The 112,644-nt window shown below is 67.4% G+C and carries 106 protein-coding genes and 1 tRNA gene (2 of these 107 cut by a window edge); 69 read left to right on the top strand and 38 right to left on the bottom strand.

What is annotated here, in order from left to right; genetic code table 11:
* A protein-coding gene (locus tag ACX40Y_RS01620) for an acyl-CoA dehydrogenase family protein (RefSeq protein WP_459117781.1) crosses the window boundary here: on the bottom strand, positions 1-987 show its 5' portion. 159 nt of this gene lie to the left of the window's left edge; the window shows 987 of its 1,146 coding nt (coding positions 1-987); the start codon lies at positions 985-987; its stop codon lies beyond the left edge, outside the window.
* 121 nt (positions 988-1,108) lie between these two features.
* Here ACX40Y_RS01620 and ACX40Y_RS01615 point away from each other — a divergent pair, with 121 nt between their 5' ends.
* From ACX40Y_RS01615 to ACX40Y_RS01605, 3 genes are read left to right on the top strand one after another with little or no spacing between them, the layout of a single operon-like run.
* Positions 1,109-2,584 carry an MFS transporter gene (locus ACX40Y_RS01615; RefSeq protein WP_459117780.1) on the top strand — a complete coding sequence of 492 codons (1,476 nt, stop codon included), beginning with the start codon at positions 1,109-1,111 and terminating at the stop codon, positions 2,582-2,584.
* Positions 2,585-2,599: 15 nt separating this feature from the next.
* Entirely contained in the window at positions 2,600-2,827 is a 228-nt protein-coding gene (locus ACX40Y_RS01610) for an AbrB/MazE/SpoVT family DNA-binding domain-containing protein (RefSeq protein ID WP_459117779.1), read from the top strand.
* Positions 2,824-3,210, top strand: a complete 387-nt coding sequence (locus ACX40Y_RS01605; RefSeq protein ID WP_459117778.1) for a type II toxin-antitoxin system death-on-curing family toxin — start codon at positions 2,824-2,826, stop codon at positions 3,208-3,210. Before ACX40Y_RS01610 ends, ACX40Y_RS01605 begins: the two co-directional genes overlap by 4 nt.
* A 69-nt stretch (positions 3,211-3,279) precedes the next feature.
* Here the strand turns inward: ACX40Y_RS01605 and ACX40Y_RS01600 are convergent, their stop codons facing one another.
* Both ACX40Y_RS01600 and aceA read right to left on the bottom strand, forming a co-directional pair.
* A complete protein-coding gene (locus ACX40Y_RS01600; protein WP_459117777.1) occupies positions 3,280-3,435 on the bottom strand; it encodes a hypothetical protein in 156 nt (51 codons plus the stop codon).
* 14 nt (positions 3,436-3,449) lie between these two features.
* Positions 3,450-4,742, bottom strand: coding sequence for an isocitrate lyase (gene aceA / locus ACX40Y_RS01595; protein WP_459117776.1), 1,293 nt, complete (start codon positions 4,740-4,742; stop codon positions 3,450-3,452).
* A 250-nt stretch (positions 4,743-4,992) separates the two neighbouring features.
* Between aceA and ACX40Y_RS01590 the strand changes: the two genes are divergently transcribed.
* Together ACX40Y_RS01590 and ACX40Y_RS01585 are read left to right on the top strand one after the other, a co-directional pair.
* Complete coding sequence (locus ACX40Y_RS01590; RefSeq protein WP_459117775.1) at positions 4,993-6,372, top strand: helix-turn-helix domain-containing protein; 1,380 nt, start codon at positions 4,993-4,995, stop codon at positions 6,370-6,372.
* Between the two features lie 318 nt (positions 6,373-6,690).
* Complete coding sequence (locus ACX40Y_RS01585) at positions 6,691-11,493, top strand: autotransporter-associated beta strand repeat-containing protein (protein WP_459117774.1); 4,803 nt, start codon at positions 6,691-6,693, stop codon at positions 11,491-11,493.
* A gap of 63 nt (positions 11,494-11,556) precedes the next feature.
* Here ACX40Y_RS01585 and ACX40Y_RS01580 read toward each other — a convergent pair whose 3' ends face one another.
* From ACX40Y_RS01580 to ACX40Y_RS01570, 3 genes are read right to left on the bottom strand one after another with little or no spacing between them, the layout of a single operon-like run.
* A complete protein-coding gene (locus tag ACX40Y_RS01580; protein WP_459117773.1) occupies positions 11,557-11,787 on the bottom strand; it encodes a hypothetical protein in 231 nt (76 codons plus the stop codon).
* Positions 11,787-12,737, bottom strand: coding sequence for an aldo/keto reductase (locus tag ACX40Y_RS01575; protein ID WP_459117772.1), 951 nt, complete (start codon positions 12,735-12,737; stop codon positions 11,787-11,789). The genes ACX40Y_RS01580 and ACX40Y_RS01575 overlap by 1 nt, the downstream gene beginning before the upstream one ends.
* Positions 12,738-12,778: 41 nt before the next feature.
* Positions 12,779-13,018 carry a hypothetical protein gene (locus tag ACX40Y_RS01570; RefSeq protein ID WP_459117771.1) on the bottom strand — a complete coding sequence of 80 codons (240 nt, stop codon included), beginning with the start codon at positions 13,016-13,018 and terminating at the stop codon, positions 12,779-12,781.
* Positions 13,019-13,142: 124 nt separating this feature from the next.
* Between ACX40Y_RS01570 and ACX40Y_RS01565 the strand changes: the two genes are divergently transcribed.
* From ACX40Y_RS01565 to metH, 4 genes are all read left to right on the top strand, one after another.
* A complete protein-coding gene (locus ACX40Y_RS01565) occupies positions 13,143-14,090 on the top strand; it encodes an ArsR/SmtB family transcription factor (RefSeq protein WP_459117770.1) in 948 nt (315 codons plus the stop codon).
* A gap of 14 nt (positions 14,091-14,104) precedes the next feature.
* Positions 14,105-15,004 (top strand): methylenetetrahydrofolate reductase, encoded by a 900-nt coding sequence (gene metF, locus ACX40Y_RS01560; RefSeq protein WP_459118381.1) that lies wholly within the window; start codon positions 14,105-14,107, stop codon positions 15,002-15,004.
* 153 nt (positions 15,005-15,157) lie between these two features.
* Positions 15,158-16,204, top strand: coding sequence for a homocysteine S-methyltransferase family protein (locus ACX40Y_RS01555; protein WP_459118380.1), 1,047 nt, complete (start codon positions 15,158-15,160; stop codon positions 16,202-16,204).
* A 151-nt stretch (positions 16,205-16,355) separates the two neighbouring features.
* Positions 16,356-18,953 carry a methionine synthase gene (gene metH / locus ACX40Y_RS01550; protein ID WP_459117769.1) on the top strand — a complete coding sequence of 866 codons (2,598 nt, stop codon included), beginning with the start codon at positions 16,356-16,358 and terminating at the stop codon, positions 18,951-18,953.
* On the opposite strand, the gene ACX40Y_RS01545 is transcribed toward metH, so the two are convergent.
* The gene (locus tag ACX40Y_RS01545; protein ID WP_459117768.1) at positions 18,954-20,381 is read right to left on the bottom strand and encodes a M20/M25/M40 family metallo-hydrolase; all 1,428 of its coding nucleotides are present in this window, start codon (positions 20,379-20,381) and stop codon (positions 18,954-18,956) included.
* A 228-nt stretch (positions 20,382-20,609) separates the two neighbouring features.
* On the opposite strand from ACX40Y_RS01545, the gene ACX40Y_RS01540 reads away from it, so the two are divergent.
* The 10 genes from ACX40Y_RS01540 to ACX40Y_RS01495 all read left to right on the top strand — a co-directional run bounded on the left by ACX40Y_RS01540 (position 20,610) and on the right by ACX40Y_RS01495 (position 31,806).
* Positions 20,610-20,921, top strand: coding sequence for an STAS domain-containing protein (locus tag ACX40Y_RS01540; RefSeq protein ID WP_459117767.1), 312 nt, complete (start codon positions 20,610-20,612; stop codon positions 20,919-20,921).
* Positions 20,918-21,286, top strand: coding sequence for a response regulator (locus ACX40Y_RS01535; RefSeq protein ID WP_459117766.1), 369 nt, complete (start codon positions 20,918-20,920; stop codon positions 21,284-21,286). Before ACX40Y_RS01540 ends, ACX40Y_RS01535 begins: the two co-directional genes overlap by 4 nt.
* Positions 21,283-23,316, top strand: coding sequence for a chemotaxis protein CheA (locus ACX40Y_RS01530; protein WP_459117765.1), 2,034 nt, complete (start codon positions 21,283-21,285; stop codon positions 23,314-23,316). Before ACX40Y_RS01535 ends, ACX40Y_RS01530 begins: the two co-directional genes overlap by 4 nt.
* Before the next feature lie 4 nt (positions 23,317-23,320).
* Positions 23,321-23,845 carry a chemotaxis protein CheW gene (locus tag ACX40Y_RS01525; RefSeq protein WP_459117764.1) on the top strand — a complete coding sequence of 175 codons (525 nt, stop codon included), beginning with the start codon at positions 23,321-23,323 and terminating at the stop codon, positions 23,843-23,845.
* A 13-nt stretch (positions 23,846-23,858) separates the two neighbouring features.
* Positions 23,859-25,538 carry a methyl-accepting chemotaxis protein gene (locus ACX40Y_RS01520; protein WP_459117763.1) on the top strand — a complete coding sequence of 560 codons (1,680 nt, stop codon included), beginning with the start codon at positions 23,859-23,861 and terminating at the stop codon, positions 25,536-25,538.
* A gap of 63 nt (positions 25,539-25,601) precedes the next feature.
* On the top strand, positions 25,602-27,413 hold the full coding sequence (locus tag ACX40Y_RS01515) for a HAMP domain-containing methyl-accepting chemotaxis protein (protein WP_459117762.1): 1,812 nt from the start codon (positions 25,602-25,604) through the stop codon (positions 27,411-27,413).
* Entirely contained in the window at positions 27,410-27,895 is a 486-nt protein-coding gene (locus tag ACX40Y_RS01510; protein WP_459117761.1) for a chemotaxis protein CheW, read from the top strand. The genes ACX40Y_RS01515 and ACX40Y_RS01510 overlap by 4 nt, the downstream gene beginning before the upstream one ends.
* Positions 27,896-28,057: 162 nt before the next feature.
* Positions 28,058-28,885, top strand: coding sequence for a CheR family methyltransferase (locus tag ACX40Y_RS01505; protein WP_459118379.1), 828 nt, complete (start codon positions 28,058-28,060; stop codon positions 28,883-28,885).
* Positions 28,882-29,970, top strand: a complete 1,089-nt coding sequence (locus ACX40Y_RS01500; RefSeq protein ID WP_459117760.1) for a protein-glutamate methylesterase/protein-glutamine glutaminase — start codon at positions 28,882-28,884, stop codon at positions 29,968-29,970. The genes ACX40Y_RS01505 and ACX40Y_RS01500 overlap by 4 nt, the downstream gene beginning before the upstream one ends.
* A gap of 90 nt (positions 29,971-30,060) precedes the next feature.
* Positions 30,061-31,806: a hypothetical protein gene (locus ACX40Y_RS01495; RefSeq protein ID WP_459117759.1), complete on the top strand. Its 1,746-nt coding sequence runs from the start codon at positions 30,061-30,063 to the stop codon at positions 31,804-31,806.
* A gap of 69 nt (positions 31,807-31,875) precedes the next feature.
* On the opposite strand, the gene ACX40Y_RS01490 is transcribed toward ACX40Y_RS01495, so the two are convergent.
* Together ACX40Y_RS01490 and ACX40Y_RS01485 are read right to left on the bottom strand one after the other, a co-directional pair.
* Positions 31,876-32,862, bottom strand: coding sequence for a DUF6607 family protein (locus ACX40Y_RS01490; protein ID WP_459117758.1), 987 nt, complete (start codon positions 32,860-32,862; stop codon positions 31,876-31,878).
* A 17-nt stretch (positions 32,863-32,879) separates the two neighbouring features.
* Complete coding sequence (locus tag ACX40Y_RS01485) at positions 32,880-35,093, bottom strand: TonB-dependent hemoglobin/transferrin/lactoferrin family receptor (RefSeq protein WP_459117757.1); 2,214 nt, start codon at positions 35,091-35,093, stop codon at positions 32,880-32,882.
* A gap of 191 nt (positions 35,094-35,284) precedes the next feature.
* On the opposite strand from ACX40Y_RS01485, the gene ACX40Y_RS01480 reads away from it, so the two are divergent.
* From ACX40Y_RS01480 to ACX40Y_RS01470, 3 genes are read left to right on the top strand one after another with little or no spacing between them, the layout of a single operon-like run.
* Positions 35,285-35,563 (top strand): hypothetical protein, encoded by a 279-nt coding sequence (locus ACX40Y_RS01480; RefSeq protein ID WP_459117756.1) that lies wholly within the window; start codon positions 35,285-35,287, stop codon positions 35,561-35,563.
* 13 nt (positions 35,564-35,576) lie between these two features.
* A complete protein-coding gene (locus ACX40Y_RS01475) occupies positions 35,577-36,950 on the top strand; it encodes a mechanosensitive ion channel domain-containing protein (protein ID WP_459117755.1) in 1,374 nt (457 codons plus the stop codon).
* 38 nt (positions 36,951-36,988) lie between these two features.
* Complete coding sequence (locus tag ACX40Y_RS01470; RefSeq protein WP_459117754.1) at positions 36,989-38,548, top strand: phospholipase D-like domain-containing protein; 1,560 nt, start codon at positions 36,989-36,991, stop codon at positions 38,546-38,548.
* Between the two features lie 12 nt (positions 38,549-38,560).
* On the opposite strand, the gene ACX40Y_RS01465 is transcribed toward ACX40Y_RS01470, so the two are convergent.
* Positions 38,561-39,865: an O-acetylhomoserine aminocarboxypropyltransferase/cysteine synthase family protein gene (locus tag ACX40Y_RS01465; protein ID WP_459117753.1), complete on the bottom strand. Its 1,305-nt coding sequence runs from the start codon at positions 39,863-39,865 to the stop codon at positions 38,561-38,563.
* A gap of 236 nt (positions 39,866-40,101) precedes the next feature.
* On the opposite strand from ACX40Y_RS01465, the gene ACX40Y_RS01460 reads away from it, so the two are divergent.
* Positions 40,102-41,565 carry an esterase-like activity of phytase family protein gene (locus tag ACX40Y_RS01460; RefSeq protein ID WP_459117752.1) on the top strand — a complete coding sequence of 488 codons (1,464 nt, stop codon included), beginning with the start codon at positions 40,102-40,104 and terminating at the stop codon, positions 41,563-41,565.
* 51 nt (positions 41,566-41,616) lie between these two features.
* Here ACX40Y_RS01460 and ACX40Y_RS01455 read toward each other — a convergent pair whose 3' ends face one another.
* Positions 41,617-43,140 (bottom strand): fumarate hydratase, encoded by a 1,524-nt coding sequence (locus ACX40Y_RS01455; RefSeq protein WP_459117751.1) that lies wholly within the window; start codon positions 43,138-43,140, stop codon positions 41,617-41,619.
* A gap of 224 nt (positions 43,141-43,364) precedes the next feature.
* On the opposite strand from ACX40Y_RS01455, the gene ACX40Y_RS01450 reads away from it, so the two are divergent.
* Positions 43,365-44,936: an aldehyde dehydrogenase (NADP(+)) gene (locus ACX40Y_RS01450; RefSeq protein WP_459117750.1), complete on the top strand. Its 1,572-nt coding sequence runs from the start codon at positions 43,365-43,367 to the stop codon at positions 44,934-44,936.
* A gap of 55 nt (positions 44,937-44,991) precedes the next feature.
* Here ACX40Y_RS01450 and ACX40Y_RS01445 read toward each other — a convergent pair whose 3' ends face one another.
* Positions 44,992-45,477, bottom strand: coding sequence for a MarR family winged helix-turn-helix transcriptional regulator (locus ACX40Y_RS01445; protein WP_459117749.1), 486 nt, complete (start codon positions 45,475-45,477; stop codon positions 44,992-44,994).
* A 276-nt stretch (positions 45,478-45,753) separates the two neighbouring features.
* Here ACX40Y_RS01445 and ectA point away from each other — a divergent pair, with 276 nt between their 5' ends.
* The 7 genes from ectA to ACX40Y_RS01410 all read left to right on the top strand — a co-directional run bounded on the left by ectA (position 45,754) and on the right by ACX40Y_RS01410 (position 53,028).
* On the top strand, positions 45,754-46,233 hold the full coding sequence (gene ectA / locus ACX40Y_RS01440) for a diaminobutyrate acetyltransferase (RefSeq protein WP_459118378.1): 480 nt from the start codon (positions 45,754-45,756) through the stop codon (positions 46,231-46,233).
* Between the two features lie 19 nt (positions 46,234-46,252).
* On the top strand, positions 46,253-47,566 hold the full coding sequence (ectB, locus tag ACX40Y_RS01435; RefSeq protein WP_459117748.1) for a diaminobutyrate--2-oxoglutarate transaminase: 1,314 nt from the start codon (positions 46,253-46,255) through the stop codon (positions 47,564-47,566).
* A gap of 16 nt (positions 47,567-47,582) precedes the next feature.
* Positions 47,583-47,981: an ectoine synthase gene (locus tag ACX40Y_RS01430; protein ID WP_459117747.1), complete on the top strand. Its 399-nt coding sequence runs from the start codon at positions 47,583-47,585 to the stop codon at positions 47,979-47,981.
* A 27-nt stretch (positions 47,982-48,008) separates the two neighbouring features.
* Positions 48,009-48,923 (top strand): ectoine hydroxylase, encoded by a 915-nt coding sequence (gene thpD, locus ACX40Y_RS01425; RefSeq protein WP_459117746.1) that lies wholly within the window; start codon positions 48,009-48,011, stop codon positions 48,921-48,923.
* Complete coding sequence (locus ACX40Y_RS01420; RefSeq protein WP_459117745.1) at positions 48,920-50,356, top strand: aspartate kinase; 1,437 nt, start codon at positions 48,920-48,922, stop codon at positions 50,354-50,356. The genes thpD and ACX40Y_RS01420 overlap by 4 nt, the downstream gene beginning before the upstream one ends.
* Positions 50,357-50,383: 27 nt before the next feature.
* Positions 50,384-51,643, top strand: a complete 1,260-nt coding sequence (locus tag ACX40Y_RS01415) for an MFS transporter (RefSeq protein WP_459117744.1) — start codon at positions 50,384-50,386, stop codon at positions 51,641-51,643.
* A gap of 92 nt (positions 51,644-51,735) precedes the next feature.
* Positions 51,736-53,028: an MFS transporter gene (locus ACX40Y_RS01410; RefSeq protein WP_459118377.1), complete on the top strand. Its 1,293-nt coding sequence runs from the start codon at positions 51,736-51,738 to the stop codon at positions 53,026-53,028.
* On the opposite strand, the gene ACX40Y_RS01405 is transcribed toward ACX40Y_RS01410, so the two are convergent.
* A complete protein-coding gene (locus ACX40Y_RS01405) occupies positions 53,007-54,383 on the bottom strand; it encodes a glutamate--cysteine ligase (RefSeq protein ID WP_459117743.1) in 1,377 nt (458 codons plus the stop codon). The two genes, ACX40Y_RS01410 and ACX40Y_RS01405, sit on opposite strands and share 22 nt — an antisense overlap.
* A gap of 56 nt (positions 54,384-54,439) precedes the next feature.
* A complete protein-coding gene (locus ACX40Y_RS01400) occupies positions 54,440-55,180 on the bottom strand; it encodes a 16S rRNA (uracil(1498)-N(3))-methyltransferase (RefSeq protein ID WP_459117742.1) in 741 nt (246 codons plus the stop codon).
* Positions 55,181-55,314: 134 nt separating this feature from the next.
* Between ACX40Y_RS01400 and ACX40Y_RS01395 the strand changes: the two genes are divergently transcribed.
* Positions 55,315-55,881: a carboxymuconolactone decarboxylase family protein gene (locus ACX40Y_RS01395; RefSeq protein WP_459117741.1), complete on the top strand. Its 567-nt coding sequence runs from the start codon at positions 55,315-55,317 to the stop codon at positions 55,879-55,881.
* A 2-nt stretch (positions 55,882-55,883) separates the two neighbouring features.
* Here ACX40Y_RS01395 and ACX40Y_RS01390 read toward each other — a convergent pair whose 3' ends face one another.
* Positions 55,884-56,618, bottom strand: a complete 735-nt coding sequence (locus tag ACX40Y_RS01390; protein WP_459117740.1) for an EF-hand domain-containing protein — start codon at positions 56,616-56,618, stop codon at positions 55,884-55,886.
* A 112-nt stretch (positions 56,619-56,730) separates the two neighbouring features.
* On the opposite strand from ACX40Y_RS01390, the gene ubiA reads away from it, so the two are divergent.
* From ubiA to ACX40Y_RS01375, 3 genes are read left to right on the top strand one after another with little or no spacing between them, the layout of a single operon-like run.
* The gene (gene ubiA, locus ACX40Y_RS01385; RefSeq protein WP_459117739.1) at positions 56,731-57,663 is read left to right on the top strand and encodes a 4-hydroxybenzoate octaprenyltransferase; all 933 of its coding nucleotides are present in this window, start codon (positions 56,731-56,733) and stop codon (positions 57,661-57,663) included.
* Positions 57,664-57,694: 31 nt separating this feature from the next.
* Positions 57,695-59,041: a TldD/PmbA family protein gene (locus tag ACX40Y_RS01380; protein WP_459117738.1), complete on the top strand. Its 1,347-nt coding sequence runs from the start codon at positions 57,695-57,697 to the stop codon at positions 59,039-59,041.
* Entirely contained in the window at positions 59,034-59,807 is a 774-nt protein-coding gene (locus ACX40Y_RS01375; RefSeq protein WP_459117737.1) for a 3'(2'),5'-bisphosphate nucleotidase CysQ, read from the top strand. Before ACX40Y_RS01380 ends, ACX40Y_RS01375 begins: the two co-directional genes overlap by 8 nt.
* Positions 59,808-59,811: 4 nt before the next feature.
* On the opposite strand, the gene ACX40Y_RS01370 is transcribed toward ACX40Y_RS01375, so the two are convergent.
* From ACX40Y_RS01370 to ACX40Y_RS01355, 4 genes are read right to left on the bottom strand one after another with little or no spacing between them, the layout of a single operon-like run.
* A complete protein-coding gene (locus ACX40Y_RS01370) occupies positions 59,812-60,852 on the bottom strand; it encodes an aldose epimerase family protein (RefSeq protein WP_459117736.1) in 1,041 nt (346 codons plus the stop codon).
* On the bottom strand, positions 60,849-63,302 hold the full coding sequence (locus ACX40Y_RS01365; RefSeq protein WP_459117735.1) for a glycoside hydrolase family 3 protein: 2,454 nt from the start codon (positions 63,300-63,302) through the stop codon (positions 60,849-60,851). The genes ACX40Y_RS01370 and ACX40Y_RS01365 overlap by 4 nt, the downstream gene beginning before the upstream one ends.
* 43 nt (positions 63,303-63,345) lie before the next feature.
* Entirely contained in the window at positions 63,346-64,869 is a 1,524-nt protein-coding gene (locus ACX40Y_RS01360) for an ABC transporter permease/substrate-binding protein (RefSeq protein WP_459117734.1), read from the bottom strand.
* On the bottom strand, positions 64,866-65,633 hold the full coding sequence (locus ACX40Y_RS01355; RefSeq protein ID WP_459117733.1) for an ATP-binding cassette domain-containing protein: 768 nt from the start codon (positions 65,631-65,633) through the stop codon (positions 64,866-64,868). Before ACX40Y_RS01355 ends, ACX40Y_RS01360 begins: the two co-directional genes overlap by 4 nt.
* Positions 65,634-65,699: 66 nt before the next feature.
* On the opposite strand from ACX40Y_RS01355, the gene ACX40Y_RS01350 reads away from it, so the two are divergent.
* A complete protein-coding gene (locus ACX40Y_RS01350; protein WP_459117732.1) occupies positions 65,700-66,497 on the top strand; it encodes an SDR family oxidoreductase in 798 nt (265 codons plus the stop codon).
* Between the two features lie 31 nt (positions 66,498-66,528).
* A complete protein-coding gene (locus tag ACX40Y_RS01345) occupies positions 66,529-68,592 on the top strand; it encodes a S9 family peptidase (protein ID WP_459117731.1) in 2,064 nt (687 codons plus the stop codon).
* A 6-nt stretch (positions 68,593-68,598) separates the two neighbouring features.
* On the opposite strand, the gene ACX40Y_RS01340 is transcribed toward ACX40Y_RS01345, so the two are convergent.
* From ACX40Y_RS01340 to ACX40Y_RS01315, 6 genes are all read right to left on the bottom strand, one after another.
* Complete coding sequence (locus ACX40Y_RS01340) at positions 68,599-70,266, bottom strand: hypothetical protein (RefSeq protein ID WP_459117730.1); 1,668 nt, start codon at positions 70,264-70,266, stop codon at positions 68,599-68,601.
* A gap of 68 nt (positions 70,267-70,334) precedes the next feature.
* Positions 70,335-70,649, bottom strand: a complete 315-nt coding sequence (locus ACX40Y_RS01335; RefSeq protein ID WP_459117729.1) for a short-chain fatty acyl-CoA regulator family protein — start codon at positions 70,647-70,649, stop codon at positions 70,335-70,337.
* A 71-nt stretch (positions 70,650-70,720) separates the two neighbouring features.
* Positions 70,721-70,927, bottom strand: coding sequence for a hypothetical protein (locus ACX40Y_RS01330; protein ID WP_459117728.1), 207 nt, complete (start codon positions 70,925-70,927; stop codon positions 70,721-70,723).
* Between the two features lie 97 nt (positions 70,928-71,024).
* Complete coding sequence (locus ACX40Y_RS01325; RefSeq protein ID WP_459117727.1) at positions 71,025-71,456, bottom strand: globin domain-containing protein; 432 nt, start codon at positions 71,454-71,456, stop codon at positions 71,025-71,027.
* 270 nt (positions 71,457-71,726) lie between these two features.
* Positions 71,727-72,326, bottom strand: coding sequence for an opacity protein (locus ACX40Y_RS01320; RefSeq protein ID WP_459117726.1), 600 nt, complete (start codon positions 72,324-72,326; stop codon positions 71,727-71,729).
* Between the two features lie 177 nt (positions 72,327-72,503).
* On the bottom strand, positions 72,504-73,184 hold the full coding sequence (locus tag ACX40Y_RS01315) for a DUF4893 domain-containing protein (RefSeq protein WP_459117725.1): 681 nt from the start codon (positions 73,182-73,184) through the stop codon (positions 72,504-72,506).
* 280 nt (positions 73,185-73,464) lie between these two features.
* Here ACX40Y_RS01315 and ACX40Y_RS01310 point away from each other — a divergent pair, with 280 nt between their 5' ends.
* Entirely contained in the window at positions 73,465-74,001 is a 537-nt protein-coding gene (locus ACX40Y_RS01310) for a superoxide dismutase family protein (protein WP_459117724.1), read from the top strand.
* Between the two features lie 16 nt (positions 74,002-74,017).
* On the opposite strand, the gene ACX40Y_RS01305 is transcribed toward ACX40Y_RS01310, so the two are convergent.
* A complete protein-coding gene (locus ACX40Y_RS01305) occupies positions 74,018-75,589 on the bottom strand; it encodes a spinster family MFS transporter (RefSeq protein ID WP_459117723.1) in 1,572 nt (523 codons plus the stop codon).
* Between the two features lie 83 nt (positions 75,590-75,672).
* On the opposite strand from ACX40Y_RS01305, the gene ACX40Y_RS01300 reads away from it, so the two are divergent.
* The 3 genes from ACX40Y_RS01300 (at position 75,673) to ACX40Y_RS01290 (ending at position 78,951) form a co-directional block, all read left to right on the top strand.
* The gene (locus ACX40Y_RS01300) at positions 75,673-76,194 is read left to right on the top strand and encodes a low molecular weight protein-tyrosine-phosphatase (RefSeq protein WP_459117722.1); all 522 of its coding nucleotides are present in this window, start codon (positions 75,673-75,675) and stop codon (positions 76,192-76,194) included.
* 24 nt (positions 76,195-76,218) lie between these two features.
* Complete coding sequence (locus ACX40Y_RS01295) at positions 76,219-77,334, top strand: zinc-binding dehydrogenase (protein ID WP_459117721.1); 1,116 nt, start codon at positions 76,219-76,221, stop codon at positions 77,332-77,334.
* A 225-nt stretch (positions 77,335-77,559) separates the two neighbouring features.
* Positions 77,560-78,951, top strand: a complete 1,392-nt coding sequence (locus ACX40Y_RS01290; RefSeq protein ID WP_459117720.1) for a methyl-accepting chemotaxis protein — start codon at positions 77,560-77,562, stop codon at positions 78,949-78,951.
* On the opposite strand, the gene ACX40Y_RS01285 is transcribed toward ACX40Y_RS01290, so the two are convergent.
* Positions 78,943-79,425 (bottom strand): monooxygenase family protein, encoded by a 483-nt coding sequence (locus tag ACX40Y_RS01285; protein WP_459117719.1) that lies wholly within the window; start codon positions 79,423-79,425, stop codon positions 78,943-78,945. The two genes, ACX40Y_RS01290 and ACX40Y_RS01285, sit on opposite strands and share 9 nt — an antisense overlap.
* A 56-nt stretch (positions 79,426-79,481) precedes the next feature.
* Here ACX40Y_RS01285 and ACX40Y_RS01280 point away from each other — a divergent pair, with 56 nt between their 5' ends.
* On the top strand, positions 79,482-80,048 hold the full coding sequence (locus ACX40Y_RS01280) for a TetR/AcrR family transcriptional regulator (RefSeq protein ID WP_459117718.1): 567 nt from the start codon (positions 79,482-79,484) through the stop codon (positions 80,046-80,048).
* Here ACX40Y_RS01280 and thpR read toward each other — a convergent pair.
* Entirely contained in the window at positions 80,030-80,566 is a 537-nt protein-coding gene (thpR, locus tag ACX40Y_RS01275) for an RNA 2',3'-cyclic phosphodiesterase (protein ID WP_459117717.1), read from the bottom strand. The two genes, ACX40Y_RS01280 and thpR, sit on opposite strands and share 19 nt — an antisense overlap.
* Positions 80,567-80,721: 155 nt before the next feature.
* Between thpR and ACX40Y_RS01270 the strand changes: the two genes are divergently transcribed.
* The 10 genes from ACX40Y_RS01270 to ACX40Y_RS01225 all read left to right on the top strand — a co-directional run bounded on the left by ACX40Y_RS01270 (position 80,722) and on the right by ACX40Y_RS01225 (position 90,905).
* The gene (locus ACX40Y_RS01270; RefSeq protein WP_459117716.1) at positions 80,722-81,489 is read left to right on the top strand and encodes a Bax inhibitor-1/YccA family protein; all 768 of its coding nucleotides are present in this window, start codon (positions 80,722-80,724) and stop codon (positions 81,487-81,489) included.
* A 131-nt stretch (positions 81,490-81,620) separates the two neighbouring features.
* Positions 81,621-81,962: a hypothetical protein gene (locus ACX40Y_RS01265; RefSeq protein WP_459117715.1), complete on the top strand. Its 342-nt coding sequence runs from the start codon at positions 81,621-81,623 to the stop codon at positions 81,960-81,962.
* A 10-nt stretch (positions 81,963-81,972) separates the two neighbouring features.
* Positions 81,973-82,917 carry a cation diffusion facilitator family transporter gene (locus ACX40Y_RS01260; protein WP_459117714.1) on the top strand — a complete coding sequence of 315 codons (945 nt, stop codon included), beginning with the start codon at positions 81,973-81,975 and terminating at the stop codon, positions 82,915-82,917.
* A gap of 92 nt (positions 82,918-83,009) precedes the next feature.
* Positions 83,010-83,846: a phytanoyl-CoA dioxygenase family protein gene (locus ACX40Y_RS01255; RefSeq protein WP_459117713.1), complete on the top strand. Its 837-nt coding sequence runs from the start codon at positions 83,010-83,012 to the stop codon at positions 83,844-83,846.
* Between the two features lie 80 nt (positions 83,847-83,926).
* The gene (locus ACX40Y_RS01250) at positions 83,927-84,532 is read left to right on the top strand and encodes a CerR family C-terminal domain-containing protein (RefSeq protein WP_459117712.1); all 606 of its coding nucleotides are present in this window, start codon (positions 83,927-83,929) and stop codon (positions 84,530-84,532) included.
* A complete protein-coding gene (locus tag ACX40Y_RS01245) occupies positions 84,529-85,536 on the top strand; it encodes an HlyD family efflux transporter periplasmic adaptor subunit (protein ID WP_459117711.1) in 1,008 nt (335 codons plus the stop codon). Before ACX40Y_RS01250 ends, ACX40Y_RS01245 begins: the two co-directional genes overlap by 4 nt.
* 5 nt (positions 85,537-85,541) lie before the next feature.
* On the top strand, positions 85,542-87,266 hold the full coding sequence (locus ACX40Y_RS01240; RefSeq protein ID WP_459117710.1) for an ATP-binding cassette domain-containing protein: 1,725 nt from the start codon (positions 85,542-85,544) through the stop codon (positions 87,264-87,266).
* Entirely contained in the window at positions 87,263-88,396 is a 1,134-nt protein-coding gene (locus ACX40Y_RS01235) for an ABC transporter permease (protein WP_459117709.1), read from the top strand. The genes ACX40Y_RS01240 and ACX40Y_RS01235 overlap by 4 nt, the downstream gene beginning before the upstream one ends.
* Complete coding sequence (locus ACX40Y_RS01230; RefSeq protein WP_459117708.1) at positions 88,396-89,499, top strand: ABC transporter permease; 1,104 nt, start codon at positions 88,396-88,398, stop codon at positions 89,497-89,499. The genes ACX40Y_RS01235 and ACX40Y_RS01230 overlap by 1 nt, the downstream gene beginning before the upstream one ends.
* 2 nt (positions 89,500-89,501) lie before the next feature.
* Positions 89,502-90,905, top strand: a complete 1,404-nt coding sequence (locus ACX40Y_RS01225) for an efflux transporter outer membrane subunit (RefSeq protein WP_459117707.1) — start codon at positions 89,502-89,504, stop codon at positions 90,903-90,905.
* A gap of 13 nt (positions 90,906-90,918) precedes the next feature.
* On the opposite strand, the gene ACX40Y_RS01220 is transcribed toward ACX40Y_RS01225, so the two are convergent.
* Entirely contained in the window at positions 90,919-92,433 is a 1,515-nt protein-coding gene (locus ACX40Y_RS01220) for a PAS domain-containing sensor histidine kinase (protein WP_459117706.1), read from the bottom strand.
* A gap of 130 nt (positions 92,434-92,563) precedes the next feature.
* On the opposite strand from ACX40Y_RS01220, the gene ACX40Y_RS01215 reads away from it, so the two are divergent.
* The 8 genes from ACX40Y_RS01215 (at position 92,564) to hslU (ending at position 98,452) form a co-directional block, all read left to right on the top strand.
* Positions 92,564-92,710, top strand: coding sequence for a hypothetical protein (locus ACX40Y_RS01215; RefSeq protein ID WP_459117705.1), 147 nt, complete (start codon positions 92,564-92,566; stop codon positions 92,708-92,710).
* 42 nt (positions 92,711-92,752) lie between these two features.
* Entirely contained in the window at positions 92,753-93,643 is an 891-nt protein-coding gene (locus ACX40Y_RS01210; protein ID WP_459117704.1) for an ROK family protein, read from the top strand.
* Between the two features lie 68 nt (positions 93,644-93,711).
* Positions 93,712-93,788: transfer RNA gene (locus tag ACX40Y_RS01205), tRNA-Pro, on the top strand.
* A 478-nt stretch (positions 93,789-94,266) separates the two neighbouring features.
* Complete coding sequence (locus ACX40Y_RS01200; protein ID WP_459117703.1) at positions 94,267-94,968, top strand: hypothetical protein; 702 nt, start codon at positions 94,267-94,269, stop codon at positions 94,966-94,968.
* 24 nt (positions 94,969-94,992) lie between these two features.
* Entirely contained in the window at positions 94,993-95,796 is an 804-nt protein-coding gene (locus ACX40Y_RS01195) for a hypothetical protein (RefSeq protein WP_459117702.1), read from the top strand.
* Between the two features lie 17 nt (positions 95,797-95,813).
* The gene (locus ACX40Y_RS01190; protein ID WP_459117701.1) at positions 95,814-96,464 is read left to right on the top strand and encodes a cupredoxin domain-containing protein; all 651 of its coding nucleotides are present in this window, start codon (positions 95,814-95,816) and stop codon (positions 96,462-96,464) included.
* 84 nt (positions 96,465-96,548) lie between these two features.
* A complete protein-coding gene (hslV, locus tag ACX40Y_RS01185) occupies positions 96,549-97,103 on the top strand; it encodes an ATP-dependent protease subunit HslV (protein ID WP_459117700.1) in 555 nt (184 codons plus the stop codon).
* A 56-nt stretch (positions 97,104-97,159) separates the two neighbouring features.
* The gene (hslU, locus tag ACX40Y_RS01180; protein WP_459117699.1) at positions 97,160-98,452 is read left to right on the top strand and encodes an ATP-dependent protease ATPase subunit HslU; all 1,293 of its coding nucleotides are present in this window, start codon (positions 97,160-97,162) and stop codon (positions 98,450-98,452) included.
* A gap of 6 nt (positions 98,453-98,458) precedes the next feature.
* On the opposite strand, the gene ACX40Y_RS01175 is transcribed toward hslU, so the two are convergent.
* The 5 genes from ACX40Y_RS01175 to ACX40Y_RS01155 all read right to left on the bottom strand — a co-directional run bounded on the left by ACX40Y_RS01175 (position 98,459) and on the right by ACX40Y_RS01155 (position 101,684).
* Positions 98,459-98,863: a hypothetical protein gene (locus ACX40Y_RS01175; RefSeq protein WP_459117698.1), complete on the bottom strand. Its 405-nt coding sequence runs from the start codon at positions 98,861-98,863 to the stop codon at positions 98,459-98,461.
* A gap of 38 nt (positions 98,864-98,901) precedes the next feature.
* Positions 98,902-99,636 (bottom strand): hydroxyacylglutathione hydrolase, encoded by a 735-nt coding sequence (gene gloB / locus ACX40Y_RS01170; protein ID WP_459117697.1) that lies wholly within the window; start codon positions 99,634-99,636, stop codon positions 98,902-98,904.
* A 7-nt stretch (positions 99,637-99,643) separates the two neighbouring features.
* Complete coding sequence (locus ACX40Y_RS01165) at positions 99,644-100,078, bottom strand: VOC family protein (RefSeq protein WP_459117696.1); 435 nt, start codon at positions 100,076-100,078, stop codon at positions 99,644-99,646.
* Positions 100,079-100,146: 68 nt separating this feature from the next.
* Positions 100,147-100,974 carry a hypothetical protein gene (locus ACX40Y_RS01160; RefSeq protein WP_459117695.1) on the bottom strand — a complete coding sequence of 276 codons (828 nt, stop codon included), beginning with the start codon at positions 100,972-100,974 and terminating at the stop codon, positions 100,147-100,149.
* On the bottom strand, positions 100,950-101,684 hold the full coding sequence (locus tag ACX40Y_RS01155) for an alpha/beta hydrolase (RefSeq protein WP_459117694.1): 735 nt from the start codon (positions 101,682-101,684) through the stop codon (positions 100,950-100,952). Before ACX40Y_RS01155 ends, ACX40Y_RS01160 begins: the two co-directional genes overlap by 25 nt.
* Positions 101,685-101,804: 120 nt before the next feature.
* Between ACX40Y_RS01155 and ACX40Y_RS01150 the strand changes: the two genes are divergently transcribed.
* Positions 101,805-101,936, top strand: coding sequence for a hypothetical protein (locus ACX40Y_RS01150; protein WP_459117693.1), 132 nt, complete (start codon positions 101,805-101,807; stop codon positions 101,934-101,936).
* 5 nt (positions 101,937-101,941) lie between these two features.
* Here ACX40Y_RS01150 and ACX40Y_RS01145 read toward each other — a convergent pair whose 3' ends face one another.
* The 3 genes from ACX40Y_RS01145 to ypfJ all read right to left on the bottom strand — a co-directional run bounded on the left by ACX40Y_RS01145 (position 101,942) and on the right by ypfJ (position 105,022).
* Complete coding sequence (locus tag ACX40Y_RS01145; protein WP_459117692.1) at positions 101,942-102,991, bottom strand: M48 family metallopeptidase; 1,050 nt, start codon at positions 102,989-102,991, stop codon at positions 101,942-101,944.
* Positions 102,988-104,061, bottom strand: coding sequence for a YjgN family protein (locus tag ACX40Y_RS01140; protein WP_459117691.1), 1,074 nt, complete (start codon positions 104,059-104,061; stop codon positions 102,988-102,990). Before ACX40Y_RS01140 ends, ACX40Y_RS01145 begins: the two co-directional genes overlap by 4 nt.
* 64 nt (positions 104,062-104,125) lie before the next feature.
* Positions 104,126-105,022: a KPN_02809 family neutral zinc metallopeptidase gene (gene ypfJ / locus ACX40Y_RS01135; protein ID WP_459117690.1), complete on the bottom strand. Its 897-nt coding sequence runs from the start codon at positions 105,020-105,022 to the stop codon at positions 104,126-104,128.
* Positions 105,023-105,164: 142 nt separating this feature from the next.
* On the opposite strand from ypfJ, the gene ACX40Y_RS01130 reads away from it, so the two are divergent.
* The 8 genes from ACX40Y_RS01130 to ACX40Y_RS01095 all read left to right on the top strand — a co-directional run bounded on the left by ACX40Y_RS01130 (position 105,165) and on the right by ACX40Y_RS01095 (position 112,563).
* Positions 105,165-106,307, top strand: coding sequence for a patatin-like phospholipase family protein (locus ACX40Y_RS01130; protein WP_459118376.1), 1,143 nt, complete (start codon positions 105,165-105,167; stop codon positions 106,305-106,307).
* Positions 106,308-106,324: 17 nt separating this feature from the next.
* Positions 106,325-107,110, top strand: coding sequence for a 3-hydroxybutyrate dehydrogenase (locus ACX40Y_RS01125; RefSeq protein ID WP_459117689.1), 786 nt, complete (start codon positions 106,325-106,327; stop codon positions 107,108-107,110).
* Positions 107,107-107,754 carry a DUF4893 domain-containing protein gene (locus ACX40Y_RS01120; RefSeq protein WP_459117688.1) on the top strand — a complete coding sequence of 216 codons (648 nt, stop codon included), beginning with the start codon at positions 107,107-107,109 and terminating at the stop codon, positions 107,752-107,754. The genes ACX40Y_RS01125 and ACX40Y_RS01120 overlap by 4 nt, the downstream gene beginning before the upstream one ends.
* 51 nt (positions 107,755-107,805) lie before the next feature.
* A complete protein-coding gene (locus ACX40Y_RS01115) occupies positions 107,806-109,116 on the top strand; it encodes an amidohydrolase (RefSeq protein WP_459117687.1) in 1,311 nt (436 codons plus the stop codon).
* A 171-nt stretch (positions 109,117-109,287) separates the two neighbouring features.
* Positions 109,288-109,617: a preprotein translocase subunit YajC gene (yajC, locus tag ACX40Y_RS01110; RefSeq protein WP_459117686.1), complete on the top strand. Its 330-nt coding sequence runs from the start codon at positions 109,288-109,290 to the stop codon at positions 109,615-109,617.
* Positions 109,617-111,203: a protein translocase subunit SecD gene (secD, locus tag ACX40Y_RS01105; RefSeq protein ID WP_459117685.1), complete on the top strand. Its 1,587-nt coding sequence runs from the start codon at positions 109,617-109,619 to the stop codon at positions 111,201-111,203. The genes yajC and secD overlap by 1 nt, the downstream gene beginning before the upstream one ends.
* 15 nt (positions 111,204-111,218) lie before the next feature.
* Positions 111,219-112,190, top strand: a complete 972-nt coding sequence (gene secF, locus ACX40Y_RS01100) for a protein translocase subunit SecF (protein ID WP_459117684.1) — start codon at positions 111,219-111,221, stop codon at positions 112,188-112,190.
* A 1-nt stretch (position 112,191) separates the two neighbouring features.
* Positions 112,192-112,563, top strand: coding sequence for an Mth938-like domain-containing protein (locus ACX40Y_RS01095; RefSeq protein WP_459117683.1), 372 nt, complete (start codon positions 112,192-112,194; stop codon positions 112,561-112,563).
* On the opposite strand, the gene ACX40Y_RS01090 is transcribed toward ACX40Y_RS01095, so the two are convergent.
* Positions 112,548-112,644 carry the 3' end of a hypothetical protein gene (locus ACX40Y_RS01090; RefSeq protein WP_459117682.1) on the bottom strand. The gene runs 1,082 nt beyond the window's last position, so only the last 97 of its 1,179 coding nucleotides appear in the window; the start codon falls outside the window, past its right edge — the gene reads right to left on this strand; its stop codon occupies positions 112,548-112,550. The genes ACX40Y_RS01095 and ACX40Y_RS01090 overlap by 16 nt on opposite strands.

The following is a 112,644-nucleotide window of genomic DNA, read 5'->3' as shown; positions in this document are numbered from 1 at the left end:
CACGCGGCCGACCATCTCGCTGGCGAAATACTTGGCCGCCGCTGCCTCCATCGTCGTGTTGCCGCCGGCATCCTTGGCGGCGGCGGTTTCCAGCACCAGCGCGCGGGCGGCGAGCGCCTCGGTCTTCGAATCGGCGAGCATTGCCTGGATCAACTGATGCTCGGCAATCGGCTTGCCGAACTGGCGGCGTTCGCTGGCATAGGCGACGCAATCGCCGATCAGTCGCTCCGCCACCCCGACGCAGACCGCCGCGATGTGCAGCCGGCCGCGGTCGAGTACCTGCATGGCGATGCGGAAGCCTTCGCCTTCCTCGCCCAGCCGGTTGTCGACCGGCACTGCCACCTCGTCGAACCGGACATCGGCGACGCGGGCGCCCTTCTGCCCCATCTTCTTCTCGGGTTCGCCGACCGACAGGCCGGGCAGGTCGCGCGGCACGAGGAAGGTCGAGACGCCGCGGCCACCGGCCTCGTCGCCGGTCCGCGCCATCACCGTGAACAGATCCGCTTTGTCGGCATTGGTGATGTACCGCTTGGTGCCCGACAAGCGATAGACATCGCCGTCGCGCACCGCCCGCAGCTTCACCGAGCCGGAGTCCGATCCGACATCGGGCTCGGTGAGCGCGAAGCTGGTGATGACCGCGCCGCGGGCGATCCGCGGCAGCCAGTGCGCCTTTTGCTCGGCGGTGCCTGCAATCACCAGGCCCTGGCTGCCGATGCCGACATTGGTGCCGAAGGCGGAGCGGAAGGCCGGGGTGGTGCGGCCGAATTCGATCGCCACCCGGCATTCTTCCGACATGGTGAGGCCAAGGCCGCCATATTCCTCGGCGATCGACAGGCCGAACAGGCCGAGCGCCCGCATCTCGTCGATCAGATCGGCAGGCACGGCGTCCGCCGCCTCGACCTCCGCCTCGCGCGGCCGCAGCCGTTCGGCGACGAAGCGGCGGATCGTGTCGATCAGCGCATCGAACAGCTCGGGTTCGAGTGCCATGCATCCTCTCTGTTCTAATCGACCTATCTATAGCCTTTTCAAAAGGCGCCGCAAGCCATACCCGATCTTCCAAACGCCGCGGATTGCCGCAGCCATTGCGTCGCTGTATCGACCGGCTGCGATGAACAGAGCGACGAGCAGGCCGGCCGACGGCGCCATATCCGCACCCGTGCCGACGACGCGCCGGGTGGCGACGCCGACGATGCTGGCCTATGGCTTCGGCGCCGTCGCCTATGGCGTGAAGGACTTCGGCTTCGTCACCTTCCTGCTGCTGTTCTACAACCAGGTGATCGAGCTGCCGGCGGCGGAAGTCGGCTTTGTCATCATGTGTGCGTTGCTGCTCGATGCGTTCGTCGATCCGGCGATCGGTTTCCTGTCGGATCGGACCCGCGGCCGCTGGGGGCGGCGTCATCCCTGGATGTATGCCGCCGCGCTGCCGATCGCCGCAGGCTGGCTGCTCCTGTGGAATCCGCCGGCCTGGGGGCATGACGCGCTGCTCGGCTGGCTGTTCGTCACCGCCGTCCTGGTCCGCACCGCCGTATCGGCGTTCGAGGTGCCGTCGCAGGCGCTGAGCCCCGAACTTTCCGCCGATTATGAGGAGCGGACGCGGATCATGGCCTATCGCTTCCTGTTCGGCTGGGGCGGCGGCATGGCGATGCTGATCCTCTCCTATGGCTGGTTCCTGGCGGAAGGGCCGGGCCAGCCCGACGGGCAGTTCGACCGGGCCGGCTATCCGCTGTTCGCGCTGGCTGGGGCCGCGATGATGGCCGTCGCGATCCTCGGCTCGGCGCTGGGCACGCACCATGAGATCGGGAATCTGCCCAAGGTCGAGATCGAGCGGAAGCCGTTCGGCGAGAGCGTGGCCGAGTTGTTCCAGACGGTGCGCAACCGGGCATTCCTGGTGCTGATGGCGGCGGGCCTGTGCTACTACACGGCGCAGGGCATCAGCTTTTCGATGTCCAATTATCTCTATGCGCTTGTCTGGCGGTTCGATTCCACCGCCTATCAGCTGGTGGGCGGCACGCTGTTTCTGGGCGTGGTGCTGGCGTTCCTGATCGTCCAGCCGGTGGCGCGGCGACTGGGCAAGCCAGTGGCGGCGACATTGTTCATGGTCGCGGCGGCGCTGCTGCTCACCTCGCCCTATGCGCTGCGGCTGATCGGCCTGTTTCCGGTGCCGGGCAGCCCGATGCTGTTGCCGGTGCTGCTCGGCATCTTCACGGTGAACGCGACCTGCGGGGTCGCCTCGACGATGCTCGGCGCCTCGATGCTGGCCGATGTCGTCGAACAGTCCGAAGTCGAGACCGGGCGGCGTTCGGAGGGGCTGTTCTTCGCCGGATTTTTCTTCGTCCAGAAATGCTCGAGCGGCCTGGGCATTTTCGCGACCGGGCTGATCCTGTCGATCGCCGGCGTGCCCGACGGCGCGACACCGGGCACGCTGGGGGTGGCGGTGATCGACCGGTTCACGCTGTTGTTCTGCGGCGTCTACGTCGCGCTGGGGTTCGCTGCCGCGTTGCTCTATCGTCGCTTCCCGTTCGGCAAGGCCGAGCATGCCGCGCGGCTGGCGGGATTACGGGGCGTTGTTGAGCCATCGACTTGATGTTATAACGATCGTATGACCAAGCCGCTCAAGATCATCAAGATCGGCAACTCTGCCGGTGTCATCCTGCCCAAGGAGATTCTCGCGCGGTTGCGGGTCGAGCTGGGTGACGAGTTGTTCCCGACCGAGGGCCAGGGGACGGTTACGCTGCGCGCCCACAACCCCGAGTTCGAAGAGGCGATGCTGGCGGCCGAGGAAATCATGCGTGAGGATCGCGACATTCTCGCCGTCCTCGCGAAATGAACGGCCAGGCCTTTCGCTTCCTCTCCGTCGAAATCGCCCTTGCCGTCCATGAGCGGCAACTGGCCGAACATGGCGGGCTTTCGGGTGTGAAGGACATCGGGTTGCTCGAATCAGCAATGGCGCGTCCTCTCAACAAGCAGGCTTATGGTGAGGATGATCCCTTCGCGCTTGCTGCAGCCTATGGATTTGGCTTGGTCCGCAACCATCCGTTCGCGGACGGCAACAAGCGGACGGCCTGGGTGATGACCCGCCTGTTCCTGAAACTGAACGGCGTGGCGATTGCCTTCGACAAATCCGATGCGATCCAGACCATGCTGGCCCTTGCGGCCGGCGAACTGGAGGAAGCGGCCTTCGCCGACTGGCTGCGCGCACAAGCCGCCTGAACGCCGGAATGCCCGCCGGACCCTGGTCCGGCGGGCACCTTTCCTCCCCAGGAAAGGCGGGGGGCTACGTCAGGCGACGCGGCCGAGGCGGTGATAGAGGTTCGAGAACTTCACCGATTCGGGCTTGTCGCGCACCTGTTGCAGATGGCTGCCGACGGCTTCGCGGAGCAGGCGGAAATCCTCGGTGGAAAAGACGGCGCGGCTGCGCTGGGGTTCGTGCGACATGATCTGGTCTCCTTTCACGCGGCTTGCTTGGTCTTGAACTGGGCGGTTTCGGTGCTCTCGGCGAGCGCGGTGGTCGAGCTTTCGCCGCCGGCCACGGCCTGGGCGATCGCGTCGAAATAGCCGGTGCCGACTTCGCGCTGGTGGCGGGTGGCGGTGTAGCCGTTCGCCTCGGCGGCAAATTCGGCCTGTTGCAGCTCCGAATAGGCCGCCATGCCGCGGTCGCGGTAGCCGCGCGCCAGTTCGTACATGCCGTAATTCAGGCTGTGGAAGCCGGCGAGGGTGACGAACTGGAACTTGTACCCCATCGCGCCGATCTCGCGCTGGAAACGGGCGATGTCTTGCCTGTCCAGATTCTTCTCCCAGTTGAAGCTGGGCGAGCAGTTATAGGCCAGCATCTTGTTCGGATGCGCCTTCTTGATCGCCTCGGCGAAGCGGCGGGCGTCGTCGAGATTGGGCTTCGAGGTCTCCCACCACAGCAGGTCGGCATGCGGCGCGAACGCAAGGCCGCGCTCGATGCAGTGATCGACGCCGGTGCCCTCGCGAAGGCGGAAGAACCCTTCTGGCGTGCGTTCGCCGGTGAGGAATTCATGGTCGCGTTCGTCGACGTCCGAGGTGATCAGCCGCGCCGATTCGGCATCGGTCCTCGCGCAGATCACCGTCGGCACGCCGCACACATCCGCCGCCAGCCGCGCCGCATCCAAGTTGCGGATATGCGCCTGGGTGGGGATCAGCACCTTGCCGCCGAGATGGCCGCACTTCTTCTCGCTCGCCAGCTGATCCTCGTAATGCACGCCCGCCGCACCCGCGGCGATGTACGCCTTCATGATCTCGAAACAGTTGAGCGGGCCGCCGAAGCCGGCTTCCGCATCGGCGACGATCGGCGCGAACCAGTCGCGGGTCGCGCCGCCTTCCATATGCTCGATCTGGTCGGCGCGCTGGAGCGTGGCGTTGATCCGGCGGGCCAGTTCCGGCCCGGCATTGGCCGGGTAGAGCGACTGGTCGGGATACATCTGGCCAGCGGTGTTGGCATCCGCCGCGACCTGCCAGCCGGACAGGTAGATCGCCTTCAGCCCGGCGCGCACCATCTGCATCGCCTGATTGCCCGAGAGCGCGCCGAGCGCGTGGACATAGTCCTCGGTGCGCAGCAGCTCCCACAGCTTGAGCGCGCCGCGGCGGGCGAGCGTGTGCTCGACGGGAAGCGAGCCGCGCAGCCGCACGACATCGGCGGGCGTGTAAGGCCGGGCGATGCCGTCGAATCGACCGGCAGGGGCTGGGACCAGATCCTCGAAACGCGACGGCTGAGACATGTGAATTCCTTGACTGACCTTCGAATCCTTGTCTGTGTAAGTTTAGAAAGTTCACGCTCGTGGAGAATTGTGCTGGCGGCTCGCTCAGCGTATTGGGGTGTTGCGGGTTGCGGGGCCTCCTTGTTGTGATGTAAATAATTTACATTGACCTTGCCGGTTGCTTGAGTGGAACGTAGCAAGAACGGATAATGTAGGACAGGCCGCAATCCTCCCCGTGCCGGGGAGGATTGAGAAGGAGCAGGCACGACCGATGGCCGAACGCAAACTCTTTGCCGGGCATGCGATCCGGCGGCTGCGCTTCCAGATCGGCGTCACCCAGGCGGCGATGGCCGAGGCGCTGGGGATTTCGGCCAGCTATCTCAACCTGATCGAGCGCAACCAGCGGCCGGTGACCGCCGCGCTGATGCTGCGGCTGGCCGAGACCTATGACTTCGATCCGCGCCGGCTGGCGGCGAGCGAGCCGGGCGGCGGGGCGGATGCGCTGCGGCGGCGGCTGGCGGACCCGATGTTCGCCGATCTGGCGATCGATCGCCACCAAATGGAGGAATGGCTGGCCGGCGCGCCGGATGGTGCCGAGGCATTCGCGCGCGCCTATGACCGGATCGGCGCGGCGGGTGCGGGCGCCGGGGGCGATGCCGCCGATCCGGGCGCGCAGGTTCGCCGGGCGATCGAGCGCTGGCGCAACCATTTCGCCGACCTCGACGCCGCCGCCGAGGCGCTGGCCGACGAACTGCGCCGCGCCGGCGAGCCGCATAGCGCGATGGCCGAGCGGTTGCGCGTCAAGCATCAGCTGTCGGTGCGCATCCTGCCCGCCGAGGTGATGCCCGACCGGCTGAAGCGGCTGGACCTGCATGCGCGCCAGTTGCAGCTGTCCGAGGCGCTGGACCCCAGCGCGCGCAGCTTCGCGATCGCCGAGCAACTGGCAGTCGAGGCGCGCGACGAAATCGAGGCGCTGGTGCGCGGCGCCGCACTCGATCGTGCGGCCGAACGCATGTTCCGCCGCCACCTGACCGGCTATTTCGCGGCGGCGGTGACTATGCCCTATGCCCGGTTCCTGCGCGCGTGCGAGACGAGCGGCTATGACCTCGACCTGCTCGAACGCCGGTTCGGCGCGAGCCGATCGCAGGTGGCGCACCGGCTGACGACGTTGCAGCGCGTCGGCGCGCGCGGGCTGTCCTTCTTCCTGATGCGGTTCGATCGCGCGGGGCAGGTGTCCATGCGCTATGCCGGCGCGAGCGGATCGGCTCTGGTCGAGGCGGCGGTGCCGTGCCCGCTGTGGAACGCCTATGATGCGTTCGCGCGGACCGACGAGACGGTGGTGCAGCTCGTCGAGCTGGAGGATGGCGCACGCGCCTTCACGATCGCGCGTTGCGTGCATCCGCACGGCCCCGCCACCGGCGGGGTGCGGCCGCGCTTCGTGATTGCGATCGGGCTGGCGGCGAGCGAGGCGGGGACGCTGGCGGCGGCGCGCGGCGTCGATCTTGCCGGGCGGGCGGCGCCGATCGGGCTGGGCTGCCGCGCCTGCACCCGCCCCGATTGTGCGCAGCGATCGGCCGCGCCGGCCGGGCGCGGCGCGCCGGCCGACGAACGCGATCGGCGCGTGTCGCCATTCGGCTTTGTCGCCAACTGACTGTCGGCGCGCGGGCGGCGATCGCCGAAAGAAGGCGCGCCGCAGCGCGATGAAGATTTCGCGGCCGATACGATCGCTCGATTGCCGACGACATGCCACAGCCCTGCAGAAATATTTCGTAAAGCATTTGAATTTCTATTTTTCTGCGTAACCCGAATGGCTGCTCCCACCCCTCTATAAATGAAATTGCGTCGGGCCTCCGGCGCCTCCGGCAACACATGGTCCGGCCCTGCGAACGTCGATCGGCGCGCAGGCGCGACTCTGCTGGGGTGAAGTCCGGTGCGCGCCTGCATCGGCCGGTTTGGGAACAGGGAATTGATGAAGACGGGAAATGCGCTCACCACTGCCAGCAGCATCGGCCGGACCCGCGCCGCGCGCCACCGCCTGCGGCTGATCGCATCGACGATGCTGGCGGCGCGGCTGCCGATCGTCGGTGCCGCGATGGTGAGCGGGATGCTCGCCGCGCCGATGGTGGCGCAGGCGCAATCGGTGGTGCTGGACGGCGATTACATCAAGATCGGCGTCAACGGCACGACCGGCACGCTGGGCTTCGGCGGCAGCACCACGCCGGGCATCCTTTATGACGGCACCGGCACCGCCACGTTCAACCCGAGCTATGACTATCTGACCCCCGGATCGCCGTTCGAGGGCTTCGTCGTGAATGTCGGCGGCACCCTGTTGGCCAATAACAATGCCGGCACCCAGGCGACGACCACCGGCACGCTGACCAACTATAGCGGCATCGCCTATGCCGGCACCACGTTCGACAACCGCGCGGTGTGGGAAGGCAGCTATGGCAGCCTGTTCAGCATCACCAACGACTATTATTTCAACGACGCGAGCCAGCAGGTCAGCATCCGCACGACGATCACGGCGTTGAGCGACCTGACCGGTATCGCCTTCTCGCGCCAGCTCGATCCCGATGCCGTCGCGGCATCCGGCGACAGCAGCGTGACCAACAATATCCGCGGATCGGGCGACGTCGCGGCGACCGACCTGGTCTATGCCGAGGCGCTGGTCTCCAAATATGTGATCGGGCTCTACACGGGATCGAGCTACACGCATAATGCGGCGATCACGGGCTGGACCCGTGACACCGCTTCCTATCTGTCGGGTACCGATGTCGGTTATGGCGACAACACCATCGGCCTGGGCTTCAGCATCGGCGACCTGCTGACCGGCGAAAGCGCGGTGATCGACTATGCCTATATCTTCGGCACCGACATCAGCAAGGCGATCGCCGATGCGAGCGGGGGCCGGACCAACATTACCGGCACCAGCAGCGCCGCCGATGTCGCCGCCGGCAATTTCAATCCGGTGCTTTCGGGTGGCACGATCACCTTCGACAGTGATCTGGCCCTGTCGACCTCGCTGACCGTCGAGGGAACCGGCGGCACGATCGACACCGGCACCAGCAACGCCGCGTTGAGCGGCGCGATCACCGGCGTCGGCGGCCTGACCAAGACGGGCACCGGCACGCTGACGCTGACCGGCGCCAACAGCTACACCGGCGGTACCACCGTCGAGGAAGGCACGCTGGTGGGTGACACGACGTCGCTCCAGGGTGCGGTGGCGAACAGCGGGACGGTTGAGTTCGCGCAAGGCAGCGACGGCACCTATGCGGGCGCAATGTCGGGCACCGGCGCGCTGGTGAAGACGGGCGCGGGCACGCTGACGCTGACGGGTGCCAACAGCTACACTGGCGGTACGACCGTGGAGGCGGGCACGCTGGTGGGCGATACCACGTCGCTCCAGGGTGCGGTAACGAACAGCGGGACGGTTGAGTTCGCGCAAGGCAGCGACGGCACCTATGCGGGCGCAATGTCGGGCACCGGCGCGCTGGTGAAGACGGGCTCGGGCACGCTGACGCTGACGGGTGCCAACAGCTACACTGGCGGTACGACCGTGGAGGCGGGCACGCTGGTCGGTGATACGACATCGCTCAAGGGCGCGGTGGCGAACAGCGGGACGGTGGAGTTCGCGCAAGGCAGCGACGGCACCTATGCGGGCGCGATGTCGGGCACCGGCGCGCTGGTGAAGACGGGCTCGGGCACGCTGACGCTGACGGGTGCCAACAGCTACACTGGCGGTACGACCGTGGAGGCTGGCACGCTTGTCGGCGATACCAGCTCGCTCAAGGGCGCGGTGGCGAACAGCGGGACGGTCGAGTTCGCGCAAGGCACCGATGGTACCTATTCGGGTGCGATGTCGGGCAGCGGCGCGCTGGTGAAGACGGGCGCGGGCACGCTGACGCTGACGGGTGCCAACAGCTACACTGGCGGTACGACCGTGGAGGCGGGCACGCTGGTCGGTGATACGACATCGCTCAAGGGCGCGGTGGTGAACAGCGGTACGGTGGAGTTCGCGCAAGGCAGCGACGGCACCTATTCGGGTGCGATGTCGGGCACGGGCGCGCTGGTGAAGAGCGGCGCGGGCACGCTGACGCTGACGGGTGCCAACAGCTATACCGGTGGTACGACCGTGGAGGCTGGCACGCTTGTCGGCGATACCACGTCGCTCAAGGGTGCGGTGGCCAGCAGTGGGACGGTGGAGTTCGCGCAAGGCGCCGACGGCACCTATGCGGGTGCGATGTCGGGCAGCGGCGCGCTGGTGAAGACAGGCGCGGGCACGCTGACGCTGACGGGTGCCAACAGCTACACTGGCGGCACGACCGTGGAGGCTGGCACGCTTGTCGGCGATACCAGCTCGCTCAAGGGTGCGGTGGCGAACAGCGGGACGGTGGAGTTCGCGCAAGGCGCCGATGGCACCTATTCGGGTGCGATGTCGGGCAGCGGCGCGCTGGTGAAGACGGGCTCGGGCACGCTGACGCTGACGGGTGCCAACAGCTACACTGGCGGTACGACCGTGGAGGCGGGCACGCTTGTCGGCGATACCAGCTCGCTCCAGGGCGCGGTGGTGAACAACGGGACGGTGCAGTTCGCACAAGCCAGCGACGGCACCTATTCGGGTGCGATGTCGGGCACGGGTTCGCTGTTCAAGACCGGCGAAGGCACGCTGACGCTGACGGGTGCCAACAGCTATACCGGCGGCACCACGGTCGCGGCGGGCCGGCTGGTCGGCAACACCGACACGCTGACCGGCAACATCGTCAACGACGCGGTGCTCGAATTCGTGCAGGCCGTGGACGGCACGTTCACCGGCAATCTGAGCGGCACCGGCGTGCTGGCCAAATCGGGTGCGGGCACGCTGACGCTGTCGGGCACGGTCGAGGGCCTGTCGCTCGACATCTCGGCGGGCCGCGTGATCGCGACCGGGCAGAGCGCGATCGGCAGCGCCGGCGGCGCGCTGTTGCTGCGCAACACGACGGTGTTCGATGCCGGCGCCGATCTGGACATCACCCAGGCGGTGCTGTTCGGCACGGGCGGCGGCGCGATCGACACCGGCGCCAACACAGTCCGGCTGAGCGGTGGCAGCAGCGGCAACACCTGTCTGGTGAAGCGCGGCAGCGGCACGCTGATCCTCGATTCGGTCGCGTCGAACGACATCGGCGCCTGCGTCGAACAGGGCCAGATGAGCTTCGATTCGGTGTTCACCGGATCGGTGTTCGTCGATGCCGGGGGCACCGCCAAGGGCAATGGCCTGGTGCAGGGCGACGTGACGGTGGACGGCACGCTGGCGCCGGGCAACTCGCCGGGCCGGCTGGTGGTGGCGGGCAGCGTCAGCCAGGCGGCGGGCAGCACGCTGGCGATCGATATCGACGGCGCGACCGCCGGGATCGGCGCAGGACATTACGACACGCTGGTGCTGACCGGCGCGAGGAGCGTCTATACCGCCGGCGGCACGCTGGCGCCGAAGCTGCGCGGCATCACCGGCGATGCGACCAATGCGTTCACGCCGACGATCGGCCAGACGTTCGAGATCGTCACCGCCGAGGGCGGCGTCGAAGGCAGCTTTGACGGGCTGGCACAGCCGACCGACGGGCTGGCGGCGAACACGCGGCTCGACGTGATCTATGGCGCGAACAACATCGTGCTGGCGGTGACGCCGGATCGCTATGCCGCGTGGCTGGCGGGTGCCGGCGGCGGCAACGCCACCGAGGTGGCGGGCGCGATCGACGCGATCCGGCCGGCGGCGGGCGTCCGCACCACGGGCACGGCCGGCACGCTGTTCGGCAGCCTGGCGACGCTGACCGGCGGGCAGCTGGCGACGAGCTTCCAGCAGCTGGCGGGCGGCGTCCATGCCGATGCGGTGGAATCGCAGCTCCAGGCGAACCAGGCGGTGCGCGACACGATGGTGCAGCGCGTGCAGGCGCGCGGCGTCGCGACGGGCGCGGGCCAGCGCAGCAACAGCGTGTGGGGCGCGTTTACCGCCCAGCGCGTCGATGTCGATGGCGACTGGACCGGCAATGGCTATCGCGCCACCAGCTATGGCTACACGATCGGCGCCGATCGCCAGGCGACCGACCATGTCGTGATCGGTGTCGCCGCCAGCTACAAGGACGTCGACACGACGGTCTCGGCGCTCGGCACCGCCAAGGTGAAGAGCTATGGCGGCGCGCTCTATGCGGTTTGGAACCAGGGCGGCAGCTATCTGAGCGGCGTCGTCGATTTCAACGTCGACGATTACAAGGTGCGCCGCAGCGTCCAGCTCGGCGGGGGCGTCGAATCGCTGAAGGGCGATGTCGCCGGCTTCTCCTATGGCGCCGATGTCGAGGCGGGGCACCGCTTCGATCTGGGCGCGGTGGGCGTCACGCCGGTGGCGGGCATCGCCTATGACCGCGTCGAGCGCGATGCGTTCGCGGAGACCGGCGGCGCGAGCACGGCGCTGCGCTTCGACGGCGAGGGCCGCAATGCCTGGACCGCGCGCGCCGGCGTGCGGATCGACGGCATGGCCAAGGCGGGCGCCACCGCGATCCGCCCCTATGTCTCGGCGATGGCCGTCGAACAGCTGGGCGCGGCGCGGACGATGCTGCGCGCCAACCTGGCCGATGCGGGGTTCAACACGCGATCGGTGTCGCTGGGCCGCACGCAGCTGCGCGGCGAGGCGGGGCTGAGCGCGAGCCTGTCGCAGACGGTGTCGATCGACCTGCGCTATCGCTATACCGGGCTGGGCAATGCCGACGCCCATTCGGGCAATGCGGCGATCAGCCTGCGCTGGTAAACCGGCCGGCAATGCGAAGGGGGCGTCGGCGGCAGAGGCTGCCGGCGCCCCTTTTCGCAGGCGTCAGCCGGCGGTGACGATCGGGTGGCGGATGCGCAGCTCGTCGAGCAGCGCCTCGACCGCGGCGACCTCGCCCGCCGAGCCGCTGGGCGCGAGCGACCAGTTGCAATGCGGGTGCGTCGCCGGATCATAGAGCCGGACCTGCCCGAGCACCGCGCGCCAGCGCCGCCGGTTGCCGCCGCTGCGGCGGACGAGCTGGTTGGCGAGCAGATCGAGCAGGTCGCTGGCAGTCATCAGGCCCCGGCGGCGGTGAGGCGATCGAGCTGGTCGCGGCTGAGGTCGACGTCCCAGGCGCCGACCAGTTCGTCGAGCTGATCGATGCTCGTCGCGCTGGCGATCGGCGCGGTGACGCCGTCCTGCGCCGCCAGCCAGGCGAGCGCGATCTGGGCGAGGCTGGCGCCGGTCTCGACCGCGACCTCGTCCATCGCCGCCAGCACCGCGCCGCCCTTGCCGGCGAGCAGCTTGGCCATGCCGCCGCCGCGCACGCTCTTCGAGAGATCCGCTTCGCTCCGATATTTGCCGGTGAGGAAGCCCGAGGCGAGGCCGTAATAAGGCACGACGCCCAGGTTATGGGTGATGCACAGATCCTGGAGCTCGCCTTCGAACTTGTGGCGGCTGACCAGATTATATTCGGGCTGGAGCACGCGGAAATGCGGTAGCCCTTCGCGCGTGGCGAGATCGAGCGCCGATTTGAGCCGCATCGCGTGGAAATTCGACGCGCCTAGCGCGCGAACCTTGCCCGCATCGATCAGCTTGCCGAACGCGGCGAGATAATCGGCCTGTTCGACGCCCTCATCGTCCTGATGCGCGAAATACAGGTCGATCGCATCGATGCCGAGCCGCTGGAGCGAGGCATCGGCGGCGGCGGCGATGCGGGCGGGGGCGAGCTTCTCACCCCCTTCGCCCGGCAGCATCCCGACCTTGGTGGCGATCAGCACCTTGTCGCGCTTGCCCGAGCTGCGCAGCCATTCGCCGATCACGCTTTCCGATTCGCCGCCCGAATGGCCCGACACCCAAGCCGAATAGACATCGGCGGTGTCGATCATCACCCCGCCGCGCTCGACGAAGCGATCGAGGATGCGGAAGCTGGTCGCCTTGTCGGCGGTCCAGCCGAAGACATTGCCGCCGAGCACGAGCGGCGGGGTGGCAAGGCCGGAGGCGCCGAGGGCGCGATGATCGGTCATGTCGGGATTCCTGATCGATGGAGGGTTCGACCCGCCAACGCTCAGTCGACGATCTCGTTGCCCAGTTCGTTGCCGGTCGCGACATCGGCATAGGCGTTTTCGGCCGCGTCGAACGCCGCATTCTCGGCCGCGTTCACATCGGCGACGGCATCGCCCATCGTGTTGCTGTCACCCGCCATCGCCTCATTGGCCTCGGCGGCTTCGTTGTTCGCCTTGTTGCCGCAGGCCGAAAGCCCTGCCAGAGCGAGGGCGGCGACGGGGAGGATCAATGCCTTGCGCATGGTTGTTTCCTTGAAACTGGAGTGGCGGCTGTCGCCTCCGCGCTACCCAGCCCAGGCAATCGACGCAACCGGCATGGTTCGCGTTGACCCGATATAAAGATATCTTTATATCTATAAGCCAACCATGACAGAGCCCCTTGCCATCTTCCGCGCGCTTGCGGATTCGACGCGGCTGCGCATCGTTGCGCTGCTGCGCGCCATGGAACTGAGCGTCGGCGAGCTGGCGCAGGTGCTGGGCCAGAGCCAGCCGCGCGTCAGCCGCCACGTCAAGATCCTGTGCGACGCCGGGCTGGCCGATCGCCGCAAGGAGGGCAGCTGGGTGTTCGTCGCACTGGGCGCGCGGCCTGTGATCGATCCGGTGCTGGCGACGCTCGATGCCTGGGGCGCCGAGGATCATTGGCAGGTGGCCGATCAGGCGCGGCTCGCGGCGGTGCGCGCCGATCGCGCGGCGGCGGCCGAGGCGTGGTTCCAGACCAATGCCGGCCAGTGGGACGCGATCCGATCGCTCCATATCGCCGAGAGCGAAGTCGAGGCGGCGATGGCGGCGGCGCTGGGCGACGAGACGCTGGGCCGGCTGGTCGATATCGGCACCGGCACCGGGCGGATGATCGAACTGTTCGGCCCGCGTGCCGATCAGGCGATGGGGATCGATCGTTCGTCGGAAATGCTGCGGCTGGCGCGCGCCAAGCTGGCGGGGCTCGCCAATGCCGAGCTGCGCCAGGCCGATCTCTACGCGCTGCCGCTCGGCGCCGGCACTGCGGATACTGCTATATTGCATCATGTGCTCCATTTCGCGCAGCAGCCGGGGGCGGCGATCGCCGAGGCGGGGCGCGTGCTGGATGCCGGCGGGCGGCTGTTGATCGTCGATTTCGCGCCGCATGAGCGCGAGGAATTGCGCACCCGCGATGCGCATGCCCGACTGGGCTTTTCGGACGAGCAGATGCTCGACTGGTTCGGCCGCGCCGGGCTGGCGCCGGTGCAGGTGCAGACGCTGGAGGGCGGCGAACTGACGGTGAAATTATGGCTGGGTCGCAAGACCGGCGAGTTTGCAGAGAAGGTAAAGGCGGCATGAGTATCGTGGACCCGATGGCGCCCCCGCTGTTCGCCGATGTGGCGGGCGATGTGGCGGTGAGCTTTGAATTCTTCCCGCCCAAGACCGAAAAGATGGAAGAGACGCTGTGGGGCTCGATCGAGACGCTGGGGCCGCTCGGCCCGCGCTTCGTGAGCGTCACCTATGGTGCGGGCGGCACGACGCGCGAGCGCACCCATGCGACGGTGGCGCGGATCGCGCGCGAAACCGGCATCCCGGCGGCGGCGCACCTGACCTGCGTCGAGGCGACGCGCGCGGAGATCGACCAGATCGCCGAGGATTACTGGGCGGCGGGCGTGCGGCACATCGTCGCACTTCGCGGCGATCCGCCCCGCGCCGGCGAGAAATACCAGACGCATCCCGGCGGCTATGAGAATGCCGCCGATCTGGTGGCGGGGCTGCGCCGGCTGCACCCGTTCGAGATTTCGGTGAGCGCCTATCCCGAATGCCATCCGGATTCGCCGAGCCCCGAGGCCGATCTCGACAATCTGAAGCGCAAGATCGACGCGGGTGCCCACCGCGCGATCACCCAGTTCTTCTTCGAGGCCGAGACCTTCCTTCGCTTCCGCGACCGCGCGGCGGCGGCGGGCATCGATGCCGAGATCGTGCCGGGCATCATGCCGGTGATGAACTATGCCAGCGTGGTGAAGATGTCGGCGATGTGCGGCACCGACGTGCCGGCATGGCTGGGGCGGCTGTTCGACGGACTCGACGAGCGCCCGGCGGCGCGGCAGCTGGTGGCGGCGACGCTGGCGGCCGAACTGTGCCGCAAGCTTTATGCCGGCGGCGTGCGCCAGTTCCACTTCTACACGCTCAACCGGGCCGAGCTGAGCTATGCGATCTGCCATTTGCTTGGCGTGCGCCCCGTGGCGGGCGCGGTGGCGGCGGCGGCTTGAATCAATCCTCCCCGGAACGGGGAGGGGGACCATCCGAAGGATGGTGGAGGGGGCGTGCCACACGCGATCGATTCGCGGCGCTTCCCCTCCACCACGCCGCTTCGCGACGCGGTCCCCCTCCCCGTGCCGGGGAGGATCCAGAAGGACAAGATGATGACACCACGCGAGAAACTGCTGGCCGAAGCGCAGAAGCGCATCCTGATCACCGACGGCGCGTTCGGCACCGAGATCCAGAACTGGAAGCTCGACGAGGCGGCCTATGCGGGGACGCTGGGCCTGGCGCATGACCAGAAGGGCAATAACGACATCCTCGCGCTGACCAAGCCCGAGGTGCCGGCGAGCATCCACCGCGCCTATTTCGAGGCGGGGGCGGACATCGCCGAGACCAACACCTTTTCCGCCAACCGGATCAGCCAGGCCGATTACGGCGCCGAGCATCTGGTGCGCGAGATCAATATCGAGAGCGCGAAGCTCGCCCGCCGGATCGCCGACGAGTTCGAGGCGAAGGATGGCCGCCCGCGCTTCGTGGCGGGCGCGCTGGGGCCGACCAACAAGACGCTGTCGCTGAGCCCCGACGTCAACGATCCGGGCTATCGCGAGATCGACTTCGATTACCTGAAGGACGTGTATCGCGAGCAGATCGACGCGCTGGTCGAAGGCGGGGTGGACTTCATCCTGATCGAGACGGTGTTTGATACGCTCAATGCCAAGGCTGGGATCATGGCGGCGATCGAGGCGGGCGAGGCGCTGGGCCGCGACCTGCCGATCATGCTGTCGATGACGCTCACGGACCTCTCGGGCCGCAACCTCTCCGGCCACACGGTCGAGGCGTTCTGGCATGCGGTGCGGCACGCGAAGCCGGTGACGATCGGGCTCAACTGCTCGTTCGGGGCCGAGCAGCTGCGTCCGCATGTGAAGACGCTGTCGACGCTGTGCGACACGCTGATCATGGTCTATCCGAACGCGGGGCTGCCCAATGAGCTGGGCGCCTATGACGAGCTGCCCGAGACGACGGCGGGCCTCGTCAAGGAATGGGCCGATGCGGGACAGGTGAACGTGCTGGGCGGCTGTTGCGGATCGACGCCGGCGCATATCGGCGCGATCGCGAGGGCAGTGGAGGGGCTGCCGCCGCGCACCATCCCGACGCCCGAGGTGCGGACGCGGCTCGCCGGGCTGGAGCCGTTCACGATGGCGGCGTGATTCAAATCCTCCCCGGAACGGGGAGGGGGACCGCGCGGCGCAGCCGCGTGGTGGAGGGGGCTCTCCTCAATATGACATCGCTGGTGGAGAGCCCCCTCCACCGCTCCGCGGTCCCCCTCCCCGTTCCGGGGAGGATCAAAAAGAAGACTCCATGACCAACCTCTCCACCAACTTCGTCAATGTCGGCGAACGCACCAACGTCACCGGATCGGCGCGCTTCAAGAAGCTGATCATGAACGGCGACTATGCCGCCGCCGTCGAGGTGGCGCTGCAGCAGGTCGAGGCCGGCGCGCAGGTGCTCGACGTCAACATGGACGAGGGCCTGCTCGACGCGCATGAGGCGATGACGACATTCCTCAAGCTGATCCAGGCCGAGCCCGATATCGCGCGCATCCCGGTGATGGTGGATTCGTCCAAATGGGACGTGATCGAGGCGGGGCTGAAATGCGTCTCCGGCAAGCCGATCGTCAATTCGATCAGCATGAAGGAGGGCGTCGACCAGTTCCTGGCCCATGCCCGCAAGTGCATGGCCTATGGCGCCGCCGTGGTGGTGATGGCGTTCGACGAGGTGGGCCAGGCCGATACCAGGGACCGCAAGGTCGAGATCTGCGAGCGCGCGTACAAGCTGCTGATGGAAATCGGCTTTCCGCCCGAGGACATCATCTTCGATCCCAATGTGTTCGCGGTGGCGACGGGGATCGAGGAGCACAACAACTACGGCGTCGACTTCATCGAGGCATGCCGCGAGATCAAGGCGCGCTGCCCGCACGTCCATATCTCGGGCGGGCTTTCCAACCTGTCGTTCAGCTTCCGCGGCAACGAGCCGGTGCGCCGGGCGATGCACAGCGTGTTCCTCTATCACGCGATCCCCGCCGGCATGGACATGGCGATCGTCAATGCCGGCCAGCTCGACGTCTATGACCAGATCGAGCCCGAGCTACGCGCCGCGTGCGAGGACGTGATCCTCAACCGCGATCCGGAAGCGGGCGACCGGCTGGTTGCGCTGGCGGAGAAATATCGCGGCACCGACGCGGCGGCGGAGAAGCAGGCGGCCGAATGGCGCGGCTGGCCGGTGGAAAAGCGGCTCGAGCATGCGCTGGTCAAGGGCATCGACCAGTTCGTCGTCGAGGATACCGAGGAGTGCCGCCTGGCGTTCGACCGGCCGATCGAGGTGATCGAAGGCCCGCTGATGGACGGGATGAACGTCGTCGGCGACCTGTTCGGCAGCGGCAAGATGTTCCTGCCGCAGGTGGTGAAGTCCGCGCGTGTGATGAAGAAGGCGGTGGCGCATTTGCTGCCCTTCATTGAGGCCGCCAAGGAGCCCGGCGCCAAGGGCAAGGGCAAGATCATCATGGCGACCGTCAAGGGCGACGTCCACGATATCGGCAAGAACATCGTCGGCGTCGTGCTCCAGTGCAACGGCTTCGACGTGGTCGATCTGGGCGTGATGGTGCCGTGGTCGAAGATCATCGAGGCGGCGAACGAGAATGATGCCGACATGATCGGCCTGTCCGGGCTGATTACCCCGAGCCTCGACGAGATGGTGACGGTGGCCGAGGAGATGCAGCGCGCGAACATGACGATCCCGCTGCTGATCGGCGGCGCGACCACCAGCCGGGTGCATACCGCGCTGCGCATCGAGCCGGCGTACAAGGGGCCGGTGGTCCACGTGCTTGACGCATCGCGCGCGGTGGGCGTGGCGACCACGCTCGTCTCCGACACGATCCGCGACGATTATGTCGCCAAGATCGCCGCCGAATATGAGCATGTCCGCCAGGCGCGCGCGGGCAAGGGGCAGAGCGAGCTGCTGTCGCTGGAGGATGCCCGCGCCAATGCGTTCGAGGCGGACATGAGCCTGAAGCCGGGCAAGCCGCGCATGCCCGGCGTCCACAGCTTCAGCGACTGGGATCTGAAGGACCTGCGCAAATATATCGACTGGACGCCGTTCTTCCGCGCCTGGGAACTGGCGGGCAATTATCCCGCGATCCTCGAGGACGAGGTGGTCGGCGAGAGCGCGACGAGCCTGTTCGCCGACGCGCAGAAGATGCTCGACCGGATCATCGACGAGAAATGGCTGACCGCGCGCGGCGTCGCCGGGCTGTGGCCGTGCCGCCGCGAGGAGGACGACATCATCGTCCATGTCGAGGACGAGAACCATGTCCGCCTGCCGATGCTGCGCCAGCAGATCGCCAAGCGCGAGGGCCGCGCGAACATGTGCCTGGCCGACTTCATCGATCATGACGGCGACTGGATCGGCGGCTTTGCCGTCGGCATCCACGGCATCGAGCCGCATCTCGCCCGCTTCAAGGCGGCGATCGACGATTATTCGGACATTCTGCTCAAGGCGCTGGCCGACCGGCTGGCCGAGGCGTTCGCAGAACGGCTGCACCAGTTCGTCCGCACCTCGTTATGGGGCTATGCCGAGGGCGAGCAGCTCGACAATGACGCGCTGATCCGCGAGCAATATCGCGGCATCCGCCCGGCGCCGGGCTATCCGGCGTGCCCCGAGCACAGCCTGAAGCCGGTGCTGTTCAAGATGCTCGACGCGCATCATGCCACCGGCATCAGCCTGACCGAAAGCTTCGCGATGCTGCCGACGGCGGCGGTCTCGGGCTTTTATTTCGGCCATCCGCAGGCCGAATATTTCGGCGTGGCGCGGATCGGCCAGGACCAGGTGGCCGATTATGCCGAGCGGCGCGGAATCAGCCTGGAGCTCGCCAACCGCTATCTGCGGCCCAATCTCGACTGATCAGGCGACGGCGGTGGCGGGTGCTGCCGCCATCGTCGTTTCGCCCAGCGCGCAGAGGATGCGGATCCACGAGCGGATGCCCTTGTGGAAGCTCTTGAGCTCGTATTTCTCGTTGGGCGAGTGGATATTGTCGTCGGGCAGCGCAAAGCCGACCATCACCGTGTCCATGCCCAGGATCGAGCGGATCGAATTGACCACCGGGATCGATCCGCCGCAGCCGAGCAGCGCGGCGCGGCCCCATTCGGCCTCCAGCGCGCCGCGCGATGCGGCGAGCGGGCCGGTGTCGCTCGCCAGGCTGATCGCGTGGCTGCCCGGGCCGCGCGTCAGGAACGTGGCGGTGCAATCGGCGGGCAGGCGGCTGCGGACATGGTCCTCGAACGCGGCCCAGACGCGATCGGGGTCCTGATCGCCGACCAGGCGGAAGCTGACCTTGGCATGCGCCTCAGCCGGGATCACGGTCTTGAATCCCTCGCCGGTATAGCCGCCCCAGATGCCGTTGATCTCCGCCGTCGGGCGCGCCCAGCTCTGTTCGAGCACGTCATAGCCGCGCTCGCCCGCCGGGATGCTGAGGCCGACCTCGCCGAGGAACGACGCGCCGTCGAAGCCGAGCGCGTTCCAGTTGGCGCGCACCGCCGGATCGGTCTCCGCGACGCCGTCATAGAAGCCGGCGAGCGTGACGCGGCCATCGCCGTCCTTCATCTCGCCGAGGATCCCGCAGAGCAGCTGGATCGGATTGCGCGCCGGGCCGCCATAAAGGCCCGAATGCAGATCGCGCGAGGGGCCGCGCACCGTCACCTGCCCCGCCGCCATGCCGCGCAGGCCGATGGTGATGCCGGGGGTGTCGCGATCCCACATCAGCGTGTCGCAGATCAGCGCGAAATCGGCCTTGAGCTCTTCGGCATGGGCGTGGAGGAACGGCTCGAGGCTTTCGGAGCCCGATTCCTCCTCGCCCTCGAACAGGATCGTCACGCGGCAGGGCAGGCGGCCATGCGTCGCCTTCCACGCGCGGCACGCTTCGACAAAGGTGCGCAGCTGGCCCTTGTCGTCGGAGGCGCCGCGCCCGACCAGGATGCGCGAGCCGTCGTCGCGCGTCTCGATCGACGGATCGAACGGATCGCGCGTCCATAGTTCGAGCGGATCGACCGGCTGGACGTCGTAATGGCCATAGAACAGCACGTGCGGCCCATCGCCATCGTGATGCGCGACGACCATCGGGTGGCCGGGCGTATCGGCGACGCGCGCGGCGAAGCCGAGTTCGGCTAGCTCGTCGGCGAGCAGCGTCGCGGCGCGGCGGCAATCGCCGGCATAGGCGGGATCGGTCGAGATCGACGGCACGCGCATCAGCGCGAACAACCGGTCGATACTCGCATCGAGATCGCGATCGGCAAGGTCCAGGGCGGGGGCAAGCGCAACAGTCGAGTCGGTCATGGCGAGGGGCTACGCCCGCCCGACCCGGCCGACAACCCTGGACACCGATGTTCCGGATGCCGCGAGAATCGTGGCTCTGTCATGCGTAACCGGTTCCATCCGGCTCCCTTGGCTTCAAAAAATTGAGGCTGCGCGCCACGGGTAACACTGAATCATCCTAAAAAGAATGGAAACGACTGACAGGACATCGCCCAGTCATGGCGCGGTGGCTGCGAGCATGGGGCTTAAATGGCACACGTCATCGAAACATCGCCGTCAGTAACGGTGCGAACCGCGGCAGATTTCCGCCAGTCGTTGCTGGATGCGTTCGAGTCCGACGACCAGATCGAAATCGACATGGCCGAACTGGCCGAAGTCGATCTGAGCTTCATCCAGCTGCTGCACGCCGCGCGCGAACAGGCGCGACGGGCGGGCAAGACGCTGCAGTTGCGGCAGCCCGCCGGCGAGGCGCTGACCGCGCTGCTCGATCGCGCCGGTTTCCTGACCGAGCCCGATCAGACCACCCTCGATTTCTGGTTTCACGGAGAACGCCCCCAATGAGCGCTTCCATTCTCACCGTCGACGATTCGCCCAGCCTGCGGATGGCGATCCGCATCGCGCTGACGGGTGCCGGCTACACCGTCACCGAGGCCGGCGACGGCGTCGAGGGGCTGACCAAGGCCAAGGGCAGCCGGTTCGACATGATCATCACCGATCTGAACATGCCGAACATGGACGGGCTGACGATGATCCGCGAGCTTCGCAAGGATCCCGCCCAGTGCGGCACGCCGATCATCTTCCTCACCACCGAGAGCGATGATTCGATGAAGGCGCAGGCCAAGAGCGCGGGCGCCACCGGCTGGCTGGTCAAGCCGTTCGTCCCCGAACAGCTGATCAAGGTCGCCAAGAAGGTGCTGGGCCGGTGAACGGCGATCCGATCGCAGCGTTCCGGGTCGAAGCCGGCGACCTGCTCGACCAGATCGAGCAGGGCCTGCTCGATCTGAGCAACCAGCTGGACGACCAGGACCTGGTCAACGCCGTGTTCCGCGGGCTCCACACGCTGAAGGGCTCGGGCGCGATGTTCGGGTTCGACGCGCTGGCGAGCTTCACCCATCACTGCGAAAGCGCCTTCGATCGTGTCCGCAAGGGACAGGCGCCGGCCACGCAGGGGCTGGTTTCGGTGATCCTTTCCGCGAAGGACCATATGCGCGCGCTGGTCGATGGCGACGGCGCCGGGCTGGAAGCCGCCGGCGACGCGATCCTGGCCGAATTGCAGCGCGAGGTGGATGCCGCCTCCGGCGGGCCGGTCGCGGTTCCCACCGCAGCAGATGCCGCACCCGCGCCCGGCACCCCCGCGGCGCCAAGCGCGCGCGGTGGCTGGCGCCTGTCGTTCCGGCTGCCGCCCGAGGCGATGGCGAACGGCACCAACCCGCTGATGCTGCTCGACGAGCTGCGCGAATTGGGCGAGGCGCGCATCGTCGCGCGCACCGATGCGATCCCGCCGCTCGACGAGCTGGTGCCGATCGAATGCCATATCGGTTGGGACGTCGAGCTTTATGGCGACGTCTCGCGCGATGACATCGACGATGTGTTCATCTTCGTGATGGACGACATGGCGCTCGAAGTGGCGCCGCTGGGCGAGGCGGCCGAGGATGCGCCGCCAGCGGCCAGCGACGATGCCGCCCCGGCCGCGCCCGCCGCGCCGGTGGCAGTGGTGGCCGATGCCGCCGCACCGGCCGGCAATGCGCCCGCCGCCGCGACCAAGGCAGCCGCCAAGACCGGCGAGAGCGTTCGCGTCCCCGCCGAGCGGCTCGACGAGCTGATGGACCGGGTGGGAGAACTGGTGATCGTCCATAGCCGCTTGTCGCAGCTGGCCAATGCCAGCGTCGCCGATCTGACGCTGCGTTCGATCTCCGAGGAAATCGAGCGGCTGGTGAGCGAATTGCGCGACACGATGATGGTGCTGCGCATGGTGCCGGTGGCGAGCCTGTTCGGCCGCTTCCGCCGCCTCGTCCACGATCTTGCGCGCGAAACGGGCAAGACGATCGAGCTTTCGACCGAAGGCGAGACGACCGAGGTCGACAAGACCGTGATCGAGCGGCTGGCCGATCCGATGGTCCATCTGATCCGCAATGCGTGCGACCACGGGCTGGAAACGCCCGAAGAGCGCATCGCCGCGGGCAAGCCGGCGGCGGGCCGCGTGCGGCTTTCGGCACACCAGGCGGGCGGCGAGGTCCTGATCACGATCCGCGACGACGGCCGCGGCATCGACCGCGATCGCGTGCGCGCCAAGGCCGAGGCACAGGGACTGATCCAGCCGGGCCAGACGCTGAGCGATTCCGAGCTGCTCCAGATGATCTTCCACCCCGGCTTCTCGACGGCGGCGGCGGTGACCAACCTGTCCGGCCGCGGCGTCGGCATGGACGTGGTCAAGCGGACGATCGAGAGCCTGCGCGGCGCGATCGATATCAAGTCGGAGCCCGGCGAGGGATCGACGGTGGTGCTGCGCATCCCACTGACGCTGGCGATCATCGACGGGCTGCTCGTCCGTGTTGGCGACGGTCGCTATGTCATCCCGCTGGCGGCGGTCGAGGAATGCCTCGAGCTCAGCCTTGAGGAAGATCTGCGTTCGCGCGGGCGCAGCTTCATCACGCTGCGCGATCGGCTGGTGCCGTTCATCCGCCTGCGCGAGATGTTCGAGACGGGCACCCGCCCCGATCCGCACCAGAAGATCGTCGTCATCGCCACCGGCGCCGAGCGCGTCGGGCTGGTGGTCGATCAGATCATCGGCAGCCACCAGACCGTCATCAAGTCGATGTCGCCGCTCCACCGCGACGTGGCGACCTTTGCCGGCGCGACGATCCTCGGCGACGGCGGGGTCGCGCTGATCCTCGACGTCGTCCAGCTCGTCACCGCGGGCCAGCACCAGGAGGAGCGGCTCCGTGCCGTTGGATAAGCCCATGCAGGAAACAACCGCCATCACCCCGGCCGGCACCCAGTGGGACGCGCACGGCAATCTCGAAGTCCTGACCTTCGACCTGGGCGAGGAAACCTTCGCGCTCGAGGCGATGCTCGTCCGCGAGATCCTTGACCTGCTGCCCGAGACGAGCGTTCCGGGCGCGGCGCCGCTGGTGCGCAGCGTCGTCAATTTCCGCGGCAAGATCATCCCGATCGCCGATCTGCGCATGGCGTTCGCGATGCCGCAGACCGAGCCGACGGTCGACAGCCGCATCGTCGTGATCGAGATCGAACTGGGCGGCGAGCCGACCCAGATCGGCATCCATACCGACAAGGTCCATGAAGTCACCACGCTGAACCAGACCGCGAGCGAGGACCCGCCCGCGGTGGGGATGCGCTGGCGGCGCGAATTTGTGCGCGAACTGGTTCGCCGGCCGACGGGGATCGTCGTCCTGCCCGACCTCTTCGCGATCTTTGCGTGCCATTCGATGGCGGGCGCGGCCCCGTCTTCTTCAACCGTACATTGAACCGGGGGCAATCTTGCGAGCCACAATCAAACTGAAAATGGCGGCGGCCTTTGCTGCGCTGCTGCTGATCCTTGTCGCCGTCATCACGCTCGGCGTGATGCGTCTGGGGGAAATCAACACCAACTTCGCCACCGTTCTCGACGGTCCGGCAGCCCAGCTGGCCCGCGCCCGCGCCGCTGACGAAAGCATGTCGATGGTGATCCGAACCGAGAAGAATCTGGTGATGGCCGCCGAAGAAGGCCGCCGTCGCGACCTCAAGACCTCGCACCAGAAATGGAAGGCCAAGACGGACGAGATCGTCGAGGAAGCCAATAGCGCCGCCTCTGAAAAGGCGAAGCCATCCTGGCGCGCGCTGGCCGATCAATGGGCCGCCTATCGCCAGCTGTCGGACCGGGTGGTCGAACTCAGCAACGGCGATCGCAGTGCCGCAGAGCAGCTGACGATGGGCGAGGGCCGGGAAAAGGCGCTTGAGGTGTCGAACACCGTCGAGGGGCTGGTGAAGATCAACGAGGGTCTGCTCGCCGAGGCGCGCGCCGAAGCCGAGGCCGCATTCACCTCGTCTCGCAACACGATGTTCGTGCTGGGCGCAGTCGCAGTGGCGATGACGCTGGGCGCGGCGCTGTGGCTGTCGCTGACCATTTCGCGTGGCCTGGCGCGTGCCGGCGATGCGATGCGGATGGTGGCCGAGGGCGACCTGACGCGCACCGTCGACGTGAGCGGCCGTGACGAGATCGCCGACCTGCTGACCAACGTAAATTCGATGATCGAGCGGCTTCGCGGCGTGATCGGCGATGCGACGCTGGCATCGGCCAACGTGTCGTCGGGCAGCCAGCAGCTGTCGTCGAGCTCGGAACAGGTGTCGCAGGGCGCGACCGAACAGGCGGCGGCGGCCGAGGAAGCATCGGCATCGATGGAAGAGATGGCGGCGAACATCAAGCAGAACGCCGACAATGCCGCGCAGACCGAGAAGATCGCGCGCCAGTCGGCCAAGGACGCCGAATCGAGCGGGATCGCGGTGGACCGTGCGGTGGGCGCGATGCGGACGATCGCCGACAAGATCGGCATCGTCCAGGAAATCGCCCGCCAGACCGACCTGCTTGCCCTGAACGCTGCCGTCGAAGCGGCGCGGGCCGGCGAACATGGCCGCGGCTTTGCGGTGGTGGCATCGGAAGTGCGCAAGCTGGCCGAACGCAGCCAGGGTGCGGCCGCCGAGATCAGCTCGGTCTCGTCGGAGACGGTGAAGGCGGCGGCGGAGGCGGGCGACATGCTCGGCCGGCTGGTGCCCGACATCCGGCGGACGGCCGAGCTGGTGTCCGAAATCAGCGCGGCATGCCGCGAGCAGGACATCGGCGCCGCGCAGATCAATCAGGCGATCCAGCAGCTCGACCAGGTGACGCAGCAGAATGCCGGCGCGTCCGAGCAGATCAGTGCCACGTCCGAGGAACTGGCGGCACAGGCCGAGGAACTGCAGGCGAGCATCGCCTTCTTCCGGGTCGATGCGGCGGGTTCACGCGCCAAACCGGCGTCCCGCGCCACCGCAGCCCCGCGCCGCGCCAGCGTGGCCAAGCCGGTGGTCCGCGCCAAGCCGAATTCGGTCGCCGATCAGCAGGCGCGCGTCCACGGCTTCGCGCTCGACCTGACGAGCGGCGGCCCCGACGATGCCGATGCCGATTTCGGGGTGCGGGCGGCATGACCCCAACCCCCTTTCCCCTCAACCGACAGCTGATGCCGGGCCCACACGAAGAGGATCTTTGACGTGCGTGCTACCATAAAAGCCAAGCTGACCGGCGCGTTCGCGCTGTTGCTGCTGATTACCGCGGCCCTGGGGCTGGTGGGGATCAACAAGATGGCGTCGATCAACGACCAGTCGACCGAGATCACGGAGAACTGGCTGCCCAGCCTCGACGCGATCCATCGCATCAACACCGCGACGTCGGACCTGCGCGTCGCGCAATATTATCACGTCGCGTCGACCGACGAGGCGGCGATGCGCCGGGTGGAGAGCGAGATCGATCGCGTCCAGTCGAGCATCAAGGATATCCGCGCGCGCTATGAGAAGCTGATCTCGTCGGAGGACGAGCGCGCGATCTATAACCAGTTCGGCGAAAAGTTCGGCCGCTATCAGGAGGATGGCAACCGGATGCTGGCGCTGTCGCGTTCGAACCAGAATGTCGAGGCGGCACGCGCGATCGAGCAGAGCAAGCCGCTGTTCGACGATTTCTCGAACGATCTGAGCAAGCTCGTCAAGCTCAACGCCGATGGCGCGGCCGCCGCGAGCAAGCTGGGCGACGAGACCTATGCGGCGGCGCGCTCGCTGTTCATCACGATGGTGGTCGTGGCGCTGGTGATCGGTGCGATCGCGGCGCTGTGGATCGCGCGTACCGTGTCCAAGGGCCTGGCCAAGGTGAGCGCGGCGATCGATGCGGTCGCGATCGGCGACCTCGATCAGGACGTGGTCGTGACCAGCAACGACGAGATCAAGGATCTGGTCGATACCGTCAACCGCATGACCGGCAATCTGCGCGTGAGCGCCGGGCTGGCCGACAAGATCGCCGATGGCGACCTGACCGTCAGCCACCAGCCGCTGTCGGACAAGGACACGCTGGGCCTGGCGCTGGTGCGAATGGTCGATCGCCTGCGCGGCGTGGTGGGCGACGCCACCATCGCGGCGGAGAACGTGTCGTCGGGCAGCCAGCAGCTGTCTTCGAGCTCGGAACAGGTGTCACAGGGCGCGACCGAGCAGGCGGCGGCGGCCGAGGAAGCATCGGCATCGATGGAAGAGATGGCGGCGAACATCAAGCAGAACGCCGACAATGCCGCGCAGACCGAGAAGATCGCGCGCCAGTCGGCCAAGGACGCCGAATCGAGCGGGATCGCGGTGGACCGTGCGGTGGGCGCGATGCGGACGATCGCCGACAAGATCGGCATCGTCCAGGAGATCGCCCGCCAGACCGACCTGCTTGCCCTGAACGCTGCCGTCGAGGCGGCGCGGGCCGGCGAACATGGCCGCGGCTTCGCGGTGGTGGCATCGGAAGTGCGCAAGCTGGCCGAACGCAGCCAGGGTGCGGCCGCCGAGATCAGCTCGGTCTCGTCGGAGACGGTGAAGGCGGCGGCGGAGGCGGGCGACATGCTCGGCCGGCTGGTGCCCGACATCCGGCGGACGGCGGAGCTGGTGTCCGAAATCAGCGCGGCATGCCGCGAGCAGGACATCGGCGCCGCGCAGATCAATCAGGCGATCCAGCAGCTCGACCAGGTGACGCAGCAGAATGCCGGCGCGTCCGAGCAGATCAGTGCCACGTCCGAGGAGCTGGCGGCGCAGGCCGAGGAACTGCAGGCGAGCATCGCCTTCTTCCGGGTGGACAATGCGGGATCGCGCGCCAAGCCGGCGCCCCGTGCCGCCACGCGGACGGCGGCGCCCGCCAAGCCCAAGCCCGCCGCCAAGCCGAAGCCCGCCGCGAAGGCGAATTCGGTCGCCGACCAGCAGGCGCGCGCGCACGGCTTTGCACTCGACCTCACCAATGGCGGGCCGGACGACGCCGACGCCGATTTCGGAGCACGGGCGGCATGAGCAAGCCGAGCGAACTGCAGGTGGTGACCTTCGGCCTCGGGGCCGAAGTGTTCGCCGTCCCGGTGAGTCTGGTGCGCGAGATTCTCGATTATCGCGAGACGTTTCGCATCCCCAGCGGGCCAGCCTATCTGCTGGGCCTGACCGACATGCGCGGCAAGGGCGTGCCGACGATCGATTTCCGGATGCGGCTGGGCCTCGCGCCGTTCGAACCGACACCGAGCACCCGCATCCTGGTGGTCGACGTGCCGGTGGCGGGTCGGGTGCTGATGCTCGGGCTGGTGGTCGATCGCGTGCTCGAAGTCAGCACGTTCCGCACCGACGAGCTGGAAGGCGCGCCCGATATCGGCATCGCCTGGCCGTCCGAATATATCGGCGGCGTCATCAAGCGCGCGGACGGCTTCGTCGTGCTCGTCGAGATGGGCCGGATCTTTTCGGAGGAAGAGGCGATCGCGCTTCAGAAGCCCGTCGCCTCCGCCGCCTGATCCGCGGTCATGGCGGGACGGCTCGGTCCGTCCCGCCGATCGCCCGCCGGTTTCGCCGCCCCTTGCCCCGATGACCGCGCGCACCGCGCGGGGGGCCGCCCAGAAATGGAGCAATGTTTCTTGTCCGCAGCCGCACTCGACCTCGCGCCGTCATCCGCCGGGATGGACACGATCAGCGCACGCAATTTCGCGCGGCTCGCCGCCTATATCTACAGCTATTCGGGCATCAAGATGCCGGAGAGCAAGAAGACGATGGTCGAGGGGCGCCTGCGCCGCCGGCTGCGCGCCACGGGCACCGACACGCTGGACCAATATTGCGACTATCTGTTCGCCGACGAGAACCTTGCGCATGAAGGGCCGCACCTGATCAACGCGGTCACCACCAACAAGACCGACTTTTTCCGCGAGCCGGGGCATTTCGACTATATGGTCGATCACGCCCTGCCGGCGCTGACCGCCGCGGGCGTCCGCCAGATCCGCGCGTGGAGCGCCGCCTGCTCGACCGGGCCGGAGCCCTATACGCTGGCGATGGTGCTGGACGACTATGCCGCGCGCAGCCCCGGCTTCGGCTATGGCATCCTCGCCACCGACCTCGATACCGAAGTGCTCGCCACCGCGCGGGCCGGCATCTATCCGCTCGACCAGTTCGAGCCGGTGCCGGCGGCGCTGCGCCGCAAATATGTGATGACCGCCAACGACCCGCGCCGCGGCGTCGGCCGGGTCGCGCCGGCGCTACGCAGCGCGATCGGCTTCGCCCGGCTTAACCTGATGGACGATCATTATCCCGTCGGCGATCCGATGCACCTGATCTTCTGCCGCAACGTGCTGATCTATTTCGACAAGGCGACCCAGCGAAAGGTGGTGTCCAGGCTCGTCGACCTGCTCGCGCCCAACGGCTATCTGTTCCTCGGCCATTCGGAATCGGTGACCGGGCTCGATCTGCCGCTGAAGCAGGTCGCCAACACCGTGTTCCAGCGGAGCCGGCCATGAGCGGCCGTATCCGCGTGCTGATCGTCGACGACTCGGCGAGCGTCCGCCAGGCGCTGACCGCGATCCTGAGCGAGGATCCCGAGATCAACGTGATCGGTGCCGCGTCGGACCCGTTCGTCGCCGCCAAGCGCATCCAGGAGGAAGTGCCCGACGTCATCACGCTCGACGTCGAGATGCCGCGGATGGACGGCATCACCTTTCTGCGCAAGCTGATGGGCCAGTGCCCGGTGCCGGTGGTGATGTGTTCGTCGCTGACCGAACAGGGCTCCGAAACGCTGCTCCAGGCGATGGAGGCGGGCGCGGTCGACGTGATCCTGAAGCCGCGGATCGGCGTGGCCGATCACCTGATCGAGCACCATCTGCAGATCCGCGACGTGGTGAAGGCGGCGGCGCGCGCACGGGTGCGCGGGCGGCCGGCGCCGCGTAGCTTTGTCCAGGCGGCAACAGGACCGGCCAAGAAGCTGACCGCCGATGCGGTGCTGCCGCCGCCCACCGGGCGGGCGATGAGCCGCACGACCGAGATGGTGGTTTGCATCGGCGCGTCGACCGGCGGGACCGAGGCACTGCGCGAGGTGCTGGAGGCGTTGCCCGCCAATTCGCCGGGCATCGTCATCGTCCAGCACATGCCCGAACATTTCACGCGCGCCTTCGCCAAGCGGCTCGACGGGCTATGCGAAGTCGACATCAAGGAGGCGGCGGACGGCGATCCGGTGCTGCGCGGCCATGTGCTGATCGCGCCGGGCGGCAAGCACACGATGCTGGAGCGGCAGGGCGCGCGCTATCATGTCTCGGTGCGCGACGGGCCGCTGGTATCGCGCCATCGTCCCTCGGTCGACGTGCTGTTCCGATCGGCGGCGCGCAACGCAGGCGCGAACGCGGTGGGCATCATCATGACCGGCATGGGTGACGATGGCGCCCGCGGCCTGCTGGAGATGCAGCAGGCCGGTGCACGCACCTTCGCGCAGGACGAGGCAACCTCGGTCGTGTTCGGCATGCCGAAGGAAGCGATCGCGCGGGGCGCCGCCGACCGGGTGATCCCGCTGGGGCAGATCGCCCGCGAACTCCTGGCGGCGACGGCTCGATGACGCGGGCGGATCGGCCGTGGGTGGCGCGCGGCGGCACCCGAATGCGCATTTCGTCCTATAAGACTCTGTCCAGGCAGAACGGAGGTGGCGGTGTACGCTGCGGCAATTCCTGAACCGCGCCCCGATCAGGAGATCAGCCTCGCGGCGGTTGGCGCCAAGATCGACGAGGTGGCGAGCCAGCTTGACGCGCGTTTCGTCGATGCCGGCAACGCGCTGGCCGAGGCTTATGCGATCGTCGAGAAGCTGGTGGGCGCGCTCGACGCGGCGACGCAGGCAATGGGTCGCGAGGCCGCCGACGGTGCGGTCGAGAACATGCGCGCGACCGCCGATCGGCTGGAACGGCTGCCGGAAGTGCAGGCGACGCGGCAGGCGGCGCTGGCGCGCATCCAGCAGACCAGCAAGCCGCTGCGCGACAGCATCCACCAGATCAATCGCACGCTCGATTTCCTGCGGATCTGCGGGCTGAACATCAAGGTGGCGGCGGCGGGCGCGCATGGCTTTGCCGATTTTGCCGACACGATGTTCGCCCGGATCGACGATGGCGAACGCGAGATGTCCGAGATCGGCGCGGAGATCGCTCGACTGGTGGGCGGCATCGGCAGCGTCATCGATATCGACCGACAGCTTGCCGACGAATGCGTCAAGGTGATCCCCCAGGTGCCGCGCAAGCTGGCCGCCGATGCCGCCGCGCTGCAGGCACATCAGAACGAAGTCGCGCGTCGCGCCGAGCGCATCGCCGAAGTCGCGCGCGAGATCCGCGCCAAGGTGGCAACGGCGATCGGCGCGATGCAGATCGGCGACATCACCCGTCAGCGGCTCGAACATGTCGCCGACGGGCTACGCGCGCTGATCGCGTTTCGTGAGGGCGGCGAGGGCGAGGCACCGTCCCCCGAAACCGCCATCGCCGTGTCCGGCCACATGACCGCGCTGTTCGTCGCACAGGCGCGAGACACGATCGACGGGTTCCAGCAGGAAGTGGGCGTGCTCGCCGAAAGCCTGCGTGGCATCGTGCCGAGCGCCGAGGCGCTGGTCTCGCTCCAGGCCGAGGCGGGCAATGCCGGTGACGACGCCGAAAGCGGCAGTTTTCTGGCCGAGCTCGAACGCAGCGTCAGCGACGTCGCGGCGGTGACGGCGCGGCTGCGCGATGCCGATGGCCAGGCGCAGCGGCTGGGCGCTGCGACCTCGGCCACCGCCGAACGGCTCGCCGCGCGGCTGAAGGTGGTCCACCGCGTCACCCATGACGTTCACCAGATGGCGTGGAACACCGATCTGCGCTGCTCGCGGCTCGGCAATGAGGGGCGCGGGCTGGCGATGGTCGCCTCCGAAATCCGTGGTTTCGCCAACCGCCTTGCCGACATCTCGGCCGCGATCGAGGGGGCGTTCGAGGATCTCGTCGCATGCGCGGCGGCGGTGCGCGACCCGCAGGCCGACGAGGCCGATGCCGGTCAGGCGCTGACCGAATCGCTGGCGCTGATCCATGACGGCGCGCAGCGGATGCGCGACGGGCTCTCGGGGCTCGACGGCGACACCGCCGCCGTGACCCGCATCCTGAGCCGCGCGACCGAGAAGATCGATTGCGACGCCGAGGTGAGCGACGCGCTGCGCGACGCGGTGACGCGGATCGAGCCGCTTGCCGCACCCTGCGACGCGCCCGACGAGGCGATCGAGGCGCCGCTGCGCGCGCTGCTCGACCAGCTGGCGCGCAGCTACACGATGGCGCGCGAGCGCGAAGTCCATCGCGGCTTCGTGCCGGGCGGCGATGCGGCGGCCGAGGCAGAGGTCGCAGATTCAGCCGCCGCGGATGATGACGACGATTTCGACGACGGACTGTTCTGAAGCGTCCGCAGCGGGCCGGAGGGGGACGCGCGGGGCAGTGGCTTTCGAATTCCCGCCCCGCGCGCTGGATCAGGCGGCGTTCGTCGCCTGGTCCATGAGCTTTTTCGCGAGCGCGATCGCATCGGCCTCGCGTATCTTGCCGGCCTGGATATCGTCGGCGATTTCGAGCAGCCGGCTGGCGATCACCGTGCCGGCCTCGGCGGCTTCGGTGATGCGGATGCCATTCCTGGCCTCGGCGAGCCGATCCCATTCGGCGCGGATCGCCGCCCAATAGCGCTTGGTCGCCGCCCAATAGGCATCGGCCGCCTTGACGTCATAGCCGTCGAACCGGGTGTAAGTGTTGAGCACATATTCCTGGACGACCGGCTGGAGCTTGCCGTCGATCACGCCCATCTTGGTGTTGTCCTGCCAGTGGATCCAGCCGGTCGGCGTCGGCTGGTGGCGGTTGATGCCGAGATAGCGGTCATAGACCGGCCCGCGCACCGCATCGCGCCGGGCGAGCGGGCGCCACGTCCAGTTCGAGCGCCAGCGACGCACGCCACCCTCGGTCGTCCACTGGCCCCAGCCGCCATAGCGCGGGCTGTCGTCGACCTGGTACACCGTCTGCGACCAGCGGCCGCGCCGCATCGCTTCAGGCACCGCTTCCCATTTCCATTCGTTCGGCCCGGCATAGACGAGCACGCGCGCGGGCTCATATTCCCAGTCCTGGCGCCAATGCTTGATGACATGGCTCTTGCCGTCATGTTCGACGACCAGCAGGTGCTGGAGCACGATCTTGCGGCCGCTGTCCTCGATCACCTTGACGACTTCGTGCCCGCCCGAAACCTTGGGTTCGATCGGGGCATAGTCGGCGCGCCAGGGCGTCGATTCCTGCATGTCGAAGCGCACCTTATAGGCCCCCGCCATGCCGAGAATGTCGCGGCGATCGGCCTCGAACGATGCCTGCTCCTCCGCCGCGCTGCGCGGCTTGATCGGGCCATCGGCGGCCGCCTGCGATGCCGGCAGCATTGCCAGCAAGCCGAGCGCCAGTCCCAGTGCAAGACGTTGCGTTCGCATGATTTCCCCTCCGTTCTTCAAAAGCGGTAGCTGATCGAGACGCTGCCATTGCGTCCCGGCTGGGTGTAGGCATCGGTGATCGTCGAGCTGACGGCGAGCCCGCGCACGTCGTTCCACCAGGCATATTTGAGGTCGAACAGGTTGAACACGCCGGCGCGCAGCGTCAGCCCGTCGGTCACGCGGAAGAAGGCGGTCGCATCGACGATCGTGAAGGCAGGCGGGCGATAGCAGTCGGTCGTGCAGACGCCGGTGGTGCTGCTCGCCTTCTTCCTGACGCTATGGGTGACGATCAGCTGTCCGCCGAACCGTCCGTCCGGCGCGCGATAGCCGATGCCGCCGACCGTCTTTGTCGGGTCCACCGTCGACAGCGAACTCCGCACACCGTTGCGGATCACGTCCCCATCGGCATAGGCAAAGGCGAAATTCGCGGTGAAGCCATGGCCCAGCAATGCATCGATCTTGCCTTCGATGCCGTTCACCCGCGCCTCATCCAGATTGATGAACTGGTAGACGGCCGGATTGGAAGGCGTGAACGCCCCGCTGACGACTTCCTGCGAGATGAAATTGTCGTAGTCGGCATGGAAGCCGGTCAACTGGGCACGGATACCGCTTCCATCGAACCGCACGCCGCCTTCGACGCTGCGGCTGGTTTCGGGCTTCAGATTGGGATTTGGCTCCGAGCGGTAGCCGAAGGCGAGGTTCTGGAAGAACTGGTTGACCTGGCTCGGCTCGGGCGCCTTGAAGCCTTGGGCATAGTTGCCGTACAGGCTGAAGCCGCGCCCCAGCGCCAGCGTCGCGCCGAATTTGGGCGAGACGCGCGACCCGCTCTGCCGTGCGCCCTCGAAGGCGGGGAGCAGCGGATCGTCCTGCGGGTCGAGCGCATAATGATCGAAGCGCAGCGCCGGGAACAGCGTCACCGGCCCAATCGCGATTTCGTCCGAGACGAACATCCCGGCGAGCGTGAAATCGGTGCGGGGAAAGGCGCGGGTGGGATAGGTTTCGCCCGCCGGCGGCACCGTGCCGTCGCGAACCCCCTCCTGCCGCGTCTTGCTGGCATCGGCACCGACGATCAGGCGGTGGCGAAGCGCACCCGTCTGATATGCCAGCACGATTTCGCCCGAGGCGCCGAACACGCGATTGTCGAACGTGTTGAGGCGCGTGCGATCGGCCAGCACGGTCCGATCCTCGGCGGAGAACTGGCTGTCCTCGGACTTCTGCCAGTATAGGCTAAGCCGCGTGTGCTCGATCGCGCCCTGGCCCGCCCAGGTCCAGTCGAACGCCGCGCGGCGGCGCTTCGTCTTATCGTTGCCGGTGGTGCCGGCGACGCTGCTGGTCACGTTGGACAGCACGTCGGTGTCGAGATGGTTGTCGAGATATTCGCCGGTCAGCCGCAGCTTGTGGCCGTTGCCCGGCTGATAGACGATGCGGCCGAGCAGCGCGTTCGAATCGCCGTCCTGTGGATTGGGCTCGGTTCGGCTAGGCCCGGTGCCGCCGACAATGCCCTTGTTGTCGAGTTCCGAAAAATCGCGGCGCGTATAGGCGATCATCGCCGAAAAATCGCCGCTGCGCCCCGCCAGAATGGCCGTCTCGCTCCATTCCTGGTCGGAAGACTGGTAGCCTGCGCGCACCAGCCCGCCGATCGACTTGCCGCCTTCCAGGAAATCCGCCGGATCGGCGGTGATGAAGCTGATCGCGCCGGCCAGGCCGTCGCTGCCGTACAGCGCCGAGGCGGGGCCGCGCAGGATCTCGACCGATTTGACCAGGCCCAGATCGACATAATCGCCGCGCCCGACGCTTTGCGCGCCGAAGGTGAAGCCATCGGGCACGCGCACGCCGTCCACCTGGATCAGCACCCGGTTGCCGCCGATGCCGCGCACGATGAAGCCTTCGTTGCCGGCGCGCCCGGTGGTGTTCGATGCCGCGCCGAAGCGCGCGGGCTGGCGCGGCACGCTGATGCCCGGTTCGAACCGCACCAGATCCTTGATGTCGCCCGCCAGCTGGTCGGCCATCTTCTCGTCGGTGACGACGGTGACGGTGGCGGGCACCTTCTGCGTATCGGTGGCGAGGCGCGTTGCCGTGACGGTGATGGTCGACGGATCGCGCTCGGCATCGGCATCGGCGGCGTCATTGTCAGCAGCCTGAGGCGGTTTTGTCTGGGCAACCGCCGGTGCGGCAGCCAGGCAGGCCAATAGGCTCGCCGCCCCGGCAAGGCGGGCGATGAAGTCGGTCAAGAATGCTCCCCTTATGATATGCGAGTGATTCGCAATAGCTATAACTTCGAACCGGCGGCGTCAATTCCCTTGCGTAACGATCGCGCGCGCCGGCGGCGGGCCGATTTCCGCGCAAATGGGCGGGGGCGGAACGAATCGGGCGGCCGCTGCGCTTGGTTGTCGTCTTGGGCAACAACAGGGATCTTCCGATGATGAAAGCACTCGCCGTCGCCGCACTCTGTGCGCTTCCGCTCGCCGCCTGTAACCCCTCGCCGGCCGACAATCTGGCCGATCGCGTCGAAAATGCCGCCGATGCGCGCGCCGATGCGCTCGAAAACCGCGCGGACATGCTCAACCAGCGCGCCGAAGACGTCCGCGAGACGGGCGAGGAACGTGCCGATGCGATCGATGCGGCCGGTCGCAATGTCGCGACGATGAGCCAGGCCGAACGCGACGCGATCGTCGCCAATGACAGCGCGGCGGTGCGCTGATCGGGCGATGCCGATGCCGTCCATCGCGGTGCCGGCCGCCGTGTTTCGCACCCCGTGGCTGATCGCCGCGTCGTTCGTGCTGATCGGCACGGCGCCGGTGGCGGCTGCGCAGAACACGCAGACACCCGCCGCCGCGCCGATCGAGGCAAGGGTGGATGCCGGGGACGATGCCGGCATCGCGGCGCGCATCCGAAGCATTTTTCAGGAGATACCCGCGCTGCGCGGTGTCACGGTCCGCGCTTCGGCCGGCGTCGTCACGCTGCGCGGCCAGGTGCCGACGCCCGAGGATGTCGACCGGGCCGAGGCGATCGCATCGCGCGTCGCCGGGGTGGTGACGGTCCAGAACGATCTGGCGCGCGACCTGGCGGTCGACACCAACCTCGCGCCCGCGCTCGGCAGTTTCGGCAAGGACGTCCGCGATCTCGTGCGGGCGCTGCCGCTGGTCGGCGTTGCGCTGGTGCTGGCGGTGCTGATCGGCCTGTTCGGCTATCTGATCGCCGGGCGCGAACGGCTGTGGCGTGCGGTGACGCCCAATCCGTTCCTCGCCGAATTGCTGGCGACCTCGATCCGCTTCGCCTTCGTGCTGCTCGGCATCATCGCCGCGCTCGAGGTGCTGGGCGCGACGGCGCTGCTCGGCGCGGTGCTCGGCGGTGCGGGGGTGATCGGCATCGCGCTGGGCTTTGCGGTGCGCGACACGATCGACAATTACATCTCCAGCCTGATGCTCAGCCTGCGCCAGCCGTTCCGCGCCAACGATCATGTCGTCGTCGAGGGCAATGAGGGGCGCGTCGTCCGGCTCACCTCGCGCGCGACGATCCTGATGACGCTCGACGGCAATCACCTGCGCATCCCCAACTCGACCGTCTTTAAGGCGGTGATCCTGAATTACACGCGCAACCCCGAACGGCGCTTCGCATTCGATCTGGGGATCGATGCCGATGACGATCCGGTGCAGGGGATGGCGGTGGGGCTGAAGGCGGTGAACGCGCTGCCCTTCGTGCTCGATCGGCCGAGGGCGAATGCGATCATCCAGGACGTCGGCGATTCGAACATCGTGCTGCGCTTCTTCGGCTGGGTGGACCAGACGAACACCGATTTCCTGAAGGGCCGCAGCCTTGCCATTCAGGCGGCCAAGACCGCGCTGGAGGCTGCGGGCTTTGCGCTGCCCGAGCCGATCTATCGCCTGCGCTTCGACGAAGCGGCGCCGCTGCCGCTCGCGGGTATGCGGGCCACCGGCGACGCGCGGCCCGCGCCGCCTCGGCCGGCCGCCGCAGCGGTGCCCAGCCACGATACCGCGCCCGAAAGCCATGTCGAGCAGTTGGTGCGCGACGAGCGCGCCGAGCCGACGACGCCGGACCTGCTCGACGATCGCAGGCCGGTCGAATGAGGGAGCCCAAATGCACGATCATCGGGTGAGCAACTGACATGGCTCGTTCCACACCCCCGCTCGAACCGTCGCGCAACTGCTGGCGCATCGAGCGCGCCGAACGCGCGACGGTGATCGTCGATGCCGATGCCTATTTCCGCGTCGCGCGTCAGGCGATGCGGATCGCCAACCACCAGCTGATGCTCGTCGGCTGGGACTTTGACGGCCGCATCCTGCTCGTCCACGAGCAGGAGGACGAGGCGCCGGCGCGGATCGGCAAGCTGATTTCCTGGCTCGTCAAGCAGACGCGCACGCTGGATATCCATGTGCTGCGCTGGGATACCGGCGCGATCGTGTCGCTGTTTCGCGGCACGACCGCGATCACGCTGCTGCGCTGGTGGCGCCATCGCCGCATTCACCTGAAGCTCGACAGCCATCATCCGGTTGCGGCATCGCATCACCAGAAGATCGTCGTGGTCGACGATTGCCTCGCCTTTTGCGGCGGCATCGACATGACCGGCGGCCGGTGGGATACCAGGGCGCATCGCGACGACGATCGTGTGCGCGTGACGCCCGGCGGCATTCCCTATGACCCGTGGCACGATGCCACCACCGCGCTCAGCGGCCCGGTGGCCAAGGCGCTGGGCGAACTCAGCCGGCTGCGGTGGCGGCGCGCATCGGGCGAGGAACTGCCGGCGCCGCCCGAGCGCGACGCGTGCTGGCCGGACGATCTGGATGCGACGTTCGAGGACTGCGAGGTCGCGATCTCGCGGACGATCCCCGACATGCCCGGTGACCCGGGCGTTCGCGAGATCGAGCAGCTATATCTCGACCTGATCGCGCGCGCCGAGCGCTGGATCTATGCCGAAAGCCAGTATTTCGCCTCGCACCGCGTGGCCAAGGCGATCGCCCGGCGGCTCGACGAGGCGAACGGCCCGGAGATCGTGATCGTCAACCCGGTGAGCGCGGCCGGCTGGCTGGAGCCGCTGGCGATGGATACGGCCCGCGCGCGGCTGATGGAGGCGCTGCGCCGGCGGGACCGGCACGGGCGGCTGCGCATCTATCACCCGCTGACACGCGGCGGGCAGCCAATCTATGTCCACGCCAAGATCACGATCGTCGATGGCGAGATCCTGCGTGTCGGCTCGTCGAACTTCAACAACCGCTCGATGCGGCTCGATAGCGAGTGCGACGTTACGATCGATTCGACGCGGAGCGCAAACCGGCACACCCGAGACGGGATCGAGACGGTCGCCTTCGATCTGCTGGCCGAACATCTCGGCACCGATGTCGACACGGTTCGCGCGCGGCTGCGCGAAAGCGGATCGCTGATCGAGACGATCGAAGCGCTGCGGTCGGGCGAGGAACGGCGGCTGGTGCCATATGAGATCCCCGACCTGAACGCGGTGACCGCCTGGCTGGCCGATCACGAAGTGCTCGATCCGCCCGACGCGGACCACCAGTTCGAGGCGATCGGCAGCCGGTCGCTGCTCGCCGGCGTGGGCCATGCCCGCCGCAAGCCGATCGCCCCGGTGGCGATCGCGGCGGGGGCGACATTGGGCGTTGCAGCAGCGGCGCTGGCGTGGCGTGGGCGGGCCGGGCGGCGGCCGCGCCGCTGACCCGCCCGCCGCTTAGTTGCCGGCCGCTGCCCGATCGAGCGCCTGGCCGAGATCGGCGAGAATATCGTCTATATGTTCGAGCCCGATCGACAGGCGGACATAGCCCTCGGACACGCCGGTCGCCAATTGCTCGTCAGCGGAAAGCTGCGAATGCGTGGTCGAGGCCGGGTGGATCGCCAGGCTGCGCGCGTCGCCGATGTTCGCAACATGGTAGAACAGTTCGAGCGCGTTGATGAATGCGCGCCCCGCCGCGCTGCCGGCCGCGAGCTCGAAGCCGACCAGCCCGCCCTGGCCGCCGGTCAGCACGCGCGCGGCGCGCTCTGCCTGGACGCCGGTCTGGGCCGAGGGGTGGATCACCCGCGTTACCTCTGGCCGCGATTGCAGGAAGGCGACGACCTTCGCTGCATTGTCGCAGTGGCGCGGCATGCGCAGCGGCAGCGTCTCCAGCCCTTGCAGGATCTGGAATGCGTTCATCGGCGACAGCGCCGCGCCCAGATCGCGCAGCAGCACGGTGCGCGCGCGCAGGATATAGGCGATCGGCCCGAGCGGCTTGGCCGCCTGGCTCCACACCGCGCCGTGATAGCTGGCATCGGGGGTGTTGAGCATCGGCTGGCGATCGCCAGCCGCTTCCCAGTCGAAATTGCCGCCATCGACGATGATGCCGCCGATCGAGGTGCCGTGGCCGCCGATATATTTGGTGGTCGAATAGACCACGATCGCCGCGCCGTGATCGAGCGGCCGGGCGATCAGCGGGGCGGCGGTGTTGTCGACGATCAGCGGGATGTGGAGCGGGCGCCCGCGCGCGGCGATCTCGCCGATCGGGGCGACGATCAGCTTGGGATTGGGCAGCGTTTCCACATACCAGGCGCGGGTGCGGTCGTCGCTGGCGCGAACAAAGGCGTCGGGATCGGCAGGATCGACGAAGCGGACCTCGATGCCCATGTCCTTCAGCGTGTTGGCGAACAGGTTCCAGGTGCCGCCATACAGGTCCGTGCCGCTGACGATGTTGTCGCCGGCGCGGGCGAGGTTTTGCACCGCATAGGCAGAGGCGGCTTGGCCGGATGCGACCGCGAGCGCCGCCGCACCGCCCTCCAGCGCGGCGATGCGCTTTTCCAGCACGTCGGTCGTCGGGTTGCCGAGCCGGGTGTAGATGTTGCCGAGTTCGCGCAGCGCGAACAGGTTGGCGGCATGATCGGTGTCGCGGAACTTGTAGGACGTGGTCTGGTAGATCGGCGGCACCACCGCGCCGGTGGTCGGATCGGCGCGCCAGCCGGCGTGAAGCGCCAGGGTTTCGGGATGCAGCGTGCGATCGGCCATGCGTTCGGTTCCTCTATTGGGTCGGATTGATCCTGTTGCGTCGATGCTAGCGGCGGCGTCGCCCAAGTGGAGATAGATTTCCTTTGGACCGCTCCGGCGGTGCGATGCTGCGCAGCATTGCCTGTCACGAAAGCGTCATTCGCGATGCGCGAAACTGTCTTCCGCGAGTCCCGGATGAGTCCCGTGACATGGTTAATATCCGGTTTGCGTCATGGGGGCGCAGGGGGAACCATTTCATGCTTCGTACGCTCGCCATCGGGCTGGCGGTCGCATGCGCGACGACCGCGCCGGCCGATGCCCAGATTTTCCTGCTCGCACAGGGCACGATCACCGGCAGCAGCGCCGGCGAAGGCGCCGATCTTTCGGGCCTGAACTACACGCTGGAGAACGGGCTTCAGGCCAATCTGCTCGGCGGCATCGGCTCCGGGCTGACCTATGCCGGCGGCAACACCTTCCTCGCGGTGCCCGATCGCGGGCCGAACGCGACCGCGTATAATTCGGCGGTGGACGATACCGTGTCGTACATCAGCCGGTTCCACACGATCGAGATGACGCTGACCGCGAACAGCGGCGGCGGGCTGCCGTTCATCCTGACGCCGGTGCTCACCGACACGACCTTGCTCTCCAGCCCGATGCCGCTGGTCTATGGCACGGGCGCCGGGCTGGGCAACCGCGCCGACGGCACGCCACTCGGATCGGGCGCACCGATCGTCAACACCGCCGAGACCTATTATTTCTCGGGCCGATCGGACAATTTCGCGCCCGGCCTGTCGACCAATCCGGCGAACGCGCGCTTCGATCCCGAGGCGATCCGCGTTTCCAGCGACGGCACCAGCGTGTTCATCTCCGACGAATATGGCCCCTATGTCCGCCAGTTCGACCGCGCGACGGGCTCGCTGATCAAGACGTTCGAGCTGCCGGCGAACCTCGTCGCGACCAATTTGTCGCCGCAGGGCGGCGTCGAGATCAGCGGCAACACGATCGGCCGCGTCGCCAACAAGGGCATGGAAGGGCTGGCGATCACGCCGGACGGCAAGACGCTGGTCGGCATCATGCAGGCGCCGCTCGAACAGGATGCCGCCGATCCGGCGACGGCGAAGATGCTGCGGATCGTGACGATCGACATCGCCACCGGCGAGACGCACGAATATGGCTATCCGCTGACCACCGGTTCGGGCGTGAGCGAAATCGTGGCGATCAACGACCACCAGTTCCTGGTCGACGAACGCGACGGCAAGGGCCTGGGCGACGACAGCAAGGCCAAGGTCAAGCAGATGTTCGTGATCGACCTGGCCGGCGCCGTCGACATCACCGGCATGAACGGCGCCGAGGCCGCGGCGCACATCGTCGAGAAATCGTCGACGCCGTTCCTCGACCTGGTCGAGCAACTGACCGCCCTGGGCGTGAAGAAGGACCAGATCCCCGCGAAGATCGAGGGGCTGAGCTTCGGCCAGGATGTCGTCTATAACGGCGAGATCGTCCACACGCTGTATATCGCCAACGACAACGACTTCGTCCCCGGCACGGCGGGCGACAACCGCTTCTATGTGTTCGGCTTTACCGACAAGGACCTGCCGGGCTTTGTTGCGCAGCAATTCACCAGCGGCGTGCCCGAGCCGAAAAGCTGGGCGCTGATGATCGCCGGCGTCGCGCTGGCGGGCGGCATGCTTCGCCGCCGCAAGCCGCTCGCGCTCGCCTGATCGCCGGCCGCATGTCCGGGCGCCATTCGGTGCCCGGACATGCCGCGCGGATCATGCAGTCTGGAGCAGCTTTTCCTTGGCAATCTTTTCGCGCCACACCAGCGGGCCGGTGTGATGGACGCTCTCGCCGGTGGCATCCACCGCGACGGTGACCGGCATATCCTTCACGTCGAATTCGTAGATCGCCTCCATGCCGAGATCGGCGAAGCCGACGACACGCGCGCCCTTGATTGCGCGCGACACGAGATAGGCCGCACCGCCCACCGCCATCAGATAGGCGGCCTTGTGCTGGCGGATCGCCTCGATCGCCACCGGACCGCGCTCTGCCTTGCCGACCATCGCGATCAGGCCGGTCTCAGCCAGCATCATCTCGGTGAACTTGTCCATGCGGGTCGCGGTGGTGGGGCCGGCGGGGCCGACCACCTCGTCGCGCACCGGATCGACCGGGCCGACATAATAGATCACCCGGCCCCTGAAATCGACCGGCAGTTCCTCGCCGCGCGCCAGCATGTCCTGGATGCGCTTGTGCGCTGCGTCGCGGCCGGTGAGCATCTTGCCGTTGAGCAGCAGCCGGTCGCCCGGCTTCCAGCTCGCGACGACTTCCGGCGTCAGCGTGTCGAGATCGACGCGGATCGATTCCTTCGACGGCGCCCATTCCACCTTCGGCCATTCGTCGAGGCTCGGCGGATCGAGATAGACGGGGCCGCTGCCATCGAGGCTGAAATGCGCATGGCGGGTGGCGGCGCAGTTCGGGATCATCGCGATCGGCTTGGACGCGGCATGGGTCGGATAATCGAGGATCTTCACGTCGAGGATCGTCGCAAGGCCGCCCAGACCCTGCGCGCCGATGCCGAGCGCGTTGACCTTGTCGAAAATCTCGATGCGCAGCCGCTCGATGTCGTTCTGAGGCCCGCGCTGCTTGAGCTGCGCCATGTCGATATCGCCCATCAGCGACTTCTTGGCGAGCGTCACCGCCTTCTCGGCGGTGCCGCCAATGCCGATGCCGAGCATGCCCGGCGGGCACCAGCCGGCGCCCATTTTCGGGACCATCTCGAGCACCCAGTCGACGATCGAGTCGCTGGGGTTGAGCATGGCGAACTTGGACTTGTTCTCGGAGCCGCCGCCCTTGGCCGCCAACTCGACATGGACATGGTCGCCGGGGACCATCTCGACGTTGAGCACGCACGGCGTGTTGTCCTTGGTGTTGACGCGGCTGAAGGCCGGATCGCGCAGGATCGAGGCGCGCAGGCGGTTCTCCGGATGGAGATAGGCGCGGCGCACGCCTTCGTCGACGACCTCTTGCAGCGAGCGCTCGCTGTCGAGCACGCACTTCTGGCCCCACTGGATGAACACGGTGACGATGCCGGTATCCTGGCAGATCGGGCGATGGCCCTCGGCGCACATCCGGCTGTTGGTGAGGATCTGGGCGATGGCGTCCTTCGCGGCGGGGCCTTGCTCGGCCTCATAGGCGTCGCCCAGCGCACGGATATAATCCATCGGGTGGTAATAGGAGATATACTGGAGCGCGTCGGCGACGCTCTCGATCAGATCGGCTTCCTTGATGATGACGGTCATGAACCTGCCTGCGACAATGGGGCCCGGCGGACGCCGGCTGCACCCGTTTCCTATAGACGAAACGCGCGCCGGGGCCAGCATCCCGGCGCGCGCGGCAGAGATCGCGGCGCCGATGATGCGGCGCGATGCTGCTAGCGGTTGAACCCTTCGGCCGTGGCGCCTAAGTCAGCGGCGACTGTTACCGCTAACCTATCATTTTCATCGCATATCGGGAGAGAGCAGAGATGGCGTTGACCGGAGAATTGTTCATCGCGTCGAAGCGGGTGCGCCACGACGGCGCCGGGTTCCGCGCGGTCGCGGCCGCGACGGGCAGCGAAATCGAGCCGAGCTTCACGATCGCGACCGAGGCGGATGTCGACGCCGCCTGCGCCGCCGCCCACGAGGCCTTCCTCCCCTATTCGACGCTGCCGCGCGAGGACCGGGCCAAGTTCCTCGACGCCATCGCCGAGGAGATCGAGGCGCTTGGCGACGAGCTGATCGAGCGCGCGATGCAGGAAAGCGGCCTGCCGCAGGCCCGCCTCCAGGGCGAGCGCGGCCGCACCGCCGGCCAGCTGCGCCTGTTCGCCAAGGAACTGCGGCTGGGTGATTATCTGCGCGTCCGCATCGATCCGGCGATGCCCGATCGCACGCCGCTGCCGCGCCCCGACCTGCGCCTGCGCATGGTGCCGCTCGGCCCGGTGGCGGTGTTCGGCGCATCGAACTTCCCGCTCGCCTTCTCGACCGCGGGTGGCGATACCGCCGCCGCGCTTGCCGCCGGCTGCCCGGTGGTGGTGAAGGGCCATCCCGCGCACCCGGGCACGGCCGAACTGGTCGCCACGGCGATCCAGCGCGCGGTGGAAAAGACCGGCATGCCGGCCGGTGTCTTCTCGATGGTCAGCGGCACAAGCAACGAACTGGGCGCCGCGCTGGTCAACGATCCGCGCATCAAGGCGGTGGGCTTCACCGGCTCGCGCGGGGGCGGCCTGGCGCTGCTCAAGCTCGCCCAGGCGCGCCCGGTGCCGATCCCCGTCTATGCGGAGATGAGCAGCATCAACCCAGTGTTCCTGCTGCCGGCGGCGCTCGAGGCGCGCGGCGAGGCGCTGGGCAAGGCCTATGTCGCGTCGGTGACGATGGGCGCGGGCCAGTTCTGCACCAATCCGGGCCTGGTGCTCGGCGTGGAGGGCGAGGGGCTGGACCGTTTCGTCGCTGCCGCGACCGAGGCGATGACCGGCGCTCCAGCGCAGGTGATGCTCACGCCGGGCATCCACAAGGCCTATGAAAGCGGCGTCGCCAAGCTGGCTTCGGCCGGCAAGGTGCAGCGGATCGCGCAAGGTGCGGCGCCGCAAGGCCCGACCTGCGGCCAGGGCGCGTTGTTCACGATGAGCGGTGCCGACTTCCTGGCCGATCCCAGCCATGCCGAGGAAATCTTCGGCGCGACCTCGCTGCTGGTGCGCTGTGCGAATATAGACGAGATGATCGCCGTTACCCGGCATGTCGAAGGCCAGCTGACCGCGACGTTGCAGCTCGACGAGGGCGACATTCTCGTCGCGCAGAAGCTGCTGCCGACGCTCGAACAGTTGGTCGGCCGCATCCTCGCCAATGGCTGGCCGACCGGCGTCGAAGTCGCCGATGCGATGGTGCATGGCGGCCCGTTCCCGGCGACGTCGGACGGGCGCAGCACCTCGGTCGGCACGCTGGCGATCGAGCGCTTCCTGCGCCCGGTTTCGTATCAGGACATTCCCGAGGCGTTGCTGCCCGCCGACCTGCGCGACGGCGCGGGCGTTCCGGCGCGGGTGAACGGCAAGCCGACGGTGTGAGCCATGATGCCCCCTTGCCGGCGGCGGCCAGGGGGCATCGCCTTGTTCCAGCCGGTCAGACCGGCGGCGCGTCGATCGCGCCGGCATCGAGCAACGGCGCTGCGTCGATCGAACCGGCGCCGAGAATACCGCCCAGCCGCTCCAGCGCGGCCAATATCATCGCCTGTTCCCAGCCCGGCAACGCGCCGAACCGATCGCTGAAGCGCGTCTGGAGCAGGTCCGGCGCCTTGTCGCTCATCGCGCGGCCGGCATCGGTGACGTGCAGGATGATCTGCCGCTTGTCGCGCGCGCTGCGCTGGCGCGTCACCAGCCCTGTCGCCTCCAGCCGGTCGACGATCGTGGTGATCGTCGCCTGGCTGAACTGAAGCGCGCCGGCGACCACGCTCGCGGTGGTTTCGCCCCGCTGTTCGATTTCCTGAAGCACCAGCAACTGCGACGGCGTCAGACCCGTGGCCGCCGCGAGCTGGCGGCTGCCCAGATCGGAGGCGCGCAGGATGCGCCGGAGCGCCTTGAGCGTGGGCGCGGTCAACTCGGTATCCATGCCGTCTTGCTATGCCAATGCGGCGCTGATCGCCACCGGAAAACCGGGATGGGCGTCGCCGCAAAATGCTTCAACTAATGAAGTATATTTGGCGCGAAAGCCGAAAATTCGGGCGACCGCCCCTTGGCAATTGCGCGGATAATCACCAAATTACCGTCCCTGCCACGCAACGCTCGGAACGGGCGCTGTGTGAAATCGTTTGGAGTACGAAGCATCATTGAAGCGAAAGCAGAAGGATCGACATTGCCTGAACCCGCGGATTCCGCCGCAATCGAGTTGCGACAGCCGCGGGCCGAGGACGGCGCCCGCATTACGGCGCTGATCGCCGCCTCGCCGCCGCTCGATCGCAACTCTGCCTATTGCAACCTGCTGCAATGCACCGATTTCGCCGACACCTGCATCGTCGCCGAGCGCGACGGCCGGATCGTCGGCTGGATCTCCGGCTATCGCCCGCCTGCCGCCCCCGATCGCTTCTTCGTCTGGCAGGTGGCCGTCGATGCGGCGGCGCGCGGCGAAGGGCTCGCGCTGCGGATGCTGACGGCGCTGGTCGAGCGCCCGGCTGTGGCAGGCGCGACCAGCCTGGTGACGACGATCACCGAAGACAATGCCGCCTCCTGGGGCCTGTTCGAGGCCTTTGCCCGCAAATGCGGCGCCACGCTGACCCGTGCGCCGCGCTTCGATCGCGACGCGCATCTGGGCGGCGAACACGACACCGAATGGGAAGCGCGCATCGCGCCGCTCCCGACCACCGACTGAACGTACAGGGAGACCTTTGATGACCACCCATGCGGAACCCAGCGATATTGCGCCCGATACGGGCATCTATGATCGCCGCGAGTCGGTCGTGCGCAGCTATTCGCGCTCGATCCCGCGCCAGTTCAACCGCGCCGAGGGCGTGTGGATGCACGACGAGAATGGCGGCAAGTATCTCGACTTTCTCGCCGGTTGCTCGACGCTGAACTATGGGCACAACCACCCGGTGCTCAAGCAGGCGCTGCTCGATTACATCGCGAGCGACGGCATCGCCCACGGGCTCGACCTGCATACCGATGCCAAGGCCGAGTTCCTGTCCGCGCTGGAGGAGGTGATCCTGCGGCCGCGCGGGCTCGACTATCGGGCGATGTTCACCGGCCCCACCGGCACCAACGCCGTCGAGGCGGCGATCAAGCTCGCCCGCAAGGTGACGGGCCGCGAGATGATCGTCGCCTTTACCAACGGCTTTCACGGCATGACGCTCGGCGCGCTCGCCTGCACCGGCAATGCCGGCAAGCGCGGCGGAGCCGGCGTACCGCTCAGCCATGTCGCGCACGAGCCCTATGACGGCTATTTCGGCCCCGATGTCGATACCGCCGCGCTGCTCGAACAACGGCTCGACGACCCGTCGAGCGGGCTCGACGCGCCCGCCGCGATCCTGGTCGAGACGGTGCAGGGCGAGGGCGGCCTCAACGCCGCGTCGCCCGAATGGCTGGCGAAGATCGCCCGGATTGCCAAGGCGCACGGCGCGCTGCTGATCGTCGACGACATCCAGGCCGGATGCGGCCGCACCGGCAATTTCTTCAGCTTCGAAGGCATGGGCTTTACGCCGGACATCGTGACGATGGCCAAGTCGCTTTCGGGCATGGGCCTGCCGTTCGCGCTGACGCTGTTCCGCCCCGAACTCGATGTCTGGTCGCCGGGCGAGCACAACGGCACGTTCCGCGGCAACAACCATGCCTTTGTCACCGCCGCCGCCGCGCTGCGCCATTTCTGGACCGGCAAGGAATTTGCCGCCGACATCGCCCGGCGCGGTGCCATGCTCGAACAGCGGCTCGACCGGATGGCGGCCGAACATGGGCTCAGCACGCGCGGCCGGGGCATGATGCGCGGCCTGAACGTCGGCACCGGCGAGGCCGCCTCGGCGATCACGCGCGCCTGTTTCGACCAGGGCCTGATCATCGAGACCAGCGGCGCGCATGACGAAATCGTCAAGGTGCTGGCGCCGCTCGTCATCGACGACGCCGTGTTCGCCGCCGGGCTCGACATCCTAGAGCGCAGCGTTCGCGACGCGCTTTCCACCGAAGCGGCCGCCCCCCTGGGCGTCGCCGCCTGAAACAGGAGAAACCTTCATGATCATCCGCAACCTCAAGCAAGTCCGTGCCAGCGATCGCAACGTCCGCTCGGACGGCTGGGCGAGCGCCCGGCTGCTGCTGGCCGATGACAAGATGGGATTCTCGTTCCACCTGACAACGATGTTCGCGGGCAGCGAACTGAAGATGCATTACCAGAACCATCTCGAAGCGGTGCTGGTGCTGAAGGGCACGGGCACGATCGAGGATCTGGGTACCGGCGAGACGCACGAGCTGAAGCCGGGCATCATGTATGCGCTGAACGAGAATGACCGTCACATCGTGCGGCCCGAAACCGACATCCTGACGGCCTGCGTGTTCAACCCGCCGGTCACCGGCCGCGAAGTGCATGACGAAAACGGCGCCTATCCGGCCGCCGAACCCGCACTCGCAGACTGAGGAACACGAAAAAAGGGGAACCCACCCATGACCGAGATCTATCCGACCCGCTGCGCGGCGACGCCGGAGCGGCTGCCGCGCCGCGACCCCGTCGTCCATAGCGACTGGCATCCCGGCGCGCCGCTGACCCGCGAACGGGCCGAGCGGTTCGATCGGGAAGGCTATCTCGTGCTCGAAGGGCTGTTCAGCCCCGACGAGATCGCCGCGCTCCAGTCCGAAACCGGACGGCTGCTCGGCGATCCGTCGTCGCTGGACGCGGAGACGATCATCACCGAGCCGGGCGGCGACGAAATCCGATCGATCTTCGAGATCCATGCGCAGAGCGACATGATCGCGCGGCTGGCCGCCGACGAGCGGCTGGCCGGGGTCGCCCGGTTCCTGCTCGGCGACGATGTGTACCTCCATCAGTCGCGGCTGAACTACAAGCCTGGGTTCCAGGGCAAGGAATTCTACTGGCACTCCGACTTCGAGACGTGGCACGCCGAAGACGGGATGCCGCGGATGCGGGCGCTGTCGATGTCGGTGCTGCTGGCCGAGAACACGCCGAACAATGGGCCGCTGATGGTGATTCCGGGATCGCACCGTACCTTCGTCGCCTGTGTCGGCGAGACGCCCGAAGACCATTACAAGATGTCGCTCAAAAGGCAGGAATATGGCGTGCCCGACGAGGACAGCCTGGCCGAGCTGGCGCATGAACATGGCATCGTCGCCCCGGTTGGTAAGCCGGGCACGGTGATCCTGTTCGACTGCAATCTGATGCATGGATCGAACGGCAACATCACGCCGTTCCCGCGCGCCAATGCCTTCCTGGTCTACAACGCGGTGTCGAACCGGTTGCAGGCGCCCTATGCGGCTGCCACGCCGCGCCCCCGCTTCATCGCTGCGCGCGAGGTGGTACCGCTGGCGCCGGCTGCGGGCGAACTGACGGAGAAGGCGGCATGAGCGGACATAGCGTCGAAAAGATCGGCGGCACGTCGATGGCCGCCACCGCCACCTTGTTCGATAACGTCCTGATCGCGGGACGCAGCGGTGCGGACCTATACAACCGCATCTTCGTCGTCTCGGCCTATGCCGGGATGACCGACCTGTTGCTCGAACACAAGAAGACCGGCGAGCCCGGGGTCTATGCCTGTTTTGCGCGCAACGAGGGCGAGCGCTGCTGGCGCGACGCGCTGGAGCGCGTGCGCGTGGCGATGCTGGAGCGCAATGCGGCGATGTTCGCCCGCGAGGGCAGTCGCGCCGAATGCGACCGCTTCGTCGGGGCGCGGATCGAGGGGCTGGGCGAATGCCTCGCCGATCTCGATCGGCTGCGTTCGCATGGCCGGTTTTGCCTGAAGGAGCAGCTGGTCACGGTTCGCGAGATGCTGGCCGGGCTGGGCGAGGCGCACAGCGCCCACAGCACCGCGCAGCTGCTTCGCGATCGCGGCGTCAACGCGGTGTTCGTCGACCTGACGGTGTGGACGCAGGAGAATCTCGACCCGCTCGACACGCGCATCCGCGATGCGCTGGCACCGATCGACCTAGCCACGCAGATGCCGATCGTCACCGGCTATGCCGGCTGCGAGGGCGGCATGGTGCGGCGCTATGCGCGCGGCTATTCGGAAATGACCTTCTCGCGGATCGCGGTGCTGACGCAGGCGCGCGAGGCGATCATCCACAAGGAATTCCACCTTTCCAGCGCCGACCCGAAGCTGGTCGGCGAGGATCGCGCACGCAAGATCGGCCGTACTAATTACGATGTCGCCGATCAGCTCGCCAATCTGGGGATGGAGGCGATCCATCCGCGCGCCGGCCGCGGGCTGCGCCAGGCGAAGATCCCGCTCAGCGTGCGCAACACGTTCGACCGGCTCGATGCGGGCACGCTGATCAGCGGCGATTATGTGTCGGACAAGCCTCGCGTCGAAATCGTCACCGGGCTGCGCACCGTGCAGGCGCTCCAGTTCTTCGAGCAGGACATGGTGGGCGAGAAAGGCTTCGACGCCGCGATCCTCGACGCGCTGACCCGGCACGGCGCCTGGATCGTCAGCAAATCGTCCAACGCCAACACCATCACGCACTATCTGGCGACCGACGCCGCAGTGGTCGCGCGGGTGATCGCGGATCTGGAAAAAACCTATCCGGGGGCGGCGATCTCGTCGCGGCCGGTGGCGATGGTCTCGGTAATCGGCAGCGACATTTCGGAGCCGGGGCTGGTGCCGCGCGCGCTGCTCGCACTCGACGCCGCGGGCATCACGATGATCGCGATGCAGCACCAGATCCGCAACGTCGACGTGCAGTTCATCGTCGAATGCGATGCGTTCGAGGATGCGGTGCGCGCGCTGCACGAGGCGCTGGTCGACGGAGCCGATGCGGCCAGCGGACGCGCCGCCGCTTGAGGCCGGGGCGGTGGTGAAACGACCCTCATGCTGACCGCGATGCTCTCTGTCCGCAGCCTGTTGCTCGCCATCTTCATGCTGATGGCGGGCAGCGGCTTCCTTGCGACGCTGACCAGCGTGCGGCTGGAGCGGGCGGGGAGCAGCGCGTTGCATATCGGTGCCGTCGCCACCGCCTATTTCCTGGGGCTGGTGCTCGGTTCGCTGCGCGTCTCGCGGATCATTCGCCGCGTCGGCCATATCCGCGCATTCGCTGCGTTCGTCTCGCTGTTCTCCGCGAGCACGCTCACCTATGCGATCCATCAGGATGCGCTGCTCTGGGCCGCGCTGCGCTTCATCGACGGGCTGTGCGTCGCCGGCGTGTTCGTGTGCCTGGAAAGCTGGCTCAACGAGCGGGCCGAGGCGGAGACGCGCGGATCGGTGCTCGCGAGCTACATGATCGCGCTCTATGCCGGCCAGGCGATCGGCCAGTTCCTGCTCAACCTGAGCGAGGACAAGCCGTCGATGCCGTTCCTGGTGGCGTCGATCCTCGTCTCGCTTGCCGCGATTCCGGTGGTGCTGACGCGCATTTCGGCGCCGCCGCCACAGGATTCGGGCTCGCTTTCGGTGCGCGAACTCTATGCGATCTCGCCGCTCGGCATCGTCGGCGCGACGCTGACCGGGGTGATGCTCGGCGCTTTCTACGCGCTCGGCGCGGTCTATGTACGGCGGCTGGGCATGGATCTGTCCGCCACTGCCTGGTTCATGAGCATCGTGATCCTGGGCGGCGTGGCGCTGCAATGGCCGCTCGGGCGGCTTTCGGACCGGTTCGATCGGCGCCGCGTGATCGTCGGCGCGTTCGGCGGCGCGCTTGCCGCCGCACTGGCGATCGCGATGATCGACGGGGCCGGCCTGCCGCTCCTCGCCTTTGGTGCGCTGTTCGGTGGGCTGAGCTTCGCGCTCTATCCGCTGTGCGTCGCGCACACCAACGATCACCTCGCGCCCGAACAGCGCGTCGCGGCGAGCGGCGGGCTGGTGCTGCTCTATTCGGTCGGCGCGGCGGCGGGGCCGATCGCGGGCGCGACCGCGATGATGCTGGTCGGCCCCTCGGGCCTGTTCCTGTTCATCGCCGCCTGTGCGGGCGGCGCGCTCGGCTTTGGCGCGTGGCGCCAGCTGCGCACCCCGCCGGTGCCGGCCGAGCAACAGCAAAGCTATCAGGTGCTGCCGCGCACCACGCCGATGTCGGCGGCGCTCGATCCGCTTGCGGTGGACGAGCAGGAAAACGGGAGGACGACATGGCAATCGATCTGAAGCACGCCGCGAATGCCGGCGGCGAGGGTGCGCCCGGCCGGGCCGGCACGGTGCCGCCATCGGTGCTGCGCAAGGCCGTTGCCGCATCGGCGATGGGCAACGCCACCGAATGGTTCGACTATGGCATCTATGCCTATGGCGTCACCTATATCGCCGCGGCGCTGTTTCCCGGCGAGACCGAGCAGGCGACGCTGTTCGCGCTCGCGACCTTCGCGATCTCGTTCCTGGTCCGCCCGCTCGGCGGGTTGTTCTGGGGGCCGCTCGGCGATCGCTATGGCCGCAAGACGGTGCTGGCGATCACCATCCTGATGATGTCGGGCGCGACGGTGTGCGTCGGGCTGATCCCGTCCTATGCGACGATCGGCGTCGCCGCACCGACATTGCTGGTGCTGCTGCGCATGGTGCAGGGCTTTTCGACCGGCGGCGAATATGGCGGGGCGGCGACGTTCATGGCCGAATATGCGCCCGATGCGCGCCGCGGCTTTTTCGGCAGCTTCCTCGAATTCGGCACGCTGGCCGGCTTTTCGCTCGGCGCGCTGCTGATGCTCGGCTTTTCGCTGCTGCTCGGCGACGCGGCGATGCATGACTGGGCGTGGCGGATTCCGTTCCTGGTCGCCGGGCCGATGGGGCTGGTCGGCATGTATCTCCGCTCGCGCATGGAGGATACGCCGGTGTTCCGCGAGGTGGAGGCGCATGGTGACCGCGAGCCGGCGGCATCGACCGAGCTTCGCCACTTGCTGACACACTATTGGCGCCCGCTGCTGGAGATGAGCGGGCTGGTCGTCGCGCTCAACGTCGTCAACTATACGCTGCTCAGCTACATGCCCACCTATCTCCAGCGCCGGCTGGGGCTGACTACCGACGAGGCGCTGGTGGTGCCGATCATCGGCATGTTGTTCATGATGCTGATCGTGCCGTTTGCCGGCGCGCTGTCCGACCGAGTGGGGCGCAAGCCGCTCTGGTGGTTCTCGCTCGCCGGGCTGTTCGTGGCGGTGGTGCCGCTCTACCACCTGATGTCGACGGGCCTTGCCGGCGCGATCATCGGTTTCGCGCTGCTCGGGCTGCTCTATGTGCCGCAGCTGGCGACGATTTCCGCCACCTTCCCGGCGATGTTCCCCACCCATGTCCGCTTCGCCGGCTTCGCGATCGCCTACAATGTGTCTACCTCGCTGTTCGGCGGTACGGCGCCGGCGTTCAACAGCTGGCTGATCGGCGCGACGGGCGATGAACTGATGCCGGCCTATGTGATGATGGCGGCTTGCGCGGTCGGGGCGATCGCGCTGCGCTTCACGCCGGAAACCGCCGGCAAGTCGCTGCGCGGGACCGATCTGCCGGGCGAGGATTTACCCGGTGGCGTGCTGCGTCAGAACTTCGCCTCGCCATAGACGCGGGCGATGTCGCCCTGCCATTCGCCATGATAGCGATCGAGCAGCAGCTGCGCGGGCACCTTGCCCGTCCGCACGACCTCGCGAAGCGGATCGAGGAAGCCCGATTCATTGTCGCCCGATCCGTTCAGCCGCGCGCGAGCGTTGAGCCCGGCGCCGGCGATGTCGAGCACCTCGGCGGCGATATCGGCCAGCTTGCCTCCGCCCGGCAGCGGCGCGTCGAGCGCGAGCCTGGGCACCGAATTGCGCAGCGCCTCGCGACCCTCCATCGACCAGCCCTTTACGAGATCCCAGGCGGCATCCAGCGCACCGGAATCGTAGAGCAAGCCCACCCACAGGGCCGGCAGCGCGCAGATGCGGCCCCACGGCCCGCCATCGGCGCCGCGCATCTCCAGAAACTGCTTCATCCGCACTTCGGGAAAGGCGGTGGAGAGATGATCGGCCCAGTCGTCGATCGTCGGCAGTTCGCCGGGCAGGACTGACAGTTCGCCCTTCAGGAAGTCGCGGAAGCTGAGGCCCGCCGCGTCGATATATTTGCCGTCGCGATAGACGAAGTACATCGGCACATCGAGCGCATAGTCGGCATAGCGCTCATAGCCGAAGCCGTCCTCGAACACGAAGGGCAGCATGCCGGTGCGCGCCGGATCGGTGTCCGACCAGATATGGCTGCGATAGGAGAGGAACCCGTTGGGCTTGCCCTCGGTAAAGGGCGAATTGGCGAACAGCGCGGTCGCCAGCGGCTGGAGCGCCAGGCCGACGCGAAACTTCTTCGCCATGTCGGCTTCGCTGGCATAATCCAGGTTCACCTGGATCGTGCAGGTGCGCAGCATCATGTCGAGCCCGAGGCTGCCGACGCGCGGCATGTGCCGCAGCATGATGCCGTAACGGCCCTTCGGCATGATCGGCAGTTCGGCGCGGGTCTTGTCCGGCCACATGCCGAGGCCGAGAAAGCCGATGCCAAGCCGGTCACCCACCGCCTTCACCTGGCGGAGATGGCGGCCGGTTTCGGCGCAGGTCTCGTGCAGATTTTCGAGCGGCGCGCCCGAAAGCTCGAACTGGCCGGCGGGCTCAAGGCTGATCGTGCCGTCGGGGCCGGACAGCGCGATGACGTTTTCGCCCTCGTAAACGGGCTTCCAGCCGAATTCGGTGAGCCCGATCAATAGCGCATGAATACCGCCGCGCTCTTCATAGCTCGGCGCACGATGCGAACCGTCCATCCAATAGACGAACTTCTCATGCTCGGTGCCGATACGCCAGCGTTCCGCCGGCTTTTCGCCCTGGGCGAAATAGTCGATCAGCTGGGCACGATCCTCAATGACCGCCGCGGTCTGGTTCGAAACGGTCTTGGTGCTCATTTCGCGCCCTTAGCGATGCCGACGAACCGACGCCAGCGGATTTTTGTACCGTTCGGTCACCAATCGCCCGCCGCGGCCATCCACAGGCTGACCGCGGCCGCCGCCGCCGTTTCAGCACGCAGGATGCGCGGGCCGAGCGCAATGCCCACCGCCTGCTTCAACGCACGAATCGCCTCGCGTTCCTCGGCGTCGAAGCCGCCCTCCGGCCCGATCAGGATCGCGGCGGAGCCGGAATGGGCGCGCATCGCCGCCAGCGCGGGCGCGCCGCCGGTCTCGTCGGCGAAGAACAGCGCACGCTCGGCCGGCCAGTCGCGCAGAAGGGCCGCGAGCTTCACCGGCTCGACCAGCTCGGGAAGCGCGGTGCGGCCGCATTGCTCGGCGGCCTCGATCATGTGGCTGCGCAGCCGATCGAGGTTCAGCCGGTCGATCACGGTGCGGCGGGTGAGCACCGGCACCAGCCGCGCGACGCCCAGTTCGCAGGCCTTTTCCGCCACCCAGTCGATGCGGCCCTTCTTGATCGGCGCGGCGCAGAGCCACAGGTCCGGCACGGCCTCGTGCGGCCGAAGCTGCTCGGTGATCTCCAGCGTCAGGTCGCGCTTGCCGATCTCGCGGGCGATGCCGAGCCACTCGCCGTTCGTACCATCGAACAGCTTCACCGCCTCGCCCGGTTTCAGCCGCATGACCGATCCCAGATAATGCGCCTGCGGGCCATCGATCCGGCGAAGCCCCGGTTCGAGCGGGCCGTCGACGAACAGGCGAGGGGCGGACTGCGGCGGCCAGGCGGGGGTTGCGGGCATGATGCTGCTGTAGCCGGGGGCGGGCGGGTTCGTCCATGCACCCCATCCGAACGTACGATGGCGGGAGCCTATTGCATGCTCCAGCATTTGTGCAGTGCGGTAAGTTCGCCGCCTTCAGCCGAGGATTGCACCCCATGCGCCTGCCGCTTCTGCCCCCGGACACGCTCAGCGACACCCAGAAGCCGCTCTATGACGATATGAAGCGCGGCATTTCTTCCAATTTCAACGCCTTCGTCGCGGTGGGCGAGGATGGCAGCCTGCTTGGGCCCTGGAACCCCTGGCTTCACGAACCGCGGATCGGCGGCGCGATCTGGGAACTGACCAAGGCAATGTCGATGGAAGCGACGCTGCCCGATCCGGCGCGGCAGATCGCCATTCTGGTGACAGGCGCCCATTTCGACGCCGCCTATGAACTCTATGCTCATGTCGCGGTGGCGGAAGCCGAAAAAATGGCGCCCGCGCGCATTTCCGCGCTTTGCGCCGGACTGAAGCCTAGCGATCTCGACGAAGCGGAAAATGTCGCGTTCGACGTCGCTTATGCGCTGGTGAAGGGCGGGGTGCTGCCCGAGCCGTGCTATTCCCTTGCGGTCGATACCTTTGGCCAGCACGGCGCGAACGAACTGATCTATCTGGTCGGTCTGTACAGCCTCGTCTCGGTGACGCTCAACGGCTTCAACGTGCCGGTGCCCGAACGCGAATAAGCTCAGCCGCCCATTCCGCTCATTCCACCCATGCCGCCGCCCTGCATGCCCCCGGGCATGCCACCGCCGGGCATCCCGCCGCCGCGTCCCCGGCGTCCGCGGCGCTTGCCCGCGTCGTGACGGATTTCGGGAAGCTCCTTCTTGGTCAGCTTGCCGTCCTGATTGGTGTCGAGCAGCTTGAAGCGGCGGCTGGCGGCTTCCATGAACTCGGTCGGGCTGACGCCGCCGTTGAGCGAGCGATCGGCCGAGGTCACCGGCTCGGGCATGCCGAGATAGTTGAACGGCGCCGCGCCGCTCATGAAGCGGGTGGCGCCCAGATCGACGGCCTTCTTCTCGCCGTCCTCGCCCATCGGCGGGCCGCCCATGTCGCCAAAGCCGCCGCCGCGGATTTCGGGGACGAGCTTCGTTTCATACACCTCGATATCGTCGGGATCGATTTCGCCGTCATGGCCGCGGTCCAGCACCTTGAACCAGCGCATCGCATCTTCCTGAAACTCGTCGAGCGTCAGCACGCCGTCGTGATTCGCATCGGCGCCGTCGAACCAGGCGTCGGCGGCCCCGGGACCGCGAAACGGCTGGCCCATCGGGCTGATGAACAGCGGGCCGCCCATACCGTGGCCCATGCCCGGACCACCGCCCGGACCACCGCCCGGGCCCATGCCGGGGGACGGCCGATCCTGTGCCTGGGCGCCGCTCGCCGCGATCAGCACCAGCCCGGCAATAACCTGAATCCGCATGAAATGCCCTCCTCCCGGAACGATTCGCTGCCGTTATCGAGCGATTGTCGCAGGAATATGCCCAAAAATTTCAGCTTGGGGGCAGGGCGGCGATTGTGGCAGCAGGCCGCACATGAACGGCATTCCCCCCATCGTACCCGACAGCGAATATCGCGGGCTGGTCGGCCTGCTCCCGCGCGGGTGGCGGCCCTATGCACTGCTCGCCCGGTTTGACCGGCCGATTGGCTGGTGGCTGCTGTTCCTGCCGTGCGGCTGGGGGGCGTTGCTCTCCGGCCTGCCCGATGGTGGGGCATGGCGGATCGCGGCGATGCTGATCGGCGCGATCGCGATGCGCGGGGCGGGCTGCGTCTATAACGACATCGTCGATCGCGATCTCGACGCGCAGGTGGCGCGCACGCGCAGCCGCCCGCTGCCAAGCGGCGCGGTGTCGGTGCGCGCAGCCCAAGCCTGGCTGGCGGTGCTGCTGGCGATCGGATTCGGCGTGTGGCTGGCGCTGCCGATGGCGGCCAAGCTGTGGTCGCTGGCAACACTGCCGGTGGTGGCGATGTACCCGTTCATGAAGCGGATCACCTGGTGGCCGCAGCTGTTCCTGGGCATCGTGTTCGGATCCGGCGCGCTGATCGGCTTTGTCGCCGGCGATCCCCAGGGTGTGTTCGAATCGCGCGCGGCGGCGAAATGGCTGCTCTATGCCGGCACGATCCTGTGGGTGATCGGCTATGACACGATCTATGCGATCCAGGACATTGAAGATGACGCGCTGGTGGGCGTGCGATCCTCGGCCCGGCGGATGGGGCGGCATGTGCGCGGCGGCGTCGGCCTGTTCTATCTGGGCGCGATGGGCCTGTGGGCGGCGGCGTTCTGGACGGTGCGCCCCGATCCGCTGGCGCTGCTCGCGCTGCTGCCCGCTGCGCTGCACCTGGCGTGGCAGGTGGCGACGATGCGCGCCGGCGACGGCCCCGGATCGCTGCGCCGGTTCCGGTCGAATCGCGATGCCGGGCTGCTGATGCTCGCGGCCAGCCTCGTCGTGGGGATGAGCGGGCTTTGACGTCGGGCGTCGGCGCACCTAAGTCCGGTCGATGCTGACCACCCAACAGGCCCAGGAGCGCGCCGCCGACGCCGTCGCCCGCGCCCGCCGCGCCGGCGCCGATGCCGCCGACGCCGTCGCTTCCGCCGATCAGAGCGTTTCGGTGTCCGTACGGCTCGGCGCGCTCGAGGATGTCGAGCGATCCGAAAGCGCCGAAATCGATCTGCGCGTGTTCGTCGGGCGTCGCTCGGCGAGCGTTTCAACCACCGATCTCGAGTCGGCGGCAATCGACACGCTGGTCGAACGGGCGATCGCGATGGCGCGCGAGGCGCCCGAGGATCGCTGGGCGGGGCTGGCCCCCGAGGATCGGCTGATGCAGGGCGCGCCGCCGCAGCTCGATCTCGACGACGGCGCCGAGGTCGAATCCGCGACGCTCAAGGACCGCGCGCTCGCCGCCGAGGACGCGGCACGGGCGGTGCCCGGCGTCACCAACAGCGAAGGCGCGAGCGCGGGCGCCGCGCGGATGGTGCTGGCGCTGGCGACCAGCCACGGCTTTGCCGGCGCCTATGCGCAGACCAGCCACGGTATCTCCGCCAGCATGCTCGCCGGCAGCGGTAATGCGATGGAGCGCGACCATGCCAGCCATTCGGCACGCCATCTGGCGATGCTCGACGCGCCCGACGCGATCGGCCGGCTCGCCGCCGAGCGCGCCGTCGCCCGGTTGAATCCGCGCCGGATCGCCAGCGGCGCGATGCCGGTGGTGTTCGATCCACGCGTTTCGGCAAGCATGGTTGGCCATCTGCTCGGCGCGATTTCGGGGGCGGCGATCGCGCGACGGACGAGCTTCCTGCTCGACGCGCTGGGGACGGCGGTGTTCGACCGGCATGTGACGATCTGGGACGATCCGCATCGCCCGCGCGGCCTGCGCTCGCGGCCGTTCGATGGCGAGGGGCTGCCTGTCCAGCCGATGAAGATCGTCTCGGCCGGCATGCTCGAAACCTGGTTGCTCGAAAGCGCCGCCGCCCGCCAACTGGGGATGGAGCCGACCGGCCATGCCTCACGCGGATCGGGCGGAGCGCCCGGTGTGTCGCCGAGCAACCTATATATGGAAGGCGGGCTGGTGACGCCCGAGGCGCTGATCGCCGATATCGATCGGGGCCTGCTCGTCACCGAACTGATCGGGCAGGGCGTGAACGGCGTGACCGGCGACTATAGCCGCGGCGCCGCGGGCTTCCTGATCGAGCGTGGCGAAGTGACGGGAGCAGTGTCGGAAGTGACGATCGCGGGCAATCTGAAGGACATGTTCCGCGCGCTCACGCCCGCCAGCGATCTCACCTTTCGCTATGGCATCAACGCGCCGACGCTCCGCATCGACGGGATGACGATCGCCGGTGAATAAGCTGGCCGCCGAAATCGCCGCGATCGCCGCCCAGGCCGGGCAGCATGCGATGTTGCGCTGGCAGACCGATTTCGAGCGCTGGGAAAAGGCGCCGGGCAACCCGGTCTGCGCGGTCGATCTGGAACTGGACGCGATGCTGCGCGAACGGCTCGGGCGGCTGTTGCCCGATGCCGGCTGGCTGTCCGAGGAGACGGTCGACGATCCCGCGCGGCTCGATGCGTCGCGCATCTGGGTGGTCGATCCGATCGACGGGACGCGCGATTATCTGCGCGGCCGAGGCGGCTGGGCGGTGTCGATCGCGCTGGTCGAGGACGGGCGGCCGGTGATCGGCGTGCTCGATGCGCCTGCGCGCGGCGAGGTCTGGGTTGCGCTTGAAGGAAAGGGCGCCTGGCGCAACGGCCAGCAACTCCATGCGCTGCCCCGCGACGTGCTGGCGGGCGCGCGCGTGCCGGCCGACCAGTTGCCCAAGGTCGATGCCGATCTGACGATGGTGCCGAAGCCCAATTCGATCGCGCTGCGCATCGCGATGGTCGCCGCCGGCGAGGCCGATCTGGTGGCGACGCTGCGCTGGGGCCATGAATGGGACATCGCCGCCGCGATCCTGCTGGCACGCGAGGCGGGGGCGACGGTCAGCGACGCGCTGGGCCAGCCGCTTGCCTTCAACACGGCCTCGGGCGAGGCTTACGGTGTCCTCGCCACCGGCCCGGGCCTCCACGCCGCCGCCGTCGAACGGCTGGCGGGTCGCGCCGAGCCGGGCAAACGCTGAAACCCTAGCCGCCGAACGCCGCCTCGGGGCTGTCCGCCACCCGGAAACGGAACAGGATGTCGTGGCGATAGGTGTCGCCCGGATCGAGCCTCGCCGAGGGAAAGGCCGGCTGGTTGGGGCTGTCGGGGAATTTCTGCGGTTCGAGGCAGAGGCCGCCGCGCGCGGGATAGGTGCCGCCGCCGGTGCCGGGTGCGCCGCCCGCCAGATGGTTGCCCGAATAGAATTGCAGCCCCGGCTCGGTCGAATGCAGGTCGACCACGCGGCCCGATGCGGGATCGTAGAGCGTCGCCACGCGCCGCTGCGGGCCGCTCGCGTCGCCGACCACGAAGTTATGGTCATAGCCCTGGCCGAGGCGCAGTTGGGCGTCGTCGACGGCGATGTCGCGGCCGATCGGCTTCGGGCGGCGGAAATCGAACGGGGTGTCGGCGACCGGCGCCAATGCGCCGCTGGGGATCATCGCGGCGTCGACCGGCGTGATCGCATCGGCCGCGATCTGCAACCAATGGTCGAGGATCGTCGTGCCGCTCGTCTCGCCCGCCAGGTTGAAATAGGCATGGTTGGTCAGGTTGACGATGGTCGGCCGGTCGGTGGTGGCGGTGAGCGCGATCGCCATCCCGTCCGCCGCCAGCGCATAATGCGCCCGCACGGTGAGCGCGCCGGGAAAGCCGTTCCAGCCATCGGGGCTGTCGAGCCGGAAGGTGACGTCCGCTTCGCCTTGCGCTTCGACCGCCCACACCAGCTGGTCGAAGCCGACCGGCCCCGAATGAAGGCTGTTCGCGCCTTCGTTGGCGGCGATCCGATAGCGCTCGCCGTCGAGCGTGAACGCCGCGCCGCCGATGCGATTGGCATAGCGCCCCGCCACCGCGCCATAATAGCGCGGGGCGGTGCGATAGGCGTCGAGATCGGCATAGCCGAGCACGACATTCGCGCTCGTGCCGTCACGCCCCGGCACGTCGAGCCGCCGGAGCGACGCGCCGAGGGTCAGCAGCTCGGCGCGGAGCGGGCCGCGCGCGAGCGTGATCGTGCGGACGGCGTCGTCGCTCACTGGCCGGGGCAGACCGAGTTGTTCGGATCGGACACGATCCGCGCATCGGCGATCGAGACCGCGAACGGCCCGGTCGCCTCGATCACCACCGGGGCGGTCACCTTGGTCATATCGACGCCGTGGCTCTGATAGCATTTGAGCAGCACGTTCACCGTCTGCCACCCGCTCTTGCCGGTGAACAGGCTGGTCGCATCGATGCCGCCGCCGGGCGTGCCGCCGTCCATCGAAAGCTTCACCGGGCCCTTGGGCGCGGTGTCGACGCGGTAGACGATGCGCAGCGACAGATCGCCGTTCGTCTCGCGGCTCAGGTCGAGATCGCTGCCGCCGATCCGCAGCGTTGCCGGACCGGCCGGCCAGGTCAGCTGCTGCGCGCCTTCCTGCGTCGCCGGGCCGTCGACCGGCTTGCGGGCGATGCCGCTGTCGGTTGCGAACGAGAAGGGCGCTGGCACCACGCCCTTGGCGAAGAACACGCTGGTATTGGCGAGCGACGCATCGACGCCCGCGACTTCGCTTAGCGCTGGCACCTCGCCCGGCTGGGCATAGCTGAGGCCATAGCCGAATGCGAACAGCGGGTCATAGCCCGGCTCGCCGCGGTTGAGCGTGAACTGGCCCGCCGTCTTCGGCCAGCTAAAGGAGAGTTTGCCGGTGAAGTCGCGGCGCGGCTTGCCCGCCTTGTCGCCGATCAGCAGATCGGCCACGCCCGCGCCCTCGCTGCCAGGCAGCCAGGCCGCGACGAACGCATCGGATGCGTTGAGTTCGGGGTTCACCCAGAGCGGGCGGCCGGAAAGGAACACCGAGACCACCGGGATGCCTGCGGCCTTGAGCTTCTTGAGCGTCGCCAGCGCCTGCTTGTCGCCGGGCTGGAATTCCAGCGTGCGCACGTCACCGCGCATCTCGGCATAGGGCTCCTCGCCGAACACGACGAACGCGACATCGGGCTTGTCGGTGAAGCTGCCGTCGGGCGAGAGCGTCGCGGTGCCGCCGCCGGCCGTCACTGCCTGCTTGATCCCCGCGAAGATTGTCTCGCCATTGGGGAACATGTCGTTGCTGTTGCCATCGCCCTGCCAGCTGAGCGTCCAGCCGCCCGACTGCATCGCCATCGAATCGGCGCCCGGCCCGGCGACGAGCACGTTCGCGCTCGCCTTCACCGGCAGCACGCCGTCATTCTTGAGCAGCACCAGCGACTTGTTCACCGCCTCGCGCGCGATCGCGCGGTGCGCAGGCAGGCCGATCATCTCCGGCTTCGCCTCATAGGGGCGGGCGGGGTTGAACAGGCCGAGCTTCACCTTGACGCGCAGGATGCGGCGCACGGCATCGTCGAGCCGCGCCATCGGGATCGTGCCGTCCTTCACATGCGCGATCGTCGATTCATACAGCCCCTTCCAGCTATCCGGCGCCATCGCCATGTCGAGCCCGGCGTTGAACGTCGCGGCGCAATCGGTGGCGGTGCAGCCTGGAATCTGGGCATGGCCGTTCCAATCGCCGACGATGAAGCCGTCAAAGCCCATCCGCCCCTTCAGCACATCGGTGAGCAGCGACTTGTTGCCGTGCATCTTGGCGCCGTTCCAGCTGCTGAACGATGCCATCACGGTCAGCGCGCCAGCGTTGATCGCGTTCGGATAGCCCGCATTGTGGATGCGGATCAGTTCGTCCTCGGACACGCGGGTATCGCCCTGGTCCTGCCCGCCGGCGGTGCCGCCATCGCCCAGGAAATGCTTGGGCGACGCCGCGACATAGCCCTTTTGCAGCCGATCCTTCAGCCCCGGCGCGCCCTGAAGCCCGCGGATCATCGCGCCGGCATAGCTGCGCACGACATCGGGATCCTCCGAATAGCCCTCATAGGCGCGGCCCCAGCGTTCGTCCTGCGGCACGGCCAGCGTCGGCCCGAACGCCCAGTCCATGCCGACAGCGGCGGTTTCCTCGGCGGTGGCGCGGCCGATCTTTTCCATCAGCGCCGGATCGCGCATCGCGCCCAGGCCCACATTGTGCGGGAACAGCGTGGCGCCGACGATGTTCGAATTGCCGTGGACGGCATCGATGCCGAACATGATCGGGATCGGCGTGTGGCCGACCTTGCGGGCGAGCGCTGCCTTCTGGAACGCCTGCGCCGTTGCCAGCCACGGGCCGCGCGGGGACCGATCGGGCGCACCGATCGGCGGCGAGCTGCCGCCTGCCAGGATCGAACCGAGCGGATAGGTCGCCAGATCCTCGGGCTTGATGCTGCCGATATCGGCCTGGATCATCTGGCCGACCTTTTCCTCCAGCGTCATCTTCGCCATCAGGTCGGTGACGAATTTCTCGGTCGCCGGGTCGATCAGGCCGGGGCTTTTGGCGGCGGGCCATTTGTCGGGGTGTGCCGTCGTGGACAGCGTTGTCGGTGCCTGCTGCGCCATCGCCGGCGCGGCGGCTAGAATCGTGGTGGCAAGTAACAGCTTGAGCCCGGCGTGCATCGCATCTCTCCCAGAACAGGTTTGTGTTAGCGTTATCCCAAACTCACTGCCCAAGTCCATGCGCCAGCCAGCGGGCGGCGGCATCGGGGCTCTGCTTGTTCTCGTCGCGATCCACCATGTAATTGGCTTCGCGCATCTTTTCGACCGAAATCGCACCGACCAGCGGACGCAGCGCCGCCTGGAAGCGCACATCGCCGGCACGGCGCGGCGCGAGCAGCAGGATCGCGTCATAGCCCGGAATCGCGCCTTTCGGGTCGCGCAGCACGGCCAGATGCTGCGCAGCAATCCGCCCGTCGGAGGAGAAGGCGGGAATCACGTCGGCGGCGCCGCTCGCCAGTGCGCGGTACATGAAGGTCGGCTGATAGGGCCGCATCGATGCGAAGCGCAGGCCATAGGCATCGCGCACCGCACGCCATTCGGGGCGCTCCAGAAACTCGACATCGGTGGCGAGCCTGAGCTGCGGCGCGACCCGCGCGAGATCGTCGAGGCTGGCAATGCCGCGCCGCCGCGCATCGTCCCCGCGCATCGCAAAGGCATAGGCGTTTTCGAAGCCCAGCGCGCCCAGCAGCGTCACGCCATGCGTCGCCTCTGCCCATTCGCCGACGCCGCGCACGATCGCGTCGCGCGGCGGCACGTCGGTCCGCTGCATCTGATTGGTCCAGATCGTCCCCGAATAATCGACATAGACGTCGATCTCGTTCGCGGCGAGCGCGCCGAACGCCACCGCCGACCCCAGTCCCTCCCGGTAGCGGACGGCATAGCCGGCGGCGTTCAGCCGGTTCCCGATCAGCCGGGCGAGGATATATTGCTCCGAAAAACCCTTGGCGCCCACCGTCACCGTGCCGCGCGGCGCCGGCCAGGCGGGCGCCAGCGCCACCAGCGCGCCGGCGGCGAGCAGGGCCAGGCTGGTCCAGGCGAGCCAGCGCTGCCGTCGGGCGATGCCGAATTCGGCAAGCCCCAGCAGACCGTCGACCGCCAGCGCCAGCGCCGCCGCAGCGATACAGCCGGCAAGCACCAGCGTCCAGTTCTGCGTCTGGAGGCCCGCGAAGATCAGGTCGCCGAGGCTCGGCTGGCCGACCGTTGTGGACAGCGTCGCCGCGCCGATCGTCCACACGGCGGCGGTGCGGATGCCGGCCATCACCATCGGCGCGACCAGCGGCGCCTCCACCAGCCACAGCCGCTGCCGCGCGGTCATGCCGACGCCGTTCGCGGCCTCGATCACGGCGGGATCGAGCGTGGTGAACCCGGTCACCGCGTTGCGCAGGATCGGCAGAAGCGCATAAAGGGTGAGCGCGAGCAGCGAGGGCAGGAAGCCGAGCGCGGGAATGCCGCCGCCGACCAGCCCCGACAGCCACAGCAGCAGCGGATAGAACAGCGCGAGCAGCGCAAGGCTGGGGATCGTCTGGATCAGGCTGGCAAAGCCGAGCGCGACGCGCGCCACCGGACGGCTGCGCGAAGAGAGGATCGCGAGCGGCAGGCTGATCGCAATGCCGAGCAGCAGCGCGGCAAGCGCGAGCAACAGGTGCTGCGCCAGCAGTTCCGGCACGCGGGCCAGCGCGCCGCTCATGACTCGAGCGCCGCCAGCCGGTGCGCCTGTTCGCGCGGCACCGCGACCAGCGCGTCGGCCGCCGCGCCGCCCTTGCCGGCGAGGAGATCGCGCGGGCTGGCGTCGCCGGCGATGCGGCCATCGGCCATCACCAGGATGCGATCGGCAAGCAGCAGCGCCTCCGCCATGTCGTGCGTGACGAGAATCGTCGTCAGCCCCATCGTTTCGTGCAGATGGCGGATCGCCCGGCCCAGCGTGTCGCGCGTCACAGGATCGAGCGCGCCGAACGGCTCGTCCATCAGCAGCAGACGCGGGCGCGTCGCCAGCGCACGGGCCACGCCGATGCGCTGGCGCTGGCCGCCCGACAGCGCATCGGGCATCCGCGCCGCCATGTCCTCCGGCAGATCGACCAGCCGGAGCAATTCGGCGACGCGCTCCGCACGGTCGCGCACGCCGGCGAGCCGCAGCCCAATCGCGATATTCTCCCCCACCGTCAGATGCGGGAACAGCCCGACATTCTGGAACACATAGCCGATCCGGCGGCGCAGCAGATGCGACGGCTCGGCATCGACCGGCACGCCGTCGATCAGCACGCGCCCTTCGCTCGGCTCGACCAGCCGGTTGACCATCTTGAGCAGGGTCGACTTGCCCGATCCCGACGTGCCGACCAGCGCGACGAAGCTGCCGCCGTCGATCGTCAGCGAGACGCCGTCGACCCCCCGGACCCCGCGGGCATAGGTTTTGCCGACCGCTTCAAAGGCGACGCTGCGCAATTGTTCTGGCATCGCCCGCCGTTGTGCGGGATGCTGCCCGGAAGGTCAAAGCATTGGCCAGGAGGAGAGGGGCGAGCGATGTCGGCACAGGCGATCTTCATTACCGGCGGCGCATCGGGAATCGGCCGGGCGGTGGCGCAGCTGTTCGCCGCACGCGGCTGGCGGGTGGGGCTTGCCGATATCGACGCGGCGGGGCTGGAGGCGAGCCGGGCGCTGCTGCCCGAGGGGATGGCGACGACGCATGCGCTCGACGTGCGCGACACTGGGCAATGGACGCAGGCGCTCGCCGATTTCGCCGCGGCCTCGGGCGGGCGGATGGACGTGCTGTTCAACAATGCCGGGGTCGCGGTGAGCGGCGAGTTCGCCGCCGCCGATCCGGTTGAACTCGAACGCTGCAACGCGATCAACTTCATGGGCGTGGTCCACGGTGCGCAGGCGGGCTTTCCGCTGCTCGCCGCCACGCCCGGTTCGGCGATGCTCATCACCAGCTCGGCGGCGGGCATCTATGGCACTGCCGGGGCCGCGATCTATTCGGCGACCAAGTTCGCGGTGCGCGGGCTGGCCGAGGCGCTCGACGGCGAATGGGCGGGGGCGGGCATCAAGGTCCGCACGCTGATGCCCAGCTTCATCGATACGCCGCTGCTCGATCAGGCAACGCCCGGTAGCAATCGGCTGATCCGCGAATCGGTGCGCGCGGCGGGGCTGGAGATCACGCCCGTCGCCGCCGTGGCCGAGGCGGCCTGGGCTGCGGTGCACGGGCAAGCGCTGCACACCCGCGTCGGCGCGACCGCGCGGCGGCTGTGGTTCGCGGCGCGCTGGCTGCCGGGCAAGCTGCGCAGCGATGCGCGGCGCAGCCGGCTTGCGCGACGGGGATGACGAACGGCGAGCGGCTTCCTACAACGGCTCCATGACCGAAACGCCCAAGCCGCCCGTCGCCGCCACCCGCCCGCACAGCTTCACCCGCCACGGCATCACCATCGAAGACCCCTGGGCCTGGCTGCGCGACCCCGGCTATCCGGAGGTGACGGACAAGGACGTGCTCGCCTATCTGGAAGAAGAGAACGCCTATTTCGACGCGATCATGGCGCCCCACAAGCCGCTCGCCGAGACGCTGTTCCAGGAGATGCGCGGCCGCATCAAGGAAGACGAGGCCAGCGTCCCCCAGAAGGACGGCGACTGGCTCTACTGGACCGACCACGAGGTCGGCGCCGAATATGCCCGCTGGTGGCGCAAGCCCGTCGCGGGCGGCGAGGACCAGCTGATCCTCGACGAGACCCCGCTCGCCGCCGGCAAGGAATATTTCCGCCTCGGCGAGATCTCGGTCAGCCCCGACGGCCGGCTGCTCGCCTATGCCTATGACGACAACGGCTCGGAGCGGTTCGAAGTCCGGGTCAAGGATCTCGCCACCGGCGAACTCCTCCCCGACACCATCTCCGGCATGCTCTCCGAGATCGTGTGGACCGCGGATTCCAAGGGCTTTCTCTACGGCCTCGCCAACGAGAACTGGCGCACCGACAATGCCCGCTGGCACAAGCTGGGCGAGCCGGTCGAGAACGACGTGGAGCTGTTCCGCGAGGCCGACGAAGGCTACCGCGTCGCCGTCGGCGAGACCCAGTCGCGCAAATGGCTGACCATCGCCACCGGCGACCATGTGACCAGCGAGGTCTGGCTGCTCCCTGCCGACAACCCCGCCGCCAAGCCGATCTGCGTCGCCCCGCGCAAGCCGGGCCGCGAATATGATGTGGACGAGCATGACGGAACGTTGTTCATCCACACCAACGATACCGACACCAACTGGCGCCTCGTCACCGCGCCGATCGCGGCGCCCGGCGAATGGACCGAGCGCATCGCCCCCTCGCGCCATTTCTACATGACCGGCGTCACCTGCTTCGCCGATTTCTTCATCGTCGAGGGCCGCGAGGACGGGCTCGACCAGATCGAGCTGCACCGCTACGACGCCAGCGTCCCCCCGACACGCCTCACCTTCCCCGAGGCGAGCTATGTCGCGGGCCTGGGCGACAACCCCGAATATGCCGTCACCAAGCTCCGGCTCGGCTATGAATCGATGGTCACCCCCGGCACCGTGCAGGATTACGACGTCGACACCGGCGCGCTTGAGACGCTGAAGGTCCAGGAAATCCCCAGCGGCTATGACGGCAGCAAATACCGCACCGAGCGCCTGACCATCACCGCGCGCGACGGCACCGCCGTCCCCGTCTCGATCGTCTACCCCAAGGACTTCCCGCGCGACGGCACCGGCAAGCTCTATCTCTATGCGTACGGCGCCTATGGCCACGCCATCCCGCCGGGCTTCTCGACAAGCCGCATGTCGTTCCTCGATCGCGGCATGGCCTTCGCCATCGCCCATATCCGCGGCGGCGACGATCTCGGCCAGCACTGGTATCACGAGGGCAAGCTGGAGAAGCGCACCAACAGCTTCCACGATTTCGTCGACGTGGCGAAGGGGCTGATCGCGCTCGGCTATACCGCGCCGGGGCGGATCGCCATCGCCGGCCGGTCGGCGGGCGGCGAGCTGATGGGCGCGGTGGTCAATTCCGACCCCGAACTATGGGGCGCGGTGATCGCCGATGTGCCGTTCGTCGACGTGCTCAACACCATGCTCGACGAGAGCCTGCCGCTCACCCCCGGCGAGTGGCCCGAATGGGGCAACCCGATCGAGGACAAGGCGGCGTTCGAACTGATCCGCAGCTACAGCCCGTACGACAATGTGCGGGCGCAAGGGTATCCGCCGATGCTGATCTCGGGCGGCCTCAACGACCCGCGCGTGACCTATTGGGAGCCCGCCAAATGGGCCGCCCGCCTGCGCGCGACCAAGACCGACGACAACATCCTGCTGCTCAAGACCAATATGGGCGCCGGCCATGGCGGCAAGTCCGGGCGCTGGGAGAGCCTGCGCGAATATGCCGACGAGATGGCGTTCGTGCTTTGGCAGTTGGGGGTGGAGGGGTAGCGTCCATTAACCGGGAGTGCTTCGAAGCATGAGGGCGTTGAGATTTGCCAACTCTATGACCGGACGAAATTCATCAAAATTCGGCTCTTCATCGGTATACCTCAGCTCGACCACTCCCGTATCAAGTTGATCAGGGAAATTGGGCCATTCAAACATCCGAATCATATCTCGGCCTTCATCAATTGCCATAACTCTGAAATTCTCGGAGCCGATGATGCTTTGACCAACATAAGTTAGCAAACCGGAGTAGCACGTACCCTGATAAAAAAGTTTACCTTCCAATAATGATGAATTTTTGATTATCCTACACACAGCAAAACCATCTTCTATTTTGATGTGGTATTTTCGGTCTGTAGAGACATAATTCCCGGTAGAACTACGAATCCCACTCCTTGCCAAGTTACGAAGATATGCTGATACTGACGCCTGATATTTTGCGAAATTCTCTTTCGCAGACGACATAAGTTTCTGCATTTTATCTTCAGAACTACGAATAGATGACAAGGCCAGTTGCCTAGCCGAAGTGAAATTCTCCTCATATCCGATTTGATCAGCCGCACCGTCCAGCATCTTAAGCGCCAAGCCTGCATAACCATCCTGCGCCAAACGCTGAGCCAAATTAGCCCGCGCAAGCTTGTCCCCCTCCTCAATCGCCCGTTCGTAAAGCATTATTGCCGCTGCTTTATCGTAGGGGTAAATCAAGACAGCCAAGTTGTTTTTCGATAGTCCTGGATTGTCACCAAAACTTTGGGCCTTCTTATAGTGATGAATCGCAGCAGCCCAACGCCCTCGTGCATTGCTATAACTATAAGCGATATCGAAGTGCCCATAGCGCATAGACTTGTTAAGCAAGCACGCCAACTCCTTCGACACCTGATAGCCATCTTCGTTGCCTGAATGCTTCAAACAATCTGCTAAGGTATGAAACATACCTGCCTTTATATCATCAGAAACATTTGAACTCAGCCAAGGATAGATAAATGATAGGGCCGCATCCCTTCCGCCAGAAGCGTAATTTAGTTTGATACCCTCACTAAGCACATGCCCAAACTGCGGAGATCTCGATCGAGACAACCCATCGGACAAGTATGCTTTCGCTGCCTCCATATCATGCGATTCGACTGCCCATTGCATCAAGACGGCAAATGGCATTGCCCATTCAGGATTTTGCTGAGCAAGATCCTTCATACATCCTTGCGCATTTGGCGCACCAAGATCAGTTCGACGCCTTATATATTCAGTCGTCCAAAACTCTACGGAATCCGAGTCGAAATTACCTTTCGTAGCCGCGAAAGCAGCATCTAACTCATCTAAGCTATTGGCAGTTATGAATGCCATGAAGCCATTATCTTCATCACCCGGCTTACCCCCTGATGATGAAGCAAGGGCTTCAGATATGACGCCCCCCTCCAAATCCTCTGGGCCAATTTGATTTGACCCCTCGCTAGCGCCCTCTGTGGGAGCACCAATTGCCGGAACGAGAGACGTTTGCGCTAAATTTGAACGTTCCGCCGGCGCATCTTTGAAGAACTTAATATTTAGCCACTTCCGATTCCCGGCCTCGACCCTCAAACCGGCAAACGCAACCAGACAAAGTGAAAAGACGACACTTAAACTGACGACTATGACAGCCACCGCGACAGCCACAGTACCGATGTCTTTCCAGCCGTCCATTGCGCCTTACCCCCGTGAATCAAACGCTAACGGAATAGAGCCTTCGGCGAGAACGGCGCAAACTTCAACTAACCCTCCCCCGCAAACCCAAACGCCGTAACCCCGCGCTCCCGCTCGCTCCCCGCCGCCGCGCGCCCCGCAGGCGCCGCCGAGCGCTGCGGGCAGGCGACGCGCGTACACGCCCGGCACCCCAGCCCGATCGGCGCGGCGCGGCCGGCCAGGTCCACCCCGCGCGCCGCCGCCAGCGTCCCCGCCTCCGCCGCCGGCAGGCCCAGCGCGATCACGAAGCGCGGGCGCACGCCGCCGGGCGCACCCCCATGCGGATGCACGCAGCGCGCGATGGTGAAGGCGCGCGCGCCGTCCTCCAGCTCGACCAGCTGCACCACCGTCTCGTCGGTTCATGCCAAGCCGGCATCGCCGGGCACCGGCCGTGGACCACGGCTTCCCGCCGCCCCTATTCCCCCCGCCGCCCGCTGCCGAGCGGCACGGCCAGCAGCCGGGTTTCGCGGTGGCATTGGTGGCAAAAGGAATAGTCGAAGATTTCGCCGAGCAACCAGCGCTGCGTCGTCACGTCCCATTCGGCCCAGGCGTCGCGGGTCACGCCGTTGCAGCCGCAACGTTCGCAGACATGATCGATCGGCGGGGTGGGCGCGCTGGACACCGCGCCCTTCTAGCGCGGGCGGGCTCCGTTTCGGGGGCGATTGCGTCCGAAACGGATCAGATCGCGGGCGCAGGCGGGAAGAGCGATGCCCCTGAATTCAGGATGCGGCTGCGGCCGCCGCCTGCCCGCGCATCGTATCGGCCTGCACCGCCATCGCCCGGCACATCCGCGCGAGCGCTTCGGCCATATGGCGGGCGGCGTCGGGCTCCAGCCCCGGATCGGCGGCGATCGCGCGGTCCATGGCGTGCGCCCATTGCGCGGCGGTGCGCCCGGTCAACGGCATCGCGCGATGGGCGGACATGATGCACATGCCCGGCCGCATGTCGAACCAGTCACGCGGGCCGCCGGTCCAGGCGATCAGAAAGCCGGCGAGCGATTGGCGCACGCCGCTCAGATCGCCTGCGTGCATCGCATGGAGATCGGCATAGCGCGGATCGCCTTCCACCAGATCGTAGAAGCGATCGACGATCGCGCGGATCGCGGGGGCGCCGCCCAGCCGCGCATAGGGGGAATCGTCCGGGACGGGCATGGTGGCGCCCTTCGCACATCCGGCGGCGCGGGGGAATTGACCGCGATCAAGCGGCGCGCGGCGGGCGCCGGTCCGCGCCCCCGCCGCCGGCCGATTATTTCGGGCTGAGCAAGGGGTGCGGGCCGTGGCGGTGGCCGCTGCCGGGGCTGTTCGGCAAGCCCTGTCAATCGGCGATGATGGTCGCCGGGCGCGCGCGATAGCGAAAGGGCGGCGCCCCGGTGGTCCGGTGCGCCGCCCTCGCTGCGATCGGGTTCTATCGCGGTCGCGCGATCAGAAGTGCGCGATCACGCCCGCCATCGGGCGGAAGCTCTTGGCATCGTTGAACGTGTTCATCTCGAGCCGCAGGCGCACGCCGCTGTTGCCGGTGATGCCGCCCAGGCCGATGTCCTTGGGGCCGACCTCGACGCCGACGCCATAGGTCATCGCGTGATAGTCGCGGCTGTCATCGCCCAGCCGATCGAAATTGACCCACTGATAGCCAACCTTGCCATAGATCAGGCCGCTCTCGCCCGCACGCACGCCGAACCGACCTGCCGCGCCATATTCCCAGTCGATATCACCATCGACACCCTTGACGACATTGCCCTCGGCGCCGACGAATACCGGGCCGAGCGGCACGTTGACACCGGCGACGCCCTGCACCAGCGAGCCGTCATAGCGATAGCCGTTCGGCTCGACCGGGATGCCGGCGTTCGGCTGGCGATCGAACTGCTCCCAGCCGCCCATCACGCCGACATAGGGCTCGACGCCGAATGCGCGTGTGCCATCGGGGGCGTCGGCGCTGGTGGTGGTGCTGTCCTGCGCCTGGGCGGCGGGGATGGCGAAGGGGAGCGCGACGGCCAGCGCCGCGACAGCGAAAATGGAACGCATTGGGGAATACCTCGTACGCAAACAAACACATGTCCCGTCGAAAGGGCCGGGGGGACCGGCAGGACGGAACAGGGGGATGAATGCCCGGGCGCGTCGCTGGTTGCGCCGCAACACCGCTTTCGCGCCGTGTGTTGCGCTGCGGCAACGGTTTCTTGCCGGCCGATGAACGGCGCGCGATCAGCCCTTTGGCTGCACCTCGACCGGCATCGGCGTCAGTTCGACCACGTCGATGCTGCCGTCGCGGGTGCCGTGAACGGCCAGTCGCCAGCGGAACGGACCGAACCGCTCGACCACGCCGACGACGTCTCGATCGGGAGTCTCGCCATAGCCGACGCTGTTGTCGCCGGGGCGCCGCTGCCGCGCGCCGAGGAACACCGATCGACGGCCGTCGGGGAAGACATAGCCGGCGACGATATCGCTGCCGGTCTGCTTGGCGAGGCCCAGCGGCGCATCCTCCGCCTCGTTGTCGTCGGGGGCGGCGGAGATATAGCAAAAGGCCGGCGCCGTCGCCTGAACGGTCGCCGGGCCGCGGCTGGCCGGGCGCAGATGATAGGTGCGGCAGCGATAGGAGCCGGGGGGCAAAGCGGGGTGCGGCTGGCGTGTCTCCGGGTCGAGCAGCGCGCCCTGGGTGCGGCGCGTCGACGCCCGGAGCGCGCCATAGAGCTCGCGCCACGCGCTTGCCAGCGCATCGAGCCGAGGCACGTCGTCATCGGCGATGCGCTGTCGCCACAGCGGCGGGGGCGGTGCGGGGGGCACGGCTTCGGCAACCGCCGGCGGCTCGGCGACGCCGCTCGCTGCGCTCGTGGTGCAGGCGGCGAGGATCAGTCCGGCAATGGACGCAAAGGCGAGCCGATACATTGCTCAGAGACCTCAAGACGCGAACGCGGCCGCCAGCGGACGGCCGATCGGTAAAAACTCGGCAACGAACGTTAACAAAAGGTAAATTACGCGCGAGCCGGTGGTGCGATTCGACGAACCGAAACTCAAATTGCGCCCGGCCGTTTTGCAGCGCGTCTGCGCGGGGATCGGCGGGGCGATGGCAGGCGGCGGCGAAGCGAGCGCGGCGCCGGGCTTTGTACTTGGAACCGCCGGGTGAATTGCCCATTAGGACGTCAGGACGACTCAAAGGAGGCGAGGGATGAAAGCAAGGCAGGCAGGCGCGCTGCTCGCGGTGGCGGCACTGACGCTCGGCGGCTGCGCGACGCGAGCGCAGAATGATCGCTACATGGCGAACCCCCATCGCGCCCAGGCCGAACTGCGCGACGCCGCGGGCAAGGCGGTGGGCACCGCCGTCGCCGAGGAGATCGACGGGTCGATCCGCGTGATCGTCGACGTGCGCGGGCTGAGCGAGGGCGATCACGGCGTCCATGTCCACACGGTCGGCAAATGCGTCGCGCCCGACTTCACCAGCGCCGGCGGCCATTGGAACCCGACCGCGCAGCAGCATGGCAAGGACAATCCGATGGGGCCGCATGCCGGCGATCTGCCGAACATGCATGTTGATGAACAGGGCGCGGGCCACCTGACCTTCAAGCTCAGCGGCGGCACCTTCGCGACGCTGATGGATGCCGATGGTGCCGCACTGGTGGTCCATGCCGGCGAGGATGACTACAAGACCGATCCGTCGGGCAACAGCGGCGGGCGCATCGCCTGCGGAGTGTTCCAGGCGGCATGAAGGTGCGCCGGGGCGGCTACACGGTCTCCCCGACGGCACGGGCGCGGTCGAGCTTGCTCGCCTCGGCCGCGGGCAGCAGCCGATAGGCGGCGGCGATCGCCAGCAGCGCCACCGGAACGGTTGCGAGCAGCGAAAGCACGCCGGTCGCCAGATCGCCGGTGATCGTCGAGATCCGCCCGGCCAGATACGGTCCCAGCGACAGGCCGATCAGCGTCGTGCCGATGAAGAACGCGGCGGTGGCGGTGCCGCGCATCCGCGGCAGCACCAGATCCTGCGTCGTCGCCGCCGCCGCGCCCAGCGCGCCGCAGATCAGGAACTGGGTGATCGGCAGCATCACATAGGCGATGGTCGGGGTCGCTGCGGTGAAGGCCAGCACCATCGGTACGATCGGCGCGAGGCAGCCGAACAGGATGACGTGAAGGCGCCCCACTGGGCTGCGGGCACGCAGCGCATCGGCCACCCGCCCGGCGATCGTCACCCCGAGGAAGCCGGCAAGCGCGGCGGGGGCGCCGATCCAGAAGCCGACCTCGCCCAACTGTTCGGGCGGAATGTCGAATGCGCGGCGGACGAAGCTCGGCCCGAACGCCGCGATCGAATAGGCGAGGAAGGTGTTGAGACCGTAAGCGAGCACGACGCACAAAAAGGCTGGCGAGCCAAGAATCAGCGCATAGGTCGGCGGATCGCGCCGTTTGAGCGCCGCCGCCCAGCTATAGACCGCATAGGCACCGGTGCCGACGGCCGCCCATTGCGCGATCGGTTCGCCAGCGCCCGCGACCAGCAGCACGACCAGGCCCGCGATCGCCGCCGCCACTGCGAGGTTGCGCGCCAGCGCGGCGCCGCCGGTGCGCGCCGCCCCGATCAGGGTCAGCGGCGGGATGATTGTCAGCAGTTCGTCGAGAAATGCGCGGAATGGCGCGGGGTGGACGGGGGTGACGATCCCCTCCGAAAAGCCGCGGGGCGGCTCGCGCAGCGTCAGCAGCCAGCCGGCGACGAGCAGCCCGGGCAGCCCCACCGCCAGAAACGCGGCCTGCCAACCAACGAGTCCGAGCGGGCCGCCACCCGGAAACGCCAGGTTCCAGCGCTGGACGATGACCGCACCGATGAACAGCGAGAAGCCGCCGCCCAGATAGATGCCCGACGAATAGAGTGCGAGCGCGGTGGCGCGCAGCCGCCGGGGGAACCAGTCCGAAATCAGCGAATAGGCGGCCGGCCCGGCGCTCGCCTCGCCCACGCCAACCCCCATCCGCGCGATGCCGAGCACCAGGCCGCTGCGCGCAAAGCCCGACAGCGCCGTCATCGTCGACCACAGCCCCAGCCCCAGCGTCATCAGCCGCACCCGGTGCCAATTGTCGGCCAGACGCCCCAGCGGGATGCCGAACAGCGCATAGAAGACGCCGAACGCCGTGCCATAAAGGAAGCCGATATCCTGGTCGCGCAGTCCCAGGTCGCGCTTGATATCGTCGGCAAGGATCGCAAGAATCTGGCGATCGATGAAGTTCAGGATATAGACGATCAGCAACAGCGAGAGGACATACCAAGCATAGGGGGTCGCCCGGGCGGTATCCGGGGCCTGTGGAGTGCCGGCCATATCCTCTCCCTTCGGATCGTTCGATCGCGATTGGCGGGAAGGCTAGCAGAGCGTACCCGATTTACGAAAGAGAGTTTTTCACGATGCGTCAGCCGGCATTCCTGTTCGTCTGCCTGGGCAATATCTGTCGCTCGCCGCTGGCCGAGGGGGCGTTTCGCGTCGCGGCGGCGCGTGCCGGTATCGACGTCCTCGCCGATTCCGCCGGCACCGGTGGCTGGCATGTCGGCAATCGGCCCGATCCGCGCTCGATCGCGGTGGCGGCTGCGCACGGCGTCGATATTTCGGGCCAGCGCGCGCGCCGGGTCGAACTGGCGGATTTCGACCGGTTCGATCACATCCTTGCGCTCGATCCCCAGAATCTCGCCGACCTCCGCGCGCTGGCGCCGCCGCGCGCCACTGCGCGGCTGGGCCTGTTGCTCGATGTCGTGCCCGGCTGGGAAGGGCGCGGGGTGAAGGATCCCTATTACGGCCTCGCCCGCGGCTTCGAGCGGACCTGGGACGAGGTTACCGCCGCCGCCGACCGGCTCGTCGCGATGCTGCTCGATGCGCGCGCGGGCGGCGAGGCGATCGCGGACCCCGAGCCGCGTCCGGGCATTGGACGCTAGACCAATTTCAACGGGAGAATGAGAATGGCCCTGTCCGGCCGGGAATTGCGATCGCTGGTCAGCGAAACGGGAACGCTGCGGTTGTCGCTCGAAAACGTCACGCTTGCCGATCCCGCCGCTGACGAGGTGATCGTCCGCGTCGAGGCGGCACCGATCAACCCGAGCGATCTTGGGCTGCTGCTCGGCCCCGCCGACATCGCGTCGCTGCGCGTCGACGGCGAGGCGCTGTGCTTCGATGTGCCGCAGGGCCGGCTCGCCGGGCTCAAGGCGCGGCTCGACCAGTCGCTCGCTGTCGGCAACGAAGGCGCCGGCACGGTGGTCGCGGCCGGCGCCGATGCGGCAGATCTGGTCGGCAAGCGGGTCGGCATGTTCGGCGGCGCGATGTTCGCCGATTATCGGCTGCTCAAGGCGCGCGACGTCGTGCCGCTGCCCGAAGGCGCCAGCGCCGCCGATGGCGCCGCGCTGTTCGTCAATCCGATGACGGCGCTCGGCTTCGTCGAAACGGCGAAGATGGAGGGCCACCGCGCCATCGTCCATACCGCCGCCGCGTCGAATCTCGGCCAGATGCTCCAGCGCCTGTGCCTTGCCGACGGCATTCCCCTAGTCAACATCGTCCGCTCCGACGAACAGGCGGCGATCCTGCGCGAGATCGGCGCCACCCATGTGCTCAACAGCCGCGATCCCGATTTCGCAGCAGCCTTGGTCGACGCGGTCGAGGCGACCGGCGCGACGATTGCGTTCGATGCGATCGGCGGCGGCCGGTTGGGCAGCGACATCCTCCAGGCGATGGAGGCGGCGGCGGTGCGGGGCATGGCAGACTATAGCCGTTACGGCTCCGAACAGTTCAAGCAGCTCTATATCTATGGCGCACTCGATACCGCGCCGACAACGCTCAACCGGCTGGCGTTCGGCTTCAGCTGGAGCGTCTCCGGCTGGCTGCTGATGCCGTTCCTGCGGCGGGCGGGGGCGGAGACGGCGGCGGCGATGCGGCGCCGCGTGCTGGCGGACCTCACCACCGTGTTCGCCAGCCGCTATAGCCGCACGATCGGACTGGCCGAGGCGCTCGATCCGGATGTGCTGCGCGCCTATGAACGCAAGGCGACGGGCGAGAAATATCTCATCGATCCGACGCGGAACTGACCGTAGCGGGAAACTGCTTATTTTTCCGGGGTGTAGCGTCACAAATTATTGCTGGTTTCCCCAATGTTTCCAAAATGAGCAGCTTTCTCTCGAATATCGCGTCAGCGGCGTCTTTTTCCCTCCTAGAATAGGGACAGGTTCGGGAGAACGGGTGCCACGCCTCCGTTGACCCTTCCGCACAACTGCTCGGCTCGCGGTGCGAGTCCCGCACTCGTGGAGTGGATGATGCTGCATTGGTTAAAGGTCGTCGCGCCAATCCGGAACAAGCTCAGTTTTACGTTCGGCTCGCTTATCGGGCTGATGACGGTGCTTGCGCTGCTTGGCCTTGTGCTGCCGACGTGGATAATGTTCGGCGTGAACGTGTTCGCGATCGCGGGCGCATTCGCCGTCACGCGCGTCTATCGCTCGGCGATCGCCGACCCTTATGTGGCGACCGTCGTGCGGATGGAGGGGCTTGCCGCCGGTGATCTCGACGGCCCGATCGCGCACACCGACTACCAGGATTGTGTCGGCCGCATCTCGCGCGGCATGCTGATCTTTCGCGACGCCGCTGTTGCGCAGAAGAAGGCAGCGGCAGAGCAGGCCGAAGTGGTCCGCGTGCTCGGCAATTCGCTCGAACGACTGGCCAAGGGCGACCTGACCGCCGAAGTCACTGCCGACTTCCCGGGCGCCAATGCCGTGCTCAAGACCAATTTCAACGAAGCGCTTGCCGCGCTGCGCACGCTGGTAGGCTCCGTCGTTACGTCGGCCGAGACGATTGCCAACGGGTCGTCCGAAATCGCCAGCGCCTCGGAGGATCTGGCGCGGCGGACCGAAGGCGCTGCGGCGAGCCTCGAACAGACCGTCGCCTCGATCACGCAAATGGACCAGCGTCTCAAGACCACGGCGGCCAATGCCGGCCGCACGGTTTCGCGTGCCGATGGCGCCATCGCCTCGGTCGAATCGGGGCGCAGCGTCGCCGATCAGGCGGTTTCGGCGATGGGCCGGGTGTCCGAGAGTGCCAAGGGCATCGACGCGGTGATCGAGGGGCTCGACAAGATCGCGTTCCAGACGCGCGTCCTCGCGATGAACGCCGCCGTCGAAGCGGGTCGTGCGGGTGAGGCGGGCCGCGGCTTCGCGGTGGTCGCCGATCTCGTCTCGGCGCTGGCGATGCGCGCGGAGGAAGAAGCCGGCCGCGCCCGCGAACAGCTCACTGCGACGCAGACCGATGTCGTCGCCGCCGTCGGCATGGTCGAGCGCGTCGACGAGGCATTCGCGAACATCGCCAATGACGTGCGCGAGGTGCACGAACTGCTTGGCAGCATGGCAACCGACAATCAGGCCCAAGCCGCCGCCGTTGGCGAGATCAGCACCGCCATCAACGTGATGGACCAGGCGACGCAGCAGAATGCGGCGATGGTCGAACAGACATCGGCCGCCGCGCGCAACCTCAACGGCGAAGTCGAATCGCTCAAGCGCCAGGCGCTGAGCTTCGATATCGGCGATGCCGGCCGCCACGCCCGTCCTGCCGCCGCCCCGCGTCGGGCAAATTCCGCGCCCGCGCGCGCAGCCAAGCCCTATGTTTCGCCGGTGGCGACGGTGGACAAAGTCGATGCCGGCGAATGGGCGTCATTCTGACGCTGGTGCTCGCCGGCCAGCATGGGCATCAAGCCGCTGTCGTGTCGACAGCAGCGTGCCCACTGGCCGCACCACCGGCGCGAACTGCGCCAGCCCCACCGGGCGGCCTGACAGGTTGAGATAGACCGCCTCGATCCCGCGTGCGCCATAGGCTTCGTGCCAGAAGCCCGCGCCCTGCGGATCCCGCACAAAGTCTCGCCACCAGCCGCTATGCGGCGCGCTGCGGGTGAACGCCTCCAGGCTGGCCAGGTCGCGCCAATATTGGCGGAAGCCGACATGGTTCCAGCCGAACAGCATCTGATCCTCCCCCAGCAGGCCGTCCGGCGGCGAGCGGCGCAGTGCGGACAGGCCTCGGCCGATGCGGATCATCGCCGGGATCGCGCGCAGCCGGCGCAGCCGGAAGCCCAGGATCACGACGATCAACTCGGGATAGGCTGACAGGTCGACGGTTTCGCGAAGCGTAGCAGCTTGCATTGGATGCCTCCATGTTTACACTGTAAATCCCTATAGCAAGTTTACGGTGTACACAAGTGGCTGATCCGACCCCCGACGCAGGATTGCGGTCGCGCCTGATCGAGGCGGCGATCCGCATGATCGACGAACAGGGCGAGGCGGCGGTGACATTGCGGGCGCTGGCGCGCGAAACCGGCGTCTCGGCGATGGCGCCGTACCGGCATTTCGCGGACAAGGCCGCGATTCTGGGAGCGGCGGCGGAGGCCGGATTCGCCGCGCTTGCCGAATGTCTGGCTGAAGCGGACCGCACCGAGCCGGCGGAAGCGGCGCTGGTGGCGCAGGGGCTGGCCTATCTCCGTTTCGCGCTCGCGCGCCCGGCCTTGTTCCGGCTGATGTTCGGCGGACGCCCGGTCTGCGATGCGGCGCCCGGCCAATATGGCGAGGCGTTCGCGATTCTTTCGCGCCGGGTGGCGGGGATTGCTACGGACGCGCAAGATGCCGGCACGCTGGCCACCTGGGGGGTGGTTCACGGGCTGGCAACGCTCGCGATCGACGGAAAGCTGCCTTCTGCGGAGGCGCCGGTTGCCGCCGCGCTGCGGCTGGTGGTGCGGGGGCTGGCGCCGGTTCAGCCGGTCAGCGGATAGCGGCCGATCGCTTCATAGACTGAACCTTCGCGACCGAGATGGCTTTCGAACAGCAGGAACGCATCGACGGTGAACGGCTCGCTGGCAAGGCCGGCATGCGTTTCCAGGAACCGGTCGTTGCTGCCCGCCGCGGCGTTCATTCGCGCCAGCGTGATGTGCGGCAGGAATGCCCGGCGCTCGGGCGCGAGGCCGGCCCGCACCAGCGCCTGATCGATCTTCTGGTGGAGCGACGCCACGCGATCGTGCGGGCGCAGGCCGGCCCATAGCGCGTTGGGGCGGCCGCGGCTATCGAATTCGCCGACGCCGTCGACCGCCACCTCGAACGGCGCGAAGCGCATATTGTCGAGCGCGATCGCCACGTCCTCGGCGACGCGGCGATCGACCTCGCCGATATAGCGCAGCGTGCAATGCAGCTGGTCGTCCGACTGCCAGCGGGCGCCCGGCACGCCGCCGGCCAGCGCCAGCAGGCGGGCGCGAATGGCGGCGGGCGGGCGGAATCCGACGAACAGGCGATGCATGGCTTGTCTCCTAGGGCGTTGACGCCCGCGCTTCAAATTGCGAGTCCTTGGCCCTATTGTATCGAAACGTTGCTGAGCCCGGTTTCGCTTGAATCGGGCGGCATCCGCACCGATATTCCCGTCATCCGGCAATGAGCCGGGCAAAGGAGTTTTCAATGGCTAACTGGTCCGATCCCCGCTCGAGCGCGTCGCCCTACGCGACGGCAGGCGCGCGCGCCGAGGCGCATGACGCGGGGCTCAGGTCGTACATGCTGTCGGTCTACAACTACATGCTCTCGGGCGTGTTGTTGACCGGCATCGTCGCGCTGGCGTTCGGCAAGGTGGGGGCGCTCCAGTCGCTCCTGTTCACCGTGCAGGAAACCTCGCGCGGGCTGTCGATCGGGCCGTCGCTGCTTGGCTGGGTGGTGATGCTGTCGCCGCTCGCCATCGTCTTCGCGATGAGCTTCGGCCAGAACCGCATGTCGGAAAGCACGCTCAAGGCGCTGTTCTTCGGTTATGCCGGTCTGCTGGGTGCGTCGCTCTCGACGATCTTCATCACCTATACCGATACGTCGATCGCGCAGGTGTTCTTCGGCACCGCCGCCGGCTTCGCGGCGCTGAGCCTCTATGGCTACACCACGAAGAAGGATCTGTCGGGCTTCGGCACCTTCCTGATGATCGGCCTGGTCGGCCTGATCGTCGCGATGGTGGTCAACCTCTTCCTGCAGTCGGGCACGATGAGCCTGATCATCAGCGCGATCGGCGTGCTGATCTTCGCTGGCCTAACCGCCTATGACACGCAGAAGATCAAGAGCATGTACACCTATGTCGCGGGCACGCCCCAGCAGGGTAAGGTCGCGATCATGGGTGCGCTGAACCTCTATCTCGACTTCATCAACATGTTCCTCTTCCTGCTGCGGCTGTTCGGCGCCTCGCGCGACTGATCGGCTTCGGCAATTTCGATCCGGCGGCCCGGTGGAGCGATCCACCGGGCCGTTTCGTTTTTGGCGCCCTTCCACACGGAACGCGCTCCCCGGATGTCCGTTGACCCTCGCAACGCACAGGAGAGCGCCCCATGACCAACCCACCGACCGACAAGAGCCTCGACAAAGCGATGGACCGGATGTCGGTCGCCCCCGGACCTGACGAAAAGCCGGAGCAAGGCGCGGTGTTCTCGTCGGACGCCGGCACCGACGCGACCATCGAGGAACGTCTCGCCCGCAATCCCCAGAGCAACGAGGCGCGGCTCGATCGCGCGCTCGACGAATCGATGGACGCGTCCGATCCGCCCGCCTCGACCCAGCCCGTCCACAACAACCAGGCGCCCGAAAGCTCTGGTTACGACGCCGATGCCGAGGCGCGCCGCGCCGCCGACCGGCGGGGCGAGGAAACGCCGGCAGCCTCCGAGCGCGACTGAGCCGACGGGCGTGGCGGCATCGGCCGCGGGCTGGCGGGAAAACATCGTCGTCTATGCGGCACTCGCCGCCAATGTCGGGATCGCCGTCGCCAAGTTCGTGGCGGCGGCGTTCACCGGTTCGTCGTCGATGCTCACCGAAGGCGTTCACAGCATGGTCGACAGCGGCAACCAGGGGTTGCTGCTGTTCGGCCAGCACCGCGCCAACCGCCCGCCCGATCAGGCGCATCCGTTCGGCTATGGCCGCGAACTCTATTTCTGGGCGTTCGTCGTCGCGATCCTGATCTTCGGGCTGGGGGCGGGCGTTTCAGTCTATGAAGGCTGGCGCCATATTGCCGAGCCCGAGCCGCTGCGCGATCCGCTGGTCAACTATATCGTCCTCGCCATCGCATTCGCGCTCGAAGGCACCAGTTGGGCGATCGCGGTGCGCGATTTCGCCCGATCGAAGGGCGATACCGGTTGGTGGCAGGCGGTCCGCGATTCGAAGGATCCGGCCGGCTTCATCGTGCTATTCGAGGATTCGGCGGCGCTCGCCGGCCTCGTCATCGCCGCGATCGGCGTCTGGGCGAGCCATGCCTGGGGCGACCCCCGGATCGACGGTGCCGCCTCGATCGTGATCGGCGTGATCCTTGGCGCGGTCGCGACGCTCCTCGCTCGCGAAGCTAAGGGCCTGTTGATCGGCGAACGCGCCAACCCCGATCTCATCCGCCAGGTCCGCGCGATGCTCGACGCCGAACCGGCGATCGTCCACGTCAACCATGTCCGCACCATCCACACTGCCCCCGATCGGGTGTTCGCGGCGATCAGCGCCGATTTCGACGACGATGTGCCGATGGGCGAGGCGGAAGCGCTGATCGAGCGGATCGAGGCGCGGCTGAAGGAGCGGCTGCCCCAGCTCAGCTCGATCTACATCCGCCCCGAAAAGCGCGAGGATGCCACGGTGATTCCGACGCCATAGCCCTCGGGCATCCGCGACGCGCGCGACGTTATTGGCCGAGGCCGCCGTGCGCCGCCTACAATGAAACGGGCGACGCGAAGGACGATGTGGCGATGGACGAGTGGACGGATCTGGTCGCGGCCTACCGAAGCGACGGCTATGCGGTGGTGCGCGGGCTGTTCGCGCCCGACGAGGTGGCGGCGATCGGCGCGGCGATGGACCGCGTTCATGCCGAAGGCGTCGCGCATGGCCGCAGCTTCCGCCACGGCAATCTGTTCTACCGCGTGCTGGCGGGCGAGGATGGCCGGCCCATCGTGCCGATGGTGCAGTGGATGGCCTATCACCAGCCGCTGTTCGATCAGGTGCGCACCGATCGCCGCATCGCCGCGCTGCTCGCGCCGCTGATCGGGGGCGACGTCAAGCAGATCATCAACCAGCTCCACTGGAAGACGCCGGGCAGTGCGGGCGATTTCGCCTGGCACCAGGATTCGCGCTTCCGCAAACCCGACCATGCCTATCGCAACCTCGGCGACGCCTATGTCCAGACCGCGATCGCGATCGATCCGCACGAGCCGCTGAGCGGCGGCATGCGCTTCGTCCCCGGCAGTCACCTTGCCGGCGATCTGCCGCTCGATACCACCAGCGAAGTGCTCGGCACCGCGCTCCAGGACCGCATGCTTATCGACGCCGGCCTGTCGCCCGACCGGGTGGTCGATCTCGTCCTTCAGCCCGGCGACTTCGCGATGTGGAGCCCCTATCTCGTCCACGGATCGGGCGCCAACCGCTCGAACCACCAGCGCCGGCTTTACATCAACGGCTATGTCCGCGCCGCCGACTGCGATCGTGGCGAATGGGCGTTCCGCGGCGGCGAACCGGTGCCACTGAAAGGCGAGCAGGCGCTGGTCCACTACGAGCAGCTGCACGAGCGGCGCGAACCCCATTACGTCTGAACCGGCGGCCCGCTTGACAGAATCGTTGCGCCCGCGTATTTGTTCGGTCGAACGAATTAGGGTACGACTTGACCTCGCAAGTGCTTCTCGACGTCGCGATCGACCAGTTTGGCCGCCTCGGTTTCGAAGGTGCGAGCACGCGTGAGATCGCGCGTGCCTCGGGCACGGCGATGTCGTCGATCACCTATCATTTCGGCGGCAAACAGGGTCTCTACCTCGCCGCAGCCGCCCACATCGGCGAACGCATCGCCGCGATGCAGCATGGCGTCGCCCGCGCCGCGCTCGCCGCCGGTGACACGCGCGAGGCGGCGGCGCCGGCGCTTGCCGACCTGCTCGACAGCATCGCCCAAATGATGCTCAACTCCGAAACCGAAAGCTGGGCCCGCTTCGTTATCCGCGAGCAGCAGGAGCCGACCGAGGCGTTCGACCGCCTGTTCGATGGCGCGATGCGGCCGGTGCTCGACGTGGTCGTCGCGCTGATCGGCCGGGCCCGCGCCGATCTGTCGCGCGATGACTGTCTCGCGGTCGGCATCCTGTTGTTCGGCCAGGCGATGGTGCTGCGCGCCAGCCGTGCCGCCATCACCCGCAGCTTCGGCGTCACCCAGATCGACGAGGCTATCGCCACCCGCCTCCGCGCGCATCTGCGCGCCAACATCCATGCCATCCTGATGGAGAGCCCCCGATGAACCGCCGCCTGATCGTGATCCTTGCCGTCGCGGCGCTGGTGATCGCGGGGATCGCCACGCGCGGCTTCGGCCTGCTCGCCTCGGACCGCGCCGGCGAGCTCTCGCTCAGCGGCAATGTCGATATCCGCGAGGTCGATCTCGCCTTCCGCGTCGGCGGTCGCATCGCCGACATCGCGGTCGACGAAGGTGATAAGGTTGCGCGCGGCCAGAAGCTCGCGGTGCTGGACACCGCCAGCCTCGATGCTCGCGTCGCCCAGGCCGACGCCCAGCTGGCCCAGGCCGAGGCCGAACTCGGCAAGCTGCGCAACGGCAATCGCATCCAGGATATCGCCCAGGCCCGCGCTCGCGTCGCTGCCGCGCGCGCCGCGCTCGCCAACGCCGAACAGTCTTATGCCCGCCGCCGGCCGCTGGTTGCGCCGGGCGCGATCAGCAAGGCACTGTGGGAACAGACCGTCGCCGATCGCGATCGCGCGCGCGCGTCGCTCGCCGAGGCGCAGCAGGCGCTGTCGCTGCTCGAAGTCGGCAGCCGGCCGGAGGATATCGCCGCGGCGCAAGCCAATGTCGCGGCCGCCCGCGCTGCGCGCACCAGCGCGGCCACCGATCGCGGCGACACGATGCTCGAAGCGCCCGTCGCCGGCACCGTCGTCACGCGTGCGCGTGAACCCGGCGCGATCGTGCAGGCGGGCGAGGTGGTGCTGACGCTGTCGATCGATCGCCCGATGCGGGTGCGCGCCTATGTCGCCGAAACCGATCTGTCGCGGATCAGCCCGGGCATGCCGGTGCTGGTCACCGCCGACGGCAATTCGAAAACCTATCACGGCACGATCGGCTATATCTCGCCGCGCGCCGAATTCACGCCGAAGACGGTGCAGACCGAAAGCCTGCGCACCGATCTCGTCTATCAGCTGCGCGTGATCGTGACGGACCCGGACGATGCGCTGCGCCAGGGCCAGCCGGTCACGGTGGCGGTGCCGTCGGCACGGCCGCGCGTCGAGCAGCGCTGATCCGGGTGGACGCCCCGCTCGCCTCGACGGACCGGCTGGTCAAGCGCTTCGGCGCGATCACCGCGCTCGACGGCATTTCGATGCAGATCGTGCCGGGCCAGGTCACCGGCCTGGTCGGCCCCGATGGCGCGGGTAAGACCACGCTGATCCGCATCCTCGCCGGGCTGATGGCGCCTGACGACGGTCGGGTCGAACTGCTCGGCGCGGCGCCCGGCCAGCGCCTCGACGAACTCGGCTATATGCCCCAGCGCTTCGGCCTGTACGAGGATCTCAGCGTCCGCGAAAACCTCACCCTCTATGCCGAGGTGCGCGGCCTGCCCCGCGACGAGCGCGAGGCGAGCTTTGCCCGGCTGCTCGAATTCACCGATCTCGCCCGCTTTCAGGATCGACTGGCGGGCAAGCTGTCCGGCGGCATGAAGCAGAAGCTCGGCCTCGCCTGCGCGCTGGTCCGCACGCCACGCGTGCTGCTGCTCGACGAGCCGGGTGTCGGCGTCGACCCGATCTCGCGGCGCGAGCTATGGGCGATGGTCGGCGAATTGACGGGGCAGGGGATCGGCGTGCTTTGGTCAACCGCCTATCTCGACGAGGCGGAGAAGTGCGACACCGTCTATCTGCTCAACGAAGGGCGGCTGCTGTTCGATGGCCCGCCAGGCGATCTCACCGGCCGCGTCGCCGATCGTGTGTTCGGCGTCACCGGCTTTCGTGAGCGGCGGCGGCAGTTCCTGACGCACGCGCTCGATCGCGACGACGTGATCGATGGTACGATCCAGGGCCGCTCGGTGCGCCTGCTGATGCGCGAGGGCGCACCGCCGCCCACCGCCGAGACGCTCGACGCCGCTGGTGGGCGGGTGGTGCCGGTGGCGCCGCGTTTCGAGGATGGCTTCATCGAACGGCTGGGCGGCGGCCCCAGCGGGACGAGCGCGCTCGCCGAACGCTATCGCACCATCCCCGCCAACGACGCGCCGGCGATCGAGGCAAAGGGGCTTACCAAGCGCTTCGGCGATTTCACCGCGGCGCGCGACATGGCCTTTGAAATTCCGCGCGGGCAGATTTTCGGCCTGCTCGGCCCCAATGGCGCGGGCAAGTCGACCACGTTCAAGATGCTGTGCGGCCTGTTGACGCCCAGCAGCGGTAGCGGCGCGGTGGCGGGCTATGATCTTCGCCGCGCGCGCGCCGATGCGCGCAGCTCGCTCGGCTATATGGCCCAGAAATTCTCGCTCTATGGCGATCTCAGCGTGCGGCAGAATCTCGATTTCTTCGCCGGCGTCTATGATCTGCGCGGCACCCGCGCCCGCGCCGCGATCGACGCGATGATCGAGACGTTCGAGCTCGGCGATCGGCTCGACGCCAATGCCGGCGGCCTGCCGCTCGGCTTCAAGCAGCGGCTGGCGCTCGCCTGCGCGGTGATGCACGAGCCGCCGGTGCTGTTCCTCGACGAACCGACCTCGGGCGTCGATCCGGTCACGCGGCGCGAATTCTGGATGCACATCAACGGGCTTGTCGAAAAGGGCGTGACCGTGCTGGTCACCACCCATTTCATGGACGAAGCCGAATATTGCGATCGCGCGACGCTGATCTACCGCGCCGAACAGATCGCCACCGGCACCCCTGACGAACTCAAGGCCCGCGCCGCCCAGCTGACCGACGCCAGCGACCCGACGATGGAGGATGCCTTCATCGCCCTGATCGAGGCGTTCGACCGCGAGCGCGAGGGGCGCGCGGCAGCATGACCGGCATCCGCTTCTCGCCCCGCCGCGTCACCGCGCTGGTTACCAAGGAGACGGCGCAGATCGCCCGTGATCCGTCGACCTTCCTGATCGCGTTCGTGCTGCCGATGATCCTGTTGTTCCTGTTCGGCTATGCGGTGTCGCTCGACACCACGCGGACGCGCATTGCGCTGGTGATGCAGGATTCGAGCGCGCCCGCGCTGCGGCTGGCACAGGCATTCCAGCATTCAAGCTATTTCGACGTGACGATGGCGCGCGCGATCCAGCCGGTGCGCGACCAGATGGTCGAGGGCAAGGTGCGTGCGATCATCGTCATCCCCGCCGATTTCGGCCGCGGCGTCGCGAGGGGCAGTGCGCCGCCGATCCAGATCATCGCCGATGGCTCGCAGCCCAATACCGCCAATTTCGTCGCCTCCTATGGCGAGGGCGTCCGCCAGACCTGGGCCGAGGCGGAGGGGCTGGCGCGCAATCCGCGTGCCGCCGCCGCGCCGATCAGCCTGTCGCCGCGCTTCTGGTACAATCCCGAACTCAAGAGCCGCTATTTTCTCGTCCCCGGCTCGATCGCCAATGTGATGACGATGATCGGCACGCTGCTCACCGCGCTGGTCGTCGCGCGCGAATGGGAACGCGGCACGATGGAGGCGATGATGGCGACGCCCATCAGCATGGCCGAATTCATCGCCAGCAAGGTGATCCCCTATTTCCTCCTCGCGCTCGCATCGATGGCGCTCTGCACGGTGATCGGCGTGTTCGTGTTCGGCGTGCCGTTTCGCGGATCGGTGTTCGCGCTGTTTGCCATCGCCTCGGCGTTCCTGATGCCCGCGCTCGGGCTCGGGCTGTTCATCTCGTCGGCGACCAAGAACCAGTTCGTCGCCAGCCAGGTGGCGTTGCTCTCGGCCTTCCTGCCGACCTTCCTCTTGTCGGGATTCATCTACGAGATCGGCTCGATGCCCTGGCCGATCCAAGCGCTCACCTATCTGGTGCCCGCACGTTACCTGATCCCGTGCCTCGAATCGGTGTTCCTGGCGGGCGACCAATGGGGGCTGATCCTGCCCAATATCGGCATCATGCTGCTGTTCGGGCTCGGTTTCTTCCTGCTGTCGTTCCGCGTCACCCGGCGGAGTCTCGACTGATGGGCCGGCTCTGGGCAATGATCGTCAAGGAAATGTGGGCGGTGCTGCGCGATCCCAAGTCGCGCGTGGTGCTGTTCGTGCCGCCCTTGATGCAGCTGTTCATCTTCACCTTCGCGACGACGCTCGACGTCAAGAATGTCGACATCGGCCTGCTCGATCTGAGCAGCGGCGCGCATTCGACCGAACTGGTCAGCCGGATCGCGGCCAGCCCGCGCTTCCGCCACATCGTCCCGCTCGCCAATACCTATGCGCTGCGCGAAGCGATCGACGATCAGCGGGTGATCGCAGCGGTGGTGATCGAACCCGATTTCGATCGCGACGTCGCGGCCGGCCGGCCGGCGACCGTGGGCGCGGTGCTCGATGGCCGCCGATCGAACGCGGCACAGATCGTCAGCGGCTATCTCGCCCAGATCGCGGGCGGGGTGGGGGCCGATCTTGCGCCCCGGTCCGCCGGCGGCGGGGGCGGGGGCAGCATCGTCACCAACTGGTTCAATCCCAGCCTCGACTATATCTGGTTCACGCTGCCGTCGCTGGTCGCGATCATCACCTCGGTCGCGGGGCTCGCCGTCACCTCGCAGTCGATCGCGCGCGAGCGCGAACTGGGGACGTTCGACCAGCTGATGGTGTCGCCGCTGCGCGTCCATGAAATCCTGATCGGCAAGATGGTGCCGCCCTTCGTGATCGGGATCATCAACGGCAGCGTCTATCTGGTGGTCGCGCCGCTCGTGTTCGGCGTGCCGTTCACCGGCGCCTATTCGCTCTTCTTCCTGTCGCTGGGGATGTACATGCTCGCGCTGATCGGCATCGGCATGTTCGTCTCGGCGCTGTCGCAGACGCAGCAACAGGCGTTTCTCGGCGTGTTTCTGGTGACGACGCCGCTGATCCTGCTGTCGGGCTATGCCAGCCCGATCGAAAACATGCCGCCCTGGCTGCAGGTCGTGACCTATCTCGATCCCGCCCGCTATTTCCTCGATATCGTCCAGGGCCTGTTCCTGAAGGCGATGCCGGCGACGGCGGTGTTCCACCAGCTCTGGCCGCTGGCGCTGATCGCGTGCGTGACGCTTTCGACCTCGGCCTGGCTGTTCCGCGCCCGCATGGAGTGACGATGCCCCGCCTGATCCCCCTTTTCCTCGCCGTCACCGCGCTCGCCGGCTGCACCGTAGGGCCGGAGTATCGGCCGCCCGCGCCGCTGCCCGGCGCCGGTGCCGACTGGATCGAACCCGGCGCGCCCGGTGCGGTCGATCTCGCCTGGTGGCGCGCGTTCGGCGACGAGCGGCTCGACGCGCTGGTCGCGCAGGCAATGGCCACCGCCCCCGATGTCCGCGAGGCGGAGGCGCGGATCGCCGAGGCGCGCGCCAATCGCGACGCGGTTGCCGGCGGCCGCCTGCCCACGCTCAGCGCCAGCGGCTCGGCGACGCAGAACCGGTTGAGCCAGAACGGCCAGCTGCCGATCGGCCGCATCCCCGGCATCGACCGCGATTTCGGGCTGTTTGATCTCGGCTTCGACGCAAGCTGGGAAGTTGATCTCTGGGGCCGTCGCACCCGCCAGACCGAGGCCGCCGACGCTCGTGTTGAATCAGCCACCTATGCCCGGCGCGACGTCACGCTGACGCTCGCGGCTGAGGTCGCGCGCAGCTATTTCGACCTCCGCGCCGCCCAGGCGGACATCGCCACCGCGCAGGCGCTGGCCGACGCTGCTGCCGATCTCGCGCGGCTCACCCGGCTGCGCTTCGACGCAGGCGAGGCGAGCGCGATCGAGGCGGCGCAGGCCGACGCTTCGGCGCGCACCAGTGCGGCGGCGGTGCCGGCGGCCCGCACCCGCGCCGCGGCGGCGGCCTATCGCATCGCCGCGCTGCTCGGCATCGCGCCGGAGACGGTGGTGCCCGGGCTGATGGCGCCGGCGCCGCTGCCCGCCAGCCCCGATACGATCCTGGTCGGCGTCCGCTCCGAACTGCTCCAGCGCCGACCCGATGTCCGCCAGGCCGAGCGCACGCTGGCCGCCGCCACCGCCGATATCGGCGTCGCCACCGCCGATCTGTTCCCGCGCTTCAGCCTCACCGGCGGCTTCGGCCAGCAGGCGCGCAAAATCGGCGATCTCGCCTCGGGGGACAGCACGCGCTTCCAGATCGGGCCGAGCTTTTCCTGGCCGATCTTTTCCGGCGGCACGGTGCGCGCGCAGATCCGCGCCGCCGATGCCCGCGCCAATCAGGCCGCCGCCGCCTATACCAGCGCCGTCGCCGGGGCACTGTCCGACAGCGAGGCGGCGATCAACCGCTTCCTCGCCGCTCGCACCGCCGAGCAGGAAGCCGTTGCCGCGCTCGCCCGCGAGCAGGCGGCGTTCACGCTGAGCGAAACGCGCACCGCGCGCGGCGAAGACGATCGGCTCGCGCTCGCCCGCGCCCGCCAGTCGCTGCAATCCGCCCGCCAGCGCGCCGACAGCGCCCGCACCGAAACCGGCCAGGCGGCGATCGCGCTCTACAAGGCGCTGGGCGGCGGCTGGTCCGACTGAGCGCCGCGCGTGCTCAGGCCGCTTCGTCCTGCTGCGCGGAGAGCAGCGTGAAGCAGAACATCGCCCCGCCGCCGGGTGCCCGCTCCACCCAGATCCGCCCGCCATGCGCCTCGACGATCGTGCGACAGATCGAGAGGCCCAGCCCCATGCCGTGTTCTTTGGTGCTGGCAAAGGCCTGGAACAGCCGCGACTGGATCGCCGGGTCCACCCCCGGGCCGGAATCGGCGACATAGATGCGGATCATGTGGTTCGCGGCAACATCGGTGCCGATCGTCAGCTGGCGGCGCGGGCTTTCCGCCACCGCCTCCACGGCATTGCGGATCAGGTTGACCAGCACCTGCTGGATTTGCACCCGATCGCACAGCACCGCGCCCGCCGCCGGATCGATCCGATATTGCGCACTCACCCCGCGTTCGCGCGCGCCGATCAGCGCCAGCCGCCCCGCCTCGTCGATCAGCTGCGGCAGGTTCTCGATGCTCTTGTCCACCTCGCCGCGTGAGACGAACTCGCGCAGCCGCCGGACGATATGGCCAGCGCGCAGCACTTCCTTGCCGGCGCTTTCCAGCATCTCGCTCACCATCGTGCGGGTTGCCGGATCGTCGTCGCGACCGACCAGCGCCCGCCCTGCCTGGACATAATTCGCCACCGCGGTCAGCGGCTGGTTGAGCTCATGCGCCAGCGTCGACGCCATTGTGCCCATCGCCGACACGCGCGAAACGTGCAGCAGCTCGGACTGGAGTTCCTTCAATTGCACTTCGGCGCGCTGTTCGGCGGTCAGGTCGCGCAGAAAGCCGGTGAAGATCCGCCGGCCGTCGCTCACCACCTCGCCGACCTGAAGCTCCAGCGGAAAATCGGTGCCGTCGCGCCGCCGCCCCATCACGATCCGGCCGATACCGATCACCCGCCGCTCGCCGGTCGTCAGATAACGCGCCAGATAGCCGTCATGGTGATGCGCGTCGGCGGCTGGCATCAGCATGCTGACATTGCGGCCGATCACATCGGCTTCGTGCCAGCCGAACAGCCGTTCCGCCGCCGCGCTGAACGACAGCATGATGCCGCGCTCGTCGATCACGATCATCGCCGTCGGGATCGTGGCCAGGATCGATCGCAGGTGCAGCGCGCTCCCCTCCAGCGCCGTTTCGGTCGCCTTGAGATCGGTGATGTCGCGCCACACTTCGGCGAAGCCGATCAACGTGTTGTCCGCCCGCAACAGCGCCGTCAGCTGCACATCGGCCAGAAATTCGGACCCGTCCCGGCGGAGCCGCCAGCTTTCCATGGTCACGCGGCCATTCGCTCTCGCCTCGGCTCGGTCCCGCACGGGCCTGCCCTCGGCAATATCGGCCGGCGGATAGAAATCGTCGTGCCGGGCGCCTCGCAGCTGATCCGGCGTGGCGTCGGCCATCAGTTCGATACCGCGATTCCAGCTGACCACGGCGCCGTCCGCATCGAGCATCATGATACCGCGATCGACGGTTGCGTCGATCAGCAGCGCCATTGCTTCGGCATCGTGGCTCGGCCGCGAAACCATCGTCTACTCCAAGCGAACAACAACCGCAGGATGCGAAAATCTGACCGTCAGCACAAGCAAATTGGAGCGATTCGAATACCGTAAAACCACCATATTTTGACTCCGGTCAATATATCGAGCGCGCTTTTGCATGATGATGCAGAATTTCATGGAGGTGGCTATGCTCGATATCATCGGCGGAAATTTTCTGTACCTCGCGCTCGGCGCCATGGGATTGTTCACGGCGGCGCTGCTGTTCGTCAGCCTGACCGATCATTCGCCCGCCGACGATCGCTGATACGGCTTCCCCAAAGCCGCGAGGCACGCTAGCGCGCTTCGCATGGCAAGCCAGATCTCGATCGCCGGCCTCGAACTGGGCGGCACCAAATGCGTAGCGACCCTGGGCAGCGGACCTGACGACGTCCGCGAACAGCATGTCGTGCCCACCACCGATCCCGTCACGACGCTGGCGGCGCTGGAGGCGGTGCTCGACGGCTGGCGTTTCGATGCGATCGGCATCGCCAGCTTCGGCCCGATCGAGCTCAATCCGGCGCGGCCCGATTTCGGATCGATCACCGCGACGACCAAGCCGGGCTGGAGCGGCACGGATATCACGCGCCGGCTCGCCGCGCGCTATGCCCGCCCGCTTGCGATCCAGACTGACGTCAACGGCGCCGCGCTGGCGGAGGCGCGCTGGGGCGCCGCCCGCGGGCTCGCCGCGCACGCCTATATCACCATCGGCACCGGCGTCGGCGTCGGGCTGGTGGCGGGCGGGCGCCCGATCATGGGCTATTCGCACGGCGAGGCGGGGCATATGCGGTCGGCCCGCGCGCCGGGAGACGATTTCGCCGGCTGGTGCCCGTTCCACGGCGATTGCGCCGAAGGGCTGCTCTCCGGCCCGGCGCTGGCCGCCCGATTCGGCCGGCCGGGCCATGAAGTGGCCGACGATGCGCCCGAATGGGATTTCTTCGCCCATGATCTCGCCGCGCTGCTCCACAATCTGATCGTGGCACTCGCGCCCGAACGCATCGCGATCGGCGGCGGCGTGATGACGAAGCGGCCGCAACTGTTCCCGGCGGTGCGCGCCAAGGTCGCCGAAAACATCGCCGGCTATGGCGCGCTCACGCCCTATTGCGCCGAACTCGAAACGCGCCTCGGCCCGCCGGGGCTCGGTGACATGGCGGGTCCGCTCGGTGCGATTGCGATGGGGCTCGAAGCGCTCGGCAGCTGAAAATATCGCCGAACGTGCGTCTGCGCTTGCATCGCGAGCGCAAGCGTCATAGAGGGCGCACCCTCGGTCGGGGCGTAGCGCAGCCTGGTAGCGCATCACACTGGGGGTGTGGGGGTCGCAGGTTCGAATCCTGTCGCCCCGACCAGTCTAACCACACCATCCACGCTCATTCACGAATAACCGCCGCGCGCATTCGGCGTGAATGGCGCCCCTGCCCATTGTCGTGCCAGCGCAAGCTGGCATCGCCCGCAGCCGCACGACAAAGCGTGCATCGTCGCCCGATCGAACGGGGGGCGTCACGCCCAATCGACAAGCGCACGACTGGATTGCGACCGAAGCGGCAGCGATGGCGGATTCGTCCAATAGGGCGCTCGTCCTCGCGCGTATAGCTCTGTCTGCACCGGATGAGGGGCATGCCGGTGCCCAAAGGACGATGCCGGAACCGCAGGATCGCCGCGCCGACGCGAGCTGATCTCGGGATTGCCTGCGCAATAGCCGGCCGCACCCGATCGAACGGGAATCGAGATGCGATGCGAACCGGCCGTGCGCCGGGAGCGGCCCTGTGCCGATCGCGTGCGTGCCGATCCGCTCGCCCGGTGCCCGAACCGCAATGGAGATGCACGATGAGTCTCACTCAGGGCGAGGCCGTGTTCGCGAGTGTGCATGAAACGGCGATCAACGATCTGGTCACCGCCTTCTGCACCGCACGCCCGCATTATCTGGCCTATGGGTCGCCCGCCTTCACGCCGGTGACCACCGTTTCCGAAACGCGCATGGACGCGATCGCCTTTCCCGGTGTCGCTGGCGGCATCCAGTGGCGCCTGCGCATGTCGATCCCGCGGATCGACCTGTTCAAGCAGACGATGAACCTGCCGCCCGAACTCGCGCTCGGCCCCGGCCAGTTCGCCGCCCGGATCGATGCCGAACTCTGCATCGAATGCCGCAAGCTGCGCATCGATCCCCGCCCGCCGCGCCCGGGCACGGGCGGGAAGGACGATCAGCCGCCGCGCGGCGATGACAAGCATCCGCTCAGCGAGCTCACCTGCTTCAAGCTTTCGGTGTTCGCGCTCGGCCATATCGAACATGTCCTCACCGCCAACGGCAAGGACGGGATCGCCTTCGCCGTCGATGCGGTCGAGATCGTCGACATCAAGCCCGACGAGCTCGAATCCTTCCTCGAATGCCTGATGTTCATGATCCTCCAGGCAGTGCTGGCCAATGTCCGCCTGCCGCTGGAGGCGCTGCGCGCCGGCGCGTTCCAGCTCGTCCCCACCGTCGGGCCGCTGATCGAGGACGATCAGATCAAGGCACGCGGCATCGTCTGACACCCCAATCACAGGAGAACCGCCATGGCGGAGATAATTGCGGCCGTCGACGAGACCGCCGCCAACAAGCTGGTGGATACGGCCATCGCCCTCGTTCCCACCCAGTCGAAAAGCGGTTCGGGCAGCCTCGGCCCGTTCGTCGCCAGCTATGCCGTCTCGGCCGATCTGGTCAGCGGCAATGTCGATCTGATCGCGCCGGACATCATTCGCGTCGTCGATCTGCGCGCCAACTGGCACGCCGATCTCAGCATCGGCATCGATCTCAGCACGATCCTGCCCGATTTCTGCCTGCCGCAGGTGTGCGTGAACATCCCGTGCGTCGGGCGCGTCTGCACACCGCGCATCTGCATCGATTGGCCCACCATCTCGGTGCCGGTGTCGTTCGGCGACTTCGTCAAGACCACCGCCGACTTCAAGCTGGTGATCAGCCTCAGCGGCGGGGTGTGGAAGGTCGAGGCGGAAATCGCTGGTGTGCCCAATCTGCAATTTGGGCCGACAACGGCCGGGCTGCTCGTCGTCATCGGTGCGGCGATCACGCCGATCCTGCTGGCGATCCCGTTCATCGGGCCGTTCCTGGCACTCGCGGTCAACACGATCCTTGCGCTGATCGGCATCGCCGGACTCACCGGGCTGCTCGGGCCGATCATCGGGCTGTTCATCACCGGGCTGCGCATCCCGATCTATCAGCAGAACCAGCTGTTCGAAGTGCTGCCGGCGACCAGCGCGGTCGATCCGGCGGTCCATGTCACCATCGATGCGATCACGGCGAGCGTGCAGGCGAGCGACGAGGACGAGCTGGTCCTCACCGCCGACATTTCGCCGGCCTGAAACAGGGGAGAGAAACGATGTACAACGAACTCGACAGCCGCGCGCTCGGCCGCGCGGATTGCTATGGCCAGCGCTTCATGCGGCCCGGCGACTATGCCTATGCGGTGGTGCCGGGCCATGCCCAGGCGATCGGCACCGATTTCCCGCACGTCATCCATGTCCGCGAGGACAAGGCGGCGGGCGAGATGCAGACGCATCACCTGCGCGTGCAGCCCCAGGCGCGCGGCTTCGCCGTGGCGCCCGGCACGCTGACGATCGGCGTGGGTGACATGGTGTTGTGGAATGGCGGCGGCACGGTGCCGTTCGCAGTGGTCGGCGACCAAGAATTCTTCAACAGCCACCGGATGGTCAACGAATGCGGCTACAGCCACGCCTTTGGCAAGGCGGGCGACTATCACTGGCGCGATGCGTTCGGCAGCGGGATCGAAGGGATGGTGCATGTCCGCGATCCCGAATGCGGCGACGAAAAAGCGCTGCGCCGCTGGCGCGAGCAGCTGGCCGAGGGGCAGCTGGTGATGATCGCCGATGGCAAGGTCGATCGGCCGAAGCTGGAGATCATGACCGGGCAGACGGTGTTCTTCGCGATGGTCAAGACGCCGGGCATCTCGATCACCGATGTGCGGCTGCTGGAAAAGCATTTCCATTTCGATCGCTGCGCGGCGGCGTGAAATCCGGGGCGCGGCGGGCAGGGCGGTAGCCCGCGCGCCGCGCCCCCCTTTGCACCCTCGCCCGGGCAACCCATATGCGGGGCCATGAGCGACAAGAACAATGCGTGGCACGGCACGACGATCCTCTCCGTGCGCAAATCGGGCAAGGTGGTGATTGCGGGCGACGGCCAGGTTTCGGCCGGCAACACGGTGATGAAGCCCAACGCGCGGAAAGTGCGCCCGCTGGGCGACGGCAAGGTGATCGCGGGCTTTGCCGGTGCCACCGCCGATGCCTTCACGCTGTTCGAACGGCTCGAATCGAAGCTGGAGCGCCATCAGGGCCAGCTGCTGCGCGCTGCGGTCGAACTCGCCAAGGACTGGCGCACCGACAAATATCTCCGCAACCTCGAAGCGATGCTGATCGTCGCCGACAAGGATGTGACGCTGGTGGTGACCGGCAATGGCGACGTGCTCGAACCCGAAGGCGGCGTCGCCGCGATCGGCTCGGGCGGCAACTTCGCGCTCGCCGCCGCACGCGCGCTGGTCGACTATGAAAGCGATGCCGAAACGCTCGCGCGCAAGGCGATGAAGATCGCTGGAGACCTCTGCGTCTACACCAATGACCGCCTGACCATCGAAACGCTCGAAAGCGCAAGCTGATCGCGCACGAGTGTGAACTTCACAAACTTAGCTGCAAAAAGAACCCCAGACATCCGATGAACCAGACCCTGACGCCCAAGACGATCGTCGCTGCGCTCGACGCCCATATCATCGGCCAGAAGGACGCCAAAAAGGCGGTGGCGGTGGCGCTGCGCAACCGCTGGCGCCGCCAGCAGCTCGCCGCCGAGCTGCGTGACGAGGTGACGCCGAAGAACATCCTGATGATCGGGCCGACGGGCTGCGGCAAGACCGAGATCAGCCGGCGGCTGGCCAAGCTCGCCGACGCGCCGTTCGTCAAGGTCGAGGCGACCAAGTTCACCGAGGTCGGCTATGTCGGCCGCGACGTCGAACAGATTGCCCGCGATCTGGTCGAGGAGGCGATCCGGCTCGAAAAGGATCGCCGTCGTTCGGCGGTGAAGGACAAGGCCGAGGAAGCGGCGATGGGCCGGCTGCTCGATGCGCTGACTGGCAAGGATTCGAGCACCGCAACCCGCGAGGCGTTCCGCCAGCGCTTCAACGAGGGGCTGCTCGACAATACCGAAGTGGAGATCGAGGTCGAACAGACGCCGCACATGCCGTTCGACGTTCCCGGCGGCGCGCCGCAGATGATCAACCTCTCCGAAATGATGAAGGGGCTGACCGGCACGCCGCTCAAACGCCGCAAGCTCAACGTCCGCTCGGCCTGGACCAAGCTGGTCGAGGAAGAGGCCGACAAGCGGCTCGACCAGGACGAGGTGAGCCGCGTGGCGCTGGCGGATGCCGAAGCCAACGGGATCGTCTTCCTCGACGAGATCGACAAGATCGCCGTGTCCGACGTGCGCGGCGGATCGGTGAGCCGCGAGGGCGTGCAGCGCGATCTGCTACCGCTGATCGAGGGGACGACGGTCGCCACCAAATATGGGCCGATGAAGACCGACCATATCCTGTTCATCGCCTCCGGCGCGTTCCATGTGGCAAAGCCCAGCGACCTGCTACCCGAATTGCAGGGCCGCCTGCCGATCCGAGTCGAGCTGACCGCGCTGACCGAGGAGGATTTCGTCGCCATCCTGTCCGACACGCGGGCGAGCCTGGTGCAGCAATATGCGGCGCTGCTCGGCACCGAAGGCGTAACGATCGACTTCGCCGAGGATGGCATCCGCGCGGTCGCCCGAATCGCGGCCGAGGTGAACGCCCAGGTCGAGAATATCGGCGCGCGCCGGCTCCAGACCGTGATGGAAAAGCTGCTCGAGGAAGTTAGCTTCGACGCCGAGGATCGCCAGGGCACCCACCTGACGATCGACGCCGCCTATGTCGACAAGCAACTCGCCGGCATCGCCCGCAACACCGATCTCAGCCGCTATGTGCTGTGAGGCGGCTCAGTCGGTCTTTTTGCGGGTATAAGGCGTGAACTTGCCGAACCGGCAGTTTGCGCTGGGCACGATCATGCCGGGCTGGAGGACGCGAAACAGGTCGTTGCGGCACAGCTGGGTGCCGCGCATCTCGACGATCAGCGTCGCATAGGGCGCCAGCGAGGGGCAGGCGGCGACCAGATCGTTGCGATAGACCCGCCCGGCGAGCCGATAAATGATGGTCCGCTCGTCGATCACCTGGGGACCGTCTGCCATGCCGGGGCTGATACAGTCCTGCGGCTTGCTGGGCAGCCGATCGCCCAGCGCGTCGGCCAGCTCGCGCTGCGCCTTCGCGTCGCGGGACGCCTGGTATTCGGCATTGTGCGTGCAGCCCGCAACCGCGACTGCCGTGATGAGCCATAGACGCCGCATTTTGCCTCTCCCTGTCGATATCGTCCTTCAGCTACGCATCAGCCGGCAAAACTATCCTTCGCGGCGCGGCGCTCGGCAAGCATTTCGACGCTGTCGGCGCGCATGAACGGATTGGTCGCGCGTTCAGCGCCGATCGTCGTCGGCACCGTCGGCTCGCCCGCTGCCCGCAGCCGCTCGACCTCGGCCAGCCGCTCGCGGATCGCCGCATTGTCGGGCTCGGCGGCGCGCGCATAGCGGCCGTTCGACAGCGTATATTCGTGCGCGCAATAAACGCGCGTCTCCGGCGGCAGCGCGGCGAGGCGCTGCATGTTGGCGAACATCTGCGCCGCCGTCCCCTCGAACAGCCGGCCGCAGCCCATCGCGAACAGCGTATCGCCGACGAACACGCAGCGATCGTCGGCCAAGTGATAGGCGATATGCCCAGCGGTATGCGCGGGCACGTTCAGGACGGTCGCATCATGGGCGCCGATCGCCACCCGATCGCCCTCGCCGACCAGCCGGTCGGCGGTCGGGATCTTCGCGGCTTCCGCGGCCGGCGCGATCACGGCGCAGCCGGTCGCCGTCTTGAGTTCGGCGTTGCCGCCAGTGTGATCGGGATGCCAGTGCGTGTTCCAAATCGCCGTCAGCGCCCAGCCTCGCTCGGCCAGCGCTGCCAGCACCGGCGCCGCCTGGGCGGGATCGACCACGATGGTCTCGCCGCTGGCGTCATCGTGCACCAGCCAGACATAATTGTCGGCGAGCGCGGGGATGCGGACGATCTGGAGTTCGCTCATCGCTGGGTCACCACTCGCCGGTGTTCGGCATCGAAGCCCAGGGCTCCTGCGGCGGCAGATGGCCGTTCTGGAGCAGCTCGATCGAGATCTTGTCGGGCGTGCGGATGAACGCCATGTGGCCGTCACGCGGCGGGCGATTGATCGTCACGCCGGCATCCAGCAGCCGCTGGCAGGTTTCGTAGATGTCGTCGACCTGGAAGGCGAGATGGCCGAAATTGCGGCCCCCGCCATAATCTTCCGGATCCCAGTTGTGGGTCAGTTCCACCTCCGCCCGACCGCGCCCGGTTTCGGGATCGATATCGGCGTCGGCGGCGAGATAGATCAGCGTGAAGCGGCCCTTTTCGCTCACGATGCGGTGGGTTTCCTTCAGGCCCAGCAGGTCGAAGAACCCGATCGTCGCGTCCGGATCGGTGACGCGGATCATGGTATGGAGATATTTCACGCGCATGCACTCCCTCAATGCCTTGCCCGCGAGATAGGCGCCCGCCCCCCCGGATGCCAGCGCCGCCGCTAGGGCGAGGTCGTCTCGAACTGCGCCAGCGCGGCCTGCGCCGCCTTTGCCGCTGCGCTGCCGGGTGCGATCTTCACCACCTTGCCCCAAGCGGCCCGCGCGCCCGCCGCGTCGCCCGAGGCGGCAGCGATATTGCCTGCCTCCAGCTGGACCGAGGGATCGTCGCCGGCGCTGCGCACCGCTTCGGCAATGTCCTTGTGCGCGCGGGGCAGGTCGTCCATCCGCCGGGCGAGCGTCGCCGACAGCAGCCAGGCGAGCGGATCGGCGGGCACTTTGGCGAGCGCGACGTCGATGTCCGCGCGTGCCGCCGCCATGTCGCTCGCCGCCACCGCCGCCCGCGCGCGATCGAGATAGGCCTCGCCCAGATAAAGCCCCTTCAGCACGCCGGTCGCGATCGCCGCGTTGAACGCGCCGCGTGCTTTGGCCGGATCGCCGGCCGCCAGCCAGCCATTGCCGGCCTGTGCCCAATAGGCGGCGGCGCGCGCTGCGTCCTTGCCCGCCTCGGCTTCGTTCGCCGCGTCCTCGAAAGCCACGGCGGCCGAGTCCCAGCGTTGCTGGTTGGCATAGGCGACCGCCAGGCACTGGCGCGCGAACATGCCGCCCTGTTCGCCCTGCCATTTCAGCGCGTCGGCGACGCCCGCCTGCGGATCGGCGCCGGTGGCCAGATCCATGCACTGGGTGAAGCGCGGCGGTTCACCGTTCACCGGCGCGGGGTGATGGCTGGATGTTGCGGATGCGGCATCGCGCAGCACCGGCCCGGCCTTTGCCGTCGTGCCGGTCGTCTGCGCTTGGTCCTGCGCGATCAGGAGGAGGAAGGGGAGCAGCATGTATCGAGAACGTCCTCAGTGGCGCGCAACAACAGGCGGATGTCGGCATCGCGCGAAAGCCGGTGGTCGCCATCCTTGACGAACCAGGTCTGCACCGCGTCTGAACGCAGCGCGGCCGCGATCGCCAGCGCATGTTGCCAGGGTACTTCACGATCCCGCTGCCCCTGCAACAATCGCACCGGGCCGGCAAAGTCGATCGGCCCGGCCAGCACGCGATTGGCCTCGCCGGAGCGCCAGAAGCTGAGCGTCGTCACCATCGGCTCGTCCGAATAGTCATTGGGTTGTTCCAGCCGGCCCTGTTCGGCCAGGATTCGTTTCTCGTCCTCGGTAAAGCCCCAGTCGGTGAAGTCGGGTGCGGCGGCGATGCCGACCATCCCTGCCACCCGTTCGGGCCGGGCCTGGGCGACGAGCAGCATGATCCACCCGCCCATCGACGAACCGACCAGCACGATCGGCCCCGCCGTCAGCGTGTCGATCAGCCGCAGCGCATCGTCGCGCCAGCTCGCCAGTGTCTGATCCTCGAACGCCCCTTCGCTATCGCCGCAGCCGGCATAGTCGAAGCGGAGGAACGCCTGTCCGCGCGCCTGTGCCCATGCCTCCAGCGCCAGCACCTTCGATCCCTGCATGTCAGATCGATAGCCGGGCAGGAACACGATCGTCGGCGCGGCGCCGGGGGTGTGATGATGGGCGAGGCGGGGCAGGCTGGTCATGCCCGGCGATGTAGCGCGTCGGCGGCGGCATCGCCAGCGCGGGCCTGCGAGCGACGCAGTGCATTACAGTCATCGCGATTGTCGGTGAGACTTTCCCGCCGGTTCGGGCATTATGGTCGCATGTCAAAGGTTGAACGTGCCATCGCCATCCCGGTCCGCCGGTTCGTCGCCACCCCCCAGCTCATCCTCGGGCTATCGATCGCCGTTGCCGGCCTGTCGACGCTCGCGGGGAAGATGCTCGGGCTGGCCTGAGCCGGTCAGCGTCGTTCGGCGCACATCGTCCGCAGCGCCTGCCACTGGGCGGGCGTGAGCGCGGGCGTGTAGCGGGCCGTTTTCGACGCGCTCCCGGTGAACCGCGCCTCGCGTTCGCGCGAAAGCGGGTGCGATTCGAGATAGCCGAGCACGCGCTCCGCGCCGCCGGGCAGCGCCTCCTCATGCCCCAGTCGCGCGAAGAGCTGCGCAGTGGGTGCCGGCGAGATGTTCGCCGTCCGCAGCGTCTCGATCGCGAAATCGTCCGCCCGCGACTCGGCCTTGCGCGAGTAGCTCGCGCTCAGCAGCGCGCTGCTGTACGCACCGACATTGCCGTCGATACCGCCCAGCGCCATGCTCAGCCCGAACTGGCGGATCAGCGCCTCCAGCCCGTCGCGATGCGCGACATGGCCCAGCTCGTGTCCGAGCACGCCGGCCACCTCGTCGGGCGATTTCGCCTGCTGGATCAGCCCGTCGAACAGCACCACCTGCCCGCCGGGAAACGCCACCGCATTGACGACGGGCACGCGGACCACCCGGATCGTCACATCGTCGCCCGCGTCCAGGCGGGCGGTGAGTGCCTTCACCGCCGCATCGCCGGCGGGGGTCGAACAGGCATAGCTGCCGAAATTGCCGACGAGCAGCAATCCCATCTGCCGTTCGGTCGATCGTGGGATCAGGCTGGCGATGATCGCCGGCAGTTGCAGCACGGCGACCACGATAAGAACAGCGATGACCGCGAGGACGCCGACTGACTGCCAAAGGCCGAACCGGTCGATTGCGCGGCCATAGCGCACCGCCTTCGGCAGGCGTTCGGCGATGTTGGGCGCCGGCGCGTCGATGAAGCCGATCCGCCAGCCCGGTCGTCCGCGCAGCGAAAACCGGGCGTCGGGGCCGCTTGCGCTCTGCGGCAGCAGATCGGCAAAGGCATAGGGGCCCGGATCGACCGCCGGCCCATCGAGCGTGAAATGCCAGCCATCGGCGGTGACCGCGATCACCGCCTCATAGCGATCGCCGCTGCGCCCGTCATAATGCCAGACGCGCGACGCCGTCGTCACAGCGCGCCCATGTCGAACGCGTCGAATAGCCCTTCACCCTGGCCGGGCGCGCGGGTGGTCGACTGGGTGAAGGTCGCCAGGTCGAGCGTGCCATAGGCGCGCAGGTGGCGCACGAAGAACGACCAGTTGCGATAGCCGATGAAGATCGCGCCGATTCCCAGGGTGATGATGACCAGACCGATATTGCCGAGCATCAGCTTCACCCAGTCGCCCGTGCCGGCGGTGAATTCAAACTCGAGGTCGCCAAGCGACAGGCTTCCGACCACCTCCCGGAAATAGCCCGCATAATAATGCAGCGCGATCAGCCCGAACACGACGAAGAACAGGAGGTAGATCAGCACGACCGCCAGCGCGATCGCGCCCTGTGTGGGCGGCGCCTCTGCTGAGACGCTGCCCGTCAGGACCGCCATGAAGACCCCGCCGATCACCAGCACGATCGGGGCGAGATAATAAAGGAGGTAGCGTCCCATCAGCCCGCTGGCGCGCGCATCGCACTCAAACCGATAGGGGCCGAAGCTCATCGCGCGCCACCGCCGGTTCCACAGCGACACCATCGCCCAGGGGACCAGCAGGCCCAGCGCAAGCGCGCCGACGATGGTGCGCCACATGTGCGACAGACCATAGCGGAACCCCTGCGCGTCGCTGCCGCCGCGAATGCCGTGCCAGAAGGTACGGCTCAATCGATAGCGAAGCGCGCGGAACAGCGCGATGCCCACGAGATAGAATAGCGCCAGATACAGGCTGAGGCCGATCAGGCCCGCCGAGAGCACATGGCCGCGCGTGATCAGCGCTTGCATCAGCCATTGCAGCCCGGCGAGCGGGACGAACACGACGACCATCGCGATCAGATAGCCGATGAACAGCTCCAGCCCGGTGCCGGTCCATTCAAGCGTGTCGTCGATGAAGCGGGTGCGGCTCCACAGATAGCGGCGCTCACGCGTGCGTGCCCAGAAACTATAGATTCCAAGCGTCACCAGTGTCAGCAGCAGGTTGGTGAACGCGATCGGCGCGAACTCGCGCCAACTGCCCAGGAACGCGAATGCGCCGCGCTCCTCCGTCGTCGAATGCATCACTGTCTCCCCCCGGTCGGCCCTTTCTGTCACGGACCGGGGGGGGCGGGTCAAGCGATAACGGTTACAGCGCCGCGTTGAACGTGTCGCACTGGCGCGGGTCGCCGGTCTCCAGCCCCCGGCGGAGCCACGCCATGCGCTGTGCCGAGGTGCCGTGGGTGAAGCTGTCGGGCACGACGCTGCCCCGTGCCTCGCGCTGGAGCGTGTCGTCGCCGATCGCATTGGCCGCGGTCATGCCTTCCTCGACATCGCCGGGCTCCAGCCGGTCGCGGTTGCGCGCCGCCCAGACGCCGGCATAGCAATCGGCCTGGAGTTCGAGCCGCACCGAAAGCTGGTTGCCTTCGGTCTTCGACGCGCGTGCCTGTGCCTGCGACACTTGCTGGGAGGTGCCGAGCAGATCCTGGACGTGATGGCCCATTTCGTGCGCGATCACATAATCGCGGGCGAAATCGCCCTTGGCGCCGAACCGGTTCTGAAGCTCATCGAAAAAGGCGGTGTCGATATACACGCCGTCATCGCTCGGGCAGTAGAACGGGCCGACCGCCGAGGTGGCGGCGCCGCAACCGGTCTGCGCGCCGCCCTGGAAGAAGTTGATCGTCGCCGGGCGATAATCATTGCGGCCGAGCTCGCGGAAGATCGCCGCCCAGGTATCGTCGGTGCTGGTCATCACCCGGCACGCCTCAAGCCGGCGCTCGTTGACGCGACAGACGCTCGCGCCCGACTGGCCGACGGTGGAGGATTGGCCGGCGCCGCTCTGGCCGCCGCTCGATCCCAGCATCCCGCCACCGCCGCCCATCGCGAAGATCACCAGCGCGACGATGCCGATCAGCGCGATGCCGCCGCAACCCATGCCGCGCCCGAGAAACAGCGGCAGCAGGCCGAGCAGCGGAAAGCCGCCGCCACCGCCGCCGGAGCCCAGGTCCCTCGCATGGTCGGTCGGGTCAAGATCGTCGAGCCGCATGGCGATTCCCCCAAAAAGATGCGCATCCGCGCCTTCGCTTCGTCGCACAATGCGCGAAAGCGCGCTGCGTTGCACCGGACTGCATCTTCGATCGCCAAGGTTGATGTTGCTCCGCAGCGAACGATGCGCCACACCGCACGGCATGGCCGATGTCGAGTCTCGCGTACGCCGCCGTTCCCCACCGGGGATGCCCCTGCCGGAATGTGTCGCGCTGGTGCTTCAGGGCGGCGGGGCGCTGGGAAGTTTCCAGGCCGGTGTCGTCGAGGAGCTGGACGCGATCGGCGTCGAGATCGACTGGGTCGCCGGCATCTCGATCGGTGCGATCAACGCCGCACTGTTCGCGGGCAACCCGCCCGAGCGCCGGCTGGAGGCTTTTCGCGCCTTCTGGGAAGGCATCACCGGCGCGCTGGGCGATTTCTCGATTCCGCTGAACGATCGGATGCGAGAGTTCGCGCATGAATGGGCCGCGGCGATGGTGATGATCGGCGGCGTGCCCGGCTTTTTCCGGCCGCGACCGCTGGCGCCGGGCTTTGCCGTGCCGGGCAGCGCCGGGGCGCTCAGCTTCTACGACACGGCACCGCTGGTCGAAACGCTCAACCGGCTGGTCGACTGGGATCTGCTGAACGACGGGCCGGTGCGGCTTTCGGTGGGGGCGGTGGACATCGAAAGCGGCAATTTCCGCTATTTCGACACGCGCGACGATCGGATCGACGCCCGCCACATCATGGCGTCCGGCGCATTGCCCCCGGGGCTTCCGCCGGTGGAGATCGACGGGCGATTCTATTGGGACGGCGGCCTAGTGTCGAACACGCCGCTCACCCATGTGCTCGACCGGCAGGAGGCCGGCACGCTGATCTTCCAGGTCGATCTGTTCCCCGCCGCCGGCACCATGCCGCGCACGATCATGGACGTGATGGCGCGCGAAAAGGAAATCCGCTATTCCAGCCGGACGCGTGCGATCTCGGACGAACGGATGCGACTGCGCACCGCGCGCGAGACGGTCCGGCGCCTGCTCGACAAGCTGCCCGCCGATCTCGCCGACGATCCCGATGTCGAGGCGGTGCGGGCGCTGGTGACCGAATATCCGGTCAGCCTGGTGCAGTTGATTTATCGCGCCAATGCCTGGGAAGGCGGCGCGCGTGACTTCGAATTTTCTGCTCGGACGATGCGCGAACACTGGCAGGCAGGCCGTTCTGCGGTTGCCGAAACCATGGCCAATGCCCAGATCGTCGCCCGCGATATCCTCGATGGCCGCACCGCCGCCTTCGACCTCACCAAGCGCTAGTTGGAAGGATTGATCTGATGTTCCTGAAGGGTAAGTCCGCGCTGATCACCGGTTCGACCTCGGGCATCGGGCTCGCCTATGCCAAGGCGTTGGCGGGCGAGGGCGCGAGCGTGATGATCAACGGCTTCGGCGATGCCGACGCGATCGAGCGCGAGCGCGCGGCACTGGCGGAAACCAGCGGCGCAAGCGCACTTTACGACGCGGCCGACATGACCAAGCCCGATGAGATCGCCGCGATGGTCGAGCGTTGCCACGCCGAACTCGGCGGGCCGGAAATCATCATCAACAACGCCGGCATCCAGCACGTCGCGCCGATCGAGGATTTCCCGATCGAGAAGTATAACGCGATCATCGCGATCAACATGTCGTCCGCCTGGCACATGATCCGTGCCGCGCTGCCGCACATGAAGCAGGCGAAATGGGGGCGCATCATCTCCACCGCCTCGGCGCACAGCCTGGTGGCGAGCCCGAACAAGACCGCGTACATCATGGCGAAGCACGCGATCGCGGGGCTTACCAAAACGGTTGCGCTGGAGGCCGCCACCTTCGGCATCACGGTCAACTGCATTTCGCCGGGCTATGTCTGGACGCCGCTGGTCGAAAACCAGATTCCCGATACGATGAAGACGCGCGGCATGACCCGCGAGCAGGTGATCAACGACGTGCTGCTCGATGCCCAGCCGACCAAGCAGTTCGTGCAGGCTGAGGAAGTGGCCGCGCTCGCGCTGTTCCTCTGCCGTGACGAAGCGGCGCAGATCACCGGCGCGAACTATTCGATTGACGGCGGCTGGACGGCTGCGTGACGGCCTTGTTCACGAGCAGGGCCCTGCGCGCATCGGCGGCGATGCTGGCGTCGGCCGCTGTCTGCGGCTGCAGCGTCTATCGCGAGGGCACGTCGACACAGATCGATACGAGCGCGGGCTGGCGCGCGCTGGCGACCGATCAGGATCGCCAGCGGCTGCGCAACTGGCGCACGGCCTGGGACGACGCGCTGCCGGCAGCGAAAGCTGCGGCGGGCGCGACGATCGCCGACGATCCGGCGCTGTTCGATCCCGATCGCGCGCTCGACGATCCGCTGCCGCCGCCCGGCACCTATCGCTGCCGGACGTCGAAACTGGGCGGCGGCGGCACCGCGGTTGCCGGCTTCGTCCGCTATGACTGGCAGCCCTGCACGGTGACGGCGAAGGACAACGGGCGGGGTTTCCAGGCGCAGATTGGCGTGCAGCGGCCCGACGGGTTTCTGTTCGCCGACTCGGCGGCCCGCGGCATTTTTTTGGGGACGCTCGTCGTCGGGGACGAGCGCGTGCCGATCCGCTACGGGCTCGACGATGCGCGCGACATGATCGGCTATGTCGAACGGATCGCTCCGCTGCGCTGGCGGCTCGTGCTGCCTTATCCGCAGTTCGAATCAAAGCTGGACGTGATCGAGATCGCCCCCGCCGTTTGACACCATGGCGTCCGCGGGGGAGAGTGCGGGCATGGCAATTCGGGGGACAAGATGGTTCGATTGCTGCTCCTGGCGGGGGCGTTGACGCTGGCCGCGCCCGCCCATGCTGCCGATCGGGTTCGCGAGGCGACGAACCGGGCGATGCCGCAGCTGATGGCGCTCTATCGCGATCTTCATGCCAATCCCGAACTCAGCCTGCACGAGGTCAAGACGGCCGCAAAGCTGGCGGACGCGGCGCGGGCGGCGGGCTTCGAGGTGACCGAGAAGGTCGGCGGCACCGGCGTCGTCGCGGTATTGCGCCACGGCAATGGCCCCGTGCTGCTGATCCGCGCCGATATGGACGGCCTGCCGGTGACCGAGGACACCGGGCTGCCCTATGCGTCGAAGGTTCGCGCGGTCACCGAGGAAGGGATCGAAAGCGGCGTGATGCACGCCTGCGGGCACGACACGCACATGGCGAGCTGGGTCGGCACGCTGCGCAACCTGGCGGCGATGAAGGACCGCTGGCACGGTACGCTGGTGATGATCGCCCAGCCGGCTGAAGAGCGCGGGCGGGGCGCGAAGGACATGCTCGATGACGGGCTGTTCACCCGCTTCCCGCGGCCGAACTACGCCATCGCCTTTCACGACAGCGCCAGCCAGCCCGCCGGCCAGATCGGCGTGACGCCGGGCTATGCGCTCGCCAATGTCGATTCGGTCGACATCGTCGTGAAGGGGGTGGGTGGCCACGGCGCCTATCCGCACACGACCAAGGACCCGATCGTGCTGGCGGCGCGGATCGTCACCGCGCTGCAGACGCTGGTCAGCCGCGAAATGGACCCGCTCCAGCCGGCCGTGGTGACGGTGGGGGCGATCCACGGCGGATCGAAGCACAATATCATCGGCAACGATGTGACGATGCTGCTGACGGTGCGGAGCTTCACGCCGGAGTCGCGCAAGCAGTTGCTGGACGGGATCGCCCGGATCGCGCGCGGCGAGGCGATCGCGGCCGGCGTGCCCGACGATCATATGCCTGTCGTCACCGTAAAGGACGAATATACGCCCTCGACCTTCAACACCCAGCCGCTGGCGGGCCGGCTCAAACAGGTCTTTGCCACGCGTTTCGGCGATGACCGGGTGGTCGAGACCAAGCCGGTGATGGGCGGCGAGGATTTCGGCCGCTTCTACCTTGCCGATCCGAACATCCAGAGCACGATCTTCTGGGTCGGCGGCGTGCCGAAAGACAAGTGGGAAGCCGCCAAGGCGGGGAACGCGACGCTGCCGTCGCTGCATTCGGCACAATGGGCGCCCGATGCCGAGGCGGTGATCGGCACCGCGACCGAGGCGATGACCGCCGCCGCGCTCGATATCCTCGGGCAATAGCCGCCGTCGCATTCGCCGGGCCCGCGGCGGGGCGTGTGCGTCCCGCCGGGGAACGGGTGGTCCCGCACCCCACGGGGACAAGTGGTTGCGCGGCAGGGCGCCCCGTGATAGCGCCCGCCGCTTGAAATGGGGCCATTCCGCGCCCCCTTAATTCAGGCTTTTCGGAAACCCATGTTCGCCACACCAGCATATGCACAGGCCGCAGGCGCGGGCGGCACCGCCGCCGGAATCGTTTCGATGCTGCCGCTCGTCCTTATCTTCGTCGTCTTCTATTTCCTGATGATCCGTCCGCAGCAGAAGCGGATGAAGGCGCTGCAGGATGCGGTCAAGGCCGTCAAGAAGGGCGACACCGTCATCACGGCGGGCGGCCTGGTCGGTAAGGTGATGCGGGTCGAGGATCATGAGGTCGAAATCGAACTCGGCCCGAACGTGAAGGTGCGTGCCGTCAAGTCGACGCTCGCCGAAGTGCGCCCGCTCGGCGCCAAGCCCGCGAACGACTGATGCTCGATTTCCCGCGCTGGAAGGTTTGGTCGATCGTCATCGGCCTTGCCGCGATGGTGCTGCTCGCCGTGCCGAGCCTGGTGCCAGAGAGCGTCCGCAACACTTGGCCGAGCTGGGTGCCCAAGCCCGCGGTCAATCTCGGCCTCGATCTTGCCGGCGGTTCGTATCTGCTGCTCGAAGGCGATACGAGCGATGTCCAGCAGACCAAGCTCGAGCAGATGCGCGAGCAGGTGCGCCTGGCGATGCGCCGCGACCCGCGTGTCGCGATCGGCGATATTTCGATCCAGGGCGGCAAGCTGAGCTTCATGGTGCGCGATCCCAGCCAGGTCGATGCCGCGCGCGAAAAGCTGCTGCCGATGACCAACGGCGTGGGCACCACCGGCCAGCGCGATTGGGAAATCTCGGTTCGCGATACCAGCGTGTTCGTGCTGACGCCCACCCAGGCGGGCCTGGCGCAGCAGATCGAAACCGCGATGGACGACGCGCGCGAAGTGGTCGACAAGCGCATCAACGCGCTCGGCACGCGTGAGCCGACCGTGATCCGCGAAGGCACCAACCGCATTGTCGTACAGGTGCCCGGCCTCCAGGATCCGAGCCAGCTCAAGGCGCTGCTCGGTAAGACGGCCAAGCTCGAATTCAAGCTGGTCGATACCAGCGTGACCCCGCAGCAGGTGGCCAGCGGCGACATTCCGGTCGGCTCGCAGCTGCTGCAATATGAAAACGGCGCGCCGATCGTGGTCAACCGCACCGCGATGATCACCGGCGACATGCTGGTCGATGCCAAGCAGAGCTACGATCCGCAGGGCCGGCCCGACGTGACGCTGCAGCTCGACGGCGCCGGTGCCAAGCGCTTTGCCCGGGTGACTCAGGAAAATACCGGCAAGCCGTTCGCGATCATCGTCGACAACAAGGTGATCTCAGCGCCGAACATCAACGAGCCGATCCTTGGCGGCAGTGCCTCGATCTCGGGCGGATTCACCGTCGAGAGCGCAAACGAACTCGCCATCGCGCTGCGTTCGGGCAAACTGCCGATCAACCTGAAGGTGATCCAGGAATCGACCGTCAGCCCCGAACTGGGCGCCGATTCGATCCGCGCCGGCGTCACCGCGTCGGTGATCGCGATCGTCGCGGTCGTGGTATTCATGGTGCTGACCTATGGCCGCTTCGGCGTCTATGCGAACATCGCCGTGACGCTCAACGTGCTGATCATCCTGGCGGTGATGGGCCTGCTCAGCGCGACGCTGACGCTGCCCGGCATCGCCGGCTTCGTGCTCACCATCGGTACCGCAGTCGACGCCAACGTGCTGATCAACGAGCGCATTCGCGAGGAACGCCGGCGCGGGCGCACGGTGATGCAGTCGGTCGAGCTCGGCTACAAGGAAGCGAGCCGCACCATCTTCGAAGCGAACGTGACGCATGCGATTGCGGGCTTCATCATGCTGGTGCTCGGTTCCGGCCCGATCCGCGGCTTCGCGGTGGTGCTGCTGATCGGTATCGCCAGCTCGGTCTTCACCGCCGTGGTGTTCACGCGCATGCTCGTCACGCTCTGGCTGCGCCGCAAGCGCCCGAGCGAGATCCACATTTAAAGGAAGCGCGGAACCATGCGGCTCCTAAAGATCGTCCCCGACAACACGAACATCAGCTTCGTCAAGGCGCGCTTCATCGCATTCGCGATCACCGCGCTGCTGACGATTGCCGCGATCGGCCTGGTCGCGGCGCGCGGGCTGAACCTCGGCGTCGATTTCGTCGGCGGTGTCTCGATCGAAGAGAAGTTCGTCTCCTCGCCGCCGCTCGACGAGCTGCGAGCGACGGTCAACGCCCTCGGCTTTGGTGAAACCGTCCTTCAGGAAATGGGCGGCAAGAATCTTGTCACCATCCGTCTGCCGGTGCCGGACTCTAGCGATCCGGGTGCGACCAACGCGATGGTGGAAAAGGTGGACGCGGCAGTGAAGGCCAAATTCCCCGGAGCGACCTTCTCTACCCAGTCCACCGTTTCGGGTAAGGTGTCCGGCGAGTTGGTTCGCAACGGCGTGATCGCCGTGCTGCTGGCGATCATCGGCATCGCGATCTTCTCATGGCTGCGCTACGAATGGCAGTTCGGCGTGTCGACTGCGGTCGCCATTTTGCACGACGTGCTTATGACGCTCGGCTTCTTCGCGCTGACCCGGTTGGTGTTCGATCTGAACATCGTCGCGGCGGTGCTGACGATCATCGGCTATTCGATCAACGACAAGATGGTGATCGACGATCGTATCCGCGAAAACATGCGGAAATACCGCAAGATGGGGATGAGCGAGCTGATCGACCTGTCGGTCAACGAAACGCTGCCGCGTACCGTGATGACCTCGCTGACCATCCTGCTGGCGCTCGGCTCGCTGCTGCTGTTCGGCGGCCATGTGCTGCGCGGCTTCACCGCAGCGATGATGCTGGGCATCGTGGTCGGCACCTATTCGTCGGTCTATGTATCGTCGTCGCTGCTCATCACGCTGGGGCTGAAGCCGGGCGTGAAGCCCGAAAAGGGCGATTCGATCGCGAACAACGCCGAGCGGGTGGGTCCGCGCGAGCGGCCGTAACGTGAAGATCGAACGGCGCAGCGCGGAAGGGCCGCTGATTTCCGGCTTTTCCGGCGGCGGCTTTCGTGTCGACGAGAATGTCTATCACGGGCTGATCATCACGCCGCAGCGCGCGGATGGATGGTCGCCGCCGGGGGTGACGGAACTAACCGAGGCGGACCTGGCGCCTGCCTTTGCCATCGATCCGCAGCCGGAATTCCTGCTGCTTGGCACCGGCGCGACGCTGGTGCGGCCGCCGCTATCGCTGGTGAAGGCGCTGGAGGCGCGCGGCATCGGCATCGAGGCCATGGACAGTCGCGCGGCGGCGCGCGCCTGGGGCGTGCTTCGCGCCGAGCTGCGATGGGTGGCGGGCGCGCTTTACCCGCTGGGCTGAACCTCGGCCGCGAACAGCGCCGGCAGGATACGCTCCAGCCGCGCGAGCCCCGCGTCCCAGCGAGCCGGATCGACCGGCCGG

The sequence above is a fragment of the Sphingomonas sp. RS6 genome, assembly GCF_054489705.1.
Note: the sequence above shows the minus strand (reverse complement) of the source record. Positions and strands in the feature narration are given on the sequence as shown.

Excerpts from the sequence above, each read along its gene's own strand:
- ACX40Y_RS01540 (WP_459117767.1), top strand. The coding sequence starts at position 20,610 with ATGGCACACGTCATCGAAACATCGCCGTCAGTAACGGTGCGAACCGCG.
- ACX40Y_RS01350 (WP_459117732.1), top strand. The coding sequence starts at position 65,700 with ATGTCGGCACAGGCGATCTTCATTACCGGCGGCGCATCGGGAATCGGC.
- ACX40Y_RS01345 (WP_459117731.1), top strand. The coding sequence starts at position 66,529 with ATGACCGAAACGCCCAAGCCGCCCGTCGCCGCCACCCGCCCGCACAGC.
- ACX40Y_RS01255 (WP_459117713.1), top strand. The coding sequence starts at position 83,010 with ATGGACGAGTGGACGGATCTGGTCGCGGCCTACCGAAGCGACGGCTAT.
- ACX40Y_RS01590 (WP_459117775.1), top strand. The coding sequence starts at position 4,993 with ATGGCCGAACGCAAACTCTTTGCCGGGCATGCGATCCGGCGGCTGCGC.
- ACX40Y_RS01200 (WP_459117703.1), top strand. The coding sequence starts at position 94,267 with ATGAGTCTCACTCAGGGCGAGGCCGTGTTCGCGAGTGTGCATGAAACG.
- ectB (WP_459117748.1), top strand. The coding sequence starts at position 46,253 with ATGACCACCCATGCGGAACCCAGCGATATTGCGCCCGATACGGGCATC.
- metH (WP_459117769.1), top strand. The coding sequence starts at position 16,356 with ATGACCAACCTCTCCACCAACTTCGTCAATGTCGGCGAACGCACCAAC.
- ACX40Y_RS01415 (WP_459117744.1), top strand. The coding sequence starts at position 50,384 with ATGCTGACCGCGATGCTCTCTGTCCGCAGCCTGTTGCTCGCCATCTTC.
- ACX40Y_RS01230 (WP_459117708.1), top strand. The coding sequence starts at position 88,396 with ATGGGCCGGCTCTGGGCAATGATCGTCAAGGAAATGTGGGCGGTGCTG.
- ACX40Y_RS01305 (WP_459117723.1), bottom strand. The coding sequence starts at position 75,589 with ATGGCCGGCACTCCACAGGCCCCGGATACCGCCCGGGCGACCCCCTAT.
- ACX40Y_RS01400 (WP_459117742.1), bottom strand. The coding sequence starts at position 55,180 with ATGCCCGCAACCCCCGCCTGGCCGCCGCAGTCCGCCCCTCGCCTGTTC.
- ACX40Y_RS01575 (WP_459117772.1), bottom strand. The coding sequence starts at position 12,737 with ATGACCGATCATCGCGCCCTCGGCGCCTCCGGCCTTGCCACCCCGCCG.
- ACX40Y_RS01565 (WP_459117770.1), top strand. The coding sequence starts at position 13,143 with ATGACAGAGCCCCTTGCCATCTTCCGCGCGCTTGCGGATTCGACGCGG.
- ACX40Y_RS01235 (WP_459117709.1), top strand. The coding sequence starts at position 87,263 with ATGACCGGCATCCGCTTCTCGCCCCGCCGCGTCACCGCGCTGGTTACC.
- ACX40Y_RS01265 (WP_459117715.1), top strand. The coding sequence starts at position 81,621 with ATGACCAACCCACCGACCGACAAGAGCCTCGACAAAGCGATGGACCGG.
- ACX40Y_RS01395 (WP_459117741.1), top strand. The coding sequence starts at position 55,315 with ATGCGCCTGCCGCTTCTGCCCCCGGACACGCTCAGCGACACCCAGAAG.
- ACX40Y_RS01190 (WP_459117701.1), top strand. The coding sequence starts at position 95,814 with ATGTACAACGAACTCGACAGCCGCGCGCTCGGCCGCGCGGATTGCTAT.
- ACX40Y_RS01130 (WP_459118376.1), top strand. The coding sequence starts at position 105,165 with ATGGCCGATGTCGAGTCTCGCGTACGCCGCCGTTCCCCACCGGGGATG.
- ACX40Y_RS01450 (WP_459117750.1), top strand. The coding sequence starts at position 43,365 with ATGGCGTTGACCGGAGAATTGTTCATCGCGTCGAAGCGGGTGCGCCAC.
- hslV (WP_459117700.1), top strand. The coding sequence starts at position 96,549 with ATGAGCGACAAGAACAATGCGTGGCACGGCACGACGATCCTCTCCGTG.
- ACX40Y_RS01315 (WP_459117725.1), bottom strand. The coding sequence starts at position 73,184 with ATGTATCGGCTCGCCTTTGCGTCCATTGCCGGACTGATCCTCGCCGCC.
- ACX40Y_RS01465 (WP_459117753.1), bottom strand. The coding sequence starts at position 39,865 with ATGGCCGATCGCACGCTGCATCCCGAAACCCTGGCGCTTCACGCCGGC.
- gloB (WP_459117697.1), bottom strand. The coding sequence starts at position 99,636 with ATGAGCGAACTCCAGATCGTCCGCATCCCCGCGCTCGCCGACAATTAT.
- ACX40Y_RS01610 (WP_459117779.1), top strand. The coding sequence starts at position 2,600 with ATGACCAAGCCGCTCAAGATCATCAAGATCGGCAACTCTGCCGGTGTC.
- ACX40Y_RS01365 (WP_459117735.1), bottom strand. The coding sequence starts at position 63,302 with ATGCACGCCGGGCTCAAGCTGTTACTTGCCACCACGATTCTAGCCGCC.
- ACX40Y_RS01340 (WP_459117730.1), bottom strand. The coding sequence starts at position 70,266 with ATGGACGGCTGGAAAGACATCGGTACTGTGGCTGTCGCGGTGGCTGTC.
- ypfJ (WP_459117690.1), bottom strand. The coding sequence starts at position 105,022 with ATGCGGCTCGACGATCTTGACCCGACCGACCATGCGAGGGACCTGGGC.
- ACX40Y_RS01300 (WP_459117722.1), top strand. The coding sequence starts at position 75,673 with ATGCGTCAGCCGGCATTCCTGTTCGTCTGCCTGGGCAATATCTGTCGC.
- ACX40Y_RS01535 (WP_459117766.1), top strand. The coding sequence starts at position 20,918 with ATGAGCGCTTCCATTCTCACCGTCGACGATTCGCCCAGCCTGCGGATG.
- ACX40Y_RS01225 (WP_459117707.1), top strand. The coding sequence starts at position 89,502 with ATGCCCCGCCTGATCCCCCTTTTCCTCGCCGTCACCGCGCTCGCCGGC.
- hslU (WP_459117699.1), top strand. The coding sequence starts at position 97,160 with ATGAACCAGACCCTGACGCCCAAGACGATCGTCGCTGCGCTCGACGCC.
- ACX40Y_RS01570 (WP_459117771.1), bottom strand. The coding sequence starts at position 13,018 with ATGCGCAAGGCATTGATCCTCCCCGTCGCCGCCCTCGCTCTGGCAGGG.
- ACX40Y_RS01480 (WP_459117756.1), top strand. The coding sequence starts at position 35,285 with ATGAAAGCACTCGCCGTCGCCGCACTCTGTGCGCTTCCGCTCGCCGCC.
- ACX40Y_RS01405 (WP_459117743.1), bottom strand. The coding sequence starts at position 54,383 with ATGAGCACCAAGACCGTTTCGAACCAGACCGCGGCGGTCATTGAGGAT.
- ACX40Y_RS01525 (WP_459117764.1), top strand. The coding sequence starts at position 23,321 with ATGCAGGAAACAACCGCCATCACCCCGGCCGGCACCCAGTGGGACGCG.
- ACX40Y_RS01155 (WP_459117694.1), bottom strand. The coding sequence starts at position 101,684 with ATGACCAGCCTGCCCCGCCTCGCCCATCATCACACCCCCGGCGCCGCG.
- ACX40Y_RS01420 (WP_459117745.1), top strand. The coding sequence starts at position 48,920 with ATGAGCGGACATAGCGTCGAAAAGATCGGCGGCACGTCGATGGCCGCC.
- yajC (WP_459117686.1), top strand. The coding sequence starts at position 109,288 with ATGTTCGCCACACCAGCATATGCACAGGCCGCAGGCGCGGGCGGCACC.
- ACX40Y_RS01150 (WP_459117693.1), top strand. The coding sequence starts at position 101,805 with ATGTCAAAGGTTGAACGTGCCATCGCCATCCCGGTCCGCCGGTTCGTC.
- ACX40Y_RS01490 (WP_459117758.1), bottom strand. The coding sequence starts at position 32,862 with ATGCGAACGCAACGTCTTGCACTGGGACTGGCGCTCGGCTTGCTGGCA.
- ACX40Y_RS01505 (WP_459118379.1), top strand. The coding sequence starts at position 28,058 with ATGGACACGATCAGCGCACGCAATTTCGCGCGGCTCGCCGCCTATATC.
- thpD (WP_459117746.1), top strand. The coding sequence starts at position 48,009 with ATGACCGAGATCTATCCGACCCGCTGCGCGGCGACGCCGGAGCGGCTG.
- ACX40Y_RS01325 (WP_459117727.1), bottom strand. The coding sequence starts at position 71,456 with ATGCCCGTCCCGGACGATTCCCCCTATGCGCGGCTGGGCGGCGCCCCC.
- ACX40Y_RS01605 (WP_459117778.1), top strand. The coding sequence starts at position 2,824 with ATGAACGGCCAGGCCTTTCGCTTCCTCTCCGTCGAAATCGCCCTTGCC.
- ACX40Y_RS01380 (WP_459117738.1), top strand. The coding sequence starts at position 57,695 with ATGCTGACCACCCAACAGGCCCAGGAGCGCGCCGCCGACGCCGTCGCC.
- ACX40Y_RS01125 (WP_459117689.1), top strand. The coding sequence starts at position 106,325 with ATGTTCCTGAAGGGTAAGTCCGCGCTGATCACCGGTTCGACCTCGGGC.
- ACX40Y_RS01160 (WP_459117695.1), bottom strand. The coding sequence starts at position 100,974 with ATGCTGCTCCCCTTCCTCCTCCTGATCGCGCAGGACCAAGCGCAGACG.
- ACX40Y_RS01555 (WP_459118380.1), top strand. The coding sequence starts at position 15,158 with ATGACACCACGCGAGAAACTGCTGGCCGAAGCGCAGAAGCGCATCCTG.
- ACX40Y_RS01580 (WP_459117773.1), bottom strand. The coding sequence starts at position 11,787 with ATGACTGCCAGCGACCTGCTCGATCTGCTCGCCAACCAGCTCGTCCGC.
- ACX40Y_RS01460 (WP_459117752.1), top strand. The coding sequence starts at position 40,102 with ATGCTTCGTACGCTCGCCATCGGGCTGGCGGTCGCATGCGCGACGACC.
- ACX40Y_RS01355 (WP_459117733.1), bottom strand. The coding sequence starts at position 65,633 with ATGCCAGAACAATTGCGCAGCGTCGCCTTTGAAGCGGTCGGCAAAACC.
- ACX40Y_RS01320 (WP_459117726.1), bottom strand. The coding sequence starts at position 72,326 with ATGCGTTCCATTTTCGCTGTCGCGGCGCTGGCCGTCGCGCTCCCCTTC.
- ACX40Y_RS01510 (WP_459117761.1), top strand. The coding sequence starts at position 27,410 with ATGAGCAAGCCGAGCGAACTGCAGGTGGTGACCTTCGGCCTCGGGGCC.
- ACX40Y_RS01270 (WP_459117716.1), top strand. The coding sequence starts at position 80,722 with ATGGCTAACTGGTCCGATCCCCGCTCGAGCGCGTCGCCCTACGCGACG.
- ACX40Y_RS01210 (WP_459117704.1), top strand. The coding sequence starts at position 92,753 with ATGGCAAGCCAGATCTCGATCGCCGGCCTCGAACTGGGCGGCACCAAA.
- ACX40Y_RS01585 (WP_459117774.1), top strand. The coding sequence starts at position 6,691 with ATGAAGACGGGAAATGCGCTCACCACTGCCAGCAGCATCGGCCGGACC.
- ACX40Y_RS01390 (WP_459117740.1), bottom strand. The coding sequence starts at position 56,618 with ATGCGGATTCAGGTTATTGCCGGGCTGGTGCTGATCGCGGCGAGCGGC.
- ACX40Y_RS01430 (WP_459117747.1), top strand. The coding sequence starts at position 47,583 with ATGATCATCCGCAACCTCAAGCAAGTCCGTGCCAGCGATCGCAACGTC.
- ACX40Y_RS01215 (WP_459117705.1), top strand. The coding sequence starts at position 92,564 with ATGATGATGCAGAATTTCATGGAGGTGGCTATGCTCGATATCATCGGC.
- ACX40Y_RS01175 (WP_459117698.1), bottom strand. The coding sequence starts at position 98,863 with ATGCGGCGTCTATGGCTCATCACGGCAGTCGCGGTTGCGGGCTGCACG.
- thpR (WP_459117717.1), bottom strand. The coding sequence starts at position 80,566 with ATGCATCGCCTGTTCGTCGGATTCCGCCCGCCCGCCGCCATTCGCGCC.
- ACX40Y_RS01455 (WP_459117751.1), bottom strand. The coding sequence starts at position 43,140 with ATGACCGTCATCATCAAGGAAGCCGATCTGATCGAGAGCGTCGCCGAC.
- ACX40Y_RS01290 (WP_459117720.1), top strand. The coding sequence starts at position 77,560 with ATGCTGCATTGGTTAAAGGTCGTCGCGCCAATCCGGAACAAGCTCAGT.
- ACX40Y_RS01220 (WP_459117706.1), bottom strand. The coding sequence starts at position 92,433 with ATGGTTTCGCGGCCGAGCCACGATGCCGAAGCAATGGCGCTGCTGATC.
- ACX40Y_RS01475 (WP_459117755.1), top strand. The coding sequence starts at position 35,577 with ATGCCGTCCATCGCGGTGCCGGCCGCCGTGTTTCGCACCCCGTGGCTG.
- ACX40Y_RS01115 (WP_459117687.1), top strand. The coding sequence starts at position 107,806 with ATGGTTCGATTGCTGCTCCTGGCGGGGGCGTTGACGCTGGCCGCGCCC.
- ACX40Y_RS01245 (WP_459117711.1), top strand. The coding sequence starts at position 84,529 with ATGAACCGCCGCCTGATCGTGATCCTTGCCGTCGCGGCGCTGGTGATC.
- ACX40Y_RS01310 (WP_459117724.1), top strand. The coding sequence starts at position 73,465 with ATGAAAGCAAGGCAGGCAGGCGCGCTGCTCGCGGTGGCGGCACTGACG.
- ACX40Y_RS01500 (WP_459117760.1), top strand. The coding sequence starts at position 28,882 with ATGAGCGGCCGTATCCGCGTGCTGATCGTCGACGACTCGGCGAGCGTC.
- ACX40Y_RS01615 (WP_459117780.1), top strand. The coding sequence starts at position 1,109 with ATGAACAGAGCGACGAGCAGGCCGGCCGACGGCGCCATATCCGCACCC.
- ACX40Y_RS01140 (WP_459117691.1), bottom strand. The coding sequence starts at position 104,061 with ATGCATTCGACGACGGAGGAGCGCGGCGCATTCGCGTTCCTGGGCAGT.
- secD (WP_459117685.1), top strand. The coding sequence starts at position 109,617 with ATGCTCGATTTCCCGCGCTGGAAGGTTTGGTCGATCGTCATCGGCCTT.
- secF (WP_459117684.1), top strand. The coding sequence starts at position 111,219 with ATGCGGCTCCTAAAGATCGTCCCCGACAACACGAACATCAGCTTCGTC.
- ACX40Y_RS01410 (WP_459118377.1), top strand. The coding sequence starts at position 51,736 with ATGGGCAACGCCACCGAATGGTTCGACTATGGCATCTATGCCTATGGC.
- ubiA (WP_459117739.1), top strand. The coding sequence starts at position 56,731 with ATGAACGGCATTCCCCCCATCGTACCCGACAGCGAATATCGCGGGCTG.
- ACX40Y_RS01545 (WP_459117768.1), bottom strand. The coding sequence starts at position 20,381 with ATGACCGACTCGACTGTTGCGCTTGCCCCCGCCCTGGACCTTGCCGAT.
- ACX40Y_RS01470 (WP_459117754.1), top strand. The coding sequence starts at position 36,989 with ATGGCTCGTTCCACACCCCCGCTCGAACCGTCGCGCAACTGCTGGCGC.
- ACX40Y_RS01360 (WP_459117734.1), bottom strand. The coding sequence starts at position 64,869 with ATGAGCGGCGCGCTGGCCCGCGTGCCGGAACTGCTGGCGCAGCACCTG.
- ACX40Y_RS01600 (WP_459117777.1), bottom strand. The coding sequence starts at position 3,435 with ATGTCGCACGAACCCCAGCGCAGCCGCGCCGTCTTTTCCACCGAGGAT.
- ACX40Y_RS01285 (WP_459117719.1), bottom strand. The coding sequence starts at position 79,425 with ATGCAAGCTGCTACGCTTCGCGAAACCGTCGACCTGTCAGCCTATCCC.
- ACX40Y_RS01295 (WP_459117721.1), top strand. The coding sequence starts at position 76,219 with ATGGCCCTGTCCGGCCGGGAATTGCGATCGCTGGTCAGCGAAACGGGA.
- metF (WP_459118381.1), top strand. The coding sequence starts at position 14,105 with ATGGCGCCCCCGCTGTTCGCCGATGTGGCGGGCGATGTGGCGGTGAGC.
- ACX40Y_RS01195 (WP_459117702.1), top strand. The coding sequence starts at position 94,993 with ATGGCGGAGATAATTGCGGCCGTCGACGAGACCGCCGCCAACAAGCTG.
- aceA (WP_459117776.1), bottom strand. The coding sequence starts at position 4,742 with ATGTCTCAGCCGTCGCGTTTCGAGGATCTGGTCCCAGCCCCTGCCGGT.
- ACX40Y_RS01445 (WP_459117749.1), bottom strand. The coding sequence starts at position 45,477 with ATGGATACCGAGTTGACCGCGCCCACGCTCAAGGCGCTCCGGCGCATC.